Source organism: Brevibacillus sp. B_LB10_24, from assembly GCF_046036945.1.
In the GTDB taxonomy this organism is placed as follows: domain Bacteria; phylum Bacillota; class Bacilli; order Brevibacillales; family Brevibacillaceae; genus Brevibacillus_C.
Genome location: NZ_JBJQOQ010000022.1, coordinates 1 through 90163 on the forward strand (window position 1 = coordinate 1; position 90163 = coordinate 90163).

Sequence of the window (90163 nt, forward strand, 5' to 3'; positions counted from 1 at the left end):
CCGCGTCTCGTGCGAACAAGTACTTATGACAGACGGCCTGAATGGTTTGTCTGTGCAAATGGAATTTGCGTTTGATAAGAACATTCGTTCTATACCTCGATTATACCACACGTACGTTCTTGTTTGGGGAATATTTCCGCATCAGAATGACGAGAACAAATACATGCTTCCCTGCCTATGTCCAGCGAAGAGGTTCGGGAACGGCGGCATTCATCTCCCACCTGCTTCGCTGAGGAAGGAGACTTCTGACGCAAGTTGTTAAATAAACCAATGCTGCAGGATGTAAATAGCAATCCTACAACGCGATAGATGCCCAAACAGGCTCTTCGCGTTTCCTTATGCTGAAAAAGTGATCATGGTCTCATCTGGCTGGTTTTGACGATGCCCGCGGTTATTGGTATGTTACTTATAGGAATTATTGATTTAAAGCATACAGGAGGACGAGAGAAAATGAGCAATGCAGATAACAATGTACGTGAAGAACTTGCTGCGTTCGCTGGCGGCTGCTTCTGGTGTATGGTGACGCCATTTGAGGAATTACCCGGCATCCTTCGTGTTACATCTGGCAATACAGGCGGACATACGGTCAATCCGACATATGAACAAGTATGTTCCGAAACGACAGGACATGCCGAAGCGGTGCAAATTGCTTTTGATCCCGTCCTGATGCCATACGAGAAGCTTTTGGAACTGTTTTGGCGGCAAATCGATCCGACCGACGCAGGAGGCCAGTTCTACGATCGCGGTGAATCATATCGGACGGCGATCTTTTACTATACAGAGGAACAGCGGCAGAAGGCCGAAGCTTCCAAGCGGGAGCTTGAGCAAAGCGGTCGGTTCGACAAACCGATCGTGACCGAGATTGTTCCAGCCTCGGAGTTCTATCCGGCTGAAGAATACCATCAGGATTATCACAAAAAGAATCCGCTGCGCTATCGCATGTACCGCAAAGGTTCAGGCCGTGATGCTTTTATTCAAGCGCACTGGAATACGGAAAAGGACAAAGCTTTGCTCAAAGAGAAGCTGACGCCGATGCAATATGAAGTGACGCAAAACAATGCGACGGAGCCTCCGTTTCATAATGAATTTTGGAATCATAAAGGGAAGGGGCTATATGTAGACATCGTCTCGGGCGAGCCGCTCTTTACGTCCATGGATAAGTTTGATTCCGGCTGCGGATGGCCCAGTTTCTCAAAGCCGCTCCATCATGGCAGCATTCTGGAAGTAGATGATTTCTCTCATGGCATGTTCCGTACCGAGGTGCGCAGCCGCCTGGCCGATTCTCATTTGGGGCATGTGTTCGAGGATGGACCGCAGCCGACAGGATTGCGCTATTGCATCAATTCCGCTGCGCTGCGGTTTATCCCGATGGAAGAGCTGGAACAAGAAGGCTACGGGCAGTACCGCAAACTGTTCGAGAAAGAGAACCCGAAATGACCGGCCGATGAAGGTCGAAGAAAAGCCAGCCGTTAATCGGAAGATGTTTAACACAGATAAGCTTCCCGCTGTAAACAGGGAAGCTTATTGTCATTACTAGCCATGATCTCCTGTCCCTTGGCGAAATGGTTGCGAGCAAGAGAGAATCGGTGTATAATGACCACGGTCATATATGACCACGGTCATTTTTTGTGAGGTGAGTCCGATGCGAAGGGAAGACCGGAAAAAACAGATTGAAGAAACGATTATCCAACAAGCCGTCGGGCTATTCAAGCAGAAAGGATACGATAACGTTACCGTGGAAGAAATTACGGTACACAGCGGCATCGCCAAGGGGACCTTTTTTAACTACTTTCCAAAAAAAGAGCATGTTTTGCTGCACATCGCCAATACACATCTGCAGCTCATAGGGCAGATCGTCGAGCGGCATTCGGATGGACCGCTCAAAGAACGGCTGTTGTCTATTTTCCGCGACTTGCTTGCGATCTATTTTCAACATGCTGACATACTGCGTCCGGCATTGGTGGAAACCCTTAAGTCAGCGATCGAGTCAAAGAATGAGACATCGAATATCACCATCTTGCAGGGAACGCTGCACTCGTTGATCGAAGACGCGAAACAAAGCCACTCATTTCAAAGTCGTTGGGATTCTAGCAAGATCGCTTCCATTTCGGTCAGTTTGTTTTTCCATGCTCTCATCACTGGCTCTGCGACGATGAGCGAAGGAGAAATCTATGCATCGCTACGTTCTCAAATGGATGCAGTGTGGGAGGGGATATCTGATGCGTAGACGGAAAAGAAGATTCCCGCGCAAAATCATCCTTGTTCTCCTTGCATTAGTCGCCTTCATCTATGTGAACAACAGCTCCTATCTTGCCGTGCCGCGGAGCGGGAAGCCTCTGCTGCTTGCCCACCGCGGTCTTGCACAGACCTACTCCATGGAAGGCATTACTAATGACACTTGTACGGCCGAGCGAATCTATTCCCCGGAGCATCCTTTCCTGGAGAATACGATTCCTTCTATGGAAGCGGCATTTCAGGCGGGAGCAGATGTTGTGGAATTTGATGTGCATATTACGAAAGATGAGCAGTTTGCCGTGTTTCACGACTGGACATTGGACTGTCGAACGAATGCCGATGGCGTGACGAGAGACTACACGATGGTTGAGTTGAAAAAAATGGATATTGGATATGGATATACGGCAGATCACGGAAAAACCTTCCCGTTCCGCGGAAAAGGGGTAGGGATGATGCCTTCTTTAACCGAGGTGCTTTCCCGTTTTCCCGATAAGGCCTTTTTGATTGATATCAAAAGCAATGATCCCTATGAAGGGGAACTGCTCGCTGCGTATTTGTCCGCGTTGCCCAAGCAACAGCAAAACCTGTTGGCCGTATACGGAGGTGACAAACCGATAGCGGCATTGAAGGAAAAGATGCCCGATATGCGGGTGATGTCGATGGCAACTATGAAAAGCTGCTTGATTCCTTATCTCGCAGTCGGGTGGACGGGATATCTGCCCGCTGCATGTGAACATACAGAATTGCATATTCCCGAGAAGATTGCCCCTTGGCTGTGGGGGTGGCCCGATCGTTTCCTCAATCGGATGGATCGCACAGACACCCGTACGATTGTTGTTGGCGGCGACGGTAGTGACTTTTCGAGCGGCTTTGATACGGTTGAAGATATAAAGCGCCTGCCTTCCCATTATACGGGTTGGATTTGGACGAATCGGATTGATCGCATCGCTCCTTTATATCGCGGGGCGAACGAGTAAAGTTGGCGGGCCATAACCGACAAAACACTGATGAGGCTATTGGGATGAAACGTGCACAGGCAGCAATGTACCTCCACATACTGTAGCCACAGTGACTTCCTTATTGTCAAAAGCTTGTTTCAACATATCCGGCACGTTTGTCATCATGGCCTGTCTTAATATATTCGGAATGGCATCTTCCGAATTTCCCGCCGGCTTGCCCGAAGCCCCAGGCACCAAAATCACCAAAATATTAAAAAGGTAAGTTGTTACGTTGGGTGGCAGAAGAGAGTTTTTGACGTTTTGCTTCGTATAACAATGCATTATGCGAACCATTTTTCGACCCTTCAGAAATGCCCGAATCCCTTGTCCCATAAGGCTTTGCGCCATCCAACTACTTCGCTTTTCTCGCTTTGTCTTCGCATAACTTTAATTTTCTCAGCCAAGATATACGAACCAAGCGCTTATGGGTTATTCGCAGAACCTATGAGACGGTGAAGGATGTTTCCGGAAAAAACTTATTTATTGTTGGACGGTAAATACCTCAGCGTGGTTTATTAACATGTTGGATGAATCAATCATAAGCCCGGACGTAAAAGCTATCATCCGTTAATCGCCTTTGAAGGTCAAACGCGCCTCAATCTAAATGCCGTTCTCCGTGCGGGTAATACGCACTCTTGCACGGACGCCATTTCTGAAGCAAACCTTTGAGCTACTCGGCGAGAGCCACGTCAAGTATGCGCGATTCGATAAAGGCTTCAGCGGTGTGGATTTCTACAGCCTCTGGGAAAGCAAAAAAGTAGGCTATGTCGGCAAGCTCAAATGGAAGCTACGTCTAGCCAAAGAAGTCGAAGCTTGCCGTTACTGGACCCGCTACGTTGATGAAGACTGGATCATTGAAGGAATTACCTTGTTCTACAAGGCAACCACTTGGAGCAAACCTCGCTGCGTAGCTGTAACTCGTAAAGCGCAAGTGCTGGATGATGGCCAAGGCCGTATCGTGTTTGACACAGACTGGCAGTACGAAGCGATCGTAACCAATCTGGAGTGGGAGCCCATTGATCTGTGGCGCTTCTACAACCATCGATGCTGCATGGAGAATTACATCAAGGAAGCCAAGAACGGATTCTCCATCGACCGTATCCCGACAAGCGATTTCGAAGCCAAATGAACTAGATCTGTACTCGCTTACAATTTGTTCGAACACTTTAAGCGCGATTGCTGTGAGCCCATACATCAAGGCTATACGATTGCTCGATTCCGCCCAGAATTCTTTCATTGCGCCGCAACCATCATTCAACATAGCAGAGCTGTTATTTTGAAGCTCGCAAAGCAATTCGCTAATCGCTACGTCTGGAAACGAATGGAGGCGAAAGTAGCCCTGCTCGAATGAAAATTGTAAAAACCTTACATGGAAAATCAGCGTGCCTCTTCAGTGGGAGGGGGAACCTTTATCCACATATGGATAGAGGAATGAAATTTTGCTGGATTTTTACCCACTTATTCACAGCCTCGGTGCCGAGCGCCCACATTCACAGCCCTTTTAATCACATTTACTCTAGTTTTTTTTGATATGAATAATATCCACGGTTTCGGATTTTACGGATTTTATTTTGTTGTCTTTCTTATTTATAGTACCCAACCGGTATTCTTATACGGTTTACCTATATCATTTTTGATTGAGTTGCTATTTAATAGAATCAAGATTAAGAATATGAATAGAGTACTCGTAGTAGTTACTTATATCATAACTTATGCAAGCACAGGATTTATTGGATCGTTCATATACTTTTTGGTGTTTACTGAAGGGGGGAGATTGCAAAGTTATTGGAATCAAGATTTTTTGCTTTTTTCAGAATTTGGTGTCATATCGGCTTTATTATTTTTAATTATACGATACTACGTAGAAGTAGTGTTTAAAAAATAAGATCTAACCATGAAGTCTTATTACACAGCAGATAAGCGTGGCGGTGATTTCTGCTGTCGCTCAGCGGCGGAAGAATTACATCGGACGGAACCGCTGAATTCGGCGAACTTGCTCTCACACAGCGTCAACTGGGGAAGGGGATTACTGTTTTTCCCAACTAAATCATGGCCTATTTGCCGATTTCAAGTTGCGAAAGTTGAGTTATATGCACTGAATCAGGGTGAACGTATATATGCCATATTTTAATTGAATGGTTTCGACTTGCCATTTTTCCCCCACGTTCGAGTAACACTTCAAATAACAAAGTTTTTATTTTAGAAACCTCGATGGATTGTGATTCAAAGGGTTCGGAATAATCGGAATGGAGAATAGGGATGCAGTGGTGAATGGTACCGTTATCGTCGATGACCCACATTTTACGTTTTTTTGATATGATACAGCTGCTTGAGGAGACCGAGCAGATGCTCGAAGCTAAGATAAAAGAGACTAGCCGCGAAGACAATATAGAGCTTCGAACAAAAATCAATTCTTTATTCGTAAGGTTTCAAAGCATCGTTTTGGATAGTGTCGAACGAATCAGATTGTATATCCGATCCAATCCAAAGGAATTTGTTCAACTTAAAAACTGAAGGGAGCGATATTAATGGCAACAATTCGCAAGGAAATCATGATTGAGGCCAAAGTCGAGCATGTGTGGGACGCTGTACGGGATGTCGGCGCAGTACATCGGCGTTTGGTGCCTGACTATACTGTTGATACACAAATAGATGGCGACAACAGAATTCTTACATTTGCGAACGGCGCAGTCGTACGTGAACTTATCGTTTCCGTAGACGATGAAGCACGTCGCCTGGCGTATGCGGTGGTCGAGGGACCTATGCCGCTTAAGCATCACCATGCTTCGTTCCAGGTCCTTGCAGAAAGCGACAGTCACAGTCGTCTAATCTGGATTACCGATTTTTTGCCCGACGAGCGGGCTATGGATGTCCGGGCGCGCGTAGATCGGGGAGCTGAAGTTATGAAGCAGACAATTGAGGCAGAAATTAAGAATGGACCAAGTAACGGTGCTTGAGTTGTAAGCAACGTATCCGGAAAAAACAATAGACATCTAGCGCGAGCAAACGCTGATACCGAACATGACCGCCTTGTCAGGAAAACTCTATGGCGATGATGAGGTCAGGGGTTTGATCTCCCTTGGCTCCACCTAAATTATCGAGAACGCCTTCCTGATGGAGGGCTTTTTGTTTTATTGTCGTAGGCCCCGTTTAAAATGGTACTACTATCTTAAACACTCAAACGATAGAGTTGCCGTCTATTTATGTCTTTATAACTGAGTCAGGTCCTTTATCGAGAAGATATCTGATTTTACGGAACAGTATGGTGTATATAAATTGGGGTAGTATCAGCGAAGCTGACACCAACCGCAAAGTGTATGGTTAAATTTGTAAGATAAATACGTTAATCAGAGCTGAATTTTTCGAGGCTGTATTAGCTTCAAAAATGAAGGAAGACTGAAGTTCTATTATCCTTTAATCAGCCAGCAATTGTACACTCAACAGGAACCGGAAAGCTTCTTCAGTCGCATCCATCATAACTCTTTTAAAAGCTTGTTTGCATCGCTGACAGGCGGTCGCACAATTAATCGAGAGCCACTTGATGAATGGGCGGAAATCGTCAGGAATACAGGAAAAGGGGATGCATAATACCTGGTTTGCAACCATGATTGAGCTTTCAGCCTTCTCAGTTATTACAATCCTTCTAGTTGCATGGATCAGCAGATTTACAGGTGAGCGATATCGTCCGCAATGGCGCTATTTTATATGGCTTGCTCTAGCTCTACGTTTAGCACTTCCTATAGAATCGCAACTGCCGCAAGGCATCCCCGTGCTCACGATACCAAACATCGTCTTTGATCAATCCATGTCCAATTCCAATACGTTTGTTGCAAATATGCCTTCATCTGAGGGGACGTCAACCGAAACTGAGGATGTGGGCGGATTGAGGTCCACTGCAAATACAACACCTTCCAGGTTTTCGACGGATATTCTAACTATTATATCTTGGATATGGCTGAGGGGAGCAGCAAGCTATTTATCCTGGTGGCTTATCAATTATTGGCTTATAAAGCGAAGTTTAAAAGCCATTTCGCGACCAGTCGGTCCGATGAGCTTACACTGAGTTTGGAACAAGATCGGATACCTGGAAAGACCCTCCTCCTGGCCGATGAGTGGAATGAGTCGGCTCGTACATGTCTGAAAAGCGGTAGAAAAACTTGTCGAACCAATACTCTCGGAGAGGGGATTAAAGCATAGAGATGAACCTAAAATCAAATTCCCTTTAGCCTTTAATTCAGGGTAAGAGGGATTTTGGGTCATATTTTGTATATGTAGACTTTTCTCGTTTATGAAAATCAGCAATGCGGAAAGCGAGTATCGCATCGTTCAGTTGTTTATAGAAAAATTATTATCTGAATCGGACCGATACACTCAGGCTTAAGTTCCCGATCATTTTCCGACCCTGATAACGGAACATGGAACATTGCGCTATACTGTCAGTTCAGTGTCCCTAGAAGTAGAGAAGCAGTCAAATGTGCTTCGTATGGTACGAAAATTGACAGTGTAAATGTCATTTCGCAACCTTAAGGGTGATGACGTTTATGATGCCGCAGTTCAGCGAGTCGATCGTTACTTCCATCATCTGCGGCCGAGAAGAGGCATGGTTAGCTAATCATGTGAAGTGAAGACATCAGCACAGTCTTCTCTTCACATCTTTTAAATAATTCGTTTCATATGTTTGACCGGGCTAAATTTTTTATGTTGCTCCTTGATGTCGCTGCTAAACAATTCCACATAGTAATCGACCATATCAAGCGTGGCATGTCCCAGAATGCGCCGCAGCGTAAAAGGGTCGCCGCCGTTCATAATGTAAAACTTGGCCATCGTATGCCTGAATGTATGAGGAGAGAGCCTAACTCCTGTAATATCTGCTAAACGACCGTACTCTTGCATTTTTGACTGCAACGCTCTTATGCTGATTTGTTCATTGTTGATGTTGACAAACAGAGCATCAGTCTCCAGATCGCCGCGTATGTCCAAATAACGGCGAATGGTCTTTGCACAATGTTGTTGAAATGGAACACGCCGCGCTCTTCCACCTTTTCCTCTCGTGATACGAATTTCCTGCTCTTTGAAAAAGAGATCACCTGTTTTTAAGTTGCACAGCTCGCTTATGCGCATTCCTGTCTCCAGAAGCAGCGCCATCATGGTAAAATCCCGATTTCCGGTAAATGTTTTTCGGTCAGGTTGTTCCAGCAATGAAGCAACCTGCTCCTTGGTAAAGGTTCGCAGCATCAGCTTTTCGGCTTTGACGACATGCAACGCTTCGGCGATATTTTCAGTGATCCATCCTTCCTCGAACAAATACCTCAAAAACTGTTTCACTGCTTTAATTCGACCAATGTTCCTCGCTCAAGTAAATAACGTTTCAGCGTTTCAGCGAGAACATGTTGAATCGGTACTAGTCGGAATTTCCTGCCTTTGCCTTGCTGTACTCGAAGTACGCCTTCGTCAAAAAGCATATCCTGGATTTGAATGCCTGCCAGTTCTTTCAACCGAATGCCGGTATCGAGCAGTGTCAACATCATGACGTAATTGCGGAGTCCGGTAAAGGTTGCACGATTTGGTTGCATGAGCAAATGATGCAACTGCTCATCGGTAAACGCATGTGTCAAAGACGGTTGAACTTTGAATGGTTTAAGCGCAATGGCAATATTCGATTCCATCCAACCTTCTGCAAAGAGAATTTTGAAAAACTCTTTATAAATGTACAAAATACAAATTCTTGGTCCGGATTGCCAGTCCTTCGTCAAGAATACTTGGTATGATGTGATGATGAAGAAGATCAGGGCATAGGTCATTCCATCGCACATGTTGGACGACGAGATATTGATGAAGCTTTTCCAGTCCGTTACGGAATCTGCGGATGGTTTCTTTAGTCAAGTTTCGGGACTTGCAGTCTTGAAGAAAAAACTGGACGGAATCATCCCGTGTGACGTTCATGATGGAGCCATTCTGATTTTGCACTTCGCATATCCTCCCTATGGAGTTATGCGAACCAAAGCGGATATGCGAAGTAGAGGGGAGGGACTCGTATAACAATTGGATATACGGTTTCGTATAACTTTCATGAAAAACCGGGTTATTTGCAGTCGTTTGGAACAAATTTACAAACAGCTAAATCCCTTGATACATAAGGGTTTTCCGTGGAAGTCTGAACTCACCTCCTTCTGGCTCATATAACGGCCTATACACAGAACGTAAGGCCTGAATAGATTGTCAGGGAGAAGCCAGATGGGAAGGATGTCCAAGGTGAACAGACCAATAATCGGCATTTTAACTTGGCGAAGTGGACAAAAATTTGCAGAGCCCGGTTATTTTCGCCGTCTGCTGCAAGCGGGGCGGGAACTGGGGGCGATTGTGTATTTGTTTGCACCGCAAGATGTCTTGCCGGAGGACAGAAGGATACGCGGGTTTACGCCGGGACACGGACGGGACTGGGAAAGCCGTCTCTACGCCTGGCCTGACATTGTTATTGACCGCTACCGCTACTATCCGACTCCACGCCACGTCGGCTACCTCCCCTTTCGGAGACAGGAGCTGTTTCGCTATGTGAACAGCCCATTGGCCAACAAATGGAGCGTTTATCAGGTGCTGGCGGCCGATGAGCAGATGCGCCGTTGGCTACCGGAAACCTATATCTACCGTTCATCCTTGCTGCCTGGCATGTTGGAGAAGTATTCCCGGGTGTACATCAAACCGGCGAACGGAACAGGCGGCCGCAGCATTTTGCGGATTGAGCGGACCACCAGCGGTTTTCGGATAGCCGGACGGACGATGCGGCTAAAAAGGGTGGAAGGGCGGGTGAAAACACTCTCGGGGCTGGTTCGGAAGGTAAACCATTGGGTGGAAACAGAGATGCTGGCCAAGGAGAGATGCTTGATCCAACAAGGACTGGTCTTGGATCTTTTACCCGACCGCACGGTAGACCTTCGCCTGCTCATTCAGAAAACAGCTGATGGCCAGTGGGATGTGACTGGACAAGGAATCCGGATGGGCAGGAAAAACAGCTCCATCTCCAATCTGCACGGTGGGGGAAAAGCTCTGCCGGCAAGCCGGTTTCTGATCCCGAAGTTCGGACGGGAACGCACGCGCGACATTCTCGGTGAGTGCCACAATCTAGCGATACGGACGGCGCAGACGCTGGAGCAGCACTATGGACGGATGATAGAATTTGGCCTTGACATCGGGATTGATGTAAAGGGAGAGGCTTGGCTGATCGAGGTAAATCCCAAACCTGGGAGGGAGATTTTTCACAAGATCGGGCAGCATGAACGCTACCGCAAAGCCATTCGCCGACCGTTGGAATACACCATCTTCTTGTTGCGCCAAGGTTCACAGCCAGCAGAACCGGCAGCGGAAATGTCGAAGGAAGATGGCCCTGATGAGCTGACACTTCGCGAGGCTGCCAATGAAGCAGCAGAAGAGACAAACGGCGGAAAGGGTGCTTTCTCGTGAGTAAACCCGTAATCGGCATCCTGACATCACGGGAGGGTAAGAGATTTGCAGAACCTGCATACTTTCGCCGGCTCATTCGGGAGGGGAGGAATCTGGGAGCAGTCGTCTTTCTCTTTTCGCCTGATGACGCAAGAGAGAGCAGCCGGCGGGTGAGAGGCTTTACCCCGGCGGCCCAGGGCGGCTGGGAGGAGAGATGGTATCCTTGGCCAGACGTGGTGATTGACCGGTTCCGCTATACACCTACGCCCGCATTCAAGCAATATGTGGCCTTCCGCAAGCGATCCGGCCTGTTATTTGCCAACAACCGCTTGGCCCATAAGTGGAACGTGCATCAGGTACTGTGGCAGGATGAACGAATGCGCCGCTGGCTGCCGGAAACCTATGCGTACGACAGCGGCCGGCTGCAGACTTTGCTGCGCAAACACCGCTCCGTTTACGTCAAGCCGAGCAATGGTACGGGGGGTCGGGGCATCTTGAAGATCGAACGGAAGGGCGGCGGATTTTTGCTGCAAGGGCAAAATCAACAGCGCAGCCGTCGTTCCGCCGCGCTTTCAAACTCACGTGAACTTGTCCGCTGGGTTGATCGCTGGGTCAAAAACAAAAAGTTTCTGATTCAGCAGGGACTTGACCTGCAGCTCATCCCCGGACACAATGTCGACATTCGCCTGCTGATCCAAAAAAATGGTGAAGGGAATTGGAGTATAACGGGTGCAGGTGCAAGGGTGGGCGGCAGAAAGAACATCGCTTCCAATCTGCACGCCGGCGGAAAAGCCGTCCCGGCCGCCGCGTTTTTGACACCGCTGTTCGGACGGGAGCAAGCGGAAGCGATCCTGCGGGAATGCCGCGAATTGGCCTTCCAAACGGTGGAAACGATCGAGGACCATTATGGCCGGATGATGGAACAGGGATTGGACATCGGCGTCGACGCGAACGGCAGGGTATGGCTGATCGAAGTGAATCCCAAGCCCGGCCGGGAAATTTTCCGGGAGATGGGGCAGCGGCAGAACTATCTGGAGGCAATCCGCAAGCCCTTGCAGTACGCACTTTACTTGACCCGGTCAGTCGCCAAAATTCATACCTCGTAAGGGGAATACGGAAAGCCGCCTGAGATAGGGCGGCTTTCCCGCATAGGAAAAGAAAGCGGCCATCAGCCGGGCGGAGGGTTTGTTGCTCAGGAAAAAGTCAACTGCTATAATAGGGCAACAATTGTGGATCGTAATTCGAAGCAAGGAGCGTGATCACATGGAATTCAACTTTTTGCTGAGGATGGTCGTCGCCGGGTTATGTGGTGCTTTTATCGGGTTTGAGCGGAAAAATCGCATGAAAGAAGCCGGGATACGAACTCATTTTGTCGTCGCCTTGGGTTTGGCGCTGATGATGATTATTTCCAAATACGGCTTTCAGGATCAGATCGGCTGGAGCAACCTTGGGCTCGACCCTTCCCGGATCGCGGCACAGGTAGTGTCAGGGGTCGGGTTTCTCGGGGCGGGCATGATCTTCATGCAGCGGCAGACGGTAAAGGGATTGACGACAGCGGCTGGCATCTGGGCCACCGCCGGGATCGGGATGGCTATCGGTGCCGGGATGTACTGGGTGGGAGCCGGTACGACTGTTTTCGTCCTGTTCGCACAAAAGCTGCTGCATGGTCGCTTTCACTGGTTGGCTGCCCCGAAATCAGACCAGATGACCATCCGCTTTGACAACGAACCGGGGAACATCAATCAGATCCTGGAACGGTTGAAGGAAAAGAACATTACAATACTCAGTTTTCATGCGGAAAACGACGCCAACGATCCTTCAGAGATTATTTTGGAAATTTTCATAAAAATTCCAGGCGCTGTTACGATTGAACAACTTCTCCCGATCATTCAGGAACTCTCCTCTGTCAGGTCTGTTGAAGTGGGATAGGATGGGTAACTTTTGCCAGACTATTGCGTAAAAGGTAGAAAGGACGCAGTAAGCAAGGGGGAGGACAAGATGTTGAAATCCTTCGTCGTCGGGCTTGGCTTGCTGGCTTTGATCGCGCTGGCTTCGCTTGTCATGGGAGATTGGGGACTGATCAGGCAGCTGACAGGGATCGTTGGATTTGGGCTGCTGCTGCTGTCAGCCATCTTTTCCGGGGCATTGCTAAGCGGCGACCGCATCAGGGCAAATTACGCTTTTGAGGACAAAGAAGAACGCAGGACCCGCTTTAGATGGTCGGTCCATATGCTGTTGGCCGCCCTGCCTAGTATCGTCGTGTTTATGCTGACGTTAAAGTTTGCCAATTAGACGGGACGCCGGAATCATCATTTGCTGTGAATGAGTCCGGCGTCGTTTTTACGAGTGAGGTCGCTTACCCGCGCAGGGTTGGTCTGCCGAATTCGCCCTCGAACAGCGACTCGGCCAGAGGGCGGCGGTCAGATGGCTTTTCCCGTTCCCGATAAGCGTCCGGCAGGGCCTCAGCGCTATCGCGGTAACCGATGCTGACGACAGCCTGCAGCTCGAATTCGTCTGGAACGCGAAGGATTTCCCGGGCTTTGTCGCGATCAAATCCGCCCATTGCGTGCGTGACCAGCCCTTTGCTTTCTGCCTGCAGGGCGAGAAAAGCCCAGGCCGCACCGGCGTCAAACGCATGAGCGCGGCTTTGTTCGCCTTTTGCCGTCGTTTTTTTCGAGAGGATCACGGCCAGCACCGGGGCTTTTTGGCACCAGGCGAGGTGGGGACGTATATAATAGGAAAACTGCAAATAGCCCGCTATAAGGGCAAAAAAATAAAATATGAGCTATCACATTACACAGGATACCGCCCCATTGGACAAGCAGGGCGGTATTTCTGTGTCTGGATAGCGATACTTCGGGACAACATGGCCCGAAGTCAAAGGAGGGATGGCTTCATGCCAACTGGGCTTGATTGAAATCAGGCCCTTTTTTCATGCCATAAAACGGACAAGGAGGTAGAACGCATGGCAAAAAATGAGCCAAATAAGCCGGATGAAATGAAAAACGTGCCGGAAAACGAAGCTCCTGTGAAAGAGCAGATCGTTCCCATTGAAGCGGCAAAGATTGCCGACAAGGCCCCCGCCCCGGAAACAAGCACGGGGGAAGCGGCGACAACAGCCCCAAAAGATCAAGCAGCTTCAAAGGGAATAGGCGAAGCCAAAGCGGGGCCGCCCCCTCCTGCTAGCGGTGAGCGTATCCCCACTCCCGGAGATATCGTTGTTTCCTTTGACAAGATCAAAGAGATGGTTTCCGAGAAACAGGCGGCGAGAAAGGAAACAGAAAAAAGCGACCCTGCCACTGAAACGGCACAGTCCAACAAGACCGGGCCGAAAGCCGGAGAGAATCGGCAAGGACGGGCAAAACCGCTTCAAGAAATTGGGCAGAACAATAAGCCGGAAACCAGTCGGAGCAAGAGCGCCGAAACAGCGGTCAAGAAGCCTGCTGGCCCTGCCAAACAGGAAAAAGCATCAAGAGTCGTAAAAACCGATAAACCTGACAAGCAGAAACAGGTTGCAGGACGTGGCAGAGGACGTTCTGTTTCCGCAAAATCTACGGAACAGGCGCAGCAGTCAGCGCCATCTTCGGAACTGCCGCCCGAACCGAGCGAAGCGCCCCGGTCAGGCAAACAGGAGCAGATCGTCTATCTGAACCTTTCCGAGCTTCATTCGTTCAAAGATCATCCTTTTCAAGTCCGCAATGACGAGGAAATGGCGGCTATGGTGGGAAGCGTCAAGGATAAAGGCGTCACACAGCCCGCCATTGTGCGCCCACGCGAAGATGGCGGTTATGAAATCGTATCCGGCCACCGCCGCCAGAAAGCCAGTGAATTAGCCGGGTTTGCGGATATGCCCTGCATTATCCGCAACTTGACGGATGAACAGGCGATTACGCAAATGGTAGAGGACAACACCAACCAGCGTGAACATATTCTGCCTAGTGAACGGGCCAGAGCGCTGCACATGCAGTTGGAAGCCATTAAACGGCAAGGCGTGCGAACCGGCAACGGGCAACGCTCCAACGAGGTTGTAGCCGAGCGCAACAAAATGACGGTGAAGCAGGTTCAGCGATATATCAAACTCAACGAACTTGTGCCCGACTTGATGAAAATGGTAGACGAAAAAAAGATTGCCTTCACCCCGGCCGTGGAACTTGCCTTTATCAAGCCGAAAAATCAGAACTATATCGCGATTGCCATTGAGGGTCAGCAATCGTCTCCCTCTCTTTCACAGGCACAGCGTATGCGCGACCTTGACCAAAAGAAGCTATTAAATCCAGATGTGATTGATGGCATCATGCTAGAAGAAAAAAAGGAGGTAGACAAAGTGATTATTTCCAGTCAGGAATTGAGCCAGTATTTCGGCAAGGATAAAACCCCTCGTGAAATGAAGGATACCATTATCAAACTGCTTGATGAATGGAAGGATAAGCAACCGGAGCTTTCCAAGCCGGAAAAGAAAACAGACAAGGAAAAGTAATGACTTCGGGCCAAGTTGACTCGAAGTTCTTTTTTTGTGGGGCTTTGCCCCACCCCCCAAAGCTCTAAGGATAGTTAATTATCCCCGTCGCCACTTTCGATGTAGCATAGCTGGGAAAATCGGTCAAGAGCTTGCCGCCGGAGGCGGTGCTTCGCACTCTTGACCGATTTCTCCCGGCTATGCTTTAAGGTTGTCAAGCGACGGGGATAATCATCCTTTGAGCCGCTCCCTTTCCAAGATTGGAAAGGGCGGGGGGATAGGTTGATGGCTTTACGAACTTTGAACGGAGGTACTTTATGATGAAACGACCTTTAGCCTATATTACCGCCGCATGGAGCGGCGATCACAATGCGGATACTGAGCAGGCCGCGCAATATTGCCGTGCCGTCTATGAAGCCGGATTTTCTCCCGTTTGCCCTGTCTTGTATCTTCCGCTTTTCCTGAATGACGCCATCCCGGAGGAACACAAAAGCGGCATTGACATGAGCCGGGATCTGTTGCGCCGTGCTCATGTGCTTGTGGTGTGCGGAAGTGATATTGACGAGGATGTAAAAAACGATATTGCGGTTGCCGGGCGTCTGAAGATCACAGCGACCACATTAGACGGAATTCTGACTGTGCAAACGCAAGGCCGGGTCAAAGACCATGCTTGAAGCCTATGTGACCAATCTTGGCAAATACAACGAAGGCCATCTCATCGGTGAATATCTGAAACTTCCTGCTACTACCGATGAAGTACAGGCCCTTTTGAAGCATATCCATGTAGACGGAGTACGCTATGAAGAAATTGTTATTACCGATTACAAAACTGACATTCCTGGCTTGCGCAATGGTTTAAGCGAATATGAAAGCATTGACGAGCTGAACTATCTGGCTACTCTATCGGCGGCTCTCTGACCGCATTTGTCTTGAACACGGATTATCTGTCATTACCAATCCGAAGCTCCGCAGCAAGGGGAAATTCAAGCATTATGGCGAGTGGCTTGGCGGTAATAAGCCGCAGACTTTTCAGGAAAAATTAAAAACGCAGATTGATGTTTGCCTTGCAACAAAGCCGCGAGATATGGACACGTTTTTGCAAGCTATGGCGGCGGCTGGCTATGAGGTCAAACATGGGCGCGGCGGTACAATCAGCTTCCGCGCAAAGGGGCAGGAACGCTTCACCCGGCTTCGAGCTTCTACGCTTGGCAGAGGCTACGGTCAGGAGGACATACGGGCTATCATCGAGGGCCGCAATGCCTTGCCGGAGAGCCGGAGCAAAGCACCGCACAAGGTTAACCTCATTGTGGATATTCAATCCCGCATGAGAGCTGGAAAAGGCCCTGCCTATGAACGGTGGGCGAAAATATTCAACCTCAAGCAGATGGCGGCGGCTTTACAGTATTTGCAGGAAAACGGACTGGCGGAATATGAGCAACTCGCGCAGAAAACTGTAGAGCTTTCAGACCGTTTCCATACTCTATCTGACCGCATAAAAACGACCGAATCGGCTATACGCGTCAATGCGGAACTACAAGCGGCGATGGTCGATTATGCCAGAACTCGACCCGTGTTTGAGGGATACAAGGCCGCAAAATACAGCCGGAAATATCTTGCGGAGCATGGAGCCGACCTTGCCGCCTATCGGGCGGCGCAGGATACGTTTCGGCGCTTATTGTCCGGGGCGAAGCTCCCCAAAATGAATACACTCAAAGTGGAAGGCCGGGAGCTTGGGACAAAGAAAAAAGCCGCCTATGGTGAGTACCGGGCGGCAAGAAAGGACATGCAAGAGATTGTGACCGTAAAGGCCAATATTGACCATCTGCTCGGCCTGACGGACGCGCAGAAAAATAAGGAAATGGAGCGATAGCGACATGACGCAACATGAGGTGCAAAGCGCCGACTTCGGGCCAAGTTGGCCCGAAGTTGCAGGGTTTGGGGAAGGCACTCCCCAACAAGCAATTTTTGAGTTTTCCCGCAAGGGAAAATCTCAAAAATGAGCAAGTGTCAATACACTTGCCCTGCTTGCTCTGACTTCGTTGGCTTTCTGCATTCGCTTTTAGTGATATTACTGAGAGCATAAATAAAAGTATTGACATATTGCTCTAATCGTTATAGAGTTATATTACTCTACAACAATTAGAGCAATAACAAATTCGACTTATTTAAGCAACCATGCGATTCTAAGGAGACATCATATTATGAACAAAATTCATAAAATGACAGAGTCAGAAAAAGAAATTATGGATGTTTTATGGACAAGCAGCCAACCATTAACTACAAATGAAATAATCCAAAATTTAACTAAAAGTAAAGCGCAAACTACGGTAATAACTTTTTTAGCCCGGCTGATGGAAAAAGGAATTGTTAGGGCCAAAAGAATAAGCAAGGCTAACTATTACGAGCCTTGTATCACGAAACAGGAATACTTGAATGCTGAAACAAGACAATTTATTTCCGACATTCACAATGGTTCTGTATTCGGACTTATAAATGCTTTATGCGATAGCGGTGATTTAACGAAATCGGATATTGAGGAAATTATGGAGCGTCTACGTAAAGAGGAGTGGTGATGCTAGTGCTAATTGGCCTATACAATCAGCTATTGATTATGTCAATAATAGCTGGATTGCTATACCTTATTCTTAAACTATTTAGTATTGCCACACATAAATATTTTTCGGCAGCTTGGCATTATTACACATATTTGTTGATAAGCACATTTTTCCTAATCCCGTACTATTCCGTGTTGTCAGCGTTTAATACATTTACTCGAAAAACTGCTAAATGGGCACAGTCTCCCTTAATTGAATTAGGGCTGCCACCTTCTGATATTATCTCAACGGTTAGCACTAGCACTATTCAAATATCCCCAAAAAGTCACGAAGTGTTTTCGTACATAAGATTGCTTCCTTACTTCTTAATGGCTGGGACATTGATATTTATAGCAGTCGTTGTTTGTAAGAATATCCGGATAAATCGGCGTATTTTTATAGCATGTCAAAAAACGGATGATAGAGTGCTATTGGATATACTTTCAGAGTGCAAACGCAGCATAGGTCTGAAAAAAGAGATACCGGTATACATGTGCAGTTTCATCGGCACACCCTTAGTCACCGGTCTTTTCAGACCCCGTATTGTTTTACCCAACATCGAATTCAGTTCTGAAGAATTAGGTTATATCTTCAAACATGAATTGACACACATAAAAAAATATGACGCATGGATAAAGCTGCTGTTGCTTTTCATCAATGCCCTGCATTGGTTCAATCCGCTTGCTTATATAATCAGATTTGACATTGACCGCTTCTGTGAAGCGTTTTGTGATAAAACAGTTACTGGGTCAATGAATAAAGAGGAAAGGAGAAAATACTGCGGGTTAATTTTAAGCGTACTTTGGAACGTTGCAGATCAAAACACTAAACTATTTTCCGCCTTTAGCGATAAGCGGAGCATCGAATGGAGAATTTATTTAATCATGAAAACTGAAAAGAGTAAGAGATGGGTTCGTAGGGCGGCAGTTGCATTTACATTGTCATTTGCATTGCTAGGCACAGGCTTGGCATACGCCGCAACCGGAACTGGTTCCGCAAATGCCCCTTTGTCTACCAGTGGCACAGCTAATGTATCAGGTTTATCTGCGGATTTTGAAAATATGGAGGTCGGCGATATTGTTTATGTCGGCGATATTGCCATCCAAAGAGTTGCGGATGACGCCCAAGGTCCCGGTGATTCCATGGTGCAAACTACAACAGAAGGTTTTAGTGTAAGCGACTTTGCTGGAAATCAGAGCTTGGATAAAACATTGTCTCTCAACTCCACGTATAAATACTGGTTCATCTGGATCGATAATACCAGCAGCAACAAAATCAATGTTACGATCGGTAACGATGAAACCACTCAAACCAATAACTTCCACCAAATACCGAAGGGAAAATACTATATTTGGTCGACAAACGCATGGCCGACTAGTAGCCAGACGGTAAGCTTCTCTAACGGTGCAGGAATGTATGGCAGTGCAGCTGCAAGACTTTGTTCTACGCTTGCCGAGGCAGAGGCTCATAATGGTTAACACTGAGAAAGTTCATTGAAAAACGTATTCCGATTTTAATCCTATATAGATTCAAAAGCTTAAGACAACTCCGTTAACTTTTTATTCGACACCTTTCAGGGATTTTCCCTTAAAGGTGTCTTTTATTCAATATCAGACTGATAAACTGATGATCTCGCCACTCCTCTTAAAAATCAAAGTTCCGAATATATTTTTGTAAAAGGAACATTGGAATTTATGAGACTCGCATTGTCTAAAAAAAATATTATGTTTGTATTTTTGATACATACCTCCGAAGAAAAGACTACAGTAGAACAGATAAATGAAAGCTACCGCTTGTACTGATTGCATCAAGTAAAAGCGCATCTTCTTATGTGGCTAAATCGGCGTCATTAGGAAAGGGGGCTTTGTTATGCTATTCTCTTTAGTCTATGAGGGGCCGTCACCTTACTGTGACGGCTGGATGTAGCAAATAACCTTAATAAATCAAGTGAATATTGGGACGATCAGTGCGGCCTTTTTTTATTCGACACCTTTCGGGGATATTCCCTAGAAGGTGTTTTTTTATACCCTTTTTCAACTGTTTACGAGCTTTATCGACATATTTTATCGGACGAGCCTGCTCACTTCGAGCCAAATTGTCCCGAAGTCCAGCCCCGCGGCCGCTCCCCCCCCTCCATTTCGATTCAACATTCCCCCCAAAAAATCGAAATGGAGGAACAACCTATGGCTAAAATTAATCTTCGGAATTTTTACCCGTTTTGCAATCATGATATTTTTCTCGATATTCCTGATGAAGTAGCAACAATCCTGTTTGAAGCTGAACGGCAGGAAGAAGCGTATCGGCGGCGCATGTACCGTCACAAGGCGCACTATTCTCTTGACCGGGGTGACGGAATTGAGCATGATACTTGCTTCGTTGCCCTATCGCCGTCCGAGGTCTATGAGCGCCAAATGACAACCCAACAGTTATATGCGGCTATCACCGCCTTACCAGACAAGCAAGGCAAACGAATTTACGCGCATTACGTGCTTGGCATTAGCAAATCCGAGATTGCGCGAGCTGAGGGAGTTTCAGAAAAAAACATTCGCAAATCCATCAGTCAGGGGCTTCGGAACATGGAAACATATTTGAAAAATTTTTCTGAATGAGGGTCGGTTCTGTCCTGAAAATGTCACGGTTATTGGAAGGATGTTTTCTTCCGCTAGTGATCTTTGATAACTGAATACGGATAACCCGGATACGTTTCATGTGTGAGGGAGCCGAGCCGCAGAGTGCGCCATAACTTTTCAGCGAATTTAATCGTTTGAGAACGAGCGACAAACACCATCTTCGGTAAGCAGACTGTGGTAGTCTGCCGGGCGATGATCCCACACAAAGGATATGATACTTACGGTTTGAACGCTTCACAGCATTGACCGTCGCGCCATCAGCATGGGGCGGGGTGAAATTCCCATGAGGGCGGTTGCCGCCGCCCGTCCGGATTATCTTTTATTAAACTACAGGAGGAAGCGCCGGGTTTTTCTGTCTAACGACAGCCCAATACTTCCCGGCGCGGTGCTTCGCTTACTTTGGCATGAGGGGAATCGAAATGGAAAAAGATACGCTTTCTGCTGAAATGCTTTCTGAACAATGGAGTAACAACGCTTGCCGCGGCTATGTCATTTGGGCAATGGAAAACAGTGGTTTCGGTACTGACGATATTCAGCGTGTAGTTTCAGAGCTTCGCTATGTTTTTGATTTCAAGTCCATTGACGAAGCTGACGAACATTACCGAGACAGTCCCTATTGACTTCGGGTCAACTTGTCCCGAAGTATATGGACAGATGAACAGCCGTCACTTTTATTGTAAAGTGGTGGCTGTTTTTGTTTCTCACGGGACAAACGGGGAAACGCATATATTGAATCATGCTAATCAAGGAGGGCATGATGAATGATTACTTCCGAACTCATTGATCGGTTTATGAATGTAAATATGGAAACCGTAGATACCGGGAAATTGGCTGATATATGTACACTTGAATTTGATAATTCTCTCCCGATAGAACAGCGGCCAGCTTATGTTTTGGAAAAACTGAAAAATCCGTTGTGTTTCCGTTGTGGTGAGGTGGGTGTAAAGCTTGAATTTGACGATGCCGCCCCTCCCATTCAAGAGGTACTCACGAACTTTATGATACGCAAGAAAAGTGGCCTATAATGCGGCTTTGTGCCCTCGACAACATGGTTCGCATTACGCCCAAATGGTATAATATAGGTGTAATGTGATAGGAAGGAGGACACATGGCCAGAGTAGCCAATAGGCAGAACATTGTAAAAGCAGTTTCAAAAAAGAAGATATGGTATGTAGGACTTTATATTCGTTTATCGCGCGAGGACAAACGTGGAAAAAATGAATCGGAAAGTGTTATCAACCAAAGGCTTATTTTGACGGACTTCTTTGACCAACAGGATGATGGCGATGAATATGTTATTGTTGACGAATATATTGATGACGGCGTGAGCGGCACAACGGATGAAGAACGTCCCGACTTCCAAAGGATTTTAACAGATATACGAAAGAAAAAAATTAATTGTGTTGCCGTTAAGAACCTCGCCCGAAGTTTTCGTAACAGTGGCGATCAGAGCTATTATCTTGGCGATTGGTTTCCGCGAAACAATGTGCGGTTTATTTCTCTTTACCAACATCCTGTTGATACGTACAAAGACCCGCAGAATGCGCACAACATCGCCGTTCCGGTTCAAGGTGTTCTGAATGAGGAACATGCCAGGGGGACTTCGGAAAGTGTCAGGAGAACCTTTGACAAGAAGCGTGAAAAAGGCCTGCATATTGGCTCGTTTGCCGCTTATGGCTATCTGAAAGACCCGGAGGACAAAAACGCACTCGTACTTGATGAGGAAGCTGCCGAAAACGTTAAAAGCATTTATGCTTGGTTTTTGGAGGGCATGAGCAAAAATGCGATTGTTCGCAAGTTGAACGAAAGTGGCATATTATGCCCATCAGCGTATAAGAAAAGCAAGGGCATGAAATACAAAAATCCCAATAGCGAGGGCGGCAACCCTTTATGGTGTGCCATGACGGTCACCAACATGTTGAAAAATCGAATTTATGTTGGGGATATGGTGCAAGGTCGTTATCGAATCAAGAGTTATAAAATCCATGTACAGGAAACCGTTCCTGAGGATGAATGGTTCATTGTCGAAAATACACATGAGCCAATCATCAGCCGTGAAGATTTTGTCAAAGTGCAGGAGCTTTTGAAAAAAGATACCCGTACCGCGCCGAAACAAAAAACGTTGTATTTGTTCAGTGGCTTCCTACGCTGTGCTGATTGCGGCAAGGCCATGACACGAAGCACAGTTAAAGGGAATGTGTACTACTATTGCCGCACTTATAAAGACCAGTCCAAAGCGGCTTGTACGAAGCATACGATGAAGCACAACCATTTGGAACAAGCGGTATTGTATGCTGTCAAGCAACAGGTTTACATTGCGGTATCTCTTTCAGAAATGATTTCACGGATTAATAAGGCTCCGCTCCAGAAAAGCCAGTCTATCCGTCTGAATGAACAAATCGCTTCCAAAGAAAAGGAACTGTCCAAGATTTCACGCTATAAGCAGAGCATTTATCAGGACTGGAAAGACGGCGAAATTTCTCATAAAGATTATCGCCAGATGAAAGAGGACTATGAGCGGCAAATCGAAGCCATTAACGAGGTTATAAGCAATCTGCAAGAGGAAAAGGCGGAGCTTGAAAATGGAGTCGATGTAGAAAACCCGTTTTTAGCAACTTTTCGGAAGTATGAAAACATCAACAAACTGACAAGGGATATTCTGATTGAGCTTGTTGACACCATCAAGGTATACGAAAATGGCAACATCAGCGTGAAGCTGAAATTTGCCAATGAGTACCGCAGAGTTGCGGAATACATTGAAGTCAACACCTCTGAAGACGCGGTTTAGAGAACCGCATTTTTAACGGCAGTTTGTTTTCCTAATATAAATGTTCCGGTTGCCGGGAAAGATAAAAGAGTGGAACAATTCCCGATCCGCTTTGTTTCGGGCGATAATAAAGCGCCAGGGCTGTTCATTGTTGGCGGACGGTGCCCAGCGTGCCGCTTCGAATACACTGAACAGGATATCTTCAGGCACCTCTGTTTCCTTGTAAGACCGCGGTGACCAGCGGTTTAAGATAAGGGGCTCAACCTCGTATGTAGGGTGGCGTTGTGCAGCTGCTTCAGCCGTCACCAGTTTCTCCATTCCTGTAAAACCTCCTATGTATCTGTTGTATCAGTTTACCTCTTTTCATGTGCCATCGGATGATGACTCACTTACTTTATTATAGTTAGTTTTTTGTTTGGTGTACAGGTGATAGGAACAACTTTATCAGTTCTTTAGAATGATCCCATACGATAGGTTTGTCAAAAGGATGAGAAGAGGAGATGTGACAAACCATGGTTTTGGGAAAAGATGAACGGATCCACGTGCTTGATGCGATTCGGGGGATCGCGCTTCTGGGGATATTGCTGGTAAATATTATTTTTTTCAGCACTTCCCTGCAAGCCATTCAATATCAGATTGAATTGTGGCCAGGTTTTTGGGCCAAAGCGGTGGAAGCGTTCCGGTTTTTATTTGTGGAAAACAAGTTTATCTCGATGTTTTCCTTTCTGTTCGGCTATGGCATGATTTTGTTCAAGCAGAAGGCAGAGCAAAAGGGCAAAAGGTTTGTGTGTGCGTACGTGCGAAGATTGCTCGCCTTGTTTGGGTTTGGGCTGATTCACGGCTTGTTTATCTGGTATGGGGATATCCTGCTGCATTACGCGCTGCTGGGCTTTGTGCTGCTCTTGTTCCATAAAGCGAAGGCAAAGACACTGCTGATCTGGGGAATTGCCTTGATCCTGCTCGTCCCGACACTTCTCGCGGTGAACGGGGCCCCTACCGCACCGGTGTTGAATGAGGAGACAAAAGCGATGATGATGCAGCTGATTGAGCGGGACAATGCCGTTTATGGAAGCGGTACATACGACGCGATTCACGCATTGCGCTTCTATGATTGGAATGGCAGTCTGATAAACCAGATTCTATTTTATCCAAACATTCTCGGGCTTTTCTTGCTGGGAGCGGCGTTTGCCAAATTCGGCGTGCTTCATGACGCTGCTTCCCACCGCAGACTGTTAAAAAAGATCGCGGCATGGTGCGGGGGATTCGGCTTTTTCTCGCTGCTGCTGGCATACACGCTGCCTGAAGGAACGTCCTTGAAAAGCTTGCTGCAGGTGCTCGGCATTCTGATCGGATCACCTATGCTTGGACTTTGTTATATTGCGTCGCTGGCGCTGCTTTTCCAAAAGCAGGCAGGAAGAAGAATATTGACCCCTTTTGCGTCGGTGGGGCGAATGGCTTTTTCGAACTATATCATGCAATCGGTGATGTGCACGCTGATATTTTACAGCTATGGACTGGGTCTTTTTGGAAAAGTCAGCCCTGTGCTGGGCATAGGGATTGCGCTTTTGGTATACGGAGTGGAGTTGATCTGGAGTCGGTTGTGGTTCGCCAGGTTCTCCATGGGTCCGCTCGAATGGATCTGGCGGCTGTTTACCTACCTGCAAATCCCATCGATCAAAAAATGACGTCAAAGAAGAGAGGGCTCCGGAATTATGCCGGGGCCCTCTCTTTTATCCGGAGGATGAACTGCGCTCCTCCCTCGGTCAGATTGTGTGCTTCAATGCTTCCGCCATGCTTTTCAGCAAGCGTTTTGACGATGTACAAGCCGAGGCCGGAGTGACCTTTGTGCAGGGAGCGGGCAGCATCCCCTTGGTAAAATTTCCGAAACATTTGCTTGAGGTCTTTGTCGGAAAAACCAGAACCGCTGTCTCTTATTTCAAAGCGAAGTGAGTTTAGGTTCACGTTGACATCCCAACGAATCGTCCCGCCTTCCGGAGTAAACCGGATACAGTTGTCCATCAAGTTGTCGATGATTTGCTCCAAGCGGTGAATGTCCAGACACAAATGCGCCTGTTTCAAGGGCGGCTCCAACTGAATATCAGCTGTCAATTCAATTGATTTGCGTTGGCACAGCATCAGACACTCCATCTGTTTCTGTTTGAAAAAGGAGAGCAGATCAACCTTGGAAAAAGTGAGCTGGAAGTCTGGATGATCGATCTTGGAAATCTCGTCCATCTCCTGTAACAGGCGGACAGCGCGAACGGTATTGCTGTGGATTCGCTGCAAATAGTTCGGCACCTGTTCCGGTTTTACCGCACCCTCTATCATATTTTCCACATGCCCTTGCACGATCGCCAGAGGAGTCCGAAGATCGTGGGCGATTGCGCTTACCATTTCCCGTCGCTCTTGCTCCATGCTCCATTGTGACGTCAAGGAGGCATGCAGGGCTCGTCTCATCTCTTCAAATGCCGCTCCCAGTTTGCTCAATTCCCGTGAACCGCTGACGTCCGCCAGTGTAAAGTTGAGATCGTAACGTTGGATCCGCTGGGCTCCTTCAATCATTTGTTGGATTGGCGGGTTTAGCCGGGCCCCAAGCTTCTTGCCGAAAAGGAGGGTAAACAAAACAAAATAGAGAAAAGGAGCCGCCAAATTGGCAAAGAGAAACAAGAAGAGAAAGAGCGGCCGGTCAAGGTTGCTCGTGATCAAACTCAGACTGTATCGGACCAAGAAAAGCCCTTTGAGATTTCCCTCGGCATCTAAGATGGGATAATAAGAAACGTACTTGCCGTTGATCGCGTCGGTTTTATTCAGTTTGGCGGAGATTTCTTCCCGGGAGTGAATATAGCGATCTTTCTGCCAGCCATAGACAAGATTTCCGTTTATGTCGATAACCTGATACTGGATGCCACTAGAAGGAATGTGTTCTTCCAAGGCGGGCTGGGCTGACGGTACCAGCAGCTTTTCGCCTTCCTGCTTGACATAACTTAGAATCTGCGGGATTTGTTTTTCGAAGCGGTTGGCCGGTTTGATGAACTGATCGGTATTCGTTAAAAACATCAGGCTGCATCCCCAGGTTGCAAGCGAACAGAGAATGCTCGCCAACAGGACACAGGCAAAGGCGATGCTAAACAGCGTTCGCAATGATTGCTTGCTGCCCATCTTACTTGGCTCCCATTTTGTAACCGAAGCCCCAGACCGTACTGATGTATTCCGTCATAGGATCAAATTCGGCCAACTTGGCGCGTATTTTTTTAATGTGTTCGGTTACAGTGGCGGAGTTCCCGTCCGCTTCGAAGCCCCATACTTTTTCGTAAATTTGTTCCCGGGAAAAAACCTGATCCGCGTTCATCATCAAAAACTGGACGATCTCCAATTCCCGCACGGTCAAGGAAACCTGGCGCCCCTGATGGTAGAGCTGGTACTGATTCAGATCGAGTAGCAAATCCTTGCAATGAAGCACCACTTTCGGTCTGCGATGATCCACTCTGCGCTCCCGCCGCAGGTGGGCGTTGATCCGTGCCTTAAATTCCTTTACACTGAATGGCTTGACCAGATAGTCGTCACCGCCCACCATCAACCCTTTGATGCGGTCTGTCTCATGGCCGCGGGCGCTCAAAAAAAGGATCGGACAAGCGACCAGCGGGCGAATGCTCTGGCAAACCTCCCAGCCGTCCAATCCGGGCATCATGACATCCAGGATGATCAGATCCGGCTTTTCCTTCAGACGGGAAAAGACCTCCTCGCCGCTTAAGGCGGTGATGACGACGTACCCTTCGCTTACCAAAGCGTCCTCTAAAAAGCTGATCATGTCTGGTTCGTCATCTGCCAACAATATTTTCTCTTTCATAAAGTGTTCGCTCCTACAAGAAAAAATGAAAGGTTGCCATTATCATATCATACAAAATTGTTACGTTTACCCGGAAAGGCCGGTTTTCTGCCTGGTGAACCGTCGTCATTTTGCTATAATCTGTTACAATGAGGACAGGAGATTCTTACGAGGTGGAAAGGCAGGACGGGTTATGGATAAGGAACAAATCAATCAAACCGGCAGAAAAGATGATCAGCGCGGTCGGGATCAGCGGCAGGCGAAGTTTATCATGGGCATTTTTCTCTTGCTTGTCATCGTCTGTGCGCTGTCTATCGGCATATTTATGTATCAAACCATCAACAGATAAAAAATAGATGAGGTGATCTACATGCAGGAGCAAGCGATTCAGGTGCATCAAATCGTACGCGTACCGTACAAATCCGGCCAGTATCTGGCGGAGGTATTGGAAATCATGCCGCCAAAAGCGACAGTCAAAATCCTGGCGGTGCAAAAACATCCGGACCAGGGCGATCTGCATCATCCCATGCAGGGGGATGTCTTGATGTTCCACCAGCGCAGAGCGCTTTCCTTCCAAGAGAAGATCATGGTTCCGCTTGGCACGATTCAGCCTTACCAGGGAGAGGTGCCGGAATATCGCGGGTCGCTGCTTTTGGCTGTGGAGCAGGAGCTTGCCCGGCTTCGCGAGATGGGCGGCAGTTGGGCGGAGCGCTCGGTGAAAGAGTTGGAGATCCTGCAGCAGGAGTACGCCGCACAGCGGTGATGCTCGTTCCTTAATTGGCGGAAATTTCGATCAGCAAAGAGGAAATGGTTTCAGCAAGCGCGAATAAGTGCATGGATCCATCTTTGTAAACACGGCATAGGATGAGCGATTTGACAGAGAGGAGAATGTGCTATGGCTATGGCCGAGACGGCAAAAGGCCCCTCGCCAAAACAGGAAATCACGTCGGGTTACTGTTTTTTTAAGGGTGAAATCATGCCGTTGGCGGACGCAAATGTGAACATTGCCACACATGCATTGAATTACGGAACGGGCTGCTTCGAGGGAATACGCGCTTACTGGAACGCCGAGCAGGGACAGCTCTACCTGTTAAAAGCGCTGGAACACTATCAGCGGCTGCTGCTTTCCTGCCGGATCTTAAAAATCCAGCTCCCGTACACGGCGGAGGAACTGGTGGACTGGACAGCGAAGGTATTGGCAAAAAACGAGTATCGCGAAGACGTCTACATACGCCCGCTCGCCTTTAAAGGATCACAGGTGATCAAAGTGACCCTTGCGGGGCTGCGGGACGAATTGGCCATCTTTACCGTCCCGATGGGCGATTACGTCAGCACGTCCGGCTTGTCCGCGGTCGTCTCCAACTGGCAGCGCATCTCCGACAACATGATTCCTTCGCGGGCGAAAGTAAGCGGAGCGTACATCAACCCCGCTTTGGCTACGGACGCTGCTGTCGCCGACGGATATGACGAGGCGATCATGCTCTCCCATGACGGCCAAGTCTCCGAGGCCAGCGCGGCCAATCTTTTCATCGTCCGCAACGGCGTATTGGTCACGACACCGATTACCTCCGACATTTTGGAAGGGATCACCCGCAGGGAGATTGTCCAATTGGCGGAGCACTTGCAGATCCCTGTAGAGATTCGCCCGATTGACCGGACGGAGCTGTACATCGCCGATGAGGTGTTTCTGGCGGGAACGGGAGCGCAGATTGCCTCCATTACTTCGATCGACCGCCGCCCCGTGGGAGATGGCACGCTGGGGCCGGTTACCGGGAAATTACAGGAGGTATACTACCGGGCTGTCCGCGGAATGGATGACCGGTATCTCGACTGGGTGACACCGGTATACAAGTAAAAACCACTTGAGGAGGAAGTTCACATGGATTTAGGACTGACGGGAAAACGTGCATTGGTTACGGCCGCATCCCAAGGATTGGGACGGGCGATCGCAACGGAGCTGGCCCGCGAAGGCTGCAAGGTGGTCATCTCCAGCCGCCGCGAGGATACATTGCAGGAAGTGGCGGAAGAGATTTGCCAGATCACAGGGGCTGCTCCCGGTTCGGTCACCGGGATCGCTGCTGATGTGACGAAGGCGGAAGACATCCGGCAGCTTGTGCAGCGAGCAAACGATATTCTCGGCGGCATTGATATATTGGTTACAAACGCCGGCGGACCGCCTGCCGGAACCTTTGACAAGCTGACGGATGAGATGTGGCAGGATGCGTTCCAACTCAACATGATGAGCGTGGTCCGGCTGATCCGCGAAACGCTGCCGATCATGCGCAGCCAGGGCGGAGGAAGAATCCTTAACGTTTCCTCGTCGTCCGTCAAGCAGCCGATCGCCAACCTGATGCTGTCCAATGCGATCCGAACCGGCACGATGGCGATGCTGAAGACACTCGCTGCCGAGGTAGCGCCGGAAAACATTCAGGTGCACAATCTGGCACCCGGCCGGATCTTCACGGAACGGGTCAAAACGCTTGATCAAATCTCGGCGGAGCGGCAAGGGATCGACGTGGAAAGCGTCAAGACCCAGGAACAGGCGCGGATTCCGATGGGGCGTTACGGCCAGCCCGAGGAATTCGGCAGAGTCGCCGCGTTCTTGCTCTCTTCGGCCAACTCGTACATGACTGGCCAGACGGTATTTGTTGACGGAGGATCAGTCCGTTCTCTGTAAAAATACAGGAAATAGTCTAACGAAGCCTGAGATTCTCTCAGGCTTCGTTGGCGTTTTCTAAAGAGGGTGTAGCGAATGGAAAGACGGGAGGTGCAAAATGATGTACCAAACGGGTTACGTGATAGGAGAAGGCCTATAAATAAAAGGAGGGGAATCCCCCTCCTTTATCTTTTCAGCTTTGCAGCCGCTTCCTTGGACAGCTCCTCGTAGGAGAGCTGGGCAATCTCGTATTTCATTTGCGGAATCAAGGTAGCGGTCATGCTCAATTCGTCGACGCCGACTCCGATCAGCTCCTTCGCAAAGACGGGGTCGCCGGCCATTTCGCCGCAGACGCCGACCCATTTGCCTTCCCTGTGAGCATTTTCCACGACCAGTTGAATCAGGCGCAGGATGGCCGTGTGACCCGGATCGTAGAGATAGCCAACCTTTTCATTCATCCGGTCAGCGGCAAACGTGTACTGGATCAGATCGTTGGATCCGATGCTGAAAAAGTCGACATGCTTCGCCAATATATCTGAGATGAGGGCCGCGGACGGAATTTCAATCATAATCCCGACCTCAATGGCCTCGTCAAACGGGATGTTCTGGCCGCGCAGCTCGGCTTTTGCCTCATCCAGGACAGCCATTGCTTCCAGCAGTTCGGCTTCTGTTGCGATCATGGGGAACATAATCCGCAATTTTCCGTAGCTGCTCGCCCGCAGGATCGCCCGAAGCTGGATCTTAAACAAGTCCTTTTCCGCAAGGCAGAGGCGGATCGCCCGGAAGCCTAAAAACGGATTCAACTCATGTCCGATCGGCAGGTAATCAACCTGCTTGTCCCCGCCGATGTCCAGCGTGCGGATGATCACCGGACGGCCGTCCATCTCCTTGGCTACTTGCGCATAGGCGGTGTACTGCTCTTCTTCAGAAGGCATCGTGCTGCGTTCCAGGAACAAAAATTCGGAGCGGAACAGACCAATTCCTTCGCCGCCGTTATCCAGAACCGCTTTGACGTTTTCCGGCTTGCCGATATTGGCCGCGACCTCAATCCGCTTTCCGTCCTTTGTTTCAGCTAGTCGGGAAGCCGATTCACGCAAAAATTCCATTCGTTCCAGGTAGGCCTTCTGCTTGTTTTGGTACTCCTCAGCCAAATCTGACGAGGGATTCAGGGTGACTTCGCCAGTGAAGCCGTCCAAGGCGATCGTGGAATCCTGGTCAAGCTGCTGCATCAAATTGGCGCAGCCGACCACAGCCGGGATTTGCAGGTTGCGGGCCAGGATCGCGGAGTGGCTGGTCGGACCGCCAATCTCTGTGATGATCCCTTTGATGAGCTGCTTGTCCAGGCGAGCCGTCTGTGACGGGGTCAGGTCGTTTGCCACCAAAATGACCGGCTTGGTCACATCATCCAATCCGGAAGAGTGGATTCCCAGCAGGTGTTTCAACACGCGGTTGCCGATGTCTTTCAAATCCGCTGCCCGTTCCCGCATGTAATCGTCGTCCAAAGCGGCAAAGATCGCCGCATGCCCCATGAAGACGTGATTCGTCGCCCAAACGGCGTTTTTGTTGTCTGTCTTGATCTCGTTTTCGATCTCATCGCTCAGCGTCGGATCTTCCAAAATCATGATATGAGAGGCAAAGATTGCGCTTTCATGTTCGCCAACGCGTTCGGCCACATCTTCTTTCGTTTTTTCCAGATCAGATTTCGTATGTGCAAAAGCTTGCTTTACTTTTTCCCATTCTGCATCAGCCAACTCCGGCTTGATTTTATCCTCTTGAATAACCATTTCGGCTTCCTCTAACAAAAACACGTCACCGACCGCATATCCTGGTGAAGCTGCGATTCCTTTTACCATCTGTCGATCACCTCGTCATAGTAGGATGCATACCCAAAAGAAAAAGCCAGGGATGTCCCCGACCAACATCTGTCCTTCTCTATGATAGTATAGGGGTGAATTTTTCGTCAATGGAAATGTATTTTTTGTGTAAAGTTCTACACAAAAAAATCCGATTTGGCACACGTGTATTTTTTGTGGAAGTAGAACAAGTGAGAAAATAGGTATTCAGGTTCCCTCCAAATCTGTTCTTGCCCGAGGATGTTCTGGTATAATATAGAAAATAGATGTAGTGACGCAAGAGCATATGCCTTGGTGAACTGTAACGCGATCAAATTCAGGGGAGGAGAGCGGAATGAATGAATCCAGGTTTGATACAGAACTGTACTGTATAGACTGTTTAGGCCAGTCGCAGCATACGGTTATTTACGTCAATAACGTCCTCTATAAAGTGACTTGCAACGGCTGCGGCAAGGAAAACATCATCAATCCCGATCTTCCTGCGGAAATATACAGCCGCTACTTTGACCGGATCCTGTCAAAGCCGCAGCGCATTACGAAGGAATTCAGGGAAGATCTAAGCCATTTCTTGTCCTCTCTGCCGTTTCGCATCCTGAGCAAGCCGTACCGGACGTACAACGAATTTAAGGGAATTTTTCGCTACGTCAACCAGCATTCGCGAAACAAGGGGAAATAGTTTGTTGCATGGCGATCGGGCGAGGCATTAACAGTCCAGCGCCCTGTTTTGCACATCTGCCATGAGTGCGTTCTGCATGCATGGCTTTTTTTGTTGGGGGGTGTCAACCGTCGAGATGAACTATAGACATTTTATCGCTTTGTTTCTCATCGTATTGATGGTTCCAGGTTGTATAGCAGATACCTTGGAAATAGGAGAAGCTGAAAAGTTTATCCAGGAAATTAACAAACTACAGGAACAAAATGAGGAGCTAATAAGCCGGTTGGAGAAATACGAAGAAGAAGTGGAGAAAAACCGTAAAACGTACGAGCTGCGAAATTTGATCGATATGCAAGCAAGAGAGATTTTTCAAGCCATGATCAAAGGAGATACGGAACAAATCATGCAGCATATTTCCCGCGATGCAGCTATAGAAGACAATCAATTTGTGTATAAAGTGGGTTCTGAGATGATTACAATTCCGTTTATGAAGGAAGGAAGAACCTTTCGCCAGAGATCTTACCAGCTAGATGATGAAGGCCAATTCATCACGGAGTACGAGGTCTGGAGAGACGATCAAGAGGGCTATGGCGGGATCTTGCAGCTCACTTTTACGTTGGAAAATAACGACTGGAAATTAAAAAGTATTCAAACAGATATGTAAACACGAAGGGAAAACGAGCTGCAATAAACGATGCAGGAGTTCATTTTATGAAAAAAATAACGTTAAGAATAGCGTGTCTTATGCTGATTTGGTTTGTGGTGCATGTGATTGCCATATCGATTGATGGCTTAACTGATGAAAAGCAACAGGTTGATGCAGGTGTTGTTTTGGGCAATAAGGTTGAAACAGATGGAAGACCGTCGGAACGGTTACGATATCGCTTAGAGAAAGCCGTTGAGCTTTATCAGGACGGCTATTTCCCTTACATTATCGTAAGCGGCGGGGTGGGGGCGGAAGGTTTTGATGAAGCCAAAGTCATGAAGCAGTATTTGGTCCAAAAAGGAATACCCAGTGACAAGATCCTGACCGACAGCATGGGAGTAAATTCAATGATGACGGCACAGAACACCAGAAAGATTGCAGATGATATGGGGTTGGAATCTGTTATGGTGATCACACAGTTTTATCATATCAGCAGGACAAAATTAGCCTTTTCCAAGTTGGGATTCGCAGAGGTTTACTCGGCTCATGCCAATTACTTTGAGGTGCGAGATGTCTATTCGCTGTTCAGGGAGTTTTTTGCTTATTACAAGTATCTGATTTTTGAATGATTCACAATTGGATAACGGGTTTCATCCACCCATTTTCTTCCAACAAGCCCGGGTAATCCCGGATGCATAAATCAAATTATTGAGAAAATGCGATTCGGCTTCGACAAAGCTCCACTTCATGGATGGGTACGTAATTTTATAGAACGTAATACATATTATTTCAAAAGCGAAACAAATACGATTTTCATTACGTCTCCTTATAAGGATCTACTAAAAAATGAAAATAAAGGTGGTTTTTATGAAAAGGATAATAAGGGGACTTTTTTTGTTTTTGGCTATCTCAGTTTTACTTGTTGGTTGTGAGAGTGCCAAGGATAGTCAAACCGAAGTAACAAACACGAATACCACAGAAAGCTCTTCGGTCAATCTTACTGATAAAGAAGGTAAAGATATTCTCAACGAGCTTATTCCGAAGGCAGTAGATGTGTATGGAATGTTTAACCCGCCTGGATACTTCAAAATCGATGCGACGAAAACGATTCCGGGTGAAGCTGGGTACGCCCTTGTCACTGAGGAAAATTTCAAATCAGTAGCGGATTTGAAGAAAGCGGTGGAGGAAGTATTTACTGAAGATTTTGCGCAAAACAGATTTTATTCTCATTACCTGGTGCTGGATGAAGGAACCCCCCCTCTTTATAAGGATTATGAAGGGAAGCTTTATGTAGACACGGATCGTGGCGGACACGGTTGGGCAACAAAATTCCTAATTGATACCGCCAAGCTAAAAGGTCAAAAAGAGAATGTGGCAGAAATTGAGTTAGATATAACAGTACTTGATGAACCATCTGATCCATTGACCATCAAAATTGAAAATGTAAATGGTAAGTGGCTGCTGGCATCAGGACTTGATTAATGAGCAGAAAGCCGAGGACAGAATATCAATGTCCTCGGCTCATTTATTTAGCAAATTGTACCACGATCACGTAAGGCAGTCCCTTCCTTCCTAAAACAAGCACTTCAAGTCCTCAAACTCAATGAGGAGGTCCCGATCGATCTGCAAATACTTCTGCAAAGCGGTAGGAAACAGTAGGACCGTCGAATTCCATTTGTCCTAACGGCGTCGCCCCGGGAATAGACATGGTGGTGAGTGCACTCAACCAACCATGTAGAGGGGGAACGCTTATGCCGGAAGTGCTGTTTCGCGTGGATTTGAACAAGCCAATGGAGGAGCAGGATGCTCCCGGGCACAATCGGTGGCATCCGGATATTCCCGCCACGGTCTCTGTCAATCCCGGTGCGGTGTTTCGGATCGAATGCAAAGACTGGACGGATGGCCAAATCCAAAATAACGACGATCCCTCGGATGTGCGCGACGTGAATCTCAATCGCGTCCACGTGCTGAGCGGACCGGTTTGGGTGAACGGCGCCCAGCCGGGGGACGTGCTCGTCGTCGATATATTGGATATCGGTGCGATTCAGGGGGCGGAGTGGGGCTTTAACGGCATTTTTGACCGGAATAACGGCGGCGGGTTTTTGACGGAACACTTTCCGGAGGCGGCCAAGTCGATCTGGGATTTTCACGGGATCTACACTACCTCCCGCCATGTTCCCGGGGTAAAATTCGCCGGCATTCTTCACCCGGCTTGATCGGGGTGGCTCCGTCCCACGAGCTGCTGGACAGGTGGAACAGCAGGGAAAAAGCGCTCGTCGCCCAAAACCCGAACCGCGTTCCCCCGCTCGCCAACCTGCCTAATCCGCACAGCGCCGTATTGGGCTCGCTTAAAGGGGCCGAGTTTGAGCGCGTGGCGAGGGAAGGGGCCAGGACGGTTCCTCCCCGCGAAAACGGCGGGAATTGCGACATCAAGAACCTGTCCAAAGGAACGAGGATTTACTTCCCGGTCTTCGTGGAGGGGGCGAAGCTGTCGCTGGGCGATCTGCACTTCTCACAGGGTGACGGCGAGATTACGTTCTGCGGCGGCATCGAGATGGCGGGTTGGGTAGATCTGCACGTCGATATCATCAAAGGCGGAATGGCCAAGTACAACATCATCCACAATCCGATTTTCAAACCGGGACCGGTCGACCCGCATTACTCCGAGTTCCTCGTCTTCGAGGGAATCTCCGTCGATGAGCATTCCGGAAGCCAGCACTACCTCGACGCCCATATCGCCTACCGGCGGGCTTGTCTGAACGCCATCGAGTATTTGAAGACAAAAGGCTTTACCGGTGAACAGGCGTATATGCTGCTCGGTACCGCACCGGTAGAGGGGAGAATCGGCGGCATCGTCGACATCCCGAACGCCTGCTGCACCATTTCGATCCCGACGGCGATTTTTGAGCAGGATATTTTGCCGAGGTAACAGACGACTTCGTCATTAGAGATGGGACTGCAGAAGGGGGAAACGGAAAAAATGGAGCGAACGCAGGCCTTGGGAAGCCACCCCAGTCCGAACGGAAAAAAACGGCACACGCTTGTCGACCAAATTCTACGTTGAAATACTTTCAGTTATTTTTGGTCGACGTGTCGTTTTTTGGAATGTCGACGGCCAGTACAGCTTCCCTGTTGGCGTGCCATGAACGGAGTGAGCCCATTTTTTCTGTTTCAGCTGCGGCTTCTGTAGTCTCAACCTGGTTTTGATCAGAGGAAAGGAATGTTGACGATGCCAAAGTACCAGTTTTGTTGTGCGAAGTGCGGCGATTTTGACCTATGGCTGGGCATGGCCGAGGCTGCGGCGACAACCATTTGTCCGGTTTGTGACGGGGAAGCTGCGAGGGTATACACCCCACCTGGCCTGATGATGACGCCCTACTCGCTTCGCCGCCGGATTGAGGGGAGCGCCGAGCCCAAGGTAGTAAAGCGGGAACAGCACCATCACGGACATCACCATCAGCACGCGCCAAGCAGACCCTGGCAGGCCGGCCATTAGCTCTTTGCGGCATGGTGGGCCGATTTCCACATTTTCTGCCAGTCCCTGAAGCTGGTCAAAATGACTCCGCCAATGACCAACACCGTTCCAGCTATGCCGAGCGGGTAAATCGGTTCATCGAGGAAAACAGCCCCTACCGCTAAAGCGATCACCGGAGAAACGTACAGCCACGTCGAGGGAAACAAGGGATTCGTCCGTTTGACGAGCCAGTAGTAAATGCCAGAAGCGATGATCGACCCAAATACGATCAGGTAAAACAGTGCTCCCACGGCTGTATAAGGCTGGGAAAATGTGAAGTGAATCGGTTCAAACATCAGGGAGAGCACCAGCAGTCCGATGCTCCCAAAGAACATCTGAAACCCGTTGACCGCCAGCGGAGTCAGACCGCCCGACAGCAGCCGTTTGGAAAAAATCGCGCCCCAGGCAAAAACGGCTTCGGAAAGGAGGATTCCCGCCGAACCCAGCAGCCAAAGGGTTGAGACGCCTATTTCCAAGTGGGGAAAGACAACGAGCCCGATCCCTGCAAATCCGATCAAGAGCCCCATCCACTGCCACAAAGGCATCTTTTTACGGTCGAAGCACAGGCTGAGCACACTGACGATGATCGGTCCGGAAGCAGACAGCAAGGCGGCAAGTCCCGAGGAGATGTACTGTTCGGCCCAGTAGAGTGCGGCAAAGGGAATCAGGGTCATGCATACGCCCAGGTAGATCAGATCCAACATGTTCCTGCGGGTAAACCGGAGAGATGATTTCTTCAGGTACAGGAACGCGATGATCAGGACTCCTGCTGTACCGAAACGGATGGCAGCAAACAGAAAGGGAGAAAATCCGGCATCAATGCCTGCTTTGATGGCATAAAAGGTTGTTCCGTAAATCAAACACATAAGCAGATAGCTATAAATCATTTTATCCATATCCCCTTTTCCAACCCGGAGTGTTATAATCTTTAGAAAAAACATACAGCAGTGATATACATAACAGTCAACAGTGATACATAACACTTCCGGAAGAGGGGAGAACGCATGCAGATCAACCTTACGCGCCAGTCCGGAGTCCCCCTGGTCAGGCAAATCTATCAGGAAATCTCCGAGCGCATTCGTTTCGGATCGTTAGAGGAAGGGACTCCTTTGCCCTCCATTCGCAGCTTGTCCAGACAGTGTGATGTCAGCTTTATGACTGTCGTTGAGGCGTATCGGCTGCTGGAAGAAGCAGGGCTGATCGAACGGATCCAAGGCAGAGGTACATTTGTTGGAAAGGCGAAGAACGAGGTTGGGGACACTGGGCAACCCAATAAGGTTTCCTGTTATGAGTGGCAGCATGCTGTTGCGGATTACCTGCCGCGGGCTCAGGTTTGGCAGAGTATGCAGGCAGAGCCTGAAAACGGTTTTTCTTTTTCGATTACCTCGCTTCATCCCGAACTGGTTCCGCTGGCAGAGTTGACATCAGCCGTCCAGAATGCGCTCCGTGATGATCCAACAGTCTTGTTCAAGTACGGACCAGTGCAGGGGGATGGTTTGTTTCGCAAGGCATATGCCGAATACGCCAAGAACTTCCGCCTCAACTTACACCCGGAAGAACTGATCGTCACCAACGGGGCCCAGCAGGGGATTGACCAGGTGGCCCGCAGCTTTATCGGGCCTGGTGACGTCGTTGTGACAGAAGTGCCTACCTATAGCGCTGCCATCGACGTGTTTCGAGCGAGAGGAGCGACCGTTCTGTCTGTTCCGGTCGATGAGGAGGGGATGCGGGTCGACCTGTTGGCTTCCCTTTGCGACCAGTATCCGCCAAAATTGATCTACACGATGCCCACGTACCAGAATCCGACCGGAGCCCTCATGAGCCAGCGTCGGCGTACCCAGCTGCTCGATCTTGCGCAGAGCTATCGCAGCATCATTTTGGAGGACGATCTCTGGAGTGAAATCTACTTTGGCAAAGCCCCGCCACCGCCGATAAAAAGCATGGATGAGCACGGGCATGTCATCTATTTGAAAAGCTTTAGCAAAATACTGGCCCCTGGATGCCGAGTGGCTGTTCTTGCCGCCAACGGCAGATTCCTCAACCGTTTGATGGTTGCGAAGGCAGCGGCAGACTGGGGGAGTCCGCTTCTGACACAGCGGGCGATCCTCTCCTTTATGCAGTCTTTCTCTATGGAAAAACACGTGAAGCAGTTGCGGCAACGTCTGCTCGGCAGGAGAGATCTCGCCCTGTCCGTCTTAGAGCAGCACGCTCCGGCAGGAGTGCGCTGGACCGTGCCGCAAGGTGGATGCAATATCTGGATCACACTTCCTCCCTGGCTGCGTGCCGAAGAACTGGTCGTTCCGGCGTCTCGCGAAAAGATCAACTTTCTCCCCGGGTGGGTCTGTTACCCGGGTGAACCGGAGTTTCACCATCTGAGAATCTGTTTTTCCAGCATGAGTGAGGATGAGCTGAGACAGGGGATGCTCGGATTATGCAGGATCTTTCAGGAATCGATCGAGGCGCCATTGGAGAAACCTCCAGTCGTCTGACCCTCAGCCATCAAATAAAAAGAGATTGACAACAGGTGGAAACTATTACTATCATGAATATAATTTCTATCGAAAAAATGCATATGGAACGTTCAAGGTGTTGACCGATTCTTCTGCTTGAATCGGCAACTTAATAGGGAAGTCCGGTGAAAGTCCGGCACGGTCCCGCCACTGTAACAGGGAGCATAACGCTTACACAACCCACTGTTCTTGAAGAATGGGAAGGGCGCGTTTATGCGATGAACTGGAGTCAGGAGACCTGCCTTGAAATCGACATCGTCAAACTCACGAGGATGAGGGAGGTGTACATAGTTTGAACAGCCGTCTAGGGTTAGCCGGGCGACTTGTCAGGTGATGGAGCATCTTCGGAGTATTCTCTGAAGGTGCTTTTTTGATTGGGGAAAAACAGAGTCTCAAGAGGGAGTATATTCATGAAACGGAAATTATTCGTTCCAATGGGAATTGTCGCGCTGGTGCTGTATTTGTCATTTAACACGCCGCAGACTGCACATGCCATGCATATCATGGAGGGTTTTTTGCCGGTTGGCTGGGCTGTCTTTTGGTGGGTCTTGTTTATTCCGTTTTTTCTCTTGGGCCTGCGGGAGATTCAGCGTACGACGAAGGCGAATCCCGAAACAAAGCTGCTGCTCGGACTGGTCGGGGCGTTTGCATTCGTGCTGTCCGCCTTAAAGCTGCCATCTGTGACCGGGAGCAGCTCGCATCCGACCGGAACCGGCCTGGGGGCTGTGTTGTTTGGCCCGCTGACGATGGGGGTATTGGGCAGCCTCGTCCTGCTGTTTCAGGCGCTGCTGCTTGCTCACGGCGGATTGACGACGCTCGGGGCCAATGCCATTTCGATGGCGATCGTAGGGCCATTTGTCGCATACGGCGTGTATCGGCTGCTGTCACGCGGCGGCAAGCGGCAAAAACTGGCTGTCTTTGCCGCAGCGGCACTGGCTGACTTGTCGACGTACCTGGTCACGTCGCTGCAGCTTGCACTGGCGTTTCCCGCAGAATCAGGTGGAATTCTCGCTTCCTTTGTAAAGTTTGCCGGGATTTTTGCCCTGACACAGGTGCCGCTCGCCATTAGCGAAGGGCTGCTGACCGTCCTGGTGTGGAATTGGCTGCATACCTACAATCGGACTGAGTTGGAACAACTTCTGGCCGCAAAGCGAGGTGTGTAAAGGATGGGCAAATCGAATCGCTACCTTACCATCGCGATTTTGGTCGCGGTGATCTTGTTGGCAGTCCTCCCGCTGGCATTTATTCACGGGTCGGAGTTTGGCGGGTCAGACGATGCGGCTGAAGAGGCGGTTGGGGAACTTGCACCCGATTACGAGCCGTGGTTTGAGCCGATTTTTGAGCCGCCGGGTTCGGAGACGGAGAGTTTGTTGTTCGCTCTGCAGGCGGCGATCGGCGCAGGTGTAGTCGGTTACGCCTTCGGTTTCTTCCGGGGCCGGTCGGCAAAAAAAGGACAGGCGCATGAAGATTCCGTTTGATTCGTACGCCTATACGAATCGGCTGCGGCAGCTTCCGCCAGATCAGAAGCTGCTGTTCGCCGCCTCCCTGCTGGCGATCGCGCTGTTCGCTCACTGGCAGGTGCATTTGCTTATTTTTGCCTGGTCGAGTCTCTGGATCGTGAGGTATGCGGGGATTCCCTGGCGAACTTATTTGCGGCTGCTGCTGCTCCCAATCGCCTTCATGCTGATGAGCTTGCCGCCGCTTTGCCTGGAAGCTGCCAGCGGCGAAGGTGCTGGCAGCGCAGTGGCAAATGCCGTGGCTGCCATACCGGTGGCAGGCAGTTATGTGTACCTGAGCCCGAGCGGCCTACTGCGGGCGTTTACGGTCCTGACCCGGGCGCTTGCGTCCGTTGCCTGTCTGTATTTTCTCCTCTTTACCGTGCCGCTAGGGCAGCTCTTGCAGGTGCTGAGAAGGCTAGGGATGCCCGTGGTCCTGGTCGAGCTGTTGTCGATTATGTACCGCTTCGTCTTTGTCTTGCTGGAGGTGGCTGGACAGCTTTGGGTGGCACAGCAGGCAAGAGGAGGGCACAGCGGCTTTCGCCAAACGCTAAAAGATGTGGCAAAACTGGCAGTTACCCTGTTTGGCCGGACGTGGCAGCGGTACCGGCAGTTGTTGGTCGGTTTGACGGCCAGAGGGTTTTCGGGCGAGATCCGGGTGGTATCGACTGCCCGTTTTGTGCGATCAAAACGATATCTGTCCGAAGCGGTTCTGGGATGTCTCACACTGATCGCTTTGGAGTGGTTGACGAGGAGGTGAAGCCTTGGATTGGCTGATAGAATTTCATGATATACATTTTACCTACCCGGGTGCCAGTCATCAGGCGCTCGCCGGATTGACCATGCGGATTCCCGCTGGCCGCAAGTGTGCCCTGTTGGGTCACAACGGCAGCGGGAAATCGACGTTTTTTCTGCACGCAAACGGTATCCTCCGCCCTAACCAGGGCCAGATCAACTGGAGGGGGGAGCCGCTGCGTTATGACCGCAGTTCGCTTCTGGCGCTGCGGCAGGCAGTAGGGTTGGTCTTTCAGGATCCGGAACAACAATTGGTGGCGGGCACGGTGGGCGAGGATATTTCTTACGGTTTGTGCAATATCGGCCTGACTGACGAGGAGATCGTGCGGCGAGTCCGGGCGATCTCCCAGCGATTTGATTTGGAGGCGCTGCTCGATCGCCCGATCCACCAGCTCAGTCTCGGACAGAAGCGTCAGGTTACGCTGGCCGGGGTGATGGCGATGCAGCCCCAACTGCTGCTGTTGGATGAACCCACAGCTTGTTTGGACCGGCTGCATACCCGGCAGTTGATGGCTGAACTGGCGGAGATTCATCAGGCGGGGACTGCCATCCTGCTGGCGACGCACGACCTGGACCTGGCTTACGCGTGGGCTGATTGGATCTTTGTCTTGGATGGAGGACGGCTGGTGCTGGAAGGCACTCCGGACCAAGTCTTTTCCCAGCGAGCCGCTCTGGAAGAGCTTCACCTCGGCGTACCGCTGCTGTTCGATTTATGGGAAGCGCTGCCTCCCGAACGGCAGGCGTCGTTTTCTGGGAGAATTCCCCCGCGTACGGCTGCAGAATGGAAGGAGAGGAAGGTGTGGGTATGAAAGGCAAACTGTTGATCATCGGCTTTGGACCCGGCAGCTTTGAACACATAACCAAACGGGCCAAGGAAGCGATCGAAGAGAGCGATGTCGTCATCGGCTACAACACCTATGTGGACCTGATCAGCGGGCTGTTGACCGGACAGCAGATCGTCCGTACGGGAATGACGGAAGAAGTGAGCCGCGCACAGGAGGCGGTCCGCCAGGCGGAAGCCGGCAAAAAGGTGGCGGTCATCTCCAGCGGGGATGCCGGCGTCTACGGCATGGCCGGATTGGTCTACGAAGTGCTGATCGAAAAAGGCTGGACGGAGGCGACAGGGGTGGAAGTGGAAGTGATTCCAGGAATTTCCGCGATCAACTCCTGTGCGTCGCTGCTCGGGGCACCGGTCATGCACGACGCCTGTACGATCAGTCTGAGCGACCATCTGACCCCGTGGGAGATCATCGCCAAGCGGATCGAAGCGGCGGGGGCGGCCGATTTTGTCGTTGCGCTGTACAACCCGCGCAGCGGACGGCGCACCAGACAGATCGTCGAGGCGCAGCGGATCCTGCTGAAATACCGCTCGCCGGACACGCCAGTGGGCATCGTCAAGAGCGCCTACCGCGACCGGGAGCAGGTCGTGATCACCACCCTGGAGCAAATGCTGGATCACGATATCGGCATGCTGACGACCGTCATCATCGGGAATTCGGCGACGTTTTTATACGATGAGAAAATGATTACGCCGCGGGGCTACCAGCGCAAGTACACGCTGACGGCTGATGAGCAGGCGTTGAAACCTCACCAGCGCTTAAAACCGGAGGCAGAGCCTTGGGCGCTGCCCCAGTTTGAAGAGGAGGCACCGCGTGCTGCGAATAACCGGACTGCTGCTGAATTGCGACCTGCGGCTGCGGACTTCCAGACTTCTGCCGGGTTACAAGCTGCGGCTGCGGACATCCAGACTTCTGCCGAGATACGACCTGCCGCTTCGGATACACGGTCTGCCGCCGCCGTGCGTACTGCTGCTGCCAAGCCCAGCTCCTATGAGCTGGCTATGGAAGCCCTGCTGCTCGTTCAGGGAAGCAGAGGGGACGAAGTGAATCATACGCCTTTCGCCTCACCCTTGTTCCAGCAGCAATCGATCTTCGAAGTAGCGGTGAGCCCGGGAGTAGCCAACAAGCGCTTTACACCTGCCCAGATGATGCTGATGGCGGAGTTGGCGGGTGAATCGGGAGAGATCGAGTACACGCCCCACCACCAGATCATCCTGCGTGTCCCAACGACGGAGCCGAAGCAAATCACCGCCAAGCTGCAGGAAGAAGGACTCTTGCTCGCTCCGATCGGCGATGTGGTTCAGCTCAAAGCGTGTGACTTTTGCAACGGGGAAAAAGATGACTCCATCCCGTATGCGGAAGAGCTGTACCAGCGGTTAAACGGGCGCAGTGCGCCGAAAGAACTGCGGATCGGATTTAACGGCTGCGGGATGACTTGTTACGGAGCGGTAAAAGAAGACATCGGCATCGTTTACCGCCGGGGGAAATTCGACTTGTTTCTCGGTGCCAAGACAGTCGGCCGAAACGCCCACAGCGGACAGCCGGTGGCGGAGGGGATCGAGCCGGAGGCGCTGGTGGAGACAGTCGAGCGGATCGTGAACCGCTATATAACCGATGGATTCCCCAACGAGCGGTTTCACAAGTACTTCAAGCGGGTGAAACAGGTCGAAGGCTTTGAACATCGGGAGGTGCCGGTGCTGGTCATCGACAATGCCGTCTGCGGCGATTGACGGGACCCAAATCGAAACGAAGGGGAGAAAAAGATATGGACGCATTGCTGTTTGTCGGACACGGAAGCAGGGACCCGGAGGGGAATCTCGAGGTAAGAAAATTTGTCGAAGCGATGGCCCAGGAGCTGTCAGTGCCGATCGTCGAAACCTGCTTTTTGGAATTTGAACGGCCTGACATCTTTCAAGGCGTCGAGGCCTGTGTAAAACGGGGAGCGACTCGCGTAGTGGTCATCCCGATGATGCTGTTCGCCGCCGGACACGCCAAGATTCACATTCCGGCGGCGATCGATGAGATGAAGGAGCGGTATCCGCAAGTGGAGTTCGTCTATGGACGGCCGATCGGAGTGCACGACAAGGTGTTGGAGATTCTCTCCTCCCGTTTGGCGGAAATCGGCATTCTGCCGGGAGAGGAGCGATCCGAGACGGCTGTACTCATCGTCGGCAGAGGGAGCAGCGATCCTGATGCCAACAGCGATCTGTTTAAAATATCCCGGATGTTGTGGGAACGCTTCCGGGTGTTGGCGATAGAGACAGCCTTTATCGGCGTTACCAGCCCGCTGACAGAAGCAGGCGTGGAACGCTGCTTGAAGCTTGGCGCCCGCCAGGTGGTGATCCTGCCTTACTTCCTGTTCACGGGAGTCTTGATCAAGCGGATGGAAGCCATGCTGGAGGAGTTTCGCGGCCGGCATGCGGATGTCTCCTTTACGATGACCCATTACTTCGGCTTCCATCCCGCGCTTCGCCAGGTCTTTCACGATCGGGTGAGAGAAGCGATGCAGGGAGAAGTGAAGATGAACTGCGATACTTGCCAGTACCGTCTGGACGCCATGGAACATATCGATCACCATCACCACCATGATCACGACCACCATCACCATCACCACCACGGTCATCATCACGACCATCACCACCATGATCACGACCATGAGAACGACCACGATCATGAGCATGATCACGTTCACGTGAAATGAGGAGGCGGATCCATCCATGATTGCCGTTTTAGCGGGAACAAGCGATGCGCGTGAACTGGCGCTGTTGATCCGGCAGGCAGGCTATTCGCTGCTGACGACGGTCGTGACGGAAAGCGCGGCGAAAAGCATGCAGGAAGCGGGCCTCCCTGTGCAGGTGGGGAGACTAACCGCCGATGATTTTGTCGAATTGGTCAAAAGCAAAAACATCCAGGCCATCGTCGATGCCAGCCACCCATTTGCGGAGGAAGCTTCGAAAAACGCGATGAGCGGCGCCCGTGAAGCCGGCGTGCCGTACATCCGTTACGAACGGGAAAGCCTCTCCTACCATGATCATCCGAAGGTGACGCTGGCAGCGGATTACGCCGAGGCGGCGGAACTGGCCGCGCAGAAGCGAGGTGTCATCATGCTGACCACAGGCAGCAAGACCCTCGCGATCTTTGCCAAGCGGCTGCTGGGCCTGCCTGATACCACACTAGTGGCCCGGATGCTGCCGCGCCTGGACAACATGCAAAAATGTGAAGAATTGGGGATTGAACAAAAAAACATCGTCGCTATGCAAGGCCCTTTTTCCAAGGAGCTGAACCGGGCGCTGTACAAGCACTACGGCGTCACGTTGATGATCACCAAGGAGAGCGGCAAAGTCGGTGCGGTCGATGAAAAACTGGAAGCGGCGCTGGAGTTGGGGATTGAAACGATCGTGATCACTCGGCCAAAGATTGAATACGGGGCAAAATTCTCCGACTTTACCGGCGTTTTAGATGAATTAAACCGTTGTCTCAAAGGAGGGACAGACCATGCAGTTTCACACGGAGTTTACACCGTTGACGGTTCAACCGCAGGAAATTGAGGAAAAGAGCTTTGCGATCATCACCGAGGAACTGGGCGAACATTCATTTACACCGGAACAGTTTCCGGTCGTGCAGCGGGTCATTCACGCTTCGGCTGATTTTGACCTCGGTCGCAGCCTGCTCTTTCACCCCGATGCGGTAGAAGCGGGGATCCAGGCGATTCGCAGCGGGAAAATCCTCGTTGCCGACGTACAGATGGTTCAGGTAGGCATCAGCAAGGGGCGGATTGAGAAGTTCGGCGGTGAGGTAAAGGTGTACATCTCTGACCGCGACGTGATGGAAGAGGCCAAGCGGCTCAATACGACACGTGCGATCATTTCGATGCGCAAGGCGGTCAAGGAGGCGGAAGGCGGCATCTTTGCCATCGGCAACGCGCCAACCGCGCTTTTGGAACTGATCCGGCTCGTCAAGGAAGGAGTGGCAAAACCGGGATTGATCATCGGCATGCCGGTTGGCTTCGTCTCCGCCGCCGAATCCAAGGAGGAATTGGCTAAACTCGATGTTCCATTTATTACCAATCAGGGGCGAAAAGGCGGCAGTCCGGTCACCGTGGCAGCGGTAAATGCCTTGTCTCTGATGGCGGAGCGCCGGGGATAAACGATGAAGGAAGCGGCGGAAAAACCGATGCGCTACGGCTACACGACCGGTTCGTGTGCCACAGCGGCAGCTAAAGCGGCACTGCTGTCGCTGATCTTGCAAGAAAAACAGACAGAAGCCACGATCACCCTGCCGATCGGGCAAACGGCCACCTTCCGCATGGAAAGCTGCGAATTTACCGCAGACATGGGGGTAGCCGGCACGATCAAGGACGGCGGAGACGATCCCGATGCCACCCACGGCGCCCTGATCTACTCCGCTGTACACTGGAAGGAGAGTCCCGGGGTTGAGCTGGATGGCGGGATCGGCGTAGGCCGGGTGACCAAACCGGGACTGCCGGTGCCGATCGGCGAAGCGGCGATCAATCCGGTACCGCGCCGGATGATTGTGGAAACCATGGAGGAAGTCCTGGCGGAGTACGAAATCAACCGCGGCGTCCGCGTGGTGGTCTCGGTGCCAGACGGAGAAGAGATTGCCAAAAAGACGTTAAACGGCCGGCTGGGGATCATCGGAGGCATATCCATTTTAGGTACGCGGGGTATCGTCGTTCCCTTTTCGACTTCAGCCTGGAAAGCGAGCATTGTCCACGCCATTAACGTCGCTGTCGCTGGCGGCTGTGACCACCTCGTCCTGTCTACCGGCGGCCGCAGTGAAAAAGTCGGCATGGAACTGTACCCGGATCTGCCGGAGGAAGCCTTCATTGAAATGGGCGATTTCGTCGGATTCACGCTGCTCATGTGCAAGAAGCATCCCGAAGTGAAGAAGGTGTCGCTAATCGGGATGATGGGTAAATTTTCCAAATTGGCACAAGGCGTACTGATGGTTCACTCCAAAAGTGCTCCGGTGGACTTCGGCTTTTTGGCGCGGGTCGCGGAGGATGCAGGCGTGCCAGAAACACTGAAAGAGGAGATCTTGTCTGCTACAACCGCCTCTTATGTAGGCGACCTGATGATGGCGCAGGGGTACCGGCAGTTTTTTGCCAAGCTGTGTCAGTACTGTTGTGATGTCGGCTTGCAACATGTCAAGGGAGGCCTGGAGCTGGAGACGGTGATTACGACGATGAAGGGTGAGTTGCTCGGAAGGGAGTCGCGGTATGGAACAAGTAATTAAAGTAATCGGGATCGGTGATGACGGGGCAGAGAGCCTGCTTCCTGTCTACCGCCAGTGGATTGAGGCGAGTGAGCTGCTGATCGGCGGAGAGCGGCACCTCGGTTTTTTTCCTGACTATCCCGGGGAAAAATGGACCGTTCAGGAAGGACTATCTGCCATTGTGGAGCGGCTTCGAGGAGAAACGCGCCAGACGGTTATCTTGGCCTCCGGCGATCCGTTGTTTTACGGCATCGGCGGGTACCTGGCCAAAAAACTGCCGGTGCAAATCTACCCCCAGGTGAGTTCCATTCAACTTGCGTTTGCCCGAATTGGCGAAAGCTGGCAGGACGCTTATATAACTAGCGTTCACGGTCGCAGCATGAAAGGCCTGGCCCAACGCATCGACGGGAAGGCGAAGGTGGCTCTTTTGACCGATGCCCAGAACGGCCCGCAGGCGATCGCTGCGTACCTGCTTATGTTCGGCATGGACGAATACGAGATGTTTGTCGGCGAAAATCTGGGCGGTCCTGACGAGCGAACGGGCTGGTACCAATTGAATGAATTGGCCGATCTGCCGTTCTCTCCGCTAAACGTTGTGATCCTTCGGCAGAAACATCCAGGGCCCGTCTGGCCAATGGGCATCCCTGATGAAGAGTTTGCCCAGAGAAAACCGGATAAGGGTTTAATTACAAAAAAAGAGATCCGTGTGCTCAGTTTGGCCAATCTTCAGCTTCGTGCCGACAGCACGGTCTGGGATATCGGCACCTGCACCGGCTCGATTGCCATCGAAGCGGCTCGAATCGCCCGCTTGGGCCAGGTGTTTGCCGTGGAAAAAAACGCCGAAGACCTGGAAAACTGCCGGCGGAATATGCACAAGTTCCGCGTTGATCTGTCCCTATTACACGGCAAGGCTCCTGAGGGATTGGATCGGTTTCCCGACCCGGATGCGGTGTTTATCGGCGGAAGCGGCGGAGAGCTTAGGGAACTGCTGCACCTCTGCTGCAGCCGCTTGAAGCCGGAAGGGCGCATCGTCCTCAATGCGGTGACGATCGAGACCCTGTATCTGGCGATCGAAGCGTTTCAGGCGGAAGGGTTTGCCTTTGACGTAACGCTTTCGCAAATCTCGCGGAGCAAACCGATTCTGTCGATGACCCGCTTCGAAGGCTTAAATCCGGTCTACTTGATTACAGCATACAAAAAGGTGGAGAGCGCAAATGAGTAAACGGGGAGTGCTGCACGGGGTAGGGGTAGGGCCGGGCGACCCTGAATTAATCACAGTAAAGGCGTTTCGCATTCTCAAGGAGTCGCCTGTCATCGCCTATCCGAAAAAGCGTTCCGGCAGCAAAAGCTATGCGCTGGCGATCACGGAAACGTACGTCAACACGATGGAAAAAGAGATGGTCGGGCTCGTCTTTCCGATGACGAAGGACAAGGAGACCCTGGAGCGGCAGTGGAACAAAACGGTTGAAACTGTCTGGCAGCACCTGCGCGAGGGCAGAGATGTGGCCTTTGTCACGGAGGGAGATCCGCTCTTGTACAGTACGTTTATTCACATGATGCGGCTGATGCGGGAGCTTCATCCCGAAGTGGAGATCAGATCGATCCCCGGCATCTCGTCTGTCAACGGCGCTGCTGCTCGGCTCGGTTTGCCGCTGGCCGACGGGGACGAACAGACCGCGATCATCCCGGCGACCGAGGATCGAGCGGCGATGCGCAAAGCGCTCGTCGAACATGATTGCGTCATCTTTATCAAGGTGGCCAAGGTGCTCGACATGATGATCGAGCTGCTCAGGGAGCTTGATCTCGTCCATAAAGCGGCTGTCGTGACGAAGGCTACGTCCAGTGAAGAGATGATCTGGCGGGATGTAGAGGAGCTGGAAGGTGCGGAATTGGAGTACCTAACCTTGATGGTGGTGAGAAAATAGTGAAAATGTATATCGTAGGAGCAGGTCCCGGCGATCCCGACTTGATTACTGTGAAAGGCTTGCGCTTGCTTCAGGAGGCGGACGTCGTGTTTTATACCGATTCACTGGTGAGCGAAGAACTGGTGGCGAGAGCAAACCCGGCGGCAGAAGTGATCAAAAGCTCCGGCATGGCGCTGGAGGAGATGGTGGAAGTCATCGCGGACCGCGTTGCCGCCGGAAAAAAATTGGTGCGTCTGCACACGGGCGATCCGTCGATGTACGGAGCGACGATGGAGCAGATCGCACTGTTAAAGCGCAAGGGCATCGATTGTGAGATCGTCCCTGGGGTCAGCTCCGTCTTTGCCGCTGCGGCTGCAGTCGGCGCCGAGCTGACGATACCGGAGCTGACCCAGACCTTGATCCTGACCCGCGCCGAAGGGCGGACGCCGGTGCCGGAGCGGGAACAACTGCGGGATTTGGCCAGCCATCACTGCACCATCGCGCTGTTTTTGAGCGCCACCCTGACCAAGAAAATCACCCGCGAATTGATCGACGCCGGCTGGAGCGAAGAGACGCCGGTAGCAGTCGTTCAGCGCGCCAGTTGGCCTGATCAGAAGATCGTCAGGACGACGGTAGGCAGACTGGACGAAGACCTGGGCAAACACGGTATCCGCTCCCATGCGATGATTCTTGCCGGCTGGGCGCTCGATCCGGACATCCACGAAAAGGATGAATACCGTTCAAAGCTGTACGATAAAGAGTTTACCCATAGCTTCCGCAAGGGAGTGAAGGCATGAGCATTCAACTGGAGGAAGGGATCATCCCGGCGATTGAGCAAAGGGGTAATTACGCGATTATAGCGATCACCAAGCACGGGGTCGAACTGGCGCGCAGACTGCACGAGAAGTTTTCTCATGCTGATCTCTACTATATGGAGAAGTTTGCGCGGGGCGACGAGACAACCCGGCGGATTCAACTGTTTACCGGTTCGGTCCGCCTGCTGTTTCCCGCCCTGTTTCCGAGCTACAAAGGGCTGGTCGTGATTATCTCGCTCGGGGCAGTCGTGCGGATGATCGCGCCGCTGCTGCAGGATAAAAAGACGGACCCGGGCGTCGTCGTCATTGACGATCGCGGGGAGCACGTGATCAGCGTGCTGTCCGGCCATTTGGGCGGGGCCAACGAACTGACGCTGGAAGTGGCGGCAGCCATTGAGGCCAAGCCCATCATCACCACGGCCTCCGATGTGCAAAAAACCATTCCCGTTGACTTGTTCGGCCGCCGCTTCGGCTGGCAGTGGGAATCGGCTGACAAGCTGACTCCCGTATCCGCCGCCGTCGTCAACGAGGAAAAGGTCGCCGTCGTCCAGGAGTCCGGCGAAAAAAACTGGTGGATGCACGAGACGCCGATGCCGGCTAACATCCAGGTGTTCGACCATATACCTGACGCCCTGGCGGCGGAGCCGAACGCAGCATTGGTCGTAACTCACCGTTTGCTTTCGGCGGATGAAGAGGTCATCCTGCAAAACGGCGTGCTGTACCGCCCCAAGGTGATCGTGCTTGGCATTGGCTGCAATCGCGGTACGTCAGCCGAAGAGATCGAAGCGGTCATCCAGGCGACGCTTAACGAATTGCGGTTCTCGATTCTCAGCGTCAAAGCGGTTTGCACGTTCGAACTGAAAAAAGACGAGCCGGGACTGCTCGCCGTCACCGAAAAGTACGGCTGGCCCTTTGTCTGGTACACGGCCGAACAGCTGAACGCCGTGCCGATCGAGGCTCCCTCGGAGACGGTCTACCGCTATACCGGCGTCTGGGGCGTAAGCGAACCGGCGGCCAAGCTGTACGCCGGATGCGATCAATTGGTCTTGACGAAAAAGAAATCCGGCAATGTTACCATCTCTGTCGGAATCCAATCTTTCGAGTGACAAGGGGGCTCACATGACACAACGTCGGATTGTCATCGCCGGGACGGGCAGCGGGGTGGGGAAAACCACGCTGACGATCGGCTTGATGGCGGCACTGCAGCGCAGGGGACTGGTGGTGCAGGGCTTCAAATGCGGCCCGGATTACATCGATCCCAGTTATCACACGGCGGTAACCGGACGGGTATCGCGCAATCTGGACAGCTGGATGCTGCCTGAGGATGCGGTCAAAGAGGTGTTTGCGCGCGGCAGCAGCGGCGCGGATATCTCCATCATAGAAGGAGTAATGGGCTTTTTTGACGGAAAAAACCCGGCCAATAACGACGGCAGCACGGCCCATATCAGCCAGATTACGGAGAGCCCGGTGCTCTTGGTCGTCAACTGTCACAGCATGGCCCGCAGCGCAGCGGCGATCGTCAAAGGTTTTCAACACTTTGCCCAAGGCGTCCACATCGCCGGCGTCATCGCCAACAAAGTGGGCAGCGTCGGGCACTATCGCATCGTCAAAACAGCGGTGGAACAGGAGTGCGGCATACCGGTTATCGGCTACCTTCTGCGGGAAGCTGACATCTCGATTCCGGAACGGCATCTCGGTTTGATTCCTTCGCTGGAGCGCGGGGAGCTGGACGGCTTTTTTGCCAAGCTGGCTGATCTGATCAGCGAGACGGTCGACTTGGATCAACTGCTGGCGATCGCCGAAGCGCCTGCATTCGATGCCAGGCCGGTTTTGTTCGCCGCACCGCCCGCGCCGAAGCGAGTGAAAATAGCGGTTGCCAAGGATGCCGCCTTTCACTTTTACTATCCGGAAAATCTGGAGCTAATGGAACAGTATGGTGCGGAGTGCGTCTATTTTTCGCCGTTGGCGGGGGAGACGGTTCCTACAGGAGTGCAGGGACTTTACCTTGGCGGCGGCTTCCCTGAAGAGTTTGCCAGTACGCTGTCGAGAGGCGAGGGCGTGCTTGCGTCAATTCGCCAGGCGGTGCAAGCGGGGCTGCCGACGCTGGCGGAGTGCGGCGGTTTTATGTACCTGACAGAAGAGATTGTGACAACAGACGGCAGCCGTTATCCGATGGCTGGCGTGATCCCGGGCAAGGTAACGATGCAAACCAAGCTGGCTGCGCTCGGCTACCGCGAAATTTTTGGCCGCGCCGGCAACTTCTTGCTTGGATCCGACGATGTAGCAAGAGGGCACGAGTTTCACTACTCCACCTTTGCGCCCCGCGGTGAATTCGCTCCTGCCTACGAGACCAAAGGCATGCGCGGCACCAAACAGGAAGGATATCTGGCAGGAAATCTCGTCGCCGGCTACACGCATTTTCACTTTGGCTCCAATCCTGAGGTAGTCGTGCGCTGGATCGAGCAGTGCCGGGAGGTTCAGGCCTATGGGTAGGGCGCTTTCGCTGATGGTCCAGGGCACCAGCTCCGATGCGGGCAAAAGCGTGCTGGTGACGGCGCTCTGCCGGATTTTCGCGCAGGACGGCTATGCCACGGCGCCCTTCAAGTCGCAAAACATGGCGCTGAATTCATATGTGACGATTGACGGCAAGGAGATCGGGCGGGCGCAGGGAGTCCAGGCGGAAGCGGCGGGGATTACGGCCACGACCGATATGAACCCGATCCTGATCAAACCCACCCGCGACCGGGAAGCCCAGATTGTCGTCCACGGCGAGCCGTACAAGCACATGCTGGCCACTGCCTACCGCAGCGATTTTTTCTTACAGGGACTCGGCATCATCCGCGAGGCATACCAACGGCTCGCCGAAACATATGAGTGCATCGTCATCGAAGGGGCGGGCAGCCCGGCGGAGATTAATCTCAACGACCGCGAGTTGGTCAACATGCGGGTGGCACGGATGGCGAATGCACCGGTGATCCTGGTCAGCGACATTGAGCGGGGAGGAGTCTTCGCCAGTCTGGTCGGCACGCTGCAGCTATTGGAGCCAGAAGACCGGGAGCGGGTGATCGGCGTGATCATCAACAAGTTTCGCGGCGACCTCTCCCTGCTCAAACCCGGTCTCGACTGGTTTGAGGAATACACCGGCAAACCTGTGATCGGGGTGCTGCCCTACCTCCCTAACCTGTACATCGATGCGGAAGATTCCCTGATCCTGGAGAAGTATCATGCGAAGAGCAATCAGCCCAAAGAGATCGACATCGCCGTGATCCGCTACCCGCGCATTTCCAATTTTACCGATGTCGACCCGTTTTTTGTCGAGCCGGACTGCAGTGTCCGCTTCGTTACACAAATAAGCGATCTGGGACAGCCGGATTTGATCATCCTGCCGGGCAGCAAAAATACGCTGGAAGATCTGCTGTTCCTCCGCGAATCGGGTCTGGAATCGGCTGTCATCGACCGCGTGCGCAAGGGAAGGGCGAAGCTCATCGGACTGTGCGGCGGCTATCAGATGCTGGGAGAGCGGATCGAAGACCCCGATGAGGTAGAGTCGCCGCAGCGGCTGGTCGAGGGAATGGGGTTGGTGCCAGTCGTTACCCGCCTGCTGAAGACCAAGACGACGACACAGTCGGCGGGCATCATCCGGTTGGTGAATCGGGATTTGCCAGTAACCGGGTACGAGATACACATGGGTAAGTCCCGGTATACAGGGGATATCGCTCCGCTGATTGAACTGCAGGATCACGCCGATGGCGTATGGGACCGCAGCCGTGGTATCATGGGAACGTATTTTCATGGAATTTTTCACAATGACGAGTTTCGGCATGAGCTGCTGGATGACATTCGGCGTGAAAAAGGCTTACCCCCGATAGCGGAGCGCGTCTCTTTTGTACGCCTGCGGGAACAGGGGTTTGATCAGATCGCCGAAATGGTCAGGAGCCATGTGGATTTGAAATATGTCTATGAAAAGATGAGACAGTTTCAGCAGGAAAAGCAGGAGGGGCAAAAATGAAGTGGATGCAACAGGTGCCGCCGCTCGATCTCGCAGCTGGGGAAGCGGCCAGGGTACATATCGACCAATTGACCAAACCGACGGGAAGCCTGGGGAGATTGGAGGCACTGGCCATCCAATTGGCGGAAATAACCGGCGAGCCGTTTCCACAGGTATCGCCGCCCGGCGTTATTGTCTTCGCCGGAGATCACGGCATCGTGAAGGAGGGAGTCTCCGCCTATCCGCAGGAGGTTACCGCCCAGATGGTCCTGAACTTTGTAGGCGGCGGGGCGGCCATCAACGTTTTCTCCCGCCAGATTGGAGCGCTGCTGCAGGTGGTGGATGTAGGTGTCGCCTCTGATCTGACGGCAGAAGAAGTGATCTCGCGGAAAATCAGGTACGGCACCGGCAATTTTTTGCGTGAGGACGCAATGACCAGAGAAGAAGCGGCCGCCAGCCTGGAAGCGGGGGCAGAATGTGCCAGTCAGATGATCCAGCAGGGCGCCAAGCTGCTGATTTTAGGGGAAATGGGGATCGGCAATACGACGCCGAGCAGTGCAATGTTGGCTGTGCTCACCGGTGAGCCGGTAGATGATGTCGTCGGCAGGGGAACCGGCCTGGCAGAAGCCGCACTGCTCCGCAAGAAGGAGATTATTCGCCAGGCGATAAAGTCCCGGCAGGCTGATCCCGCCGATCCGCTCGACGTCCTGGCGAAACTGGGCGGAATGGAGATCGGAGCGATGGCGGGGGCGATGCTGCAGGCGGCGGCCATGCGGGTGCCGATTTTGGTGGACGGATTTATCTCGACCGTTGCCGCCCTGCTCGCGGTGAGGATCGAGCCGCGCATCATCGACTTCATGATCGTCGGCCACCAGTCGCAAGAGCCCGGACACAAGCAGGCCTTATCCCATCTGCGCAAACAGCCCCTGATTGATCTTGAGCTGCGTCTCGGCGAAGGGACGGGCGCTGCGCTTGCCTTTCCGCTTGTCGAGGCGGCGACGCGGATGCTCCGCGAGATGGCCACCTTCGATTCCGCCGGGATCGCTGGAAAAAGCGAATTGTAGTCAGCCCATAACAGAGGAAAGGATTGAGCGGCTAATGGGTCGAAGCAGAGAGAATCAGCGTGGACTTACCCTCGTCTATACGGGAGCCGGGAAAGGAAAGACGACATCCGCCTTGGGCTTGGCCCTGCGCGGCATCGGGCGGGGTTTTAATGTAAAAATATTCCAATTTATCAAATCGCCGGAGCGCTCCTATGGCGAACAGATTGCCCTCGAGAAGCTTGGCGTTGAGATGGTTCAATTGGGGATCGGCTTTACCTGGACAAAGACGCCGGAAGAGCATCGCGAGGCGCTGCGAACCGGCTGGCCGCGGGCGAAAGAAGCGGTCATGAGCGGTGAATACGATCTCGTCATTCTCGACGAGTTAAACAATGCGCTGGCGATCAGCAGCTTTCCGGTGGACGACGTCCTGCCGCTTGCCGAAGTGCTTGACTTGATTCAGAACCGCCCCAAGCACGTGCATCTGGTGATTACCGGCAGAAGCGCCAAGGACGAGGTCAAGGCGGCAGCCGATCTCGTCTCCGTGGTCGAGGCGGAAAAGCATTATTATAATGAAGGAATTCCGGCTGTGTACGGAATTGAATTTTAGGAGTGAACGAGTCCATGTCGATATTGCAGATCTTGAAAGAGCGGCGGGCGGTGCGCAACTACGAGCAGCGCGAGGTGGAAGAGGAGAAAATCAGGCTGCTGCTGGAGGCGGCGACATTGGCGCCCAACGACCGTTTGCGTGAACCGTGGCATTTTTACGTCATCCGCGGCGAGTCCAAAGAGCGCTATCGGCAGATCGCAGTCGATTACCTGCATGAGCGTTTTCCGACCAAACCCCACCTTGTGCAAAGCTCCGTGGAAGTGATTGATCATACCCCGTTGATTATTGTCGTCACCTCCGATATCATTCCAGATGATGAAGACTCATCGGAAGATAATGAATTCGCCGTCTGCTGTGCGATCCATTCGATGTGGCTGATGGCCAAGGAATTGGGGTTAGGCCTGGTATGGAGGACGCGAGGGGTAGGGCTGGTACGCGACAAGCGGCTCTATGAATTTATCGGTTCGCCTGAATCTGCGAAAGTGATCGGAACCGTGTTCATCGGTTATCCTGCAGACGAGGTGCCTGCCACCACCCGCACGCCTTATGCCGAAAAAACCACATGGATGTAGACAGCAGGGCTGGCGATCGATAGCAGCCGGCGGGAGAGAGGGAACAGATGTCACAGCCATTTCGTCAGGGAGTTTTTTATCAGTCACAGGTGTGGCCAGAAGTGAGTGTGGAGGTAAAGCAGCAGCATCTGCTCATCCGTACGGCCATCCCCCTGGAAACGCTTAGCAGCGCGCTGTGGGGCGGGGGAGTGTCCTGCGCCCATACGTTTGTCAACTGGTACGTGGACAAGACATACCGCAGTACAGACCCGGAGGCGCATATGCGGGAGCAAATCGAGCAATGGGGTTACCAGCCGGATGCGACGATCGGTTTGCAAACGGCGGCAAAGCTGACCCATGCCGCCGTGGCCGAGGAGGCGGGGGACGCTTTTGACATGGTCTGCTGTACGACAGCTGGCACAAGCAATGCGGCACGGGCAGGAAAAGTGGAACGGATTTTTTCTGCTTATCAAACGGGTACGATCAACACGTTTTTATTCGTCAACGGCCGGATGACGCCGGCGGCGATGGTCAATGCGCTGCTCACGGCCAGTGAAGCCAAGGCGGCGGCTCTGCAGGATTTGCAGCTGTTGACGAATACGGGGGAGATTGCGACGGGAACGACAAGCGATTCGTTTGTGCTTGCTGTCAGCCAGCAGGGTTATCCGCAGCTACACCCGTACGCCGGCACGGCGACGTCGATCGGGGACGCCGCTGCCCGGCTTGTCTATCAAACGGTGCGTGAAGCGGCTGCGACACAGTGGGAGGAGTAGCATGGTGATGGCTGTTATTTTGCTATGTGCCTACTTGCTGGACAGGATCATCGGCGACCCGCGCTGGATCACCCATCCGGTCGTCTATATGGGTCGGGTGATCACCCGTTTGGAGCAGGCGATCCGTCGCCGCTTTACCCGTCCGGCTTCGTTAAAATGGGCAGGTCTGCTTTTTCCGCTGTTCCTGGTGGGCGGCTCTTATCTGATCGTCTGGCTGCTCTTAAAGGGGCTGGCTATGCTGCATCCCTGGCTGGCCTGGGCGGCAGAGGTCTGGCTTATCTCGACGACGATCGCCACCAAAGGGTTGGCTGAAGCGGGGATGAATATTTACGCCAAACTGCAAGTGGGCGATCTTCCGGCGGCGAGAAGCGAGCTTGCGATGGTCGTCGGCCGGGACACCGAGCAGCTGGATGAGCCGGAGATCGTTCGCGGAGCCGTGGAGACGGTGGCAGAAAATATCGTCGACGCGATCCTCTCCCCGCTGTTCTACGCAGCGATCGGCGGGGCTCCGCTGGCGATGGCCTACCGGGCGGCCAACACGCTGGACTCGATGGTCGGCTATAAAAACGAGCGCTATGAGCATCTGGGCTGGGCCTCAGCCCGCTTTGACGACCTCGCTAATTACATACCGGCAAGGATCGGAGCACTGCTGATCGTCGCGGCCAGTTTGCTGAGACGATTGCAGTGGCGCCAGTCATGGCGGGTGATCCGCCGCGACGCCCGCCTGCATCCCAGCCCCAACAGCGGCTTTTCCGAGGCGGGAGTGGCAGGCGCGCTGGGCGTGCAGTTGGGCGGATTAAATACCTACAAGGGAGTGCCATCCGACCGGGCCCGTCTGGGCGATCCGAACAGGCCGCTGCAAGCAGACGACATCCTGCATACGGTAAAGTTGATGTACCTTGTGTCTATTCTGTTCGTCTGCTTGTGCGCAGGCGTGCTGTTCGTCCTGCGATGATTCATGGAAAGCGGGCAGACCGACGCTCTGCGCCTGCTCTTTTGCAGGTGAACGTACGGCCGCCCGCACACAATAAAACGAGTAAGGATCCTCCTAGCCAAACAGGGACTTCGTCGCTAGAAACAACAGGGACGGGCACAAGAGGCAGCCAAGCCCCGTGTAAAAGGTTGCCGTCACAGCGCCATAGGGGACCAGCCTCGGGTCTGTTGCTGCCAATCCGCCCGCGACACCGCTTGTCGTACCCATCAAACCGCCGAACACGAGTGCAGTGCGGGGGTTGTCCAGCCCGATGTACTTGGCGACAAACGGCGTCCCGATCATCACTAATATCGATTTGACCAATCCGGCGGCAATGCTCAAGGCAACGACGTCCGAACTGGCCCCGACGGCCGCTCCAGTCACCGGTCCCACGATGTACGTGACGGCGCCGGCACCGATCGTCGTCAAGCTGACCGCATCGGTATATCCGAATGACAGCGCTATCAATACTCCGACTAAAAATGAGATGACAACGCCCAGAAACAGGGCGACAACCCCGCTTTCCCCGGCCTTTTTTACTTCTTCAAAGCTGGCGCCAAAAGCGGTTGCCACAATCGCAAAGTCGCGCAGCATCCCCCCGCCCATCAAACCGATCCCGGAAAAAAGGGAAAGGTCAGCAAGTCCTTTCTCGCCCCCTGTACTAATCCCGCCCAGGTATGCAAGAATGAGTCCAAATATGATGGCGATGGCGGAGCCGTGAATTCTTCCCTTGGTGAGTTTGCCGGATATCTGATAAGAGATGTACATCACGATCCCAATGAGCGCAAAAGCTGTGACGAGTCCATTTGTTTTAAAGATGGCAAGCAGCATGTCCTGCATGGTTATGCCTCCTCGACTTCATTCATAAACCCCTGTTTTGTCTGCCCGATCCGGCTCACGACCGGAACCAAGGCTGCACAGACGACGGTTGCGCCGACACCGGCCAGCAGTGCAACGGGCCCGCCTTTAACCGCCGCGACGACATTCTGCTGGGAAGCCATCGCGACGACGATCGGGATGTACATGGAACTCCAAAAAGACAGCCCTTCCTGTGACTTGATGTCCAGCTTATTCTTTTTTGTCAAATAATCGACGATCAACACCAACAGCAACATCGCGATGCCAACACCGCCGACATTGGCCTTCACCCCGACGAGCTTTCCCAGCAAATCACCTACGAAAACCCCGACCAGCATGCAAATGGAAAGCAGTGAAACCCCGTAAATAACCAACCGCAAACACCTCGCTCCAGCGTTTTTATTCGTAGATCGCAAGTAGAAACGTCTTGTTAATCTGTGAAAAGAGACGTTAATCTACTGTCGACATTATACTTAAGACAATAGTAGTGGTCTGTCCGAGAAAATGCAATTATTTTCTCAAAATATAAAAAATATTGAATGTACACATTTTACAGGTTATAATTTAACCGACAGTCGACAATTTTAATCTAGTTCACTTCACCAGAAGGAGGTATCGCAGTGAGTACTCTGGACTTGAGTAAAAACGCGCTTTCCAACAGAATTGCGGAACACATCACCGAACAGATCATTACCGGCGAATTAAAGCCAGGGGAAAAATTGATAGAGAATACGTATGCGGAAGAGTACGGCACGAGCAGAGCGCCGGTCAGGGAGGCTATTTTTCTGCTTTCGATCGAAGGCCTTGTCGAAAGAATCCCCAGAAAGGGGGCTGTCGTCAAAGGATATACCGAAGAGGAAATCTATGATCTGCTCGAAATCCGCACCATGCTGGAATCGTTGGCGATGAAGCGAATCGAAGAGCACGGTGTGGACGCCGAAGTGCTTGAAAAAATGGACGACATTCTCCTGGAAATGAAAGAGGAGAAAGAGATCAACAAGTACACGCAGTACAACTATGCATTTCACATGTGCTTGATTGAGATGAGTAAAAGCCAGGTGATCAAAAACGTCTATTCCCGACTGGAACTGCCTCTTCAGCGGGTTCAAAGCATATCGTTTGCGAATGAGGGAAAAATCGATAAGTCGGTTTCAGAACATTTGATTATTGTCCGGATGCTGAGAGCCGGCAAGATTGCCGAGGCGGCCCGCATCCTGAATAAACACAACAGCGATGTGATCGAGAGCATCCAGAGATCTTTGACGAAGAAAGCCTGGTCCGGCCATGTCCTGTACTAAGCCGTTTGCAAAAGAGACGGGCTATGCCTTTGGAGGGATTATGAGCGTCGTATTCACGTTTCCTGGCCAGGGTTCCCAAGAGCCTCATATGCTTCGCAGCCTGCCTCCCCATCCGGTGATTGCCGGGACGCTTCAAGAGGCGAGCGAGATCCTGGGCGAGGACCTGCTTTTATGGGACAGCGAGGATGCACTGAAGTCGACTGTCGCCGTTCAGGTCGCGCTGCTGGTCTCTGGAGTGGCTGCTGCCCGTGCGCTGCAGGCGGAAGGAGCGCATGTCGATTGGGCTGCAGGTCACTCAGTCGGAGCCTTTGGGGCCGCAGTCATCGCTGGTTCCCTTGCTTTTCCCACTGCGCTGACGTTGGTGAAATTGCGGGGGGAGCTGATGGAAAACGCCTTTCGGCAAGGGTATGGCATGGGGGTTGTTTTGGGCATCCAGCAGCAAAAGCTGCATGACATCGTTGCCAGGACTTTCTCCCGCGAAGACCCTGTCTATCTGGCCAACTACAACGCGCCCGATCAGATCGTGGTAGCCGGGTCTGTCCGGGGCGTAGACAGAGTGCTGGCAACCGCCCGGCAGGAAGGAGCTAGAAGGGCAGAACGTATTCAGGTGAACGTTCCCTCCCACTGCCCTTTGCTCGATCCCGTCGCGGACAAATTGGCAGAGGCGCTGAAAGAGGTACCATTGCGCAGGCCGGCGATCCCCTACGCCTCAAACCGTACGGGCCGTACCCTGCTGGACCCGGAAGCGATCAGGGAAGATTTGGCGTACGGCGTGTCCCGCCCGGTACGTTGGCATGAGGCTGCTTCGCTGCTGGTTGAACGGGGAGCCCGCTTGTTTATCGAAATGCCTCCCGGGCGCGTTTTGACCAACCTGGCGAAAACCGCTTTTCCTTCTATCCGCTCAGTCTCGGTAGCCGACAGCGGCCTTAAGACTTGCTGTATTCTGGCCAACCGGCACAAGGCAAACGATTAACAATGTGAAAGGAGAAGGATACTGTGCAGCGAGACAATCGAACTGTCACAAGTGAACGCTCATGGACCACCCGCCGCGATGCGAAAGCGGCACGGGTAGCCAAGCTGGAAGGCATCGCCAGCGGGCGGGTCATCCCGACCGAAAGCATCGTCGAGGCGCTGGAAGCGCTGATCGCCCCGGGAGATCGGGTGGTGCTGGAGGGAAACAACCAGAAGCAGGCCTCGTTTCTGTCCAAAGCGTTGGCCCAGGTTGACCCCGCAAAAGTCAACAATTTGCACATGATTATGTCCAGCATCTCCCGGCCGGAGCATTTGGACATTTTCGAACAGGGCATCGCAAGAAAAATTGATTTTTCCTACGCCGGTCCGCAAAGCCTGCGCATCGCGCAAATGCTGGAGGACGGCAAGCTGACGATGGGAGAAATACATACCTATCTCGAATTGTACGGAAGGCTGTTTATCGACCTGATCCCCTCGGTCGCCTTGGTCGCTGCAGATAAGGCGGACCGGTCGGGCAATCTGTACACAGGAGCCAATACGGAGGAAACGCCTACTTTGGTTGAAGCCGCTGCCTTTCGAGATGGCATCGTGATCGCGCAGGTCAACGAATTGGCAGAAGAGCTTCCCCGCGTGGACATACCCGGCTCATGGATTGATTTTGTCGTAGTGGCCGACAAGCCTTACCAGCTGGAGGCGCTGTTTACCAGAGACCCGCGCCACATCACCGAAATTCAGGTACTGATGGCGATGATGACGATTCGCGGCATTTACGAGCGCCACAATGTCCAGTCGCTGAACCATGGCATTGGCTATAATACAGCGGCGATCGAGCTCTTGCTTCCGACATACGGAGAATCTTTAGGATTAAAAGGGAAAATATGCAAACACTGGGCGCTCAACCCTCATCCTACCCTCATCCCGGCGATTGAAAGCGGCTGGGTCGAAAGCGTCCACTGTTTTGGCGGGGAGGTCGGGATGGAGAGGTATGTCGCGGCCCGGCCCGATGTCTTTTTTACCGGCCGCGACGGCAGCTTGCGTTCCAACCGGGCGCTCTGCCAGGTCGCCGGACAGTACGCAGTCGACCTGTTCATCGGCTCGACCCTGCAGATGGATCGGGACGGTAATTCCTCGACCGTGACGAGCGGCAGGCTGGCCGGTTTTGGCGGAGCACCCAATATGGGACACGATCCCCGCGGCCGCCGTCACTCTACTCCCGCCTGGTTAAACATGATCACCTCGGACAACCCGCTGGAGCGGGGGAGAAAGCTCGTCGTGCAGATGGTGGAGACTTTTCAGACAGGGAATTGCCCCGTATTCGTGGAGGAGCTGGACGCGGTTCAGGTAGGCCGCACCGCACATTTGGCAACCGCTCCGGTGATGATCTACGGAGAGGACGTCACCCACGTCGTGACAGAGGAAGGGATCGCCTATTTGTACATGGCAAGCAGCATGGAGGAACGCCGAAGAGCGATTGCGGCGATCGCCGGCGTAACGCCGATCGGGATGGAGCATGACCCAAGAGAGACAGAGCGGCTGCGCAGGGAGGGAATCATCGCCCTGCCGGAGGATTTGGGAGTCCGCCGGACAGATGCCAAGCGCTCGCTGCTTGCCGCAAAGAGTGTAGAAGAGCTGGTCGAGTGGTCAGGGGGACTGTATCAGCCGCCGCTCAAATTCCGGAGCTGGTAAAGGGAGGGATGCGAAGTGGTTTGGACGAATGCCGCACAGTGCGGTGAATACCTTGCCAGTCAGGCCGTCGCCGCTCTCCTGGAGGAAGCCCGGCTCACGCCGAAACCCGGGCTCGTAGATGAAGAGAGTACGGGAGCCCACGACGACCTCAACATCGAACTGATGATCCGTTCGGCGACCGCCCTGGAGGAAACGTTTGCCGAGATCGGTTTTACAGCTTACCGCCGGCTTCCATCCCAATTGCTGCGCGAAGAGATCGCCGAGATTGGCCGCCAGGGGGAGAAGGTCATGCTCACGGCGACCGGCGGCTCGAATACCCATAAGGGTGCGATCTGGGCGATTGGGCTGTTGACGGCTGCCGCCGCGATGCTTGACCCGGGTGCGTCACCATTCGAGATCGCCTCCACTGCAGGAAAGCTCGCCTGTTATCCCGATCGGTATGCTCCCAGGCAATCTTCAAACGGCTCACGCGTACAGCGCCGCTATGGGGTGGAAGGCGCGAGGGGGGAGGCCCAGCAAGGGTTTCCCCATGTGATCCGCATCGCCCTGCCGACTTTGTACCAAGCGCGGCGGCACGGCGTATCGGAGAAGCTGGCCAAGCTGGATGCGCTGGTCGCGCTGATCGCCAATCTGGATGACACGTGCCTGCTGCATCGCGGCGGGATGGAGGCGCTGTTGGCTGCAAAAGAAAAGGCAAACATGATACGGGCCACGGGCGGCGTGTCGACTCGCATCGGTTGGAAATTGCTTCGGGAGCTGGACGAAGATCTGTTGGTCCGCCATGCTTCCCCCGGGGGCAGCGCTGATCTGCTGGCTGCCGCACTTTTTCTCGACCGGCTGCATGCTGGCGGAAGCGGCGGCCCGGTCATCCTGAAGCGAAACGAAGCGTATGCAAGGCAAGTATAACGCGATGTACGGAGGTGTTGAGAATGGAGACCTTCACGTTCGAATTCCCCGCGACCAAGCAGCTGCAGGGGCGGGCCCATGTAGGTGTGGTTGGCTCCGGTGATTTGGAGATCCTGCTCGAACCGTCGGCCGAGCCCCGCACGCGTGTCGTGATCCGGACCGGTTGTACCGGATTTCAAGAAAAGTGGCGGTTGGTACTGGAGCGTTTTTTGGTGGCGAATGACGTGGCGGCAGATATCCAGGTGAACGATTTTGGCGCGACCCCAGGGGTTGTGACGTTGAGGCTGGCGCAGGCATTGGAGGTGAGCCAGGGCAGATGAGACGCAGGGAAAGCTTTGTCGAGCTGGATGCGCGAGAACGCGCGCGAGCGGTGCTGGATGAAGGCAGCTTCCGCGAGCTTCTCGGTCCCTTTGACCGGATGGAATCGCCCCATTTAGAGACCCAGGGAATCGTCCCGCAGAGTGATGACGGAGTAGTCGTAGCGCGGGGAAAAATCGCCGGACAGCCCGCTGTGGTCATTTCGATTGAAGGCAAGTTTCAGGGAGGCGGCATCGGGGAGGTAGCCGGGGCCAAAATCGCCGGAGCGCTGGAGCTGGCGCAAAAAGACAACGAAAACGGGGTGAGTACGCGTCCCGTCCTCCTGTTTGATACCGGCGGGGTGCGGCTGCAGGAGGCCAATTACGGACTTTTGTCGATTGCCGAGATCCAGGCGGCGATTGTCGCCCTGCGCAGGCATGTCCCGGTCGTTGGCGTCATCCCGGGGAAGATCGGATCTTTTGGCGGGATGTCGATTACCGCCGGCTTATTAAGCGCCCTGATAATGACGCGCGAAGGCAGGCTTGGCTTAAACGGACCAGAGGTGATCGAACAGGAAGCGGGGATCGAAGAATTTGATTCTGCAGACCGGCAGTTGATCTGGAACACCATCGGCGGTGCGCAGCGCGTCACCACAGGATTTGCCGATGAACTGGCGGCAGATGATGTCACAGCTATTGCCGAAGCGATCCAGGCGGTTTTTGCCAAGGGAGTCAGGGAAACGCCGCGAAGTTCCCAAGTGGGGCTGTACCGCTCTCTCTTGCAAGCCGTGGATCCTGCACAGCCGCTTCATCCGGAGAGATTTCGGGAAATATGGCAGGAAAGGCAGGACGCAGGTGAAAAGACTTCCCGCAAAGCTGCTGAGCGCGATTACGGAAACAAGCCACCTAGCAGAGGGAGAACCTGGTTTCACATGCTGACCGGCGGGTGCGAGCCAATTGGCGGAGATGTCCCGTCCGTCTTGTGTGCCGATGGATCATTGGGAGGAGAACGGGTCCGCTATATCGCAGTGGTTCCTGACCCAGACAGCCGCTTTCCCCGGGCGCGTCAGGGAGAAGTCGGCCTGGAAGAAGGCTGGGCCATCGCTGAATACATCCGCCAAGCGATCGAGGCCGACCGAGCGGGAGAGCGCCGCGCGATTGTAGCCATCGTCGATGTGCCCAGCCAGGCCTATGGCTATCGCGAAGAACTGCTGGGGATTCACCTTTCGTGCGCAGCAGCAGTCGACGCGTATGCGACTGCCAGAGAGCTCGGGCATCCGGTCATCACCCTGATCGTCGGCCATGCCATCTCGGGGGCCTTCCTGTCCCACGGTATGCAAGCAAACCGGATCTTGGCCTTGGATGACGAACGGGTCAACGTGCATGTCATGTCCAAGCAGTCGGCTGCGAGGATTACTCGCCGCTCCGTGGCGGAACTGGAGGAAGCGACGAAGAAGGTGCCGGCGATGGCCTACGACATCCGTTCCTTCGCGACGCTCGGAGCGCTGGACGAGCTGATCAGCGGCGTCAATGCCGATACACCGGGAGACGAGGACTTCGCCCTGGTGCGGGATAAAATAGCCGGGGCGGTCGACAGCGCCCGTCATGCTCCCCGTGATCTGCTCGTACGGCTGTCTTCAGAGGCTGCTCTGCAGGGCGGTCGTACCGCTTCCATACAAGTGCGCAGAATGCTGGCTGAACAGTGGAGGTAAGGGCGCATGATCTGCTGCAGTTCCGGGGTGCTGAGGATATAATCGCATCCCGGCCACTGCCCAATTGGGTCGTCGAAGCGGTGAAGCTCGCTCCCTTTGCCGTCGTCAGGCGGGCTCCCGTCGATCAGGACAACATCCCTGTAGGCATCCGCGGTCCAGCCCGGAATCAGCGGTTTGCGGCGTTCCTCCCGCGCTCAGCAGTAATCAGGCACATCGCGCCGGAACAGCTGGCCCGGCAGCAGGGGTGGAAACAATGCCTGCGCGGCAAACAAGTCAAGGCCCTGCAAGCACTCGATTTTGTCGATGAGACTTGCCGGATCCATCAGCTTTTATGGGGGCCTGCGGGAAGCGTCGGCTTTGAACTTGCCAGTGGATGGCCTGTGGTCACGGCCGAGAGTGACGTGGATGTAGTGATTCGCGCTCCGCTGTTTTTGCCAGCCTGGCGGGCCAGACAAATCGCCGATGACTTTTCACGCGCTCCGGTGAGGATTGACGTACAGATCGAGACGCCAAGGGGTGCTGTTTCCTTAATCGAGTATGCACGAGGGTCCATGCCGATTTTGCTGCGGACGTTGGCGGGGCCGGTGCTCGCGGACAATCCATGGGAGCATCATGAGAATCATTCCGAATGATAGGAACGGAACAGAGAGCCTCGGGATACGGGATATCCACGAAGCTCTTTTTTTTCAGTTTCTGGGCTTTTGGTGAAGCCGCGTCCCCTTGTTGATGCGCAAAATCCATTTCCCTAATAATGTTCGGATGGCCTTGGCGTAAATTGGGATAAGTCGTAAATACCCATATCAGACAGGAACATGGAGTCACTTCCTTTTTTTCGTCTTCGTAATAGGTCGATGGGCGTCGATACAGGATATTCGTATAGGGAGCAATAGGTACGTCAATGTGTACGCCCGAAAACAGCAGGGTATCGTCAGTCGGCTGGAGTGCGTTCGCCACGTATAAAAGCGAAGAGAGCGGGAGCTTCGCAGAGATCTGTTATCTAACAGATCTAATTTTTCAGAATAATCCGTTGACAGGTCATCTGATATCCAATATATTGGTTTTATGAAAGCAAATTCAATCAAGCCGATTGCCCGTCCCACCCTTCGGGAACAGGTATACCACCAGTTAAAGACGGCGATCATCACCCTTGAGTTGGAACCCGGCCAGCGAGTGAAAGACAGTGAGCTGGCGGACCGCTTCGGGGTGAGCCGAACGCCGGTGCGGGAAGCGTTGAAACGGCTGGAAGACGAGGGACTGGTGGAAACCGCTCCCGGTTCTCTGACCCGGGTAACACAGTTATATGAAGAGGAGGCGAAGCATGCATTCACCGTTGTTGCCATCCTGCACGCCCTGGCAGCACGGCTGGCGACACCATTGTTGGAGCAGGCCGACATCTTGCTGATGGAGCACTGTAATGCGGAGCTGGAACAGGCGCTTGCGGCGAAAGACATCGTTGGAGCAGTGGAAGCAGATGACCAGTTTCACGACATCGCTGTACAAAAGACAGGGAACCGGGAGATCGTCCTGGCACTGGAGCGGGTTTTGCCTAAAATCAGGCGCCTGGAATTCGGAAAATTCGGAACCTTCGAAGGCAGCACATCTGTTGAACAGCACCGGGAGATCTTGCGGGCGATCAAGAGCGGCGAGAGTAAAAAAGCGTCGGATCTGGTGGAAGAGAACTGGCTTAGTCTCGGCAGGTTGTTGACAGGAGGAAGAATCTGATAAAAAATGGAAAGGGGTTACGAGATGAATCCGATGACAAAACAGGTTGAGGTTCACGATCCGGGCATCCTGCAGTGGGCCCGGGAGATCATCGAGCAGTGCCCTTCGCCTCGCTTGATGCAGCAGGAGGTCATAAACGCCGTTAACAGAAACGCGCTTTGGCGCGGCGAGGAGTGCCTGAATCTGCTGGCACCGGAGGCGCCCACCAGTCCCACCGTCCGCCGTCTGCTTTCTGCGGAAGTAGGCATCCGGGCGGCCGAAGGAAACATCGGACCGGAACAAAGGTGGTTCGCAGGAACGCGCTACATCGATGAGATCGAAGCCCTGTGTGTGGAACTGCTGAAAAAAGTCTTCCGGACAAACTACGCCGACCATCGCCTGGTGGCCAGTATGATCGGCAACATGACCGTGTATGCGGCGATGACAGAGCCGGGAGACAACATCATGAGTCTCACCCAGCCGTTTGGCGGACACTCGAGCAATCGCATGGACGGGCCTGCCGGCATCCGCGGGCTTAAGATCTGGGACGTCCCGATGGACCTGGTCGAACTGGAAGTGGACCTGGAGGCCTTCTCAGAAATCGCCCGCAAAGTACAGCCAAAACTGGTCACACTGGGCGCTTCCATGACGCTGTTCCCCTTCCCGCTGAAGGAGATGGCGCAGGTCGTAGCCGAATGGGGCGGAAAAATCGTGTTTGACGGCGCCCATCAGCTTGGCCTGATCGGCGGCGGCCAGTTCCAGGATCCGCTGGGCGAAGGGGCCGTCGTGATGATCGGTTCGGCCGGCAAGACCTTCAGCGGGCCGCAGAGCGGGATCATCGTCTGGAACGATCCGGCCTTGACCAAGCCGATTACCGATACGATTTTCCCTGCACTGGCCGCAACCCATCAGGTCAACCGCGTTGCCGCGCTGGCCGCTGCCGCTGCGGAGTTTCTGGCCTTCGGTAAGGAGTACATGGCACAGATCGTCGCCAACGCGCAGGCGCTCGGCAAAGCGCTGCACGATCGGGGTATTCCTGTTCTCGGGGCACATAAAGGCTTTACGCGTACCCATCAAGTCATTCTCGACGTGAAAGCGTTCGGCGGCGGCTACCAGGTGGCGACTCGTTTGGCCAAGGCCAATATCATTACAAACAAGAACCTGATTCCGGGCGATCGTCCGGAAGATTGGGACCATCCCAGCGGCCTGCGGATGGGAACGACGGAAGTGACCAGGCTCGGCATGAAGGAAGCGGAGATGGAAGTGATCGCCGACTTGATCGCCCGTGTACTGGCGAACAAAGAGCAGCCGGAAGTCCTTAAACCCCGGGTGATGGAATTGAGGTCGTCGTTCCGCAAAGTGCATTACTGTTTCGATGAGTAAAATGAACGTAACCAACTGTTCACCGGCAAAGTGACAAGGATCACTGTCCCGCCCGGGCGATTCCTGTAGAGTGAGAAAAGACCACCTTACGCGGCACATGCTGGTGCAGTCCGAAAGGTGGTCTTTGGCGTTAGACAGCTTACCTGCTGCCAACCGCCGCTTTTAATTTGCTGAGCAGTTCCCGGGCAGTGCGTTCCCCCGTTTCCACCGCGCCGTTCAAATACCCTTGATAGTCGATGGAAGTGTGTTCGCCTGCGAAATGGCAATCACCCTCCGATTCTCCTTCGATGCCGGCAAACTTGGTGTATTGGCCGACGCGGTAATACGAATAGGAACCTTGTGTCCAACGGTATCCCGTCCAGTAGTCCAGGGTTGCTTTTCCGTTCCACTTGGCGGTCAAACCGGGCAGCACCGGCTCGATTTGCCCGAGAAACTCTTTGGCTCGGGACTGTGCATCCCCCCGGTTGAAGCTCTTCCCGACATCGCCTCCGGTGAAATCGACGAGAATGCCGGACTTGCCGGGCTGGGCCCGCGTCACGTCCCAGGTGTTCTGGTAGCCCGTATCCGAGTAAGTCAGGCCGTTGCAGCGGAGTGCCTCCCAGTGGCGGTCGGTAAACTGGACAGCCAGCTTGGTATTGGTGCCCATGCCGTATTCCTGGATGGCTGTCAGCTTCAATGGACGAAATCCGGCTTTGCCGATGTCCAAATGGCGGAGGATGGAGAAGGGGATGGCGAGCACCACCAGATCGGCCGTCACGTCTTTGGTTCCGCTTCCCTTGTCAAAGGAGAGTCTGTACGTACCGTCAGAGTTCTTTCGGATCGCTGCCAGCGGCGAGCCAGTGTGGATCTGACCCTTTACTTTCTCTGCCAAGCGGGCAGGCACTTGATCGTTCCCGCCGCGGATGTGGTACCGTTCATCGGATTCGCCGAACAGCTCAAAGCGGTTCTTTTCGGAGTCGCCGAGCAGATACAACAGATTGAGTGCGCTTTGGTCGCTGGATTCACCGCCGTACTCGATGTTGTACGCCACGTCCAGCAGCTTGCCGAATTGGGATTTGCTGCCACCGGGAACGCTCTCGTCGATCCAGTCGAGTATCGACATGTGATCCAGTTGGTACCCGCGAGGCGTGTAGCTGTTATACAAGGTCGGGTAGTCAGCGGCCTCCACGTCCGCTTGCAGCTTGTCCCAAATTTCCCTGAACATTTGGGCGGCTTTACGGAAGGGATATGTCGTCTGATTAAAGTAGAAGAAGGGCTCATGGTTGTTTTTTTCCGCCGCCAGCAGATCGTCGAGCTCAAGTCCCAGCTCCGCGGCCAACTCGATGAGCTCGGTGTGGCCCGTATCGATCAGCTCACCGCCGTGTTCGGCGACTTGTCCGTCGGAAAAATAATCCCTGATGCTCCAGCAGCGGCCTCCAACACGGTTGGATGCTTCATAGAGCTGAGCGGTATACCCGGCTTGCTTTAGCCGGTAGGTGCACACAAGGCCAGCCAACCCTGCGCCCACGACCACGATCCGCGGCGCGGTCGCGGCATTCACGCTCTGGGAACCAAGGCTCCAGATCGTCGGCGGTACGGCCAGTGCCGCCGCTGCCAGCAGGGAGTGCTGCAAAAACTCTCTTCTAGAGATGCCTTTTTCCAGTCGCTCGGCGATGACCTGGTCAATCTCGACGTTTCGGGCAGACGCTTCTTTGGCAATGGATGCTGCTACCTTTAATTGCCGCATGTAAGGCGTTCGAGACATTCTATCAAGCTCCTTATCAGAATAGTATAATAATTATGACTATTATAATCCGCTTTATTGATTTTTTCCACTATGCGGCGCTGCTTGCAGGTTTTCTTTTATCATGTAAGATAAAACTATTGAAGAAAGAAGAGGAGGCGGGCTGGATGAAAGCGGTCTTGGTAGATCAAGAAAGCAAGCGTTTATACATTGGCGAATGGGAAGAGCCGGCAATGTCGGCCGATGATTTATTGGTCAAAGTGGAGGCCACGGCGTTGAATCGGGCTGATCTCGCGCAAAGACGGGGCAGCTATCCGCCGCCCCCGGGAGCTTCTCCGATCCTGGGCCTGGAGATAGCGGGGGTCGTTGAACAGGTTGGCGCGAACGTCTCCGGATGGCAGCCTGGCGACCGGGTGTTCGCGCTGCTGCCGGGGGGCGGCTATGCGGAGCGGGTAAGCATACCGGCGGCAATGGCAATGAGAATTCCTGAAGGCATGTCGTTTGAACAGGCGGCTGCGATTCCGGAAGTATTTTTGACTGCCTATCTGAACCTGTTTTTGCTTGGAGGACTCAAAGCCGGCGAGACCGTGCTGATACACGCCGGGGCGAGCGGTGTCGGCACTGCCGCGATTCAACTGGCACGGGAAGCGGGGGCGACATCGATCGTGACGGCGGGCAGTGAGGAGAAGCGGAATGCTTGCCTGGAATTGGGCGCCAGCCTCGCCATTGACTATAAGCGGGGGCCGTTCGCGCCGCCGGTGAGAGAAGCCACTGAGGGCAAAGGGGTAAACCTGATTATCGATCTGGTAGGCGCATCTCACCTGGAGCAGAACGTCGAATCGCTGGCGCTGGAGGGGAGATTGATCCTGATCGGCCTGGTCGGAGGAAGCAAAGCAGAGAATTTCAATCTCTCTACCGTCTTGATGCGGCGCCTGCGGATCATCGGCAGTACCCTGCGCTCGCTGCCGCTCGCCAGGAAAATCGAGCTGACGGAGCAGTTCTCGGCCTTTGCGCTGCCCCGTTTCACGGACGGGCGGCTGAAGCCGATCATCGACTCTGTCTGGGAGATGGCAGAGGTAAATGAAGCCCATCAATACATGGAGAAAAACCGGAACACCGGAAAAATCATTCTGCGGGTCGGGGCGGTGAGCCGTTCATGATCCTGGTCAGTTCGTGTTTAGCCGGGGTGGAATGCCGCTACAACGGCACACACAGCCAGGTGGAGAAAATCCGTGATCTGGTGAAGCAAGATCAAGCGATGATGGTGTGTCCAGAGCTGCTCGGCGGGTTTGTAACGCCGCGCGAACACGCCGAGATCGTAGGCGGAACAGGTGATGACGTGCTGGCGGGACGGGCCAGGGTGATTGCGAGATCAAGCGAGGACGTGACCGGTATGTACCTGGAGGGAGCCTATAAAACCTTGGAGCTTGCCGAGGTGTTGTAAACCATTTCCGTTCATAACAGCGAATAACGACACAAAAATGGAGTGCCAAACTGATCGCCAGTTTGCACTCCTTTTCTTATATCCATCGTCATGCTGCACCTTTTCATGACCGTGAGGGGGATTCCTGTGTCAATCTTCCGGTTTGGACTCTCTTTTTGGCACAAATTGAAAGATTTCTTCCGATTCGAAGGAATCGATCAGACGGGACAGCCAATCGTAGTAATCGAGTGCGTCACGGATAATCGCCAGATCGTTTTCAATAGAATTCTTGAGTGAATCTGAGAGATTGTGCTGACTTTTTTCCAGCAGATGGGTCAGATCGTACCGGGTTTTATTCAACGCGTGGGTATTTAAATCAACGGCTTTCCGCCATTTCAGCGCGAAGAAGTCGATGAAGCTCTGGTACCAGTCCTGTTCTACCTCGTAATGGTCCTTTCTCATCCCCTTGGCCCAGACCTTGTTCACCATCTTTAAGTCCATCAAGGTGCGAACGCCAGTGCTCATGCTCGTCTTGCTCATCCCGAGAGCCTCTACCATTTCGTCAAGAGTCATCGGTTTTCCATTGAACAGCAAAGTACCATATAGATAGCCATTCGATAGGGAAATTCCGTACAACTCCATGTTGTTCGCTAGAGTCTCTACGACGCGCTGACGGGCTTTCCTTTGAATTTCCTCAGCTTGACTGTCGTTATTTGCTAGATAGTTCGCATTCATATGAGACAAACAGTCCTCCCAGAAATAATCACTGATTCGATTTTAGTTATTTTTATAAAAAAAGTAAATGAGCAATCTTGTATAGGAAATCAGAGTTATACTGAGTATACGGTAAGAAAAGTTGGTACAGTTTTTTCTGTACAAAAATTACGGGGAAATATGAAGGATTAGCAACTTTGTGGAAAAAATCGCGAATCGGTACAATAAATACAGACAAAAAAACTAGCGGAGAGGTGATGGGATGGAAAAAATTCGCGTAGAGAACCTTACGAAGATCTTTGGTCGCGTTCCTCATAAAGCGATGGAGCAATTGGCAAAAGGTTGGTCGAAACAACAGATTTTGAAAGAGACTGGCTGCACTGTCGGGGTGAATAACGTCAGCTTCGAGGTGAAGACAGGAGAAATCTTTGTGATCATGGGATTGTCCGGAAGCGGTAAATCGACGATTATCCGCTTGCTCAACCGGTTGATCGAACCGACTGCCGGCAAAATTCTCATCGACGGCGAGGACATCGTTCAAATGAATGGAGAAAAACTGCGGGAAGTACGCAGGAAAAAACTGGGTATGGTCTTCCAGCGTTTTGCGCTGTTCCCCCACCGTACCGTCCGTGAAAACGTCGAGTACGGACTGGAAGTGCAGGGAATCGCCAAATCGGAGCGCCGCCAGAAGGCCATAGACGCGCTTTCGCTCGTCGATTTGAGCGGTTGGGAAGACCGTTATCCCGACCAACTGAGCGGCGGGATGCAGCAGCGCGTCGGTTTGGCCAGAGCGCTCGCCAGCAATCCCGACGTCCTGCTGATGGACGAAGCCTTCAGCGCGTTAGACCCGTTGATCCGCAAGGACATGCAGGATGAGCTGTTGGAACTGCAGGAAAAGATGCAAAAGACGATCATCTTTATCACCCACGATCTGGATGAGGCGCTGAAAATCGGCGACCGGATCGCGTTGATCAAAGACGGGGCGATCGTCCAGATCGGTACGCCGGAAGAAATCATGACCAATCCGGCCAATGATTACGTCGAGAAGTTTGTGGAAGGCGTAGACCGCTCCAAAGTATTGACGGCCGGGCACGTGATGAAGCGGGCCGAGACGATTACGCTGGACAAAGGGCCGCGCGTCGCCCTGCAGATGATGAGAGACCGCGGCGTCTCCAGTCTGTACGTCGTAGACAAGAAGAAGTCTCTGCTTGGCGTCATTACCGCTGACAAGGTCGTTGAAGCGACGAAACAGGGCGACCAAACGCTGGAGCAGATCATGGAAACCACGATTCCTTCCGTTGCTCCGGAAACGCTGTTGAACCAGATGTTTGACCTGATCGCTTTTTCTCAGGTACCGATCGCAGTGGTGAGCGAACAGAAGAGATTGCTCGGCGTCGTCGTCAGAGGTGCTGTGCTAAGCGGACTGGCCGGCAAGGTGAACGACGTGGCGGCAACCGCGGCTGGAGATGGGCAGGTGGAAGTACATGGGTAATTTGCTGCCGAAGCTGCCTCTAGCGCAGTGGGTTGAGGCTTTTGTTGACTATTTGGAAGCGACATTAGGATTCGTGTTTGACGGCATAACGGTTGCCATTGGTGCCGTCGTCAATTCAATTTCCTTCGTTTTAAATATATTTCCGTCCTGGCTGCTGATTATCCTGATCGCACTGCTCGCCTGGAGAAGAAAAAATGTAGGATTAGCCATCTTTACATTTATAGGTCTTTTTCTGATCGATAATCTCGGTTACTGGACCAATACGATAGAGACCTTGTCGCTGGTGCTGACAGCGGCGCTTATTTCAGTAGTGATAGGGGTTCCGGTAGGGATCTGGTGTTCGAGAAAAGACATCGTGCAAAATATCGTTACACCGTGTCTGGACTTCATGCAGACTATGCCTGCCTTCGTCTACCTGATTCCGTCCATCTTCTTCTTCGGATTGGGCAAGGTTCCGGGTGTGATCGCTTCCGTCATCTTCGCGATGCCGCCGACGATCCGCTTGACGAACCTGGCGATCCGGCAGGTACCGGCCGAATTGGTCGAGGCGGCGGACGCCTTTGGTTCCACACCGCTGCAAAAACTGTGGAAGGTACAGCTGCCGATCGCCAAAACGACGATTATGGCCGGGATCAACCAGAGCATTATGCTGGCGCTTTCGATGGTGGTAATCGCCTCCATGATCGGGGCCAAGGGCCTGGGTGCCGATGTATACCGCGCTGTGACGCAGATAAAAATCGGAGTTGGTTTTGAGGCCGGAATTGCGATCGTCATCTTGGCGATTGTCCTGGACCGGCTTACTCAAAATAAAAAGAAAAGAAACAATTAGGGGGAGGAATAGTACGATGAAACAACTGGTAAAACGGGGCGCCGCGGCGCTGTTGGCTTCAGTCTTGCTGTTGGGGGGCTGTTCATCCGCGTCCAACCAACCGGCGAATGATCCAGAAAAATCCGGGGGAGCGAACAGCGGCGCGTCGGCATCAGTCGGCGAGCAAGTCGGCTATAAAATCATCGGGATCGACCCGGGTGCCGGCCTGATGACGGCTACGGAAAAAGCGATCCAGGAATACGGATTGGACAAATGGGAGCTGGTGGAAGGCTCCAGTGCCGCCATGACAGCGGCGCTCAAAGACGCTTACAATAAGAAGAAACCGATCATCATCACCGGCTGGTCGCCGCATTGGATGTTCTCGAAATTCGATCTGAAGTACCTGGATGACCCCAAAGGGGTGTACGGGGCAGCTGAGCAAATCCATACGATTGTACGCAAAGGGCTGAAAGAGGACCAGCCGAGCGCTTATGCTTTCCTGGATAACTTCAACTGGAAGCCAAGCGATATGGAAGATGTCATGCTGGAGATTGAAAATGGAAAAGACCCCGAACAGGCTGCAGCAGAATGGGTGAAGAGCCATGAAGAGCAGGTAAACAAATGGGTCGAGGGGATCCAACCGGTCTCTGGCCAAAAGGTGACCTTGGCTTACGTCGCTTGGGACTCGGAGATCGCCAGCACCAATGTTGTCGCGGAAGTATTGAAGCAAAAGCTGGGCTATGACGTTGAATTGAGCCAGGTGGAAGCCGGCCCGATGTGGGCAGGCGTCGCCAATGGCGATGTAGACGGGATGGTAGCGGCATGGCTGCCGACCACCCACCAAGAGTACGTAAAGCAGCTGGAAGGCAAGTTTGAGGACCTGGGAGTCAACCTCGACGGAACCAAATTAGGGTTGGTCGTCCCTTCCTATATGGATGTCAACTCTATTGAAGATTTGAAGAAGTAATGAAAACAACACAGAGAGTGTCGCTATCGTCTTGGCGGCACTCTTTCTTTCTTCCATTGACAGCGAACAGTGGCGGTGCTATATTCGTGTTATCAATGAATACGTATACATGATCGCTCCAGATCGTTCATACAAAGGTGGATGGCCAGGATGGTGACATCGAAAGACGTTGCGAAACACGCCGGCGTATCGCAGGCAACCGTCTCGCGGGTACTCAACGGATACCCCGGGATCAAGCAGGAGACGAAGGACAAAGTGATGCAGGCGATGGCCGAGCTGCATTACCGGCCCAATTTTATCGCCCGCAGCCTGGTGATGAATCAGACGCGCAACATCGCGCTCCTATCCGGTACGCTGAAGAACCACTTTTTTGTCGAAACGACGGACAATATCGTCCGGCTAGCCGCGGAAAAGGGGTATAGCGTGATGGTGCACTTCGAACATATGGGGGATAATCTGAGTCTGTTTGAAACGATCAGCCGCTATAAGCCGGACGGAATCATCCTGTCTACGATCCAACTGGACGATCCGCTGTTACCACAGCTTGAAGAGGCGAATATTCCCTACATGATGTTCAACCGCCGCCCTAGAACCGGCGGAAATTACGTCGTCATAGACAACCGGCTGGCCGGAGAGCTGAATACGCGGCATTTGATCGAATACGGCCACAAACGCATTGCTTTCCTGTCTGGACACCTCAATGTCTCGACGTTTTTTGAACGGAAGGAAGGATATGAAGCGACGCTGAAAAAATACGGCCTGCAGCCCGACCCGCAGCTGATGGTGATGACTAACGGCACCCCGCAGGAAATAGAGGTTGCCGCAGTCAGGCTGATGCAGCTGTCTTCGCCGCCGACAGCGATCATCTGTGCGACAGATGCGATGGCCCTGACATGCATGGATGTGCTGATCCGGATGGGCAAACGAATTCCCGAGGACGTCAGCATCTGCGGCGTCGACGATATCGATATTGCTTCCCATCAGTCGATCCGCCTGACGACCGTCGGTAACTACAAGCAGCAGATGGGGGTGCTGGCAATTGAGATGCTGATGAACCTGATTGAAGCCGAGGAGGAGGCGCTGCAGCCGATTCAGATCGTGCTTCGCCCGGAGCTGATCGTTCGCGAAACTACCGGTGCTTGCCCGCCGTAGCAGGCAAGTACAGGCAATAATGAATACGTATACATCAAAAAGGAGGCAGATGTCATGAATAAGGATCTCTTTATCAATGGCCGCTATGTGCCTGCGAAGCAAACCTATGAACTCTACAATCCGTACAACAATCAACGCCTTGGATCGATCGCCAATGCCGACGAAGCAGAGATGCTGGCGGCGATTGAGGCGGCGGATGCCGCTTTTGCCGAGATGAAGACACTTCCTGCCCATCGGCGCTCTGCTATCTTGAACCGCGCCGCTCAGCTGATGGAAGAGCGGACGGAGGAGTTGGCCAGGATCATCGCACAGGAAGCGGGAAAACCGATCAAAGCGGCCCGGGCGGAAGTGGGCCGTTCCGTTCAGACGATCCGCTTTTCTGCCGAGGGTGCCAAGTGGATGAACGGTGAGTCCATTCCGATGGATGCAGCGATCGGCGGAGAAGGGCGGCTTGCCTTTTCCGTGAACGAACCCCTGGGTGTGGTCGCTGCGATTACCCCGTTCAACTTTCCGCTCAATCTGGTCACCCACAAGGTGGGACCGGCGCTCGCTGTCGGCAATACGGTCGTATTGAAGCCGGCAGAGCAGACGCCGCTTTCTTCCTATGTACTCGCCGAGATCCTTGCAGAAGCAGGCCTGCCAGCCGGTGCGCTCAACGTCGTGTCTGGCGAAGGAGCAGTCCTGGGTCCGGTCCTGACAGCAGATGAACGGATCAAAAAACTCTCCTTTACCGGCAGTCCCGAAGTCGGGAAACTGCTTCGCGCCCAATCCGGCTTGAAGAAACTCACGCTTGAGCTGGGCTCCAACTCCGCGTTGATCGTCGATGAGAACTGCGATCTGGAGCGCTGTGTGGCTCGTGCCGTGGAAGGGGCGTTTTCGTACGCCGGACAAGTCTGCATTCACACGCAGCGGATCTACGTCCATCAGAACGTGTACGACAGCTTTACAGCAGAATTTCGCAAGCGGATGGAACAGCTCCGCACAGGAGACCCGCTGGATGAAAATACGGATGTGTCCGCCGTTATCAACGAGCGCTCCCGCAAGCGGATTCTTGAATGGATTGAGGAAGCCAGGCGCATGGGAGCGGTGGTTTACGGAGGGGAGACGGACGGCAGCGTGATTCGCCCCGCCCTGATCCTGAACGCCGATCCGAGCAGCCGCGTGGTATGTCAGGAGGTGTTTGGACCTGTCGTCGTCATCGACCGGGTAACGTCTATGGAGGAGGCGGTCGAGAAGACCAATGCGTCCCGATTTGGATTGAACGCAGGCGTTTTCACCCGGGATATTCAGGCGGCGTTCGCCGCTGCCCGGAAGCTGGAAGTGGGACAAGTGCTGATCAATGAGATCCCGACGTTTCGGGTGGATCACATGCCCTACGGCGGCGTCAAAGACTCGGGTTTGGGGCGCGAAGGCGTGAAGTACGCGATGCAGGAAATGTCCGAGAGCAAATTGATCGTCGTCACGCTGTAGGCAAACACAAACAAGGCGAGCACCGGTGCCCGCCTTGTTTTTTTCACGTCATGTTTAGTTTCCGATAAACTCTTGTACCCAATAGCCGTTGTAATAGGCAATACCGATGGTGTCAAAGTTCGAGTTCATGATGTTTGCCCGATGGCCCTCGCTGTTCATCCACTGCTGCATGACTTCTTGCGGACTGCGTTGACCCATTGCGATGTTTTCTCCCATGGTCATGTATTGGATGCCGCTTTGGCTGATCATGTCAGATGGAGAGCCCAAGGTCGGACTGATGTGGTCAAAGTAATGGTTATTCTCCATGTCGACGGCTTTTTTCATCGCGACGGAAGACAGCTGCTCGTCCAACTTCAGCGGCTGAAGACCCGCTTTTTGGCGTTCTTGGTTGACGAGTGAAAATACTTCTTTGGCGTAGTTGTCGACATTTCCTTGTGAGGCATCAGGGGTTTTGGCTACAGGTGCTTTGGCAGGCTGGCTTGGTGTATTTGCCGGCTGTTGTGTTGGAGCTTGTACCGGTTGACTGTAGTTTGTTGCAGGCTGGTGCCATTTGTTGGCGGGTTGGAAGAAATACTGCTGCTGTTGTTGTGGAATGTTATGATTTTGCTGAGGGTAGATCACCCATTGTTGTTGGAATTGCGGATAGACATACATCATCTGCTGTTGTGCCGGATCGTTGGCTGCCTGCTGCGGACAAGTTGCAGCGAATGCAGAAGTAGAAATGCCGGCTACGGCAACTCCGAGAACAATGGCGAGAAGGGACTTTCTGGCTGAAAATTTTTTCATCGTATCGTCTCCTTTTTTTTGCCCTACGAGGTTAGTTGTCGGATTCGGATTGAGGATACAACCCTACGCTTGCAAAGCGATTCACCCCATACAGAAAGCCAAAAAGGCCTTTCTGTCGAAAAGCGTCCCCCGCACTTCGATGTATTTTGAAGTTTCGGCATCTACAAGGATAACAGAGAATGCGAATTGATGAAATTATTGAATGTTGGTATATCTGCTAACAAACGCCAATTTTATGTAAAAAGCCCGAAACAACCAAGTTTCGAGCGTGGCCGGGCCCCATTTTCCGTACACCCGGAACGATTTGTCATTTTTTGTTCCAGCCGCAGTGTCTGCGGCAGTAACGGCAGGCTGAGTTGTTGCCGGTCGTCATGCATCTGGTGCAGTTGGCGCAGCATGGGTCGCAAACGGAAAAGGGTTGAACAAATGGTGGTATGAACGGGGGTCTTGCAAAAGGACTGACGACCGGGGGCTTCGCAAAAGGACTGACGACTGGCGGTGTCGGAAAGGGCTTCACAGCTTGAAAAGGACTGACAACCGGCGGGCAATACGGTTTGGCCGCGTGGTATGGACTCACAACGGGCGGGCAATACGGTCTGGTCGTCTGAAATGGACTGACAACCGGCGGACAAGGTTTTCCAAAGTAAGGGCTGACAGCCTGCGGGCCGTAATAAGGCGAAAATGAACTGACCATCCGGACTTTAGCCTTCTTGTCGGCTTTGCGTCTGCTTCTCATCAAATATCTCCCCTCTGTGAGAATGTACCATAGTATATGCACAATATTTTGGGATGAATGGACGTTTGCTTACCGGTAGACGTCTAGTTTTTAGGTGAGTGATGGGAAAAGTTGCTAAATGAATGTCTTTACATAAAAAGACAAATGCCGAACGTTCCCGCTTGTCATCCTGTGCAATCAGAGACAAAACGAAAAAAGCGGAAGCGGATGAACTAATCGATAAAAAATCTGGTAATATCGCAGAGGATGAGTGTATGATGGAAAATACGGACAAACCGGAGCAAAAAGTTCCCGGCACCGGCCAAAAGCAGGCGCAGCAAAGAGAGCTGACACAGCGGCTAAGCCTTGCAATATCCATGTACACCAAGCGTTTTAAGGAGGATTTATTCAACATGAAGAAGATCATGACGGCAATGGTATTCAGCAGTGTCCTGTTTCTCGCAGCATTGACAGGCTGTGAAGATCAACAACAAGACCCGACACCTTCGCAGACCGTCTCCCCTTCCCAAGAACAACAACCCACTGTCCCTCCGGACGAAAAAACGGCTGGCAACCCCGAATCGCAAAATTCCCAGGAGAGCACTCCGGTTCAAGAAACATCCGGTACCATCGATGGCCTTAAAGTAGTTGCCAACCCTGACAGCGTCACTGTCCTGGTAGACAAGCAGTATGCTCTGCCAAAAAATTATGAGCCGCAAGATTTGGTCTACCCAAATGTGCCGTTTATTTTCCAAGAGAAAATCGAAAAACGGAAACTGCGCAAGGAAGCCGCAGATGCGCTGGAGAAACTGTTTGACGGCGCAAAGAAAGACGGTATCTCGCTCGCCGGAGTCTCCGGATACCGCTCCTATGACCGGCAGACAAAACTATTTGAAAGCTATGTGCAGCGGGATGGCGAGGCGGCTGCCAAAATGTACAGCGCAGTTCCCGGCACCAGCGAGCATCAGACAGGGCTGGCCATCGATGTATCCGGCATTGACGGCAAATGCGCCGCGGAGAGCTGCTTCGCCGGGACGCCCGAGGCTGATTGGCTTGCCAAACATGCACCGGAATACGGCTTTATCGTTCGCTATCCGGAAGACAAGGTGGAGATCACCGGCTACGAATATGAACCCTGGCACATCCGCTATGTAGGTGTCCAGCTTGCCAAGGAGTTGGCTGAAAAAGGACAGTGCTTGGAGGAGTACTACAATGCGGTCCCTGTATCTGGGGCAAAATGACTGCCCCTGACAAAAATTTCCTGAGATGAGTCAGAGCACTATTTTTTATAGACAATTCGCACCCCTAGATGGCAGTACGTTTCTTCGGTATAATGGCCGTGGGGGCAAGCCTTGGTATAACAGAGGCTGCCGTGTTGGCTCTGCAGGATTTCATTGCATATAGGGCAATGTTCAAGCTTGAACTTTCGAAGCAGTTTCAGCATAAAAACACCTCGATTAAAAGGATAGGAGCAAAGGATTGCGTTATCTCCTGCGGGCAAAAAAGCAGGTTTGGAAAGAAGGGATTTTGTGGGCCTGGGGCATCATCTGGTTCTGTTCTTCATCGGCCTGATCGGATCGTTTTTTTCGGGAATGCTCGGCATTGGCGGAGCAGTCATTAATTTTCCTCTGTTATTGTATGTGCCCGACTGGTTTGGTGTCGGCCATTTCACGGCGAAGGAAGTATCTTCTATCAGCATGTTCCAAGTTTTTTTTGCGTCGTTGTCGGGGGTACTCGCCTACCGCATGCAAAGGAAACACGAACCATCTTATATACATAAAGGGCTTGTTCTGACCATGGGAAGCAGTATTCTCGTCGGCAGCTTGATTGGAGCAGCGGGCTCCAAATACATGCCCAGCGAAACGATCAATCTCATTTACGGGATCGTCGCAGTCGCGGCCGTGATCCTGATGCTCATCCCCAATCGGGGAAAGCGGGAAGAACTGGATGCAGAACAACTTGTCTACCCCAAGCCGGTGGCTGCCCTGTCAGCCGGTTTGGTAGGGCTTGTCTCCGGGACGGTCGGAGCAGGCGGGGCGTTTATCCTGATCCCGATCATGCTGACCCTTCTGAAAATACCTACGCGCATCACCATCGCCTCTTCTCTGGCGATCGTCTTCATCTCCGCAATAGGGGGCGTTACCGGCAAATTGGCGGCCGGTCCCATCCCGTTTTGGGCCACCTTTTTCACAGTGTTGGGCAGCGTGTCGGGCGCTCCGCTGGGATCGTTCGTCGGCAGCAAGGTAAACGGGAAATACTTGCGGATCATCCTGACCGTATTTATTACAGCAACGGCGGTCAAAGTATGGTTTGACATCCTGACATGAGAAAAGCGGAAAAAATGAACGGCAAAAGCTTCCGGCTAAGCGGCAATTTTTGCCGCTTTTTTTATGCCCTCCTTTGCTGTCGATGGGATGTTTGCGATTGGCATCATTCTTGCTTGTCTTTCTTTGCATTGCTTCTTTACGAAAGCGCTACCAAAGACATAAGGGGGAAAAAGATGATGCGAATTGGAGGAGTCAACGGCATATCGACCTGAACAGCTCATGGAGGGGACTTCCGCTCGCGCTGCACCCGGGTGCCGAGCGACACTACAGAGAGTACCGGGAGTAGAGAAAAAAACAGGAGGGGACGAAACGACTTCTGCGATAGAAGCCAAATGAAACATTTGCCAAGGATTGCGCGTCATAACATAAAAACAAGGCATCAGGGTGGGAAGGGACAGCCAGAAGTTCAACCAATATTAGGAGGAATTGCATGGGAGAGACAATCGTATCGCTTGCTTTAGCTGCCATCATGTTGATGCCATTTGGTTTTGGTGAATCAGTTCAAGTTGCTTATGCCAACTCCAGTCTATCTCATGAGGAACACGCCAATAATATTCACAATACAACCACCAGTTTGACAAACGAGCAGGCAGCGATGATTTTCGCGAAGATAAAAAGTCACATCCTAACAAAATACGCTGGTATTTATTCGTTCGATCATTTCTCCGTTGAGTTTGTGAATGAAAAGATGGAAAACGGCAAAATTTCAATTGACGTCAATGTTGATGTCGACATGACTTTAATACGACACCCTGCGGATAGCCCATATGTAAAAGAGATGCAAGCAGCCTTGTCTGCATCTGGCAGTGCAAAGGAAAAAGAGATGGGACAGCGTGAAATCGATGCCTTTCTTAAAGAAGTAGAACCTTACTATCATACCCCGTCTCCATCTGCCTTTCTTTACAGAATTGAATTGGCAAACCCAAGCGGTACCGCAAAATCATTGAGTAACGATGTTCCATTTACCTTGTATTATCGTGAGGACATCACCACCGAAGAAACGATATTGACGCCGGTCTCATAATGAAAGCGGCTCTGTGAAGGAGCCGCTTTGCTTACTATTTTAATCAAGGAAACGGGGACTTCCGATAAGAGGTCCCTATTCTTATCTACCCTTTACACATTTGGTCCTAGCGTGCAGCCACTTTTTCCAAATCTTTGACGCCGCGGTAGATCAGCTCAAACAAATCGTCGATCTGTTCTTCTTCAATGCAGGAGAAAGCAACCCGCAGATCGGTTTCGCCCAGTGCGATCGTGCCGACGCCGTACTCGTTCAGCAGATGGACGCGCAGCGATTCAGCATCGACCGTTTTCAGCTTGAGGCACATGAAATAACCGGAGTTGAATGGATAATAATCCCAGGTCCCGTCGTATTTGCCGCTGTCAAGCAGTTCTTTGACACGGTTGGCGCGCCGTTTCATGATGGAGAACTTTTCCTGTTTCTGCGCGTTAAACTCCGGAGCGTTGAGCGCGTGCAGGACGAATGTTTGCGAAGGGTGCGGTCCGCTGGAAATCGTGGAGCGGATGATGCCCATCGTTTTTTGCTCCAGTGCGGCGAGGAATGCGTCGCTTTGGCCGGCATATGTAATAAAACCGACGCGGAAACCCCAGACGTATTCTTCCTTGGTGGCTCCGTCTACCTTGACGGCCAGTACGCGCGGGTGAAGATCGCTCAAGGCGCCGAACAGCGATTCGTGCAAAGAGTCTTCGAAAAACAGGCCGAAGTATGCATCATCTGTCACGGCCACGACATTAATGCCCGCTTCTGCCCCTGCTTTGATCGCAGCGACGATCTGCTTGCCTTCTTCCACAAGCGGCGTGTACCCGGTCGGATTGTTTGGGAAGTTGAGGATGACGATTGCTTTGCCCTTTTCCTTCTGGGCGAGAATGGCATCGCGCAGGCCTTCCGCATTAAATTTGTTGTCTGCGTTGTACAGCGGGTAGTTGACGATTTCCGCTCCCCGGCGAACGCCGAACGTAATCTCGTAATTTTCCCAGTTTTTATCCGGAATGACGACGCTGTCTCCCGGGCCGGCAAAGAGGTCGGCGACAATGCTGAGACCGTGCGTCAAGGCGTTGGTCACAATCGGGTTTCCAATCGTTTTGCCCTCGAGAGAAGGATTCTCTTCGATCATCTTTTTCCGCCAAGCCGTCCGCAATTCAGGCTTGCCAGCCGGGGGAGCGTACTCGTACAGGTCTTTCGGGTCGTATGCAGACAGCGTTTCCTGAATGACCTCCAGATGCATCGGCTTGCCGTTCTCCAGGGCGGTGCCGATGGTAGCGTTATATTTCTTGGCTTTTGCTTTCGCTTCGGCGGATTGGCTCAGGATGCCTTCTTTCGGAAAGTAAATCTGTTTGCCGAGATCTGAGAGCATCGCATACACGTGTGGATTTTCGCTTTGAATCGTCTCGTTTAACTGCTTGGCGAGTGGATGCATGGTTTCCTTCCTTCCCATCTTTTCAAATGACTTCTTCCCGATATTATACCATCTTTGCCGGGACGAGTGACTGTCTAAACCGCATTTATCGGATAAAAATGCCGAAAAATCTGTTTGAATGGATGAGTTCTCCGGTGACTGTTAGGCATGGACATGAATAAAATCAGAATCGGATTTCATTCATATAAGTAAGCAGTAAAAGGATTTAGAGAAGCAAGGGGAGGAGTTTATTGGAGACCAAGGGTAAACATCTGATCGCAGATGCACTTGGGTGCCGTTCTGAAGAACATGGTACCCAGCGGCTTTAAGCGTCGCTTGGATACTCCAGACGTATTCTAGCGAGGTGGAGAAGATCGAACAGGCTACACCGATCGCTCCGCCTGTTTCCAGCCGCTCCTTGAGAAGCCGATAAAACTCCATGCTGAAGAGACGGCCAAGCTCCGGATAGTTACTACTGGGTTCGGGAAGATCGAGGATGATCACATCCCAGTTTCCCTCGGTTTGTTCCACAAACGACCTGCCGTCTGCCACGACTGTCCGTACTTTGGGATATGCAAAAACGGGAGAATCGCTGGGCGATCCTTCGATGAATTTTGCGGTGTTTGCCGAAACTGTCATTCTGATCAGGGATGCTCAAAAACGAAATCGAACAAGCTTTCAACGCATAGTCCGGATCTTTCTAAGCCAATCTAGGGATGTTGATGATTATCCCAGAGGAGTTGAATCAGCTATGCAACTTGCAGCACACGAAGCGCTTGACCTGCATGAGCTTACCATGAGCTGCGTAAATTCGATCACGAATATGGCGTACTTTATGAACCACGTTCAGGATCAGGAGCTAAAAGCCCTTTTGCAGCAGCATTTTCCCTATCATATCAAGGACTACAACATGAAGGTGCAGTATCTGAGCCAAGCGCAGGGGGCCGCATCTCCATTGCCGGTGCCGCAATTAAACCCGACGCTGCAATCCTATACACAGCCCAATACGACCACTCCCGTCACCCCCCGCACCACCGTCCAGGACATGAACGACCGCGAAATGGCGACGGCTTACCTGTTAACGTTAAAACGGGCGGGCAGGGAATACGCCTGGGCTGCGATGGAGATGAGCAACCCCGAGATCAGGACCTTTTTGGAGGACGCTTTCCGCATGTGTTCCAGGCAAGCCTACGATATCTGGCAGTGGATGGTAAAAAAGGGCTATTACCCGCTGGAGCCCGCCGCGCCGATTACGTTAAACACGCTGGGGAAGCTGTACAATACCGTGCCGGAATCGGCTGCAATGACGATGCAGTGAAGGCAAAAACCATGCTGAATGACGGCATGGTTTTTTTCGTGAAACTTGTCCTCGTGAACGATTATCTGGTAACGTTGGATGTGGAGTATAATACATGATAGAGGATGGGGAAATATGGGTTTCGTTAAAAAGTTGATGATCAAGAGCGGATACCGCGCCACTGTCGTTAATCCTCCTGAACATTTTACGCTGCCTGCTGAAGAACTTCCTGAAGATGTCGAAGTGACAGGCACATTAGAAGGCAGCTTCGATTTTGTCTTGTTGTTTGTTCATTCGAAAGCCGAATTGGACGACTACGCGCCAAAGGTGCTGCCTCATTTACGGGATGACGCCCATTTTTGGGTGGCGTATCCCAAGAAGAGTTCCAAGATCAAGACAGACATTAGCCGGGACAGCGGCTGGGAGGTACTAAAAGAGGCTGGTTACGTAGGCGTATCGCTGATCTCGATCGACGATACCTGGTCGGCGTTCCGGGTACGGAAGGAAGCGTACGTAAAGTCGACGAGGAAGTAGCGGAAAGGGATTGGCGCCGTGCCGGACGTCTTTGTGTGGGGACCGTTTATCATCAAGCAGAGCTGGATTTTGATCGCCGGTTCCTGTCTTGCAGCCTATTGGGCCGCCAAATTCAGGGTTCGCGGCGGAGGGAAAGGGGCGGAAAGCGTACTCGAGACGCTGGTGAACCTGTCTATTTTGGCTGTTTTCATCTGGAAAGGAAGCCTGATTCTGTTTCATCCCATGAGCGTGATCGACAATCCATACGTCCTGCTCTATTTTTCAGGTGGGGTGCGCGGGGTATGGCTGGCGCTTGCGGTGGCGCTGCTGCTTCTGTACATCCGCGCAAGGAAAGCGAATATCTCGATTTGGATCTATGCTGATGTGCTAACCGTCGCTTTCCTTGCGTTCCGTTCCGTGTACCATGTACTTGCCTTAGTCGCTGCTCCAGGGAGTACGGCCATTGTCTTTCACGTAAGCCATATAGCCGTTTCTGCGCTGCTGCTCGCCTGGTTTGCGCGAAATCGGAATCATTTTGGCCACCCGGAAGAGCTCTTGCAGATGCTTCTTTGGTTTAGCATCGGGCAGATTTTCACAGGTTTTTTTGCCGTCACTCGTACGTCTGCTGCCTTGGGTCTGACTTGGGAACAGCTTTTGTTTTTGACGCTTGCCCTCCTTTGCATTCTGGTATCCATATATAAACATAGAAGTCGTCTTTAACATGTTTTACGAGATTCATCCCCTTCCGCTGCGTAGGGGATGAATCTCTGTTAGGCGAGGCCTACATGCACTTGTCTATTGCCTGAGTCGTCCATCGTCAAAAAATGCTGTCTCATTTTCTAAGAGAGAGACGTCTGACGGAGGTTTTTGTGTCTTAATAGGAATATATGTTCTCGTATAGGTGGTGGTCCTTCGTGCAGATCACGTTTCCGTTTCGACTCGATCCGACTCCCGAACAGAAACAGCTCATGATTCGAACGTTGGACTTGTGCCGGAAGTTGTACAATCGGGCCAAGGAACAACGGGATACCGCCTACAACCGAGAGGGCAAAACCGTCACTTATGCCATGCAGCAAAATAAATTGCCCGCCTTCAAGAAGGAATTGCAGACCTTTCCTTCAGAAAAGCAACGATCATCGAAACAAGAAGCCCCCGCCTCTTCAGGCGGTGGGAGTATTCATAGAATCTTAACCATTCTCGTTTACGGTAAAGAAGAGTGGAAAGCGGGAGGAATACCTATATGAACGATATGTCTGTTCTCTTTGCCATGACGGCAGGGATGCTCTCTTTTTTCTCGCCTTGCATCTTTCCTTTGATTCCCGCGTATGTGGCAAATCTCACGGGTTCCTATGTCGAAGGCAACAAGATGAATGTGACCAAGCGAGTGCTGATCACGCGGTCGATTAGCTTTATTCTCGGTTTCAGCGTGATTTTTATGATCATGGGCGCTTCTGCCAGCCTGGTCGGACAATTTTTTATTGCACACAGGCTAATGGTGGAAAAAATCAGCGGGGTCTTGATCGTCTTCTTCGGATTGCAGATGGCGGGGATTCTGCAGCTCGGCTTCCTCATGCGGCAAAAACAGTGGGAGGTGAAGTCGACAGGCCATAAAAACAGCTGGACTTCCTTTGTCATGGGCATCGCCTTCGGAGCCGGCTGGACGCCGTGCGTCGGCATCGCCTTGTCTTCGATTCTGCTGCTGGCCGGGACATCCGAGACGATGTACAGCGGGTTGTTTTTACTGCTGTTCTACTCGCTTGGGTTGGGGATTCCGTTTCTGCTGATCTCTGTATTGATCACGTACTCCCTGGGTGTCGTCAAGCGGATCAACAAGTTTCTGCCCCGTCTGTCGATGATCGGCGGCTGGATGTTGATCGGCATGGGCTTGTTGCTGTATACGGGGCAACTGCAAAAAATGAGTGCCTGGCTCGCTTCACTCACGCCTTTTAGCAATTGAGGAAGGAGGGTGTACATGAAAAAGAATATCGTCGCCATCCTGGTTTTGCTTGGTCTTATCGTCTGGGGGGTGTACAGCGCAGCCAAGCCTGGAGACATCGGAGGAGCGAAACCGGCCGGAGAAAGCGCATTACAGGACGGGTCTGATGCAAAATCCCTGCAGACAGGGATCGAGCAAGGGAACCTGGCACCCGATTTTGAATTGCAGACAACAGCCGGGCAAAGCATCAAGCTTTCCGACCTCAAGGGAAAGAAGGTCATCCTCAACGTCTGGGCGACCTGGTGCCCGCCATGCCGTGCGGAAATGCCGGACATGCAAAAATTCTACGCCAAACACGAGAAAGAGGACATCACAATCCTATCGGTAAATGCGATCAAGACAGAAAAAAATCCGGACGATGTACCCAAGTTTATCGAAGCATTCGGGCTTGCGTTTCCGGTCGTTTTGGATCAGGAGGGGCTCGTCTCCAACACGTATCAGGTTGCAGCGCTGCCCACCAGTTACCTCATTGATACGCAGGGAATCATCCGGCAGAAAGTCATCGGGCCGATGGATCTGGAAATCATGGAAAAGCTGGTTTCGCAGATGAACTAGCTTTGCGGGAGGTGCCGCATGTCTGCAAAAGGAAAGGCGATTTTGCTTGTCGAAGACGATGCCAAGATACGAGGGCTGATCAAACTGTACCTGCAAAAGGAAGGGTATGACGTGTACGAGGCACAGGACGGAGAGGGCGGTCTGTCCGCGTTTCGAACGTATGATCCCTGCACGAGGAATCGCAGCGGATTGCCCGTCTGGTCGAACAGCTTCATCAATGAAGCGTATGGCAGACAAAACGGCTCTCCGATGAGAAACCGATGAAGCCCATCTCCATCGAACAGGTCATGGGGGCGTGTGCGGACAGCTTTGCACTGGAAATTCGCAGCAGAGGCATCACCCTCGACTGGCAAAGTGAGCCGGCCCTGGTAGCGGGGGATGAAGACGGTCTCAGACAGGTGTTAGATAATCTGTTGAAAAACGCACTCCTTTATAATCGAGGGGGATGGGTAAAAATGGAAGGGGAAGTGCGGGAGCCGTACTATAAGGTGACCGTTGTGAATATCGGCCAGCCCATCCCGGCAGAACAGGCGGAGAGATTGTTTGAACGGTTCTACCGTTTGGATTCCTCACGAAACAGGGAAACAGGCGGGTCTGGATTGGGGCTGGCCCTGGTCAAAGAGATTATCGGGCAACATCAGGGACAAGTTGGCGTGGAGTCAGACGGAGACCGGCATTCCTTTTGGTTCACGATGCCGCTGACCGGCAGCGCTGATGCCAAATGAGAGCGGCTCGCCGCAATTGACGAGCCGCTGTTTTGCCCTCTTTTAACATGTTTCCGAGAGAAGTCCCCTTCCTCTGCAGGTAGGGGATAAATCTCGGTTAGGCGAAGCCTACATGCACTTGTCTATTGCCTGAGTCGTCCATCGTCAAAAAATGCTGTCTCATTTTCTAAGAGAGAGACGACTGACGGAGGTTTTTGTGATAAAATAGGAATATACGTTCCTATTAAGGTGGTGGTCCTTCGTGCAGATCACGTTTCAGTTTCGACTCGATCCGACTCCCGAACAGGAACAGCTCATGATTCGAACGTTGGACTTGTGCCGGAAGCTTTACAATCGAGCCAAGGAACAACGCGATACCGCCTACAACCGAGAGGGTAAAACCATCACCTATGCCATGCAGCAGAATGAATTGCCCGCCTTCAAGAAGGAATTCCCCGCATACAAGGAAGTTCATTCGCAAGTGCTCCAGGATTGC

The 90163-nt window shown here is 52.4% G+C and carries 93 protein-coding genes, 3 pseudogenes and 2 riboswitches; of the genes and pseudogenes, 80 read left to right on the forward strand and 16 right to left on the reverse strand.

Annotated elements, in window-relative coordinates:
- Positions 1-450: 450 nt before the first annotated feature.
- From msrB to ACI7RC_RS18365, 6 genes and pseudogenes are all read left to right on the forward strand, one after another.
- Positions 451-1437, forward strand: coding sequence for a peptide-methionine (R)-S-oxide reductase MsrB (gene msrB / locus ACI7RC_RS18340; RefSeq protein ID WP_408109659.1), 987 nt, complete (start codon positions 451-453; stop codon positions 1435-1437).
- 205 nt (positions 1438-1642) lie between these two features.
- Positions 1643-2227, forward strand: coding sequence for a TetR/AcrR family transcriptional regulator (locus ACI7RC_RS18345; RefSeq protein WP_408109660.1), 585 nt, complete (start codon positions 1643-1645; stop codon positions 2225-2227).
- Positions 2220-3212 (forward strand): glycerophosphodiester phosphodiesterase family protein, encoded by a 993-nt coding sequence (locus tag ACI7RC_RS18350; RefSeq protein ID WP_408109661.1) that lies wholly within the window; start codon positions 2220-2222, stop codon positions 3210-3212. The genes ACI7RC_RS18345 and ACI7RC_RS18350 overlap by 8 nt, the downstream gene beginning before the upstream one ends.
- 558 nt (positions 3213-3770) lie before the next feature.
- A pseudogene (locus ACI7RC_RS18355) lies at positions 3771-4584 on the forward strand (transposase); the annotation flags it as partial.
- 1177 nt (positions 4585-5761) lie between these two features.
- The gene (locus ACI7RC_RS18360) at positions 5762-6190 is read left to right on the forward strand and encodes an SRPBCC family protein (RefSeq protein ID WP_408109662.1); all 429 of its coding nucleotides are present in this window, start codon (positions 5762-5764) and stop codon (positions 6188-6190) included.
- Positions 6191-6605: 415 nt separating this feature from the next.
- On the forward strand, positions 6606-6821 hold the full coding sequence (locus ACI7RC_RS18365) for a BlaI/MecI/CopY family transcriptional regulator (RefSeq protein WP_408109748.1): 216 nt from the start codon (positions 6606-6608) through the stop codon (positions 6819-6821).
- A gap of 1068 nt (positions 6822-7889) precedes the next feature.
- On the opposite strand, the gene ACI7RC_RS18370 is transcribed toward ACI7RC_RS18365, so the two are convergent.
- Entirely contained in the window at positions 7890-8558 is a 669-nt protein-coding gene (locus ACI7RC_RS18370; protein WP_408109663.1) for a tyrosine-type recombinase/integrase, read from the reverse strand.
- Positions 8555-9034: a tyrosine-type recombinase/integrase gene (locus ACI7RC_RS18375; RefSeq protein WP_408109664.1), complete on the reverse strand. Its 480-nt coding sequence runs from the start codon at positions 9032-9034 to the stop codon at positions 8555-8557. The genes ACI7RC_RS18370 and ACI7RC_RS18375 overlap by 4 nt, the downstream gene beginning before the upstream one ends.
- Positions 9035-9485: 451 nt before the next feature.
- Between ACI7RC_RS18375 and ACI7RC_RS18380 the strand changes: the two genes are divergently transcribed.
- The 4 genes from ACI7RC_RS18380 to ACI7RC_RS18395 all read left to right on the forward strand — a co-directional run bounded on the left by ACI7RC_RS18380 (position 9486) and on the right by ACI7RC_RS18395 (position 12962).
- Complete coding sequence (locus ACI7RC_RS18380) at positions 9486-10691, forward strand: YheC/YheD family endospore coat-associated protein (protein WP_408109665.1); 1206 nt, start codon at positions 9486-9488, stop codon at positions 10689-10691.
- On the forward strand, positions 10688-11776 hold the full coding sequence (locus tag ACI7RC_RS18385; RefSeq protein ID WP_408109666.1) for a YheC/YheD family endospore coat-associated protein: 1089 nt from the start codon (positions 10688-10690) through the stop codon (positions 11774-11776). The genes ACI7RC_RS18380 and ACI7RC_RS18385 overlap by 4 nt, the downstream gene beginning before the upstream one ends.
- Positions 11777-11933: 157 nt before the next feature.
- Entirely contained in the window at positions 11934-12599 is a 666-nt protein-coding gene (locus ACI7RC_RS18390; RefSeq protein ID WP_408109667.1) for an MgtC/SapB family protein, read from the forward strand.
- 69 nt (positions 12600-12668) lie between these two features.
- Positions 12669-12962: a DUF5316 domain-containing protein gene (locus ACI7RC_RS18395; RefSeq protein ID WP_408109668.1), complete on the forward strand. Its 294-nt coding sequence runs from the start codon at positions 12669-12671 to the stop codon at positions 12960-12962.
- Positions 12963-13026: 64 nt separating this feature from the next.
- On the opposite strand, the gene ACI7RC_RS18400 is transcribed toward ACI7RC_RS18395, so the two are convergent.
- Complete coding sequence (locus tag ACI7RC_RS18400; RefSeq protein WP_408109669.1) at positions 13027-13419, reverse strand: nitroreductase family protein; 393 nt, start codon at positions 13417-13419, stop codon at positions 13027-13029.
- A gap of 216 nt (positions 13420-13635) precedes the next feature.
- Between ACI7RC_RS18400 and ACI7RC_RS18405 the strand changes: the two genes are divergently transcribed.
- The 10 genes from ACI7RC_RS18405 (at position 13636) to ACI7RC_RS18450 (ending at position 23138) form a co-directional block, all read left to right on the forward strand.
- Positions 13636-15147, forward strand: a complete 1512-nt coding sequence (locus tag ACI7RC_RS18405; protein WP_408109670.1) for a ParB/RepB/Spo0J family partition protein — start codon at positions 13636-13638, stop codon at positions 15145-15147.
- A gap of 299 nt (positions 15148-15446) precedes the next feature.
- Entirely contained in the window at positions 15447-15800 is a 354-nt protein-coding gene (locus tag ACI7RC_RS18410; RefSeq protein ID WP_408109671.1) for a DUF7768 domain-containing protein, read from the forward strand.
- Positions 15793-16044, forward strand: a complete 252-nt coding sequence (locus ACI7RC_RS18415) for an antirestriction protein ArdA (RefSeq protein ID WP_486303981.1) — start codon at positions 15793-15795, stop codon at positions 16042-16044. The genes ACI7RC_RS18410 and ACI7RC_RS18415 overlap by 8 nt, the downstream gene beginning before the upstream one ends.
- Positions 16045-16210: 166 nt before the next feature.
- Entirely contained in the window at positions 16211-16996 is a 786-nt protein-coding gene (locus ACI7RC_RS18420; protein WP_408109672.1) for a hypothetical protein, read from the forward strand.
- Positions 16997-17327: 331 nt separating this feature from the next.
- Positions 17328-17699 carry a BlaI/MecI/CopY family transcriptional regulator gene (locus tag ACI7RC_RS18425; protein ID WP_408109673.1) on the forward strand — a complete coding sequence of 124 codons (372 nt, stop codon included), beginning with the start codon at positions 17328-17330 and terminating at the stop codon, positions 17697-17699.
- Entirely contained in the window at positions 17699-19198 is a 1500-nt protein-coding gene (locus tag ACI7RC_RS18430) for a M56 family metallopeptidase (protein WP_408109674.1), read from the forward strand. Before ACI7RC_RS18425 ends, ACI7RC_RS18430 begins: the two co-directional genes overlap by 1 nt.
- Positions 19199-19903: 705 nt before the next feature.
- Positions 19904-20329 carry an RNA polymerase sigma factor gene (locus tag ACI7RC_RS18435; protein ID WP_408109675.1) on the forward strand — a complete coding sequence of 142 codons (426 nt, stop codon included), beginning with the start codon at positions 19904-19906 and terminating at the stop codon, positions 20327-20329.
- Between the two features lie 440 nt (positions 20330-20769).
- Positions 20770-20970 carry a hypothetical protein gene (locus ACI7RC_RS18440; RefSeq protein ID WP_408109676.1) on the forward strand — a complete coding sequence of 67 codons (201 nt, stop codon included), beginning with the start codon at positions 20770-20772 and terminating at the stop codon, positions 20968-20970.
- 141 nt (positions 20971-21111) lie between these two features.
- Complete coding sequence (locus tag ACI7RC_RS18445; RefSeq protein WP_408109677.1) at positions 21112-21375, forward strand: DUF6870 family protein; 264 nt, start codon at positions 21112-21114, stop codon at positions 21373-21375.
- A gap of 83 nt (positions 21376-21458) precedes the next feature.
- Positions 21459-23138, forward strand: a complete 1680-nt coding sequence (locus ACI7RC_RS18450) for a recombinase family protein (protein ID WP_408109678.1) — start codon at positions 21459-21461, stop codon at positions 23136-23138.
- Between the two features lie 12 nt (positions 23139-23150).
- Here the strand turns inward: ACI7RC_RS18450 and ACI7RC_RS18455 are convergent, their stop codons facing one another.
- On the reverse strand, positions 23151-23435 hold the full coding sequence (locus tag ACI7RC_RS18455) for a nitroreductase family protein (protein WP_408109679.1): 285 nt from the start codon (positions 23433-23435) through the stop codon (positions 23151-23153).
- Positions 23436-23629: 194 nt separating this feature from the next.
- Here ACI7RC_RS18455 and ACI7RC_RS18460 point away from each other — a divergent pair, with 194 nt between their 5' ends.
- The gene (locus tag ACI7RC_RS18460) at positions 23630-24802 is read left to right on the forward strand and encodes a DUF418 domain-containing protein (protein ID WP_408109680.1); all 1173 of its coding nucleotides are present in this window, start codon (positions 23630-23632) and stop codon (positions 24800-24802) included.
- 25 nt (positions 24803-24827) lie between these two features.
- On the opposite strand, the gene ACI7RC_RS18465 is transcribed toward ACI7RC_RS18460, so the two are convergent.
- Complete coding sequence (locus ACI7RC_RS18465; RefSeq protein ID WP_408109681.1) at positions 24828-26276, reverse strand: sensor histidine kinase; 1449 nt, start codon at positions 26274-26276, stop codon at positions 24828-24830.
- Between the two features lies 1 nt (position 26277).
- The gene (locus ACI7RC_RS18470; protein WP_408109682.1) at positions 26278-26964 is read right to left on the reverse strand and encodes a response regulator transcription factor; all 687 of its coding nucleotides are present in this window, start codon (positions 26962-26964) and stop codon (positions 26278-26280) included.
- A gap of 172 nt (positions 26965-27136) precedes the next feature.
- On the opposite strand from ACI7RC_RS18470, the gene ACI7RC_RS18475 reads away from it, so the two are divergent.
- The 4 genes from ACI7RC_RS18475 to ACI7RC_RS18490 all read left to right on the forward strand — a co-directional run bounded on the left by ACI7RC_RS18475 (position 27137) and on the right by ACI7RC_RS18490 (position 29620).
- Positions 27137-27292, forward strand: coding sequence for a hypothetical protein (locus ACI7RC_RS18475; RefSeq protein WP_408109683.1), 156 nt, complete (start codon positions 27137-27139; stop codon positions 27290-27292).
- A gap of 21 nt (positions 27293-27313) precedes the next feature.
- Positions 27314-27706: a kinase-associated lipoprotein KapB gene (kapB, locus tag ACI7RC_RS18480; protein WP_408109684.1), complete on the forward strand. Its 393-nt coding sequence runs from the start codon at positions 27314-27316 to the stop codon at positions 27704-27706.
- A 132-nt stretch (positions 27707-27838) separates the two neighbouring features.
- On the forward strand, positions 27839-28798 hold the full coding sequence (locus ACI7RC_RS18485; protein ID WP_408109685.1) for a branched-chain amino acid transaminase: 960 nt from the start codon (positions 27839-27841) through the stop codon (positions 28796-28798).
- A gap of 24 nt (positions 28799-28822) precedes the next feature.
- On the forward strand, positions 28823-29620 hold the full coding sequence (locus ACI7RC_RS18490) for an SDR family oxidoreductase (protein WP_408109686.1): 798 nt from the start codon (positions 28823-28825) through the stop codon (positions 29618-29620).
- Between the two features lie 164 nt (positions 29621-29784).
- Here the strand turns inward: ACI7RC_RS18490 and ptsP are convergent, their stop codons facing one another.
- Complete coding sequence (gene ptsP, locus ACI7RC_RS18495; protein ID WP_408109687.1) at positions 29785-31452, reverse strand: phosphoenolpyruvate--protein phosphotransferase; 1668 nt, start codon at positions 31450-31452, stop codon at positions 29785-29787.
- Between the two features lie 334 nt (positions 31453-31786).
- Here ptsP and ACI7RC_RS18500 point away from each other — a divergent pair, with 334 nt between their 5' ends.
- From ACI7RC_RS18500 to ACI7RC_RS18525, 6 genes and pseudogenes are all read left to right on the forward strand, one after another.
- Positions 31787-32128 carry a hypothetical protein gene (locus tag ACI7RC_RS18500; RefSeq protein WP_408109688.1) on the forward strand — a complete coding sequence of 114 codons (342 nt, stop codon included), beginning with the start codon at positions 31787-31789 and terminating at the stop codon, positions 32126-32128.
- Positions 32129-32243: 115 nt separating this feature from the next.
- The gene (locus tag ACI7RC_RS18505; protein WP_408109689.1) at positions 32244-32771 is read left to right on the forward strand and encodes a hypothetical protein; all 528 of its coding nucleotides are present in this window, start codon (positions 32244-32246) and stop codon (positions 32769-32771) included.
- Between the two features lie 47 nt (positions 32772-32818).
- The gene (locus ACI7RC_RS18510; RefSeq protein WP_408109690.1) at positions 32819-33382 is read left to right on the forward strand and encodes a YdcF family protein; all 564 of its coding nucleotides are present in this window, start codon (positions 32819-32821) and stop codon (positions 33380-33382) included.
- A 217-nt stretch (positions 33383-33599) separates the two neighbouring features.
- The gene (locus ACI7RC_RS18515) at positions 33600-34235 is read left to right on the forward strand and encodes a hypothetical protein (protein ID WP_408109691.1); all 636 of its coding nucleotides are present in this window, start codon (positions 33600-33602) and stop codon (positions 34233-34235) included.
- Between the two features lie 308 nt (positions 34236-34543).
- Positions 34544-35682: pseudogene (fmdA, locus tag ACI7RC_RS18520) on the forward strand (formamidase).
- Positions 35683-35973: 291 nt separating this feature from the next.
- The gene (locus ACI7RC_RS18525; RefSeq protein ID WP_408109692.1) at positions 35974-36249 is read left to right on the forward strand and encodes an FmdB family zinc ribbon protein; all 276 of its coding nucleotides are present in this window, start codon (positions 35974-35976) and stop codon (positions 36247-36249) included.
- Here the strand turns inward: ACI7RC_RS18525 and ACI7RC_RS18530 are convergent.
- Positions 36246-37154 carry a DMT family transporter gene (locus tag ACI7RC_RS18530; protein ID WP_408109693.1) on the reverse strand — a complete coding sequence of 303 codons (909 nt, stop codon included), beginning with the start codon at positions 37152-37154 and terminating at the stop codon, positions 36246-36248. The two genes, ACI7RC_RS18525 and ACI7RC_RS18530, sit on opposite strands and share 4 nt — an antisense overlap.
- A gap of 117 nt (positions 37155-37271) precedes the next feature.
- Here ACI7RC_RS18530 and pdxR point away from each other — a divergent pair, with 117 nt between their 5' ends.
- From pdxR to cbiB, 21 genes are all read left to right on the forward strand, one after another.
- Positions 37272-38756, forward strand: coding sequence for a MocR-like pyridoxine biosynthesis transcription factor PdxR (pdxR, locus tag ACI7RC_RS18535; protein ID WP_408109694.1), 1485 nt, complete (start codon positions 37272-37274; stop codon positions 38754-38756).
- A gap of 78 nt (positions 38757-38834) precedes the next feature.
- A riboswitch (cobalamin riboswitch) is annotated at positions 38835-39037 on the forward strand.
- Positions 39038-39187: 150 nt separating this feature from the next.
- Positions 39188-39940, forward strand: coding sequence for an energy-coupling factor ABC transporter permease (locus tag ACI7RC_RS18540; protein ID WP_408109695.1), 753 nt, complete (start codon positions 39188-39190; stop codon positions 39938-39940).
- A 3-nt stretch (positions 39941-39943) separates the two neighbouring features.
- Entirely contained in the window at positions 39944-40255 is a 312-nt protein-coding gene (locus tag ACI7RC_RS18545; protein ID WP_408109696.1) for an energy-coupling factor ABC transporter substrate-binding protein, read from the forward strand.
- The gene (gene cbiQ, locus ACI7RC_RS18550) at positions 40239-41033 is read left to right on the forward strand and encodes a cobalt ECF transporter T component CbiQ (RefSeq protein ID WP_408109697.1); all 795 of its coding nucleotides are present in this window, start codon (positions 40239-40241) and stop codon (positions 41031-41033) included. The genes ACI7RC_RS18545 and cbiQ overlap by 17 nt, the downstream gene beginning before the upstream one ends.
- 4 nt (positions 41034-41037) lie before the next feature.
- Positions 41038-41877 carry an energy-coupling factor ABC transporter ATP-binding protein gene (locus ACI7RC_RS18555; RefSeq protein WP_408109698.1) on the forward strand — a complete coding sequence of 280 codons (840 nt, stop codon included), beginning with the start codon at positions 41038-41040 and terminating at the stop codon, positions 41875-41877.
- Entirely contained in the window at positions 41874-43637 is a 1764-nt protein-coding gene (gene cobJ, locus ACI7RC_RS18560) for a precorrin-3B C(17)-methyltransferase (protein ID WP_408109699.1), read from the forward strand. Before ACI7RC_RS18555 ends, cobJ begins: the two co-directional genes overlap by 4 nt.
- Positions 43638-43672: 35 nt before the next feature.
- Entirely contained in the window at positions 43673-44608 is a 936-nt protein-coding gene (locus tag ACI7RC_RS18565) for a sirohydrochlorin chelatase (RefSeq protein WP_408109700.1), read from the forward strand.
- 16 nt (positions 44609-44624) lie between these two features.
- Positions 44625-45455 (forward strand): precorrin-6A reductase, encoded by an 831-nt coding sequence (cobK, locus tag ACI7RC_RS18570; RefSeq protein ID WP_408109701.1) that lies wholly within the window; start codon positions 44625-44627, stop codon positions 45453-45455.
- Entirely contained in the window at positions 45403-46053 is a 651-nt protein-coding gene (locus ACI7RC_RS18575; RefSeq protein WP_408109702.1) for a precorrin-8X methylmutase, read from the forward strand. The genes cobK and ACI7RC_RS18575 overlap by 53 nt, the downstream gene beginning before the upstream one ends.
- Positions 46054-46056: 3 nt before the next feature.
- Positions 46057-47163 (forward strand): cobalt-precorrin-5B (C(1))-methyltransferase, encoded by a 1107-nt coding sequence (locus ACI7RC_RS18580; RefSeq protein ID WP_408109703.1) that lies wholly within the window; start codon positions 46057-46059, stop codon positions 47161-47163.
- Positions 47147-48364 carry a precorrin-6y C5,15-methyltransferase (decarboxylating) subunit CbiE gene (gene cbiE / locus ACI7RC_RS18585; protein ID WP_408109704.1) on the forward strand — a complete coding sequence of 406 codons (1218 nt, stop codon included), beginning with the start codon at positions 47147-47149 and terminating at the stop codon, positions 48362-48364. The genes ACI7RC_RS18580 and cbiE overlap by 17 nt, the downstream gene beginning before the upstream one ends.
- Positions 48357-49067, forward strand: coding sequence for a precorrin-2 C(20)-methyltransferase (gene cobI, locus ACI7RC_RS18590; RefSeq protein WP_408109705.1), 711 nt, complete (start codon positions 48357-48359; stop codon positions 49065-49067). Before cbiE ends, cobI begins: the two co-directional genes overlap by 8 nt.
- A complete protein-coding gene (cobM, locus tag ACI7RC_RS18595; protein WP_408109706.1) occupies positions 49067-49843 on the forward strand; it encodes a precorrin-4 C(11)-methyltransferase in 777 nt (258 codons plus the stop codon). Before cobI ends, cobM begins: the two co-directional genes overlap by 1 nt.
- A complete protein-coding gene (locus ACI7RC_RS18600) occupies positions 49840-50967 on the forward strand; it encodes a cobalt-precorrin 5A hydrolase (protein WP_408109707.1) in 1128 nt (375 codons plus the stop codon). The genes cobM and ACI7RC_RS18600 overlap by 4 nt, the downstream gene beginning before the upstream one ends.
- Positions 50968-50980: 13 nt before the next feature.
- Positions 50981-52354, forward strand: a complete 1374-nt coding sequence (locus tag ACI7RC_RS18605; RefSeq protein WP_408109708.1) for a cobyrinic acid a,c-diamide synthase CobB — start codon at positions 50981-50983, stop codon at positions 52352-52354.
- A complete protein-coding gene (locus ACI7RC_RS18610; RefSeq protein ID WP_408109709.1) occupies positions 52347-53870 on the forward strand; it encodes a cobyric acid synthase in 1524 nt (507 codons plus the stop codon). Before ACI7RC_RS18605 ends, ACI7RC_RS18610 begins: the two co-directional genes overlap by 8 nt.
- Positions 53867-54913, forward strand: coding sequence for a nicotinate-nucleotide--dimethylbenzimidazole phosphoribosyltransferase (cobT, locus tag ACI7RC_RS18615; protein WP_408109710.1), 1047 nt, complete (start codon positions 53867-53869; stop codon positions 54911-54913). The genes ACI7RC_RS18610 and cobT overlap by 4 nt, the downstream gene beginning before the upstream one ends.
- A 34-nt stretch (positions 54914-54947) precedes the next feature.
- Positions 54948-55499, forward strand: a complete 552-nt coding sequence (locus ACI7RC_RS18620; RefSeq protein ID WP_408109711.1) for a cob(I)yrinic acid a,c-diamide adenosyltransferase — start codon at positions 54948-54950, stop codon at positions 55497-55499.
- A gap of 14 nt (positions 55500-55513) precedes the next feature.
- Positions 55514-56071 (forward strand): nitroreductase family protein, encoded by a 558-nt coding sequence (locus ACI7RC_RS18625; RefSeq protein ID WP_408109712.1) that lies wholly within the window; start codon positions 55514-55516, stop codon positions 56069-56071.
- A gap of 47 nt (positions 56072-56118) precedes the next feature.
- On the forward strand, positions 56119-56823 hold the full coding sequence (locus ACI7RC_RS18630; RefSeq protein WP_408109713.1) for an adenosylcobinamide amidohydrolase: 705 nt from the start codon (positions 56119-56121) through the stop codon (positions 56821-56823).
- A 1-nt stretch (position 56824) separates the two neighbouring features.
- Positions 56825-57778 carry an adenosylcobinamide-phosphate synthase CbiB gene (gene cbiB, locus ACI7RC_RS18635; protein WP_408109714.1) on the forward strand — a complete coding sequence of 318 codons (954 nt, stop codon included), beginning with the start codon at positions 56825-56827 and terminating at the stop codon, positions 57776-57778.
- Between the two features lie 93 nt (positions 57779-57871).
- Here cbiB and madM read toward each other — a convergent pair whose 3' ends face one another.
- Positions 57872-58636, reverse strand: a complete 765-nt coding sequence (madM, locus tag ACI7RC_RS18640; protein ID WP_408109715.1) for a malonate transporter subunit MadM — start codon at positions 58634-58636, stop codon at positions 57872-57874.
- A 2-nt stretch (positions 58637-58638) separates the two neighbouring features.
- On the reverse strand, positions 58639-59028 hold the full coding sequence (gene madL / locus ACI7RC_RS18645) for a malonate transporter subunit MadL (protein WP_408109749.1): 390 nt from the start codon (positions 59026-59028) through the stop codon (positions 58639-58641).
- Positions 59029-59274: 246 nt separating this feature from the next.
- Between madL and ACI7RC_RS18650 the strand changes: the two genes are divergently transcribed.
- From ACI7RC_RS18650 to ACI7RC_RS18690, 9 genes are all read left to right on the forward strand, one after another.
- Positions 59275-59952, forward strand: a complete 678-nt coding sequence (locus ACI7RC_RS18650; protein ID WP_408109716.1) for a GntR family transcriptional regulator — start codon at positions 59275-59277, stop codon at positions 59950-59952.
- Between the two features lie 40 nt (positions 59953-59992).
- On the forward strand, positions 59993-60925 hold the full coding sequence (mdcH, locus tag ACI7RC_RS18655) for a malonate decarboxylase subunit epsilon (protein ID WP_408109717.1): 933 nt from the start codon (positions 59993-59995) through the stop codon (positions 60923-60925).
- Between the two features lie 23 nt (positions 60926-60948).
- A complete protein-coding gene (gene mdcA / locus ACI7RC_RS18660; protein WP_408109718.1) occupies positions 60949-62610 on the forward strand; it encodes a malonate decarboxylase subunit alpha in 1662 nt (553 codons plus the stop codon).
- A 15-nt stretch (positions 62611-62625) separates the two neighbouring features.
- Positions 62626-63516, forward strand: coding sequence for a triphosphoribosyl-dephospho-CoA synthase (locus ACI7RC_RS18665; protein ID WP_408109719.1), 891 nt, complete (start codon positions 62626-62628; stop codon positions 63514-63516).
- 23 nt (positions 63517-63539) lie between these two features.
- Positions 63540-63836 (forward strand): malonate decarboxylase subunit delta, encoded by a 297-nt coding sequence (locus ACI7RC_RS18670; RefSeq protein ID WP_408109720.1) that lies wholly within the window; start codon positions 63540-63542, stop codon positions 63834-63836.
- Positions 63833-65524, forward strand: coding sequence for a biotin-independent malonate decarboxylase subunit beta (mdcD, locus tag ACI7RC_RS18675; protein WP_408109721.1), 1692 nt, complete (start codon positions 63833-63835; stop codon positions 65522-65524). Before ACI7RC_RS18670 ends, mdcD begins: the two co-directional genes overlap by 4 nt.
- The gene (locus ACI7RC_RS18680) at positions 65515-66156 is read left to right on the forward strand and encodes a malonate decarboxylase holo-ACP synthase (RefSeq protein ID WP_408109722.1); all 642 of its coding nucleotides are present in this window, start codon (positions 65515-65517) and stop codon (positions 66154-66156) included. The genes mdcD and ACI7RC_RS18680 overlap by 10 nt, the downstream gene beginning before the upstream one ends.
- A gap of 430 nt (positions 66157-66586) precedes the next feature.
- Positions 66587-67246, forward strand: coding sequence for a GntR family transcriptional regulator (locus ACI7RC_RS18685; protein WP_408109723.1), 660 nt, complete (start codon positions 66587-66589; stop codon positions 67244-67246).
- 24 nt (positions 67247-67270) lie between these two features.
- Complete coding sequence (locus tag ACI7RC_RS18690) at positions 67271-68608, forward strand: serine hydroxymethyltransferase (RefSeq protein WP_408109724.1); 1338 nt, start codon at positions 67271-67273, stop codon at positions 68606-68608.
- A gap of 139 nt (positions 68609-68747) precedes the next feature.
- Here ACI7RC_RS18690 and ACI7RC_RS18695 read toward each other — a convergent pair whose 3' ends face one another.
- Complete coding sequence (locus tag ACI7RC_RS18695) at positions 68748-70352, reverse strand: flavin monoamine oxidase family protein (protein ID WP_408109725.1); 1605 nt, start codon at positions 70350-70352, stop codon at positions 68748-68750.
- A gap of 146 nt (positions 70353-70498) precedes the next feature.
- On the opposite strand from ACI7RC_RS18695, the gene ACI7RC_RS18700 reads away from it, so the two are divergent.
- On the forward strand, positions 70499-71491 hold the full coding sequence (locus tag ACI7RC_RS18700; protein WP_408109726.1) for an NAD(P)H-quinone oxidoreductase: 993 nt from the start codon (positions 70499-70501) through the stop codon (positions 71489-71491).
- Positions 71488-71766: pseudogene (locus ACI7RC_RS18705) on the forward strand (2-thiouracil desulfurase family protein); the annotation flags it as partial. The gene ACI7RC_RS18700 and the pseudogene ACI7RC_RS18705, both read left to right, overlap by 4 nt.
- A gap of 138 nt (positions 71767-71904) precedes the next feature.
- Here the strand turns inward: ACI7RC_RS18705 and ACI7RC_RS18710 are convergent.
- Positions 71905-72489 carry a GbsR/MarR family transcriptional regulator gene (locus ACI7RC_RS18710; RefSeq protein WP_408109727.1) on the reverse strand — a complete coding sequence of 195 codons (585 nt, stop codon included), beginning with the start codon at positions 72487-72489 and terminating at the stop codon, positions 71905-71907.
- A gap of 241 nt (positions 72490-72730) precedes the next feature.
- Between ACI7RC_RS18710 and ACI7RC_RS18715 the strand changes: the two genes are divergently transcribed.
- From ACI7RC_RS18715 to ACI7RC_RS18735, 5 genes are all read left to right on the forward strand, one after another.
- Positions 72731-73960, forward strand: coding sequence for a quaternary amine ABC transporter ATP-binding protein (locus tag ACI7RC_RS18715; protein ID WP_408109728.1), 1230 nt, complete (start codon positions 72731-72733; stop codon positions 73958-73960).
- A complete protein-coding gene (locus ACI7RC_RS18720) occupies positions 73953-74789 on the forward strand; it encodes an ABC transporter permease (RefSeq protein ID WP_408109729.1) in 837 nt (278 codons plus the stop codon). Before ACI7RC_RS18715 ends, ACI7RC_RS18720 begins: the two co-directional genes overlap by 8 nt.
- A 16-nt stretch (positions 74790-74805) precedes the next feature.
- Complete coding sequence (locus tag ACI7RC_RS18725; protein WP_408109730.1) at positions 74806-75735, forward strand: glycine betaine ABC transporter substrate-binding protein; 930 nt, start codon at positions 74806-74808, stop codon at positions 75733-75735.
- 150 nt (positions 75736-75885) lie between these two features.
- Positions 75886-76887 carry a LacI family DNA-binding transcriptional regulator gene (locus ACI7RC_RS18730; protein ID WP_408109731.1) on the forward strand — a complete coding sequence of 334 codons (1002 nt, stop codon included), beginning with the start codon at positions 75886-75888 and terminating at the stop codon, positions 76885-76887.
- 54 nt (positions 76888-76941) lie between these two features.
- Positions 76942-78357 (forward strand): aldehyde dehydrogenase family protein, encoded by a 1416-nt coding sequence (locus ACI7RC_RS18735; protein ID WP_408109732.1) that lies wholly within the window; start codon positions 76942-76944, stop codon positions 78355-78357.
- 54 nt (positions 78358-78411) lie between these two features.
- Here ACI7RC_RS18735 and ACI7RC_RS18740 read toward each other — a convergent pair whose 3' ends face one another.
- Together ACI7RC_RS18740 and ACI7RC_RS18745 are read right to left on the reverse strand one after the other, a co-directional pair.
- Positions 78412-79143 carry a CAP domain-containing protein gene (locus ACI7RC_RS18740; RefSeq protein WP_408109733.1) on the reverse strand — a complete coding sequence of 244 codons (732 nt, stop codon included), beginning with the start codon at positions 79141-79143 and terminating at the stop codon, positions 78412-78414.
- Positions 79144-79147: 4 nt separating this feature from the next.
- A riboswitch (cyclic di-AMP (ydaO/yuaA leader) is annotated at positions 79148-79313 on the reverse strand.
- A gap of 137 nt (positions 79314-79450) precedes the next feature.
- Complete coding sequence (locus ACI7RC_RS18745) at positions 79451-79879, reverse strand: hypothetical protein (RefSeq protein ID WP_408109734.1); 429 nt, start codon at positions 79877-79879, stop codon at positions 79451-79453.
- A 392-nt stretch (positions 79880-80271) separates the two neighbouring features.
- Here ACI7RC_RS18745 and ACI7RC_RS18750 point away from each other — a divergent pair, with 392 nt between their 5' ends.
- From ACI7RC_RS18750 to ACI7RC_RS18760, 3 genes are all read left to right on the forward strand, one after another.
- Positions 80272-81099: a M15 family metallopeptidase gene (locus ACI7RC_RS18750; protein ID WP_408109750.1), complete on the forward strand. Its 828-nt coding sequence runs from the start codon at positions 80272-80274 to the stop codon at positions 81097-81099.
- Positions 81100-81387: 288 nt separating this feature from the next.
- Complete coding sequence (locus tag ACI7RC_RS18755) at positions 81388-82185, forward strand: sulfite exporter TauE/SafE family protein (RefSeq protein ID WP_408109735.1); 798 nt, start codon at positions 81388-81390, stop codon at positions 82183-82185.
- Positions 82186-82615: 430 nt separating this feature from the next.
- Positions 82616-83209 carry a hypothetical protein gene (locus ACI7RC_RS18760; protein ID WP_408109736.1) on the forward strand — a complete coding sequence of 198 codons (594 nt, stop codon included), beginning with the start codon at positions 82616-82618 and terminating at the stop codon, positions 83207-83209.
- A gap of 106 nt (positions 83210-83315) precedes the next feature.
- Here the strand turns inward: ACI7RC_RS18760 and ACI7RC_RS18765 are convergent, their stop codons facing one another.
- Both ACI7RC_RS18765 and ACI7RC_RS18770 read right to left on the reverse strand, forming a co-directional pair.
- Positions 83316-84623 carry an aminotransferase class I/II-fold pyridoxal phosphate-dependent enzyme gene (locus tag ACI7RC_RS18765; protein WP_408109737.1) on the reverse strand — a complete coding sequence of 436 codons (1308 nt, stop codon included), beginning with the start codon at positions 84621-84623 and terminating at the stop codon, positions 83316-83318.
- A 180-nt stretch (positions 84624-84803) separates the two neighbouring features.
- Positions 84804-85241, reverse strand: coding sequence for a spermine/spermidine synthase domain-containing protein (locus tag ACI7RC_RS18770; RefSeq protein ID WP_408109738.1), 438 nt, complete (start codon positions 85239-85241; stop codon positions 84804-84806).
- A gap of 112 nt (positions 85242-85353) precedes the next feature.
- On the opposite strand from ACI7RC_RS18770, the gene ACI7RC_RS18775 reads away from it, so the two are divergent.
- From ACI7RC_RS18775 to ACI7RC_RS18815, 9 genes are all read left to right on the forward strand, one after another.
- A complete protein-coding gene (locus tag ACI7RC_RS18775; RefSeq protein ID WP_408109739.1) occupies positions 85354-85920 on the forward strand; it encodes a spore coat protein in 567 nt (188 codons plus the stop codon).
- 114 nt (positions 85921-86034) lie between these two features.
- On the forward strand, positions 86035-86433 hold the full coding sequence (locus ACI7RC_RS18780) for a hypothetical protein (RefSeq protein ID WP_408109740.1): 399 nt from the start codon (positions 86035-86037) through the stop codon (positions 86431-86433).
- Between the two features lie 18 nt (positions 86434-86451).
- A complete protein-coding gene (locus tag ACI7RC_RS18785; protein ID WP_408109741.1) occupies positions 86452-87132 on the forward strand; it encodes a hypothetical protein in 681 nt (226 codons plus the stop codon).
- Positions 87133-87326: 194 nt separating this feature from the next.
- Positions 87327-87656, forward strand: a complete 330-nt coding sequence (locus ACI7RC_RS18790) for a helix-turn-helix domain-containing protein (RefSeq protein WP_408109742.1) — start codon at positions 87327-87329, stop codon at positions 87654-87656.
- Entirely contained in the window at positions 87653-88369 is a 717-nt protein-coding gene (locus ACI7RC_RS18795; protein ID WP_408109743.1) for a cytochrome c biogenesis CcdA family protein, read from the forward strand. The genes ACI7RC_RS18790 and ACI7RC_RS18795 overlap by 4 nt, the downstream gene beginning before the upstream one ends.
- 15 nt (positions 88370-88384) lie before the next feature.
- A complete protein-coding gene (locus ACI7RC_RS18800; RefSeq protein ID WP_408109744.1) occupies positions 88385-88963 on the forward strand; it encodes a TlpA disulfide reductase family protein in 579 nt (192 codons plus the stop codon).
- An 18-nt stretch (positions 88964-88981) separates the two neighbouring features.
- Positions 88982-89227 (forward strand): response regulator, encoded by a 246-nt coding sequence (locus ACI7RC_RS18805; protein WP_408109745.1) that lies wholly within the window; start codon positions 88982-88984, stop codon positions 89225-89227.
- Complete coding sequence (locus ACI7RC_RS18810; RefSeq protein WP_408109746.1) at positions 89224-89688, forward strand: sensor histidine kinase; 465 nt, start codon at positions 89224-89226, stop codon at positions 89686-89688. Before ACI7RC_RS18805 ends, ACI7RC_RS18810 begins: the two co-directional genes overlap by 4 nt.
- 241 nt (positions 89689-89929) lie before the next feature.
- Positions 89930-90163, forward strand: a 234-nt coding sequence (locus tag ACI7RC_RS18815; RefSeq protein WP_408109747.1) for a helix-turn-helix domain-containing protein, incomplete at its 3' end; no start/stop codon positions are given.

Excerpts from the sequence above, each read along its gene's own strand:
- ACI7RC_RS18490 (WP_408109686.1), top strand. The coding sequence starts at position 28,823 with ATGGATTTAGGACTGACGGGAAAACGTGCATTGGTTACGGCCGCATCC.
- mdcH (WP_408109717.1), top strand. The coding sequence starts at position 59,993 with ATGAGCGTCGTATTCACGTTTCCTGGCCAGGGTTCCCAAGAGCCTCAT.
- ACI7RC_RS18510 (WP_408109690.1), top strand. The coding sequence starts at position 32,819 with ATGAAAAAAATAACGTTAAGAATAGCGTGTCTTATGCTGATTTGGTTT.
- cobJ (WP_408109699.1), top strand. The coding sequence starts at position 41,874 with ATGAAAGGCAAACTGTTGATCATCGGCTTTGGACCCGGCAGCTTTGAA.
- ACI7RC_RS18420 (WP_408109672.1), top strand. The coding sequence starts at position 16,211 with ATGGACACGTTTTTGCAAGCTATGGCGGCGGCTGGCTATGAGGTCAAA.
- ACI7RC_RS18530 (WP_408109693.1), bottom strand. The coding sequence starts at position 37,154 with ATGATTTATAGCTATCTGCTTATGTGTTTGATTTACGGAACAACCTTT.
- ACI7RC_RS18630 (WP_408109713.1), top strand. The coding sequence starts at position 56,119 with ATGTCACAGCCATTTCGTCAGGGAGTTTTTTATCAGTCACAGGTGTGG.
- ACI7RC_RS18580 (WP_408109703.1), top strand. The coding sequence starts at position 46,057 with ATGAAGGAAGCGGCGGAAAAACCGATGCGCTACGGCTACACGACCGGT.
- ACI7RC_RS18760 (WP_408109736.1), top strand. The coding sequence starts at position 82,616 with ATGGGAGAGACAATCGTATCGCTTGCTTTAGCTGCCATCATGTTGATG.
- ACI7RC_RS18505 (WP_408109689.1), top strand. The coding sequence starts at position 32,244 with ATGAACTATAGACATTTTATCGCTTTGTTTCTCATCGTATTGATGGTT.
- ptsP (WP_408109687.1), bottom strand. The coding sequence starts at position 31,452 with ATGGTAAAAGGAATCGCAGCTTCACCAGGATATGCGGTCGGTGACGTG.
- ACI7RC_RS18795 (WP_408109743.1), top strand. The coding sequence starts at position 87,653 with ATGAACGATATGTCTGTTCTCTTTGCCATGACGGCAGGGATGCTCTCT.
- ACI7RC_RS18500 (WP_408109688.1), top strand. The coding sequence starts at position 31,787 with ATGAATGAATCCAGGTTTGATACAGAACTGTACTGTATAGACTGTTTA.
- ACI7RC_RS18485 (WP_408109685.1), top strand. The coding sequence starts at position 27,839 with ATGGCTATGGCCGAGACGGCAAAAGGCCCCTCGCCAAAACAGGAAATC.
- ACI7RC_RS18430 (WP_408109674.1), top strand. The coding sequence starts at position 17,699 with ATGCTAGTGCTAATTGGCCTATACAATCAGCTATTGATTATGTCAATA.
- ACI7RC_RS18425 (WP_408109673.1), top strand. The coding sequence starts at position 17,328 with ATGAACAAAATTCATAAAATGACAGAGTCAGAAAAAGAAATTATGGAT.
- ACI7RC_RS18770 (WP_408109738.1), bottom strand. The coding sequence starts at position 85,241 with ATGACAGTTTCGGCAAACACCGCAAAATTCATCGAAGGATCGCCCAGC.
- ACI7RC_RS18765 (WP_408109737.1), bottom strand. The coding sequence starts at position 84,623 with ATGCATCCACTCGCCAAGCAGTTAAACGAGACGATTCAAAGCGAAAAT.
- ACI7RC_RS18810 (WP_408109746.1), top strand. The coding sequence starts at position 89,224 with ATGAAGCCCATCTCCATCGAACAGGTCATGGGGGCGTGTGCGGACAGC.
- ACI7RC_RS18730 (WP_408109731.1), top strand. The coding sequence starts at position 75,886 with ATGGTGACATCGAAAGACGTTGCGAAACACGCCGGCGTATCGCAGGCA.
- ACI7RC_RS18450 (WP_408109678.1), top strand. The coding sequence starts at position 21,459 with ATGGCCAGAGTAGCCAATAGGCAGAACATTGTAAAAGCAGTTTCAAAA.
- ACI7RC_RS18460 (WP_408109680.1), top strand. The coding sequence starts at position 23,630 with ATGGTTTTGGGAAAAGATGAACGGATCCACGTGCTTGATGCGATTCGG.
- ACI7RC_RS18540 (WP_408109695.1), top strand. The coding sequence starts at position 39,188 with ATGAAACGGAAATTATTCGTTCCAATGGGAATTGTCGCGCTGGTGCTG.
- ACI7RC_RS18575 (WP_408109702.1), top strand. The coding sequence starts at position 45,403 with ATGCAGTTTCACACGGAGTTTACACCGTTGACGGTTCAACCGCAGGAA.
- ACI7RC_RS18800 (WP_408109744.1), top strand. The coding sequence starts at position 88,385 with ATGAAAAAGAATATCGTCGCCATCCTGGTTTTGCTTGGTCTTATCGTC.
- ACI7RC_RS18700 (WP_408109726.1), top strand. The coding sequence starts at position 70,499 with ATGAAAGCGGTCTTGGTAGATCAAGAAAGCAAGCGTTTATACATTGGC.
- ACI7RC_RS18565 (WP_408109700.1), top strand. The coding sequence starts at position 43,673 with ATGGACGCATTGCTGTTTGTCGGACACGGAAGCAGGGACCCGGAGGGG.
- ACI7RC_RS18720 (WP_408109729.1), top strand. The coding sequence starts at position 73,953 with ATGGGTAATTTGCTGCCGAAGCTGCCTCTAGCGCAGTGGGTTGAGGCT.
- ACI7RC_RS18410 (WP_408109671.1), top strand. The coding sequence starts at position 15,447 with ATGAAACGACCTTTAGCCTATATTACCGCCGCATGGAGCGGCGATCAC.
- ACI7RC_RS18625 (WP_408109712.1), top strand. The coding sequence starts at position 55,514 with ATGTCGATATTGCAGATCTTGAAAGAGCGGCGGGCGGTGCGCAACTAC.
- ACI7RC_RS18395 (WP_408109668.1), top strand. The coding sequence starts at position 12,669 with ATGTTGAAATCCTTCGTCGTCGGGCTTGGCTTGCTGGCTTTGATCGCG.
- ACI7RC_RS18740 (WP_408109733.1), bottom strand. The coding sequence starts at position 79,143 with ATGAAAAAATTTTCAGCCAGAAAGTCCCTTCTCGCCATTGTTCTCGGA.
- ACI7RC_RS18725 (WP_408109730.1), top strand. The coding sequence starts at position 74,806 with ATGAAACAACTGGTAAAACGGGGCGCCGCGGCGCTGTTGGCTTCAGTC.
- ACI7RC_RS18805 (WP_408109745.1), top strand. The coding sequence starts at position 88,982 with ATGTCTGCAAAAGGAAAGGCGATTTTGCTTGTCGAAGACGATGCCAAG.
- ACI7RC_RS18470 (WP_408109682.1), bottom strand. The coding sequence starts at position 26,964 with ATGAAAGAGAAAATATTGTTGGCAGATGACGAACCAGACATGATCAGC.
- ACI7RC_RS18350 (WP_408109661.1), top strand. The coding sequence starts at position 2,220 with ATGCGTAGACGGAAAAGAAGATTCCCGCGCAAAATCATCCTTGTTCTC.
- ACI7RC_RS18390 (WP_408109667.1), top strand. The coding sequence starts at position 11,934 with ATGGAATTCAACTTTTTGCTGAGGATGGTCGTCGCCGGGTTATGTGGT.
- ACI7RC_RS18775 (WP_408109739.1), top strand. The coding sequence starts at position 85,354 with ATGCAACTTGCAGCACACGAAGCGCTTGACCTGCATGAGCTTACCATG.
- mdcD (WP_408109721.1), top strand. The coding sequence starts at position 63,833 with ATGAGACGCAGGGAAAGCTTTGTCGAGCTGGATGCGCGAGAACGCGCG.
- cbiE (WP_408109704.1), top strand. The coding sequence starts at position 47,147 with ATGGAACAAGTAATTAAAGTAATCGGGATCGGTGATGACGGGGCAGAG.
- ACI7RC_RS18690 (WP_408109724.1), top strand. The coding sequence starts at position 67,271 with ATGAATCCGATGACAAAACAGGTTGAGGTTCACGATCCGGGCATCCTG.
- ACI7RC_RS18445 (WP_408109677.1), top strand. The coding sequence starts at position 21,112 with ATGATTACTTCCGAACTCATTGATCGGTTTATGAATGTAAATATGGAA.
- ACI7RC_RS18695 (WP_408109725.1), bottom strand. The coding sequence starts at position 70,352 with ATGTCTCGAACGCCTTACATGCGGCAATTAAAGGTAGCAGCATCCATT.
- ACI7RC_RS18610 (WP_408109709.1), top strand. The coding sequence starts at position 52,347 with ATGGGTAGGGCGCTTTCGCTGATGGTCCAGGGCACCAGCTCCGATGCG.
- ACI7RC_RS18440 (WP_408109676.1), top strand. The coding sequence starts at position 20,770 with ATGGAAAAAGATACGCTTTCTGCTGAAATGCTTTCTGAACAATGGAGT.
- cobK (WP_408109701.1), top strand. The coding sequence starts at position 44,625 with ATGATTGCCGTTTTAGCGGGAACAAGCGATGCGCGTGAACTGGCGCTG.
- ACI7RC_RS18600 (WP_408109707.1), top strand. The coding sequence starts at position 49,840 with ATGAGCATTCAACTGGAGGAAGGGATCATCCCGGCGATTGAGCAAAGG.
- ACI7RC_RS18515 (WP_408109691.1), top strand. The coding sequence starts at position 33,600 with ATGAAAATAAAGGTGGTTTTTATGAAAAGGATAATAAGGGGACTTTTT.
- ACI7RC_RS18735 (WP_408109732.1), top strand. The coding sequence starts at position 76,942 with ATGAATAAGGATCTCTTTATCAATGGCCGCTATGTGCCTGCGAAGCAA.
- kapB (WP_408109684.1), top strand. The coding sequence starts at position 27,314 with ATGCAGGAGCAAGCGATTCAGGTGCATCAAATCGTACGCGTACCGTAC.
- ACI7RC_RS18465 (WP_408109681.1), bottom strand. The coding sequence starts at position 26,276 with ATGGGCAGCAAGCAATCATTGCGAACGCTGTTTAGCATCGCCTTTGCC.
- ACI7RC_RS18525 (WP_408109692.1), top strand. The coding sequence starts at position 35,974 with ATGTTGACGATGCCAAAGTACCAGTTTTGTTGTGCGAAGTGCGGCGAT.
- ACI7RC_RS18415 (WP_486303981.1), top strand. The coding sequence starts at position 15,793 with ATGCTTGAAGCCTATGTGACCAATCTTGGCAAATACAACGAAGGCCAT.
- ACI7RC_RS18745 (WP_408109734.1), bottom strand. The coding sequence starts at position 79,879 with ATGAGAAGCAGACGCAAAGCCGACAAGAAGGCTAAAGTCCGGATGGTC.
- cobI (WP_408109705.1), top strand. The coding sequence starts at position 48,357 with ATGAGTAAACGGGGAGTGCTGCACGGGGTAGGGGTAGGGCCGGGCGAC.
- ACI7RC_RS18685 (WP_408109723.1), top strand. The coding sequence starts at position 66,587 with ATGAAAGCAAATTCAATCAAGCCGATTGCCCGTCCCACCCTTCGGGAA.
- ACI7RC_RS18545 (WP_408109696.1), top strand. The coding sequence starts at position 39,944 with ATGGGCAAATCGAATCGCTACCTTACCATCGCGATTTTGGTCGCGGTG.
- madM (WP_408109715.1), bottom strand. The coding sequence starts at position 58,636 with ATGCAGGACATGCTGCTTGCCATCTTTAAAACAAATGGACTCGTCACA.
- ACI7RC_RS18750 (WP_408109750.1), top strand. The coding sequence starts at position 80,272 with ATGAAGAAGATCATGACGGCAATGGTATTCAGCAGTGTCCTGTTTCTC.
- ACI7RC_RS18360 (WP_408109662.1), top strand. The coding sequence starts at position 5,762 with ATGGCAACAATTCGCAAGGAAATCATGATTGAGGCCAAAGTCGAGCAT.
- ACI7RC_RS18605 (WP_408109708.1), top strand. The coding sequence starts at position 50,981 with ATGACACAACGTCGGATTGTCATCGCCGGGACGGGCAGCGGGGTGGGG.
- ACI7RC_RS18780 (WP_408109740.1), top strand. The coding sequence starts at position 86,035 with ATGGGTTTCGTTAAAAAGTTGATGATCAAGAGCGGATACCGCGCCACT.
- pdxR (WP_408109694.1), top strand. The coding sequence starts at position 37,272 with ATGCAGATCAACCTTACGCGCCAGTCCGGAGTCCCCCTGGTCAGGCAA.
- ACI7RC_RS18670 (WP_408109720.1), top strand. The coding sequence starts at position 63,540 with ATGGAGACCTTCACGTTCGAATTCCCCGCGACCAAGCAGCTGCAGGGG.
- ACI7RC_RS18405 (WP_408109670.1), top strand. The coding sequence starts at position 13,636 with ATGGCAAAAAATGAGCCAAATAAGCCGGATGAAATGAAAAACGTGCCG.
- cobT (WP_408109710.1), top strand. The coding sequence starts at position 53,867 with ATGAAGTGGATGCAACAGGTGCCGCCGCTCGATCTCGCAGCTGGGGAA.
- ACI7RC_RS18475 (WP_408109683.1), top strand. The coding sequence starts at position 27,137 with ATGGATAAGGAACAAATCAATCAAACCGGCAGAAAAGATGATCAGCGC.
- msrB (WP_408109659.1), top strand. The coding sequence starts at position 451 with ATGAGCAATGCAGATAACAATGTACGTGAAGAACTTGCTGCGTTCGCT.
- ACI7RC_RS18710 (WP_408109727.1), bottom strand. The coding sequence starts at position 72,489 with ATGAATGCGAACTATCTAGCAAATAACGACAGTCAAGCTGAGGAAATT.
- cbiB (WP_408109714.1), top strand. The coding sequence starts at position 56,825 with ATGGTGATGGCTGTTATTTTGCTATGTGCCTACTTGCTGGACAGGATC.
- ACI7RC_RS18345 (WP_408109660.1), top strand. The coding sequence starts at position 1,643 with ATGCGAAGGGAAGACCGGAAAAAACAGATTGAAGAAACGATTATCCAA.
- ACI7RC_RS18375 (WP_408109664.1), bottom strand. The coding sequence starts at position 9,034 with ATGACCTATGCCCTGATCTTCTTCATCATCACATCATACCAAGTATTC.
- ACI7RC_RS18435 (WP_408109675.1), top strand. The coding sequence starts at position 19,904 with ATGGCTAAAATTAATCTTCGGAATTTTTACCCGTTTTGCAATCATGAT.
- ACI7RC_RS18620 (WP_408109711.1), top strand. The coding sequence starts at position 54,948 with ATGGGTCGAAGCAGAGAGAATCAGCGTGGACTTACCCTCGTCTATACG.
- ACI7RC_RS18715 (WP_408109728.1), top strand. The coding sequence starts at position 72,731 with ATGGAAAAAATTCGCGTAGAGAACCTTACGAAGATCTTTGGTCGCGTT.
- ACI7RC_RS18455 (WP_408109679.1), bottom strand. The coding sequence starts at position 23,435 with ATGGAGAAACTGGTGACGGCTGAAGCAGCTGCACAACGCCACCCTACA.
- cbiQ (WP_408109697.1), top strand. The coding sequence starts at position 40,239 with ATGAAGATTCCGTTTGATTCGTACGCCTATACGAATCGGCTGCGGCAG.